This window comes from Pseudocitrobacter vendiensis, from assembly GCF_943590815.1.
Taxonomy (GTDB): Bacteria; Pseudomonadota; Gammaproteobacteria; order Enterobacterales; family Enterobacteriaceae; genus Pseudocitrobacter; species Pseudocitrobacter vendiensis.
Genome location: NZ_CALSBS010000023.1, coordinates 1 through 86367 on the forward strand (window position 1 = coordinate 1; position 86367 = coordinate 86367).

The following is an 86367-nucleotide window of genomic DNA, read 5'->3' on the forward strand; positions in this document are numbered from 1 at the left end:
ATTTCCCGCTAGACTCCCGATGAGGGAGGCTGAGGATATGGATGCCCGAAGAAGTGACCCGTACGAGGTTTCGTATGAAAGGTGTAAGAATCCTTTTGATATCGTGAGCCATTTGAGGTCTTATAGTCTTGTTAATCACGTGGTTAATTTAAGGACGAGAACATGCCAACAGTCATCGCAAAAGCCCTGGATTTCATCAACGCTATGGATACAACCGTTGCGGTACCGCACTCTATGGATGAAAGCACAGCGAAGGGTATCTTTAAGTATCTGAAAGAAATCGGTGTAAAGGTGAGTGCAGAAGACATTACTGCGCGAGGGACTTCAGAGGGATGGAACCCCGAGTTCACCAAAAAAGTAGTCGGATGGGCTGAGAAAATCGCCTCTGACGAGCGTGTTGTGATTAAAAATCCCGAGTATTTTTCATCTTATATGCAGGAGCAACTGAGCGCGTTAGTGTGAGTTAACGTGGTGAGGAGTGCTGCAAAAAACGAAGGGCTTACGTTTTCACGTAAGCCCTTGCTGTATCTGGTGGCCCCTGTTGGGTTTGAACCAACGACCAAGCGATTATGAGTCGCCTGCTCTAACCACTGAGCTAAGGGGCCGTGGCGGGGAATTATAAAGTAACTGCGGTTTACAATCCAGTTGTTAAGCAACGTCTGCTGTTTTTATAAACAACGTATTTTCAATTCGTTATAATAGTCACATGAGCCATTTATCAGAGAACAGCATGGTTAAGGATATTATCGCGCCAGGCCTGCGGGTGGTGTTTTGCGGCATTAACCCGGGGTTGTCGTCCTCTTCACTCGGTTTTCCGTTCGCGCATCCGGCAAATCGCTTCTGGAAAGTCCTGCATTTGGCCGGGTTTACCGACAGGCAATTGAAACCAGAAGAGGCGGATCATCTGCTCGATTTTCGCTGCGGTGTCACCAAGCTGGTTGATCGCCCGACGGTGCAGGCTACGGAAGTGAAGCGTCAGGAGTTGCATGACGGTGGGCGGTCGCTGATTACCAAAATAGAGGCCTATCAGCCTGCGGCGCTGGCGGTACTGGGGAAACAGGCGTTTGAACAGGGATTCAGCCAGCGGGGCGTGCCGTGGGGCAAACAGTCGATGTCGATTGGCGTGACGCAGGTGTGGGTGCTGCCGAACCCGAGCGGGCTGAGCCGCATCACCACGGATAAGCTGGTTGAGGCGTACCAGGAGCTGGATCAGGCGCTGGTGCTGCGGGGGCTTTGATAAATCCCCCTCACCCCAGCCCTCTCCCGCTGGGAGAGGGAGTTAATCGAGCCAGGTCAAACCTTTATGCACAATCGATCCCCTCTCCCTCAGGGAGAGGGTTAGGGTGAGGGTGTAAAACCCCATAAAAAAAGCTCCCCGCAGGGAGCTTTTTACGTTTCACAAACCGGGATTAATCGTCCAGGAAGCTACGCAACACTTCAGAACGGCTCGGGTGACGCAGTTTACGCAGCGCCTTCGCTTCAATCTGACGAATACGTTCACGGGTAACGTCGAACTGTTTACCCACTTCTTCCAGCGTATGGTCGGTGTTCATGTCGATACCAAAACGCATACGCAGAACTTTCGCTTCACGGGCAGTCAGGCCAGCCAGAACGTCGTGCGTTGCGGCACGCAGGCTTTCGGTGGTCGCAGAATCCAGCGGCAGTTCGAGGGTGGTATCCTCGATGAAATCACCCAGATGCGAATCTTCATCGTCGCCGATTGGCGTTTCCATGGAGATAGGCTCTTTGGCAATTTTCAGCACTTTACGGATTTTGTCTTCCGGCATCAGCATGCGTTCAGCCAGTTCTTCCGGCGTCGGCTCGCGGCCCATCTCTTGCAGCATCTGGCGAGAAATACGGTTGAGTTTGTTGATGGTCTCAATCATATGCACCGGAATACGGATGGTGCGCGCCTGATCCGCGATAGAACGGGTGATCGCCTGACGGATCCACCAGGTTGCGTAGGTGGAGAATTTGTAACCACGACGGTATTCGAACTTATCAACCGCTTTCATCAGGCCGATGTTACCTTCCTGAATCAGGTCAAGGAACTGCAGGCCACGGTTGGTGTATTTCTTAGCGATAGAAATTACCAGACGTAGGTTCGCTTCAACCATCTCTTTCTTCGCACGGCGGGCTTTCGCTTCACCAATGGACATGCGACGGTTTATATCTTTTACCTGCTCGATGGTCAGGCCGGTTTCTTCTTCAATTTGTTGCAGCTTCATCAGGCCGCGCTGAACGTCTTCTTTCACGTCGAGCAGCTTTTCAGACCACGGTTTGTTCATCGCGACGGCCGCGTTGAACCAGGTTTCGCTGGTTTCGTTGCCGGTAAACAGAGTGATGAAGTTTTTCTTCGGCATTTTGCACTGTTCAACGCACATCTTCATGATGATACGTTCCTGGGTACGCACGCGATCCATCATGACGCGCATGCTGTTCACCAGGTAGTCGAACTGTTTCGGTACCAGACGGAACTGTTTGAAGACTTCAGACAGCTTCAGGATCTCTTCCTGCGCAGCGGCATGGCTACGGCCTTTCGCCTTGATGGTGTCGCGAGTCACTTCATACTGCGTGCGCAGTTCAGCGAATTTCTCACGCGCCAGTTCAGGGTCGATGCTGTTGTCGTCATCGCTGCTGTCGTCGTCGTCCTCTTCATCTTCATCGTCGTCATCCATCTCTTCCTGAGAGAGTTCAGAACCCACGTGAGTCGCGGTCGGCGCTAAATCTTCTTCAGCGTTCGGATCGACGAACCCGGTGATGAGATCGGACAGGCGAGCTTCTTCCGCTTCAACACGATCGTACTGTTCAAGCAGGTAGGTGATGGCTTCCGGGTATTCCGCTACGGAACACTGAACCTGGTTGATCCCGTCTTCGATACGTTTGGCGATGTCAATTTCGCCTTCGCGGGTCAACAGTTCAACGGTACCCATTTCACGCATGTACATACGAACCGGGTCAGTGGTGCGCCCGATTTCAGATTCCACGCTCGAAAGCACCTGTGCGGCGGCTTCTTCCGCATCTTCATCGGTGTTGTTCGATGTTTCAGCGAGCAACAGGTCATCGGCATCCGGTGCTTCTTCCATCACCTGAATGCCCATGTCGTTGATCATTTGGATGATGTCTTCGATCTGATCGGAGTCGACGATATCTTCCGGCAGATGGTCATTGACCTCGGCATAGGTCAGATAGCCTTGCTCCTTACCACGTTGGACAAGAAGCTTCAGCTGTGACTGCGGGTTTTGCTCCATAAGACGGTATCCACACTTATTTCATGAGATTGGTGTCGGTCGGCGAAACAAGCCGCCAACAGAGTGTAACGAGGACTTATTTATATTTTGCCGCTGCCCTTCACGCGGCTTTCGGGGGCTTCCCGAGTGATATTCGGCACTTAAGCCGTTCAATTCTATTTTTTGGCCAGTTCCTGGTTTAGCGTCCAGAGTTCCCGGCGTTCCTCACTGCTGAGCCCGTGTGTGCGATCGCGAGCAATCAACTCTTCTTGTCGCAGAACCAGCAATGAGTCAAACATATGGTTGAGTGAGTCGGTGAACGTTTTTTCTGCGATATCCTTATCTGCTATATCGTCCCACATCGACAGTTTTTCAAGGGTCGCGGCTTCATTTGTGCCACGATATTGTTCCAGAAGTTGACCAGTGGTCAGTCCAGGCTGTGACAAACAAGTGTTGACCAGTTCTGCAAATAAGCCAAGTCCCGGCAGTTTTTTCGGATCCAGCCCCGTTAAGGGAGGAACCAACGGCGCGAGATCGGGGTTTTGCACCAGTAACCCTATCAGTATACGCATGGTCGTGCGTTTTAGCTGTGGCGCGGGGCGAACCACGCCGTTTTCTGCCTGTTTCGGCATTAAACGTTCAAGCTGGGCATCATCCAGAATCCCCAGTTTGTTGCCCAGCTCCTGACGCAAATAGATGCGTAAGGTTTCGCCCGGAACCTGACTGATGAGCGGCAGCGCCAGCGTACTTAACTGCGCGCGCCCGTCCGGGGTACTCAAATCGACCTGCGGCATCAGGCTGTTAAACAGAAACGTGGAGAGCGGTTGAGCCTGCTCCATCCGCGCTTCAAATGCTGCTTTACCCTCTTTACGCACCAGCGTATCCGGATCTTCGCCGTCGGGCAGAAACATAAAGCGTAACTGACGCCCGTCGGTCATGTACGGTAGCGCTGTTTCGAGCGCACGCCATGCGGCATCACGGCCAGCACGGTCACCGTCGTAGCAGCAGATGACATTATTTGTCACCCGGAACAGCAACTGAATATGGTCGGCGGTGGTTGAGGTGCCAAGCGACGCGACGGCATAATTAATGTCGTACTGCGCCAGAGCGACCACATCCATATAACCTTCGACCACCAGTAACCGCTGGGGTTCAGCTTCTGTCTGCTGCGCTTCATAAAGGCCATACAGCTGACGGCCTTTATGGAAAATATCGGTTTCCGGCGAGTTTAGGTATTTCGGCAGGGCATCGCCCAGCACGCGTCCACCAAAACCAATTACCCTGCCACGCTTATCACGAATAGGGAACATGACGCGCTCGCGAAAGCGGTCGTAGCTACGCCCCTGATCGTTGGTTACCAGCATACCGGCGTCAATGAGCGCCTGGCGATTTTCACTATTGCCGCCAAACCGTTTCAGGACGTTGTCCCAACCCGGCGGCGCATAACCAATCGCGAAACGAGAAATCACTTCACTGCTGAGGCCACGCTTTTCCAGATACTGGCGCGCGGGGTCAGCGGCGGGATTCATCAGGGATTGCTGATAAAACGCATTCAGACCGTCCATCAGTTGATAGAGACTTTGCCGTTGATGGCGCTCTATCTGACTCGGCCCGTTGCCTGCTTCGTACGGCACTTCAAGGTTGTGCATGGCAGCCAGTTCTTCGACGGTTTCCACGAACTCGAGCTTGTCGTAGTTCATCAAAAAGTCGATGGCGTTGCCGTGCGCGCCACAGCCGAAGCAGTGGTAAAACTGTTTTTCACCGTTGACGGTGAAAGAGGGGGTTTTCTCGTTATGGAAAGGACAGCACGCGTGATAGTTCTTGCCCTGCTTTTTCAGCTTCACACGAGCATCGATCAAATCGATGATGTCGGTGCGTGCCAGCAGATCATTAATGAATACGCGCGGAATTCGTCCAGCCATAAGCCCCGTAGTTTTTAATGATGCTTAAACGAAAACAAGCCGCGCATTCCTTCCGGAAGCACGGCCTTGCAACTACTACTCGGTCTGACAATTGAGAGCATCTGCTCTCAAGAGATTAGTACAGACGAGTACGGCGTGCGTTTTCGCGAGCCAGTTTCTTCGCGTGACGTTTCACAGCAGAAGCTTTAGCGCGCTTACGTTCGGTAGTCGGTTTTTCATAGAACTCACGACGACGAACTTCCGCCAGAACACCCGCTTTTTCGCAGGAACGCTTGAAGCGACGCAGTGCTACGTCGAACGGCTCGTTTTCACGTACTTTAATTACCGGCATGTAACTCTCACCTTTAATAAATTCGGTTTGCCGCTGGCATCAACGCCAGCTTATTTCAAAATGGTGCGGAATTTTACTGCAATTGCTGCTGCTTTGTAAAGCACCGACGCGTTTTTGAAAGGGACTTTTTAAGGGTGGGGAGTATACACGAAGCACGTTCCTGGGGCGAACAATGTTTTACAAGCCGGGGTAGAAAACCTACACTGCGCGGTATTGAAACGAGGTAAATCTAGCCATGCGTGTACTGGGAATTGAAACATCCTGCGATGAAACCGGCATCGCAATTTATGACGATGTAAAAGGTCTGTTAGCCAACCAATTGTATAGTCAGGTGAAATTACATGCTGACTACGGCGGTGTCGTGCCTGAACTGGCCTCGCGCGATCACGTGCGTAAAACGGTGCCATTGATTCAGGCCGCGCTGAAAGAGGCGAATCTGACGGCAAAAGATATTGATGCCGTCGCCTATACCGCCGGGCCGGGTTTAGTTGGCGCGCTGCTGGTTGGCGCAACCGTTGGGCGTTCGCTGGCATTTGCCTGGAATGTCCCGGCGATCCCGGTACACCACATGGAAGGGCATCTGCTGGCGCCAATGCTGGAAGATAACCCGCCGGAATACCCGTTTGTGGCGCTGCTGGTCTCTGGCGGTCATACGCAACTTATCAGCGTGACCGGGATTGGCGAGTATGAACTGCTGGGCGAATCGATTGATGACGCGGCAGGCGAAGCCTTCGATAAAACGGCCAAACTGTTGGGGCTTGACTACCCAGGCGGCCCAATGTTGTCGAAGATGGCCTCTCAGGGCACGGAAGGGCGCTTTGTCTTCCCGCGTCCGATGACTGACCGTCCGGGTCTGGACTTCAGCTTCTCTGGCCTGAAAACCTTCGCGGCGAACACCATTCGCAATAATGACAACGATGAACAAACGCGCGCCGATATTGCTCGTGCCTTTGAAGATGCGGTGGTCGATACGTTGATGATCAAGTGCAAACGCGCGCTGGATCAAACCGGCTTTAAGCGTCTGGTGATGGCGGGCGGCGTGAGCGCTAACCGAACCTTGCGTGCGAAACTGGCTGAGATGATGCAGAAACGTCGTGGCGAAGTGTTCTACGCGCGCCCGGAATTTTGCACCGATAATGGGGCGATGATTGCCTACGCAGGCATGGTGCGTTTCAAAGCGGGTGTGAATGCAGACCTTGGCGTAACCGTGCGTCCACGCTGGCCGCTGGCGGAGTTACCGGCAGCGTGATGGAGCATGCCGGATGGCGCCTGCGCTTATCCGGCCTACAAAATACAAAACAAAAGCGTGTCATTTGACGCGCTTTTATTTTTTCTCTTCTTCTTTCTTCTTCTTAAACCGCGCCCAGATTTTCGTTTCCTGACGCCGCCACAGACGCTGAATATTGTCATGATGACGCAGTAAGATCAGGCAAGACAGCATCGACACCGGAAAGGTGTACTGCGGTTTAAACCACCAGACGTAAAACGGCGCAACCAGTGCGCTAACAATCGCGCCCAGTGACGAATAACCGCTCAATAAAATAGTCAGCAGCCAGGTGCCTGCCATTACGCCGGTAAGATCGAGGCCAATCGGCGCAATCGCGCCAAATGCGGTGGCGACGCCTTTACCGCCGTGGAAACCAAAGAAAACCGGCCAAATGTGGCCCAGACAGGCAGCAATCGCCACCAGCCCAAGCCAAAACGGCGTGAGCCCAAGGGCATACGCGCCCCAGACCGGTAACATCCCTTTCAGGATGTCGAAAATCAGAACTGCTACGGCTGCTCCCTTGCCGCCAATTCGTAATACGTTGGTCGCCCCGGGATTCCCGGAACCACTCTCGCGAGGGTCGGGCAAGCCCGCGATGCGGCAGACCAGAATGGCGCTGGAAATTGAGCCGCAAAGGTAGGCGAGGAGGATCATTCCAGGCGCGATTGCACTCATAACGCTGTTCCGTTGTGAAAATGTCGAAGTATTCTCTGCATCTGTGGATAATACGCATAATTCGCCGGAAGTGGTATCCGGTTCAGCCAAAAAGCAGGCAGGTCGTGATGGATATTGTATTTATAGAGCAACTTTCGGTAATCACCACCATTGGTGTTTACGACTGGGAACAGACCATCGAACAGAAACTGGTGTTCGATATCGAAATGGGATGGGACAACCGCCGGGCGGCATCCAGCGACGACGTAAAGTATTGTCTGAGTTATGCCGATATCAGTGACGCGGTGATCGCGCATGTCGAAGGCAGTCGCTTTGCGCTGGTTGAGCGCGTGGCAGAAGAGGTGGCTGAGTTGCTCATGACGCGCTTTAATTCCCCATGGGTGCGCATCAAAGTCAGCAAACCGGGCGCGGTTGCGAGGGCGGCGAACGTGGGCGTTATCATCGAGCGTGGCCAAAATCTGAATCAAACTATTTAAATTCATAATGGATTAAACCAAACGGCAATACACCGGTCTTAGAGCCGGGTTTATTTTATTTTTTAAATTTTAAGGGTTTAAGTGATGAGCGATATGCACTCGCTGCTGGTTGCGGCTATTCTGGGTGTTGTCGAAGGATTGACGGAGTTTCTACCTGTCTCCAGCACCGGCCATATGATTATTGTCGGGCATCTGCTGGGTTTTGAAGGTGAAACGGCGAAGACGTTTGAAGTGGTTATCCAGCTCGGCTCTATCCTGGCCGTGGTGGTGATGTTCTGGCGTCGTCTGTTTGGCCTGATCGGCATCCATTTTGGCCGACCGATTCATGAAGGTGAAGGGAAAGGGCGTTTGTCGCTCATCCACATTTTGCTTGGGATGATCCCGGCGGTGGTGCTGGGGCTGGTGTTCCACGACACCATCAAGTCACTCTTCAATCCGATTAACGTGATGTATGCGTTGATTGTCGGTGGTTTCCTGCTGATTGCCGCCGAGTGCCTGAAGCCAAAACAGCCGCGCGCGGTAGGTGTGGATGACATGACCTATCGTCAGGCGTTTATGATTGGCTGCTTCCAGTGTCTGGCGCTGTGGCCGGGTTTTTCTCGCTCCGGCGCGACCATTTCCGGTGGTATGCTGATGGGCGTAAGCCGCTATGCGGCGTCGGAATTCTCATTCCTGCTGGCGGTGCCGATGATGATGGGCGCCACGGCATTGGATCTCTATAAGAGCTGGCACTTCCTGACGCTGGCGGATTTCCCGATGTTTGCGGTGGGCTTTGTGATGGCCTTCCTCGTTGCGCTGGTGGCGATTAAAACCTTCCTGCAACTCATCAAACGCATCTCGTTTATCCCGTTCGCCATCTACCGCTTTATCGTCGCGGCAGCGGTGTACGTGGTCTTCTTCTGATATCCTGCCCTCAGTCTTTCGGCTGAGGGCAGCGTTTTTCCTTCCAGTCAGCCACGGCTTTAATGCGACGGCGCGTTAACTCTTCACGTATCGCGGGCCCCTGAAAACCCGCTTCTATCACCTCTTTGTTCGACACACTTTTCACCACGATCCATGCTTCACGCAGCAAGCGCCCTTGCGGGTAATCGCAGGCTTCAAAATGCGTACGTCCACGCACGTCGGCTTCGCTGGTTAGCGCAATCTGTTCAACGCGCTGCGGTTTACGCCAGGCATCGATTGAATCGAACAGCTTGATGATGGTTTTCGGCTGCAAAATCGGGAAGGTGTGGATGAGATCGTGGAACTCGGCCACCAGTTTCGCTAAATCGCGCATCTCATTAGGCACTTTCAGGCGCAGGCAGAGTTGTTCTACCAGTTTAACGCCTGCCGGACCATGGCCGTGATGACGCGGCCAGAGATGTTTTGGTGTTAGGCCCTTGCCCAGATCGTGGCACAGGGTGGCGAAACGAATGTCGATATTCGGGCTCAGCATTGCCGACATTGTGAGCGTCATCAGCGTATGCACGCCGGTATCGATTTCCGGATGCCATTTCTCCGGCGCAGGCACGCCATACAGCGCGTCGATTTCCGGGAACAGCACTTTCAGCGCGCCGCAGTCGCGTAGGGTCTGGAAAAAGACTTGCGGGTTGCGGGTGCCGAGTGCGCCTTCCGTCTCTTTCCATACGCGTTCTGGCGTCAGGTGTTCAAGTTCGCCAGCGGCGGTCATGTTGCGCATCAGCGTCAGCGTTTCATCGGCAATGCGGAAACTCAGGTGGGCGTAGCGTGCGGCAAAACGCGCCACGCGCAGCACACGGAGCGGGTCTTCGCCAAAGGCGGGGGAAACATGACGTAGCAGACGATTTTGTAAATCGGCACGACCGCCGTAGGGATCGATAATTGTGCCGTCATCGTCCTGCGCAAGGGCGTTAACTGTCAGGTCGCGGCGCAGCAGGTCCTGCTCCAGCGTGACATCCGGCGCAGCGTAGCAGGTGAACCCCGTATAACCAGACCCGGACTTCCGTTCAGTGCGCGCCAACGCATACTCTTCATGACTTTGCGGATGCAAAAACACAGGAAAATCGCGGCCTACCTGCTGGTAGCCCGCGTCGAGCATTTGCTGTGGCGTCGCGCCAACCACGACCCAATCTTTATCTTTGACCGGCAGGCCTAATAAACCGTCTCTTACCGCACCACCGACCAGATAACTCTTCACGCCACGCTTCTCCTCGTTGTTGTCCTCTGTGGATAATACGAGAGAAGCGGCGTTATGGCTAATTCATCCAGCGGTCTTTACGCTTGCGACTTGGCACCAGATGCGGCAGCACCAGGCCAAGAATCAGGCCTGCACCCAGCACGCCACCGCCATACATAAACCACTGCATGATGATGGTGCGCTGTTTATCGTCGAGCTGCAGGTTAGCGGCGCTCACTTTCTTCTGCGCCACAATCAGCTCATTTTTAAGTTTCTGGTTCTCTTCTTTCAGGCCGTTGATCACGCTGTCGCTTTGCGAGACTTTGGTCTGCATTTCAGCGGTGCGCTGATTCCAGGTTGAATCGATGTTAGTCAGCTTGTCAGTCAGGGTTTTCACCTGATTTTCCAGATCCGGCACACGCGTGCGCAGGCTAGGGGTTTCCGTCAGCTCTTTCAGCGGGATCCACGCGGTGCGGCCATTGCCGTCGCGAACTTGTCCATATTGAGTGCCGGGATTGGTTTGCAGCAGGGTGACTTCTTCACCAGCGTTAATAGAGCCTACGAGGCGATAGTTATCGCCAGGGCCGCTGCGAACCCAGGTATTCAGTTCATCAGAAACATAGCGCTTCTCATCAGCATGGGTGACGGCGGAAGCGGTGAGTGCAAGTAAAGTGACTGCGATTAGGCGTAATTTTGGCATCAGGTCATCGTTTTTGTCATAAAAGTGGAACGATAGTAGTGGCAACAGTCTGGCGACGCAAAGCCTTCTACAGCAATCAGAATCATCCAGGAGGCGCGGTTACATCGCAATAATGTTAACCACGTAAAGTTGCCGCGCAAAATGCGCATTGCATGGTAATTTTTCACAAAATACTATCTACTGACAAAAAGATTACCGGGAAGTTCGCCGAAAGGGTACTCCCCGGGCCACGAAACCATAAGAAATCAGCCATGGCACAAGAAATTGAATTAAAGTTCCTCGTTGATGAGGCAGGCGTTGATACCCTGCGTCAGCATCTCTTCACCCTGAAGGCCGATCATACGGCGGCAGAGAAACTCCTTAATATTTACTACGAAACTGAAGATAACTGGCTGCGTCGTCATGATATGGGCCTGCGCATTCGCGGCGCGGGCGATCGCTATGAAATGACCCTGAAGGTGGCTGGTCGTACGGTTGGCGGGCTGCATCAGCGCCCGGAGTACAATATCGATCTCGACGAACCGAAACTCGCGCTGGAAAAACTGCCTGCTGAAGTCTGGCCGAACGGCGAGCTGCCGGAAGGGCTGGCAGAGCAGGTGCAGCCGCTGTTCAGCACCGATTTCTTGCGTGAAAAGTGGGTGGTAAGCCACGGCAAGAGTAAGATTGAAATCGCGCTCGACCTGGGCGAGGTCAAAGCGGGTGATTATCAGGAACCGATTTGCGAGCTGGAACTGGAACTGCTTTCCGGCGAAACCGCTGATGTTCTGATGCTGGCGCAGCAGCTTAACCAAACCGGCCTGGTGCGTCAGGGCAGCCTGAGCAAGGCCGCGCGCGGCTATCATCTTGCGCAGGGAAACGAGGAACGTCCGATCAAGCCTGCGGAAATCATGCAAATCGCGCCGAAATCGACCATCGAACAGGGGCTGGAAGCGGCGCTGGAAAAAGCGCTGTCCCACTGGCAATACCACGAAGAACTGTGGGTTCGCGGCAATAAAAAAGCGAAGGATGAAGTGCTGGCAGCCATTAGCCAGATTCGCCACACGCTGATGTTGTTTGGTGGCGTGGTGCCGCGCAAAGCCAGCGCGGCGCTGCGTGATTCACTGACCCAGGCTGAAGAGGTGCTGGGTGGCGACATTTCCGCGCATGATGCCGCCTTCAACGTGGCGGTGACGCAGGCTAAACTGGCCTTCACCGAGTGGTTGGTCACGCGCGGCTGGCAGCCGTTCCTCGATGCCAAAGCGCAGGCCAAAATCAACGACTCCTTTAAGCGTTTCGCCGATACCCACCTTTCACGTCAGGCCGCAGAGTTGCGCACCACGTTTGCGTATCCGCTGGGCGACAGTTACGCCGACCAGCTACCACGCTTAACGCGCGATATCACCTGTGTGCAACTGCTGGCGGGTTATTACAATCGCGCGCAGGCCGACGCCTGGCTGGCAAACTGGGTGGGATTACGTCACGCCATTTTGACGCGCCAGCACATCGAAATTGAACATTTCCGCAATGAAGCACTGGCGGTTGAGCCATTCTGGTTACACAGCGGAAAACGATAACTGACCTCAGGGAAACCGAGTATGACCCCGCTTTCATCGCAGTTACAGCAGCACTGGCAGACATTGGTTGAGCGGCTGCCGGAGACCTTTCCGGTTGCGACGCTGACGCCTCAGACGCAAGCCGTCATGACGTTCAGCGATTTCGTTCAGCAAAGCCTGACGATGTACCCTGAATGGCTGGAAACGCTCACCAGCCAGCCGCCGCAAGCGGACGAATGGCAGCACTATCGCGACTGGCTGCAGGCCGCGCTGGTAGACGTAACCGATGAAGCCGGGCTCATGCGCGAACTGCGGTTGTTCCGCCGACGTATCATGGTACGCATCGCCTGGGCGCAGTCGCTGTCGCTAATTTCTGAGGTGGATACACTGCAACAACTCAGTGTGTTGGCCGAGACGCTGATCGTCAGCGCCCGCGACTGGCTTTATGACGCCTGTTGCCGGGAATGGGGCACGCCCTGCAACGCCGATGGCGTCGCACAGCCGCTGCTGATTCTTGGGATGGGCAAGCTGGGCGGAGGCGAACTCAATTTTTCCTCGGATATCGACCTGATTTTTGCCTGGCCGGAGCACGGCGCCACGCGCGGTGGGCGTCGTGAACTCGACAACGCCCAGTTCTTTACCCGCCTCGGTCAGCGCTTGATTAAAGTGCTCGACCAGCCGACGCAGGATGGCTTTGTCTATCGCGTCGATATGCGTTTGCGCCCGTTTGGCGACAGTGGCCCGCTGGTGCTGAGCTTCGCCGCGCTGGAGGATTATTACCAGGAGCAGGGCCGCGACTGGGAACGTTACGCGATGGTAAAAGCGCGGATTATGGGCGACAACGATGACGTCTGGAGCCAGGAACTGCGTGCGATGCTACGGCCATTCGTTTTCCGTCGCTACATCGACTTCAGCGTGATCCAGTCGTTGCGCAGCATGAAAGGAATGATTGCCCGCGAAGTGCGCCGTCGGGGTCTGAAAGACAACATCAAGCTAGGCGCAGGCGGTATCCGCGAAATTGAATTTATCGTTCAGGTATTCCAGTTGATTCGTGGCGGGCGTGAACCGACGTTACAGCAGCGTTCTTTGCTGCCGACGCTGGCGGCGATTGAAAATCTGAATCTGCTTTCAGCGCAGGACGCAGACGCGCTGCGCGAAGCCTATATTTTCCTGCGTCGCCTGGAAAATCTGCTGCAAAGCATCAACGATGAACAGACGCAGACCCTGCCGGGCGACGACCTTAACCGCGCGCGTCTGGCGTGGGGAATGGGCGTGTCTGACTGGGAGGGGCTGACTGTACAGCTTGAAGGGCTGATGGCGGGTGTGCGCCGCATTTTTGACGAATTGATTGGCGATGATGAATCCTCGCCGGAAGAAGAAACGCTGGCTGAAGACTGGCGCGAACTCTGGCAGGACACGTTGCAGGAAGAGGACAACCCGCCGGTGTTGGCGCACCTCAGCGAGGACGATCGCCGTCAGGTGGTGGCGCTGATTGCGGATTTCCGTAAAGAACTGGATAAACGTACCATTGGCCCGCGCGGGCGCCAGGTGCTGGATTCCCTGATGCCGCATCTGTTGAGCGAAGTGTGCGTGCGCGATGACGCGCCGGTGCCGCTGATGCGCATCACGCCGCTACTGATTGGCATCGTCACGCGAACCACCTATCTGGAACTGCTGAGCGAATATCCGGGGACGCTGAAACACCTCATCCGTTTATGCGCGGCCTCGCCGATGGTCGCGAGCCAGCTGGCGCGATACCCGTTGCTGCTGGATGAACTGCTCGATCCGAACACGCTTTATCAACCGACGGCTACCGACGCCTATCGCGACGAGCTACGCCAGTATTTGCTGCGCGTGCCGGAAGAAGATGAAGAACAACAACTGGAAGCATTACGCCAGTTTAAACAGGCCCAGTTGCTGCACATCGCGGCGGCGGATATCGCCGGAACCTTGCCGGTGATGAAGGTAAGCGATCATCTGACCTGGCTTGCGGAAGCGATGATCGACGCGGTTGTGCATCAGGCATGGACGCAAATGGTCGCCCGTTATGGGCAGCCTACGCATCTGCATGACCGCCACGGGCGCGGTTTTGCGGTGATTGGTTACGGCAAGTTGGGCGGCTGGGAACTGGGTTATAGCTCCGATCTCGATTTGGTGTTCCTTCACGACTGCCCGGCGGATGTGATGACCGATGGTGACCGCGAAATCGATGGTCGCCAGTTCTACCTGCGCCTGGCGCAACGCATTATGCATCTGTTCAGCACGCGGACCTCCTCCGGCATCCTGTATGAAGTTGACGCGCGCCTGCGCCCGTCCGGTGCGGCGGGAATGTTGGTCACTACGGCTGAAGCCTTTGCTGATTACCAGCAAAACGAAGCGTGGACGTGGGAACATCAGGCGCTGGTTCGCGCGCGTGTGGTCTATGGCGATCCGCAGCTTCAGCAGCAGTTTGATGCCATTCGCCGCCAGATCCTCACCAACGTCCGCGATGGCGACACCTTACGCACGGAAGTGCGGGAAATGCGCGAAAAAATGCGCGCCCATCTGGGGGGTAAGCAGCGAGATCGCTTTGATATCAAAACTGATGCTGGCGGGATCACTGACATTGAATTCATTACGCAATATCTGGTGCTGCGCTACGCGCATGAAAAACCGAAGCTGACGCGGTGGTCTGATAATGTGCGCATCCTCGAACTGCTGGCGCAGAACGACATTATGGATGAGCAGGAAGCGCAAGCGTTGACTCGCGCCTATACCACGCTGCGCGATGCGTTGCATCATCTGGCGTTGCAGGAATTACCCGGGAACGTGGGGCTTGAGCGTTTTACCACCGAGCGTGAACAGGTAGAAGCGAGTTGGCTGAAGTGGCTGGTCACGCCGTGAAATGTGCTATTATCGCGCCAATTTTTTTGAATCTCTCAGGAGACACGAATGAAAGTAACGCTGCCAGAATATGAGCGCGCAGGGGTGATGGTTGTGGGTGATGTGATGCTGGATCGCTACTGGTATGGCCCAACCAGCCGTATTTCCCCGGAAGCGCCGGTGCCGGTGGTGAAGGTTGAAACCATCGAAGAACGTCCTGGCGGCGCGGCGAACGTGGCGATGAATATTGCGTCCCTGGGAGCGAATTCTCGTCTGGTCGGCCTGACCGGTATTGACGACGCGGCGCGCGCATTGAACAAAGCGCTGGCGGATGTGAACGTCAAATGTGATTTTGTCTCGGTGGCGACCCACCCGACCATCACTAAGCTGCGCGTGCTCTCACGTAATCAGCAACTGATTCGTCTCGACTTCGAAGAAGGCTTTGCCGGGGTTGATCCGCAGCCGCTGCATGACCGCATTAAAAGCGGGCTGGCAAGCGTCGGCGCTCTGGTGCTCTCCGACTACGCTAAGGGCGCGCTGGAAAGCGTTCAGCAGATGATTAAGCTGGCGCGCGAAGCGAAAGTCCCGGTGCTCATCGACCCGAAAGGCACGGATTTTGAACGTTATCGTGGCGCAACGCTGCTGACGCCAAATCTCTCTGAGTTTGAAGCGGTAGTGGGCAAATGCAAAAGCGAAGCGGAGATCGTTGAGCGCGGTATGAAGCTGATCGCTGATTACGACCTTTCCGCGCTGCTGGTGACGCGTTCCGAGCAGGGCATGACGCTGCTCCAGCCGGGCAAAGAACCGCTGCATCAACCGACCCAGGCACAGGAAGTGTATGACGTTACCGGTGCTGGTGATACGGTAATTGGCGTGCTGGCGGCAACGCTTGCGGCGGGTAATTCTCTTGAAGACGCCTGCTACTTCGCCAACGCAGCGGCAGGCGTGGTGGTGGGTAAACTCGGTACGTCAACCGTTTCCCCTATCGAACTGGAAAACGCCGTGCGTGGTCGTGCGGAAACCGGTTTTGGCGTGATGAGCGAAGAAGAGCTGAAACAGGCGGTGGCTGCTGCACGTAAACGCGGCGAGAAAGTGGTGATGACCAACGGTGTGTTCGACATTCTGCACGCGGGGCACGTCTCTTATCTGGCCAATGCACGTAAGCTGGGCGATCGCCTGATCGTCGCGGTGAACAGCGATGCATCGACCAAACGCCTGAAGGGAGAATCCCGCCCGGTAAACCCGCTGGAACAGCGCATGATCGTGCTGGGCGCACTGGAATCCGTCGACTGGGTGGTCTCTTTTGAAGAAGATACCCCGCAGCGCCTGATCGCCGGGATCTTACCGGATCGCCTGGTGAAAGGCGGTGACTATAAACCTGAACAGATTGCCGGTAGCGAAGAAGTGTGGGCCAACGGCGGTGAAGTGCTGGTGCTGAACTTCGAAGACGGTTGCTCGACCACCAATATCATCAAAAAGATTCAAAAAGACGCTAATAAATAAGCGGCATTTGCTTCGTTTAAAAGCCCTGTTGCCTTCGGACGACAGGGCTTTTTATTGATTAATCAGAAATATGATTTAGCACATTTTTTATCCACAATAAGCGCACGGAATGTCCAAATTCTGATTTTTGGTCGGCGAATACTGAAGTCAGATAAAGCATATACACTCAGATATACAACGACTGAAGGAGTATGCCGATGGACAACAGCAATATTTATTCCCTGAATAATTTTGATTTTTTGGCCCAGAGCTTTGCCAGAATGCACGATCAGGGCCAGGAAGTTGATTTAGAAGCGATTACCGGCAACATGGATGAAGAGCACCGCGTCTGGTTCTGTAAGCGTTATGAACGTTACTGCCGGGTGGTGGAGACGAGTAGCATGCCTGAGCTGGAACACTGATACGATTATGCTGGGGGTAACGTTTATCCCTGGCTGGGGACGTAGATCGTAGGCCGGGTAAGCGCAGCGCCACCCGGCATTTTACTTACTCTTTATCTTCTGACGGCGCAGCCGCACGGCTTTCTAACTCACTCAGACGCTGTTCCAGCAATGCCAGTTTCTCACGGGTACGCAGCAGCACCTGCGTCTGTACGTCGAACTCTTCACGGCTTACCAAATCCAGACGAGTTAGCTGTGACTGCAGGACCTGACGGACTTTTTTCTCTACATCATCCCCGAAATCACGGAGGCCTTTCGGCATAGATTCATGGACCTGGCGTGCGATTTGTTCAATTTTTTTCGGGTCAATCATCGTCGTTTACCTGATTTGTCTGTTCTGACATTCATTGTAGTGCCTTACTTCCTCCCGATAAACCAGAATTGTTCGAAGCTTATGCATTGCCGAAGATAGTCAATGGGGTTATAGTGAGTACGCTTATTCTCAGGGCGGGGCGAAATTCCCCACCGGCGGTAAATCAGCTACGGCTGAAAGCCCGCGAGCGCTTCCGGTGCGAATTGGAAGGTCAGCAGATCCGGTGTAATTCCGGGGCCGACGGTTAGAGTCCGGATGGGAGAGAGTAACGATCCAGTCGGGCTGAGCCCGCTCGCGTTATCCATTTGCCGCTAAACCGGCACTCCTAAGACTGCCCTGATTCTGGTAACCATAATTTTAACGAGGTTTTTTTACCATGAATCAGACGCTACTTTCCTCTTTTGGTACTGCTTTTGAACGCGTTGAAAACGCATTGATTGCCCTGCGCGAAGGCCGCGGCGCAATGGTGCTGGACGACGAAAACCGTGAAAACGAAGGCGACATGGTCTTTGCCGCCGAAAACATGACTGTTGAACAAATGGCGCTGACTATCCGTCACGGTAGCGGCATCGTTTGTCTGTGCCTGACGGAAGAACGCCGTAAACAGCTGGATCTGCCAATGATGGTAGAGAACAACACCAGCGCGTATGGAACCGGCTTCACCATTACCATCGAAGCGGCACACGGCGTGACCACCGGCGTTTCTGCCGCTGACCGCCTGACTACCGTTCGCGCAGCGATTGCCGACGGCGCCAAACCGTCTGACCTGAACCGTCCCGGCCACGTCTTCCCGCTGCGCGCGCAGCAGGGTGGCGTACTGACTCGTGGCGGCCACACTGAAGCGACCATCGATTTGGTTTCTCTGGCTGGCTTCAAACCGGCAGGCGTGTTGTGTGAACTGACCAACGACGACGGTACCATGGCGCGTGCGCCAGAGTGCATCGAGTTTGCTCGCAAACACAATATGGCACTGGTGACCATCGAAGATCTGGTGGCTTATCGCCAGGCACATGAGCGTAAAGCAAGTTAATTCCCGATTCACCGCTCGCTGTTCGCCGGCCGGATAAGGCATTCATGCCGTATCCGGCGATAAAGCCCGCCTCGCGGGCTTTTTTGTTTTTAGTTGTAGTTAATCTTAAACAGCACCACCGTTTCGAACGGCCCCGTTTTTACCGTTTCCCCTGCGACCTGACTCAGTTCCGCCTGGTATGTTTTTTCCCGCATCAATAAAGAGGGATCGAAATCAGCGTATTCTGTGTACTCGTTGTAGGTGTAAAACGCGTTCTTTTCCGTATCGCGAATTTTAAGTTGCAGGCCATTACCTAATCTCAGGGAAGTATCGTCATCTGCCAGTGTTTCAGTGGTGTAGAACGAGGAAGAGACTTTAAAGGTATCAGTGCATTCGTTATTCGCGATATTTTTTGTCGTTTTGACCGAGAAACTACGGGTTAGCGTTTTGTGATTAATTTCCATGTTGTTAAACGTACCGAAATCAATGGTCTGATTTTCCGGGTAGATGCTGAAATTGACGCTGCAATCCAGTACGCGAATCTGGTCCAGCCCGGTGACGTGGTACTTAAGGTTCTTCGCTTCTGGGTTTTGGTTTACGCCACCGACGCCGTCAAACTGCACCAGTATGTAATCGCTAATGCTGCTCCTGTAATCGTGAGGGGGCATTGTAATAACCTTCACATACAGCCTCATACGTGCAGTAAAGGTACGAGAATAGTGGATATTGTTCACATCACCTGAACAAAGATAGTGCTCCCAGCCGGCTGCTTTAATTTGCTCAGGGGTGTAGATCTCGAATTGTTTATTGTCCAGACACTGATGTGTATCAATGCCGGTACTGCCCTGAGAGGCATCGTAATCCACACCTTCATAGGTTACGCCAAGCTGGTAATAGGGGTCATTGATGGCGATATAGGGGTTCACCCAGGCATAAATATTTTCATTGCTGAAGTTTGGCGCAGTGCCCGTATCGCAGTAAACCGGGATTTTAATATCGTTACTTTCCCAGATTTTGTCGCCAGGTTTTGCATTATTTGGCACAGCAAAGGGCTCAATATTTGTGAATCCCTCAACCGGGCCGCCAGTTGAAGCAAGATAGCAATTGACAGCCAGGGCCGCGCGCACAGGAATGAGCGTAAGCAAAAGAAGTGTCATCAGGAGCAAAATGCGCTTCATTTTCTCTTCTCCGGCGCACTGACCTCACACTCCCCGTGGCAACGCACGTTGAGCGTGCGCATTGCGCCGTAATCGTCGATATATCCTAACGAAAATGTACTGCCCGCATAGCTTCCTGCGCTGATCGTGGTCGCAGAAAAGGGGGCAATCATTGTGCTCTTGAACCCATCAAAGGGGCTGTAGTCATCTTTGCCAAAAAAAGCCAGAGTGACGTAATAACCTGTAGGATTGTTGACGCGAAGCGTATGGGCGACCTGCGATGCCGTGAGGCGTTCCTCAATATTCACGCCGGGTGTTTTTGCGAGGGCCTCGGGCCGCCAGAAAAGCTTTAACCTGGATTGAACGGCAAGTTGCACGACTGCTCCGCTGCTGTTTTCTGGCGCCGGTGGGACCTCTCGCACGTTAAAGTAAAACAGGGTTTCTCTGTCTGAAGGAAGTGCCCCCACGCTTGCCTGTTTCACAATACGGACCTGTGTCTGGCTACCCGGTTCCAGACGCTGAATTGGCGGGAGTGCTGAAAAATAACGATCGTCCTTTTGGCCCTGCTCATTTTCAATCCAGGAGTAGGCGAGATATGGGAGCTTTTTACTCTGGTTTTCGAGCTTCAGGCTGCTGGCCTTAGCATTACAGCTAAAGATGATACGCGTCCTGTCGGGCTGAATAGCAGCATGGCCCGCCAGCGGGAGTATCAACGCTAAAATAGACATGGCTTTAAAGAGTGTCATCTTTCATCCTTAATTAATGACAAGGTAAAATAGTATGTTGTTTTAAAACGCTTAAATCATCCGGAAGTGAGAGCGAGCAGCGCTGGTTTTTTCCCCAGATCACGCTAAATTGCTGGTTGCCTTTAATCCCACCGAGCCAGGCATGGCCCTCTTCACTGACCATTCCGACATCAACATTGCCTTCAGACTGTTGAATCACGGCCCCCAGTGGCGGATAGCCGCCATCGGCTGTACGTAATATCACACTCACATCACTCCCCGCGCGTGAGGCAACGGTTTTATAGCCGATTGCACCTTCCGTCCAGGCTTCCCGGGTAATACTTTCGTTGACGGTGACGCCATCCGGTAACTGATTCATATTCACCGCAATGGAAGTCGGCTGATAACTTCCTGCCATGGGCACCACGGCATAGCCCAAAAGGTTGGTTCGATTGAAATCGCCTTGTACAGGTACATCCGATACACCATCGGTATCGATCATTATGCGGGGTTCATTACCGAAGCTTCTGCGATGCATTGCCAGCCCGTGGCGGGTGGCGGTGATGGAACCGTTCCAACTGGCACTTAATGAGCTGTAATCGCTGGCGGCGTAACTTCCGGCAAGTTGCAAATCGCCAAGCGATGTGAGGTGCTGAAGGTTGCCACGGAATTGACTGCCGTTATCCGGTTTATCTGTTTCCACACCGGCAGAAACGCCCCAGGTATTGCGTGGATTTGATGCGTCGCTCCAGCTCAGCATATTGCTGGTGGTTGCGCTGTTGCGCATGTCGTAATTCAGGCGTCGACTGTAGCCAAAAGGAATAGAGAGTGACACGTAGAGTTGGTTATCCGTGCCACTCTCTTCATAACGCGTAGAGCTCCATGAGGTGGAGAGGGTGAGTCCTTTCCATTTACCGAGATCGAAGTTATATCCCGCCGTGATGCTGGCTGTCGTAGAGCTATCGCCGTCCCACCATTTCTGGCGCAGTGCGCTGACGTAAAGATTAAGATTAAGCGGGGTAATAGGCTGGTTAAACGAGAGACTGATTGTTTGCTTCTCATCCTGGGTGTCGGCGTCGTTATACTGATGAGCGATAAAGTTAGCGTAGCTGTGGAACTCGCGCTCGGAAAAACGATAGGCCGCCAGTGATATCTGGCTGTCTGTTGCATCAACACGTTTGCTGTAATTCAGGCGATAGCTGAGACCTTTTTCTGTGTGGCCATCCTCGAAAGTACTGCTGGCATGTGTGGCATCGAAGGATAACGCGCCCAACCAGAGCATATTTTGCCCAATCCCCAATGCAACTGAACGATAGTCGCTTCCTGCGGCCAGCACGCCGCCATAAACGGAGGTATTGGAGAGCATGCCCCATGAAGCTTCGCTGCTGATGAAGGTATCATCAACGACGTGGTGCGAGATGTCCGGGCGTGCACGCCCGGCGGCCAACTTATAGCGAACCTGTCCTTCCCGGGTGAGGAAGGGGGTAGAAGCAGCAGAAACCTGAAAGCTGTTGACCCGGCCATCTTCTTCGGTGACCTTGACGTCCAGTGTTCCCTGTACCGACTGGTTGAGGTCGCTGATGATAAAAGGACCTGGCGCCACCTTTGTCTGGTAGATAACGCGTCCGGCATGGCTGACCGTCACCGTGGCGTTAGTCTGGGCGATGCCGCTTATCTGTGGCGCGTAGCCACGAAGCTCCCAGGGAAGCATGCGATCGTCGCTGGCGAGCGCTGCACCATTGTAGGCAAAGGCATCAAAGATGCTGGAGCTGAAATCGGTTTCGCCCAGCGTGAGTCTGGCACCAAGTGCAGGAAGTGGACGAAAAAGATAGGTGCGCGAGAGGCCGCGTGTCGTTTGCGAGCTTTCGCCATTGTGGTTCTGGCTAATCTGATAGTCACTACGCAGGCGCCAGGCCCCCGCATTCAGCCCTGCCGTACCGTAAGCGTTAATATTTTCAGTGTGCTCGCGGTGATGAGGTCGATAGGTGCTGGCAAACAAATTGTAATCCAGCAGCAAGCCCGCCACGCCCGCATCCCAGGAGGAGGGGGGCATCCAGTTGTCCGATTTCCAGGAGAGCAATGCCTGAGGAATAGTGATATCCAGACGCTGATTCGCACTGTCGAGTGAGAACTGAATGGTAGGGTGGTTACTGAAATCAACGCAGCCCTTATCTAACGTTAGCGCGGCACGAATGTTTTCTTTCAGACCTAATTGATCGGCAAGTTCAACAGGAATGCATACCGTGACTGCATTATCTTTTGCTTTCCAGCTAAGCTCCTGGCCGGCAGAAATAAGATTCTTATTTACTGCGACTGAAACAAAGTAGTTTCCAGGCGCAATCGCCGCCTTCTCTTTGAGCAGTGAAATATCCACGCTGTCGCGCATGGATTTATCCAAAGCATTGAGATTGAATTCTACAGAGTGGACCGAAGTGGCGAATAATAAACCACTGCTTAGAACCAGAAGCTTGCAAGTGTCCATGGCATCCTTACCGGGGCTATTGCAATGATATAGTGAGGCGGCCTTCATGGCCGCCATCAATTACTTATAGGTCAGCGTGTAATTCGCTGTTGCTGTTACGCCACCCGGCGTGACATCGGCAGCACCAACTTTCTCCATCCAGGCTTTAAACGGCAGAATTTGGGTTTGTGACGATGCGATAAGATCGAGGCTTTGCGCTGTACCTAAAGTGATATTGCTGCTGTTCTTATCCAGCAAACGTATTCCAACGTTGGTTGCACCGCTGGCATAAGTGTTCGTCAACAGGCTGGTATCTGAGGGTTCCACGCTGCCACTGCTGAAGGTCACGTCAACTTTGGTGACATTCGCTCCGCTACCGTTATCGGAATTCGGTAAGTCGCAGTTAATGAGGTGTAGACTGGAGTCTACGGCTTCAGAATGGGTGTTAGCATTGATGTAGCTTGCCGGCACTTCACCCAAATTGACCTGCTTATCGACATCGTCTGCCTGAATAGCACAAGGGGCGCTGATAACCAGCCCTGTAAACGTAATTTTGCCGCCACCGCCATCAACATCAGCCAGTGTGTATCCAGAGGTGAGTGCGCTTAATAGTAACGCTAACAGTGTTTTCTTTCCTGAAATCATAGAATATCCTTGTAATATAATGAGATAGGCTTGTGCTAAATATCAACATCTCAATTATATCGTAAGGGATATCAGTGAAGGCTTAGAAAAACTAAACAGGATAATCTGAAAAAATTAAATTATTATCTTTGATAATATTATTTAAATATAATATTAGTTTGGTGATTATATTAGTGCGGCGTGATTACGTAATAATCATGGTTATTATCATGATTTGCTCATAGTTCACAACGATAGCTAAAAAATTCAGACTAAATTTTGTGACACAATATTAGCTAACCCATTACGCCGTGCTGTAACCCCAGCACGGCGCTAATATTAACCAAGCCCAATGGACTGTAACAAGACCAGGCTTAGTCCCATTACGGACATACCGCAAAGAACGCCATAGCTGGGGTTATTGTTCGGGTCTATCTCTTTGGCCAGCGGCATCAATTCATCCACTGACAGCGCGACCATAATCCCTGCAACGGCCGCCATAATGGCTGCCATCACGACCGGGGAGACCAGGCTGCCGAGAATTAACCATGCCAGCACGCCGCCAAGGATTTCCGCCACCCCAGAAATACCCGCCCAGAATACCGCTTTGCGCTTTGAGCCTGTAGCCGCATAAATGGGCCCGGAAACCGCGAGTCCTTCAGGAATATTATGTAGTGCAACGGCGAATGCGATGCCGAAGCCGAGTTCCAGGTTGTTGCTGGCTGTAACAAACGTCGCAATGCCTTCCGGAAAGTTATGCAGGCTGATGCCCAGCGTCAGTAAAACCGCCGTCCGCCGGATGTTGGGCGGCAGGGGTTTAACATCCGCAGGGGCTAAATCCTGCGGGTGTGCGTGCGGCAATAGGCGATCGAGCGCGAAATAGCCGAGCAGGCCGACGACAAACATACCGTAGCCCAGCACGGGCGACATGCCTTCGGTATGCAGTGCGGCAGGCAGCATTTCCATAAGGGAAATCAGCAGCATAATACCCGCCGCGAAGCCCAGCGAAAATGCCAGCACGCGGTTAGAGGGCTTTTGTCCGATAACGCCAAGTATCGCGCCAATAAACGTGGCCGCACCCGCTAATAAGGTCAAAATTAAGGGTACCGACATCGCTTACTCCTTATGATAATGATTATCATTTATACTAAAAGTTGTCGTCCATTTCGAGAGACTCATTGCGTCTTTACTCCAGCTTACATTCAAATTTTCTGAAGATCATCATCACGCTTATCTGAGTTTCACCCTGTCTAAAACAGGTTAATGTAGTGTTATTACATCGTACTCTTTATGAGGATAACACCATGTCTCGTACCCGAATGCCAGCGTTGTTTTTAGGTCACGGTAGCCCGATGAACGTGCTGGAAGACAACATCTATACCCGCACCTGGCAGCACCTGGGCGAGACGTTACCTCGTCCAAAAGCAATTGTGGTCATTTCTGCACACTGGTTCACACGTGGAACGGGTGTGACGGCCATGGAAGCACCGAAAACGATTCATGATTTTGGCGGCTTCCCGCAGGCGCTGTATGACATTCACTATCCGGCGCCCGGGTCTCCGGCATTAGCGCAGAAATTAGTTGAGCAGTTGTCACCGGTGCCTGTGACACTGGACAATGAAGCCTGGGGTTTTGACCACGGCTCCTGGGGCGTGTTGATTAAGATGTACCCGAACGCGGATATTCCGATGGTGCAGTTAAGCATCGATAGCACCAAACCTGCGTCCTGGCATATGGAGATGGGCCGTAAGCTCGCCAGCCTGCGCGATGAAGGCGTTATGCTGGTGGCCAGTGGCAACGTGGTGCATAACCTGCGGACCGCGAAATGGCACGGTGATGGCACGCCATACCCGTGGGCAACGTCCTTTAACGACTATGTGAAAGCTAACCTGAACTGGAAAGGCGCGCTGGAGAAGCATCCGCTGGTGAACTATCTGGAGCATGAAGGGGGATCATTGTCGAACCCTACGGCAGATCATTTCCTGCCGCTGCTGTATGTGCTGGGAGCATGGGATGGCGAAGAGCCTATCACGATTCCGGTGGACGGGCTGGAGATGGGAAGCTTAAGCATGTTGTCCGTTCAGATTGGGTGATCTTTTGCCGGGTGGCGCTGCGCTTACCCGGCCTACGAATAGCCCGCCCTGTCAATGAGTTGCGGACTGTCGGTAGGTCTGATAAGCGTTGCGCCATCAGGCTTGTTTCATCCTCTGATAAGCTTTATACCCCAGGCTGCGCTCATAATCAGCAGCAGTATCAGGCAAGTACCGAACGCGAGCATGCACGCCTGCGCCATGTTCATAAAGTGCCATGGCGGCAGGAGATACCAGCCTTCTGAGCTTTGGTACAAATCAATAAACCACTGTTGAGTGCTGCTAAGCGTGACGCCATCTGGCACGATGGGCGCATCGTAGCCGCAGTCGCCGGTCGGCATGAACCATTCAGGCGCCCACTGCGCCAGCGGCAGATTAAAGGGAAAAGTGGGATCTGTTGAACAGCCCTGCACGCCAAACAGCGCGTCGGGATCCGGGTTATGCACCGCATAGTGGATACCGTTCAGTTTGATCGAAAACTTAATTCCCATAATGCTGCCGTAGAACGCCATCACGCAGCCAATCAGTTTCAGGATAATGTTTTTGGGGTTTATCGCCGCAATCACGCCGCCAAACACCATCACAAACATAGTGTAGCGAATATAAACACACTGTTCGCACGGTGCCATGTAGAGATAGATCTGGAAGAATGAGTGCGCCAGCACGATAAGCGCGCCCATTGCGATAGCCATAAACAGCCACAGAAAGCGCCGTTCCTGCCACCTCACCAGCGTATCGACCGGCGTTTTGCGCAGGTCTCTCAATAATCCCTTAATGAAAGCCATAAGCATTTCCCTGTGTTATTTGCTTGCCAGTTCGTGAATCAGGTCTGCCATAGCGTCGATGGATTTAATATTCTTGGTGTAGATCAAATATTTACCATTAACAACATAGGCCGGAACGCCCTGGATTTTGGCCACATCGTAGGCTGCTTTCCATTTTTCCAGCGTTTCCTGAACCGCCGGTTCCTTCAGTGCGGTTTCAAAATCGGCCTGGCTCATCCCTGCGGCATCAAGGCCGGTTTTGATAAAGGCGGCGGGATCTTTACCCTCAGACCAGCGCTCTTTTTTGTCGTGATAGGCTGCGTAGTAAGCGAATTTCGCCTTTTTAAACTGTGAGTTAGCATCAAAAAGGGAAATACCTGCGGCGTTATCTTTTGCAATTAACACGGCAAAGACTTCGCTGGCCTGTTTGCCATATTCGCCTTTGGTTTCCAGATGGAATGGCGTGAAGGCCACTACATCTTTCACTTTTTCAGACACCGGGCCGGTCACCGCTTTGTCGTACTTGTAGCAGAACGGGCAGGCGTAGCTGAAGACTTTAATCAGCGTTTTATCGGCATCAGGAATCGGTTTCTCCAGTACCATGTAGTCCGTGCCTTCGGTGAACGCCGATGCTGCAAAGGACGTCACCAGCGCGGCAGTGAGCACCACACTCGTGAATAATGTTTTTATCCATTTCGTAGACATAGCCATTCCTTATTATTTAAACATCTGCTGTGGATGAACCAGCATTGCACGATAGTGGGTTTGATTCGGTTTATCCGACAGAACGTCGATTTCGACTTTCACTTCTTTAGTTTTGTAGTCAATTTCATTGAGTTTACCAATGGTCGGTTGACCAACGTCGAATAAATGAATTGAACCGCTGAAGCCAAACATCGTGTTGCGATCTTTTTCATATTCGATGACAGACGTAATCGGGCTGTAGAAGTCATAGCCGCGATCTTTGCCATATTCCCAAACCTGCTGGACGGTGCCTTTTTTCTCATCGATTTTATATTCCACGAAACGGGAATATTTCATCGTTGGCAGGGCAGGTTGTTCCAGATGGCGACCATCGCCGTTATCAAAGACGGTGAGTGTGCCTTTGCTGGAGAGCCACGCGGTATGCTGGGTATAGGTGAAGTCGAAATCACTGTTCTGGCAGTTGCCGTTTTCATCGCAGCTAATCGGTTTTCCTTTATCATCAACCGGTTTGAGCAGTTTGTCCGCAAGCTGTTTATTCCAACCCTTGGACGGTGCAAGGATCCACTTCACCTGCTTATCACGGCCAATTTTGAACACGCCCTGATGGCGTGAAGAAATAATAATGGAGTCGTCTTTGGCATCATAAGCAATCGAGTTAACGTGCGCCCAGTTGCGTCCCGGCCCTACGCCCAGCGCATCACCAAACGGTGTGTTTGGCTCAAGTTTCGCCTGCTGGCCCGCGTGCGCCAGGTCGACGTTTACGCAGACGGCACCGGCATCCAGCGCGCCAAGCAGAGCATCACGCATAGGGTCGAGAATTTTGTTCAGGTCCCAGACGTCAACCACACGGCCTGATTTATCGACTTCCAGAATATGGTCGCGGATAGTGTTGACGTGCACGCCGTCATCGCGGCGATAGCTGTGTTTGCCTACGCGCAACAGCACAGTGCCTTTCGACGTTTCGATAGATTCGTGGGTGGCATCGACAAAACCGCGCGGCAGTTTGTGATCTTCCAGTACCTGGCCCATCATGTCGAATTCATACCAGTGCTGGCCCTGCACCGCCGTGTAGGTTCCACGTGGCGTTTCGCGAATACCCATCAGGTAGCCGCGTTTATTGATATTACGGTCATGCCCATCGTAGAAGGTTTCCTGGTCCAGCCACCAGCGATATTCCCCTTCGGTATCGACCACAAAGGTGAAGGGCGCGATGTCAAAGGCCAGTGCGCCGGTTGCCGGGCCCGCGTCGAGAATACCGGCGTCTTTTGCTTTCTCGCCGTGCCAGTGCAGGTCAGAGCCCTGGGCGGTAAAGGTATGGGTATTCACCATATAGAGGCGATCTTCAAAACCTTTCGCGACTTTAATGACTTTCGGTTGTTGCAGGTCAGAGATAGAGCGGTTGTCCATATAGTGGTTGACGATAGCGGAGGTCTGCACCACGTAGTCGTCTTTCATCGACTTGCCATTTTCTTTCCATTCCACGGTGACGTTGTTGGCAAATTTCTGATACAACCCAAAAATAGGGATACCGTCGTAGTTCTTCAGCGATTCATCACCCACGCTGTAGCTGATAGGCACGCCTTTCTCGCCTTTACCGTGTACGGTGACTTTTACATCGGAGATAGTGTGGCTATCGAGTTCAACCAGCGCGGTTAAGGGGGCGTGACCGTAGGGATCAACAACAACTGCCCCCAAATGACCCGCTGGTGGGGCTGGTTGAAAACCTGCGGCCAGTACACCTGCGCTTGATACGCTAAAGGTAAGCGCCACCGCGCCCGCGAGGAACGTTTTTCGATATTGATTAAACATAACGATATTTCCTTATATATTCCCGTGGATTATTTATGAGAAAACAAACATCGTTTTAGCTGGATAAAAATGAAATCTATCTTTTCTTTTTAAATATGTTTTTGATAAATATATGGAGCGACTTTAGTCATTGGGATAGTAGGGTTGTGATATATCAATCACAACCGCTATTGTTATGGAGTGTGATCTTGATTGCATTGTTTTAAATAGTGAAATGTATCTCTTTCATCATGGCATTCTGTTATTTATTCTTATGATAGTTAACAGGATAATCTTAATGAGAAAACAAATAAAAATATGTTTATGTGAAATAAGAATATTGAATGTGAATTAAATTTAACTTTTAAGGATGAATAAATGTATATAGCGTGGCACTGGATGGCTTTGATCGCTGTACTGGCGGGATATGCTTTTTACTATATCAGGCGTGAGCGCCGCGCCTGTCGGCAGGAAAGAGAGGCGTTGCTGGAGATGATTCGCCGCTGGCGCGAAGAGAAAATACCGCCCTGCGAAGGGGCGGTATCAGAAACAAAGCTTACTCCACAAAAATATGCGGATAAAAACGAGAGAGATCCTGCGTGATCAGCGCGCGGTCTTCGCGAATACCGATCCCGGCAGGTTGATCGTTGATAAGCCAGCTGCCAATCAGCGTGTAGCTGTCGCCAAATTTTGGCAGCGGATGGAATTGCTGCACGATCATGCCTTCTTCACCGTAAGGGCCATCAACTTCTTCCAGCGTTTTTCCGTTCTCAATGATCGAAATATTAGCGCCTTCGCGGGAGAAGATAGGTTTCACCACATATTTGTCCATCTGTGGATGATCATCTTCGGCAAAATAAGCGGGTAACAGATTCGGGTGATCCGGGAACATTTCCCACAGCAGCGGCAGCAGCGCTTTGTTGGAAATAATGCTCTTCCATGCCGGTTCCAGCCAGCGCACGCCAGCGTCTTCCAGCTTGGTTGAGAACATCTCGCGCAGCATGTATTCCCACGGATAGAGCTTAAAGAGATTACCGATAACCTGATCCTGAAGATCGGTAAACTGACCTTTTTCACCCAGGCCAATATCTTCGATATACAGGAATTCGGTGGCCACTTCCGCTTCTGCCGCGCAGTCCTGCAGATATTGCACGGTTCCACGATCTTCTACGGTATCGCGACAGCAGGTCAGGTGCAGCAGTTGAAAACCATGCTGCTCACGCAGCTCGGTGAAGCGCTCAATGATCTTTTCTTGCAGGCTGTTGAACTGATCGCTCCCTTCCGGCAGGTTACCGGCATTGAGCTGATCTTCCAGCCAGATCCACTGGAAAAACGCCGCTTCGTACAGTGAGGTTGGCGTATCGGCGTTGTTCTCGAGTAGCTTCGGCTCGCCTGCACCATCCCACGCCAGATCCATGCGCGAATAGAGCGAAGGCTGATGCGTTTGCCACGACTGACGCACAAAGCCCCAGGTGTGTTTCGGAATGCGGAATTTGGTCATCAGCTCATCGCTGGCGACCACGCGCTCCACCACTTTTAAACACATCTGGTGCAGCTCGGCGGTGACCTCTTCCAGTTTTTCAACCTGGGCCAGGGTTAGTTTGTAATACGCTTCCTCGCTCCAGTACGGCTCGCCGTACATGGTGTGGAAGTTAAAGCCATATTCAGTGGCTTTTTCGCGCCAGTCCGGGCGCTCTGTAATAGTGATTCTTTCCATGTGACTTAGCCGCCCATTGAGCGAGAAGACGCGCCGGAGGCGCTACTACGCTGCATTGTCGACTGCTTAGCAACAGACTCGCCAAAGCCGCCACGGGTGACCGTGCTGGTGGTCGCCGGTTTTGGCGCCATCGCAGTTTTCGGAACGGTCATGGAGCGGCCTGGCTGTGCGGCACCGTAGTTTTTGCCGCTGGCATCGGTGTATTTACCATACGCCGGGCTGGATGGATTTTTGGATGTGAACACTGGCTGCTGCTGGAAGCCCGCGCCGCCGCTCATCATACGGCCCATCATATAACCGGCCATCAACGGCATCCAGAAGCTGCCGCTGCTTTGCGCCTGTGCCTGGTTTTCTGGTGCAACACCTGCCTGAGCTGGCGTTTGCTGGCACTGACCTTCACCGAATTCTGCGACGCAATCTTCGCGGGTGGCGTATTTCGGCGCAGTACGTTCCGCTTCTTTCTGTGCGTTATTGAAGGCGGTGGTACATTCCGCACCTTTCCCCGGGTTGGCTGCCGAGCAGTCGTCCGCGTTTTGATACAGGGTGACCGTTTCGTCACTTTGCTCACAGCCTGCCAGCATAAAGACGGCGGTGACGGCGAAAGCAACCGGTGTTAAATGACGCGCACTCCAGCTTTTGCGAAAAGCGGCGTGCTTAATATTATTTGTCCGTTTCATCGTTATCTTCCTGGACCCAGTGGTAAAGCATTAGCGCTCAGGATAGTGGATGACTGGTTGAAAATGAAGCGAGAAGGGGAATAAACAGGGGGATCTTTACGTTGCCTTACGTTCTGCGCAATGTAAAACGCCACGCGTGTTCGGCGTGGCGTTTTTATGCGGCCTTGTGCTTAACGATTCGCGGTAGTGGTCGCGCCGTTATAGCCATCGGCTGAAGCGTCCTGCTGCGGGTTTTCCGGGGCAACAGACTCAGGTGTCGTTGAAACCGGTTTACCCAGCGTGCTGTTCAGCGCCTGGAGATCCTGTTCGTTCAGGGTACCGAGGGCAGATTTGATATTCAGCTGGTTAATCAGGTAGTTATAACGCGCACTGGAGAGCTGCTGCTTAGCGTTATACAGCGTGGTGGTGGCATCCAACACGTCAACGATGGTACGAGTACCGACTGAGTAACCGGCTTCCATCGCGTCTAATGAACTCTGCGCAGAGACAACGGCTTGTTTATAAGCGTTGATGCTGCTGATAGAGGCATTGACGTTATTGAAGGAAGAACGCACAGTTTGAACCACGGTACGGTGCGCGCTTTCCAGTTGCTCGCTTGCGCCAACGAAGTTGTACTGCGCCTGTTTCACCTGAGAGGTCACCGAACCGCCGCTGTAGATTGGCAGGTTGAAGCTCAGGCCGATAGAGTTCTGGCCGATATCGCGGTCAGCATAAGTGCTGCCACCGGTTTTGCTGCCGTCATATTTGGTATTCGACACGCTGGTTGATGCGTTCAAATCCAGAGTCGGCAGGTGACCGTCCTGAGCCTGACGAATCTGCTCGCGGGCCAGGTCCTGGCTCAGACGCGCCTGCAGCAGTGCCAGGTTGCGGCTTTCCGCTTCCTTCAGCAGCGCATTGACCGCTTTCGGCTTGTCGGTAGAGAAGCTGTCAACGTTCAGCGAAGAGAGTTCCGGGTAGTAGTTACCGGTGACCTGACGCAACGCTTCAACGGCGTTGTCGAGATTGTTACGCGCGGTCACTTCATTCGCCAGCACGGTATCGTACTGTGAACGGGCGTTCTGAACGTCGGTGATAGCAACCAGACCGACGTTAAAGCGCTGAGTGGTTTGATCCAACTGACGGTAGATAGCTTGTTTCTGCGCTTCAGTATAGGAAAGCGCATCAATCGCGCTCAGCACGTTAAAGTAGGCCGTCGCGGTGTTCAGAATAAGCTGCTGTTGGTCAGTCTGATAGGTTACATCCTGAATACCGGCACTTTTTTCCTGTAACGTCAGGGCGCGCCATTTCGACATATCAAACAGCGTTTGCGTTAACTGTAAAGACGCGCTGGACACGTTTGAGTTCACACCGTTGTTGTCACGATAGCCGTTGTTATAGGTATAATCAGCACCCAGGCCAAGCTGTGGTAACAGTGGGCTACGCGCTTCGTTGATCTTTTCAAAGGCCGCGTCGCGGTCTGCTGCGGATTTACGCAGGTCAGGGTTGCTTAAACGCGCCTGCTGATACACTTGCAGCAGGTTCTCTGCCTGGCTCATTGCGCTGAAACCTGTAAGGCTCAGGCCAATAAGGATGGGGAGCAATTTCTTCATTTGCATTCCTTGTTGTGAAGCTTAGCGCTGATCTAATTCAGAAAAATATTCGCCGATTGTATCAGAGTCTGACAGTTTAAAAAGTTGGCGTAATGTGCCATGCGGCGTTAATTTGCATCAATCTAGCATACAGTCAGCTAAACGGTAGCCAAACTGACCCGAAATCCACAATTTCCGCACAAATGCAATTGGAACCAATCATGACTAAGACGAATGACTCAGTGGTTACGTTCTCGAAAAACGATGTAGAAATTATTGCACGGGAAACGCTGTACAGCGGTTTTTTTTCGCTTGATTTGTATCGTTTTCGTCATCGTTTATTCAACGGAGAAATGAGTGGCGAGGTAAAACGCGAAATTTTTGAGCGCGGTCACGCTGCAGTCTTGCTACCCTTTGACCCTGTGCGGGATGAAGTTGTGCTGATTGAGCAGATCCGCATCGCCGCCTACGACACCAGCGAAAGCCCGTGGTTGCTGGAGATGGTGGCCGGTATGATTGAAGAAGGCGAAACCATTGAAGATGTGGCGCGCCGGGAAGCAGTGGAAGAAGCGGGCTTAATCGTGGGGCGCACGAAAAAAATGCTGAGTTACCTGGCAAGCCCTGGGGGAACCAGTGAGCGCCTCTCTATATTAGCGGGCGAAGTGGACGCAACGACGGCCAAAGGTATTCATGGCCTCGCGGAAGAAAACGAAGATATTCGGGTTCATGTGGTAAGTCGGGAACGCGCTTATCAGTGGGTAGAAGAGGGAAAAATCGACAACGCGGCGACGGTCATCGCTCTGCAATGGCTACAACTGCATTATCAAGACTTACGACAAGAGTGGTTAAAATGAAGCGCTATACACCTGACTTCCCTGAAATGATGCGGCTGTGCGAAACCAATTTCGCCCAGCTACGCCGATTACTGCCGCGTACTGATACGCCCGGCGATGCAGTGAACTATCAGGTGGCGAATGCGCAATATCGGTTAACGATTGTCGAATCGACGCGTTATACCACGCTGGTTGAGATAGAGCAGACGCACCCAAAGGTCAGCTACTGGAGTCTACCGTCAATGACGGTACGACTCTATCATGATGCTATGGTGGCTGAAGTGTGTTCGAGTCAGCAGATTTTTCGCTTCAAAGCACGTTATGATTATCCTAATAAAAAGTTGCATCAACGCGACGAAAAGCATCAAATTAACCAGTTTCTGGCTGACTGGTTACGTTACTGTTTAGCATATGGAGCGATGGCGATTCCGGTTTAAGCATCGTGAAACCTAAGGACACCATTTGGAAAGCCTGTTAAACCTTCCTCTGGCTGGTGGGGCCAGTGTCAGGTTACTGCAAATTACTGATACTCACCTGTTCGCTAAAAAAAGTGAAACGCTGTTGGGCGTGAATACCTGGGACAGTTATCACGCCGTGCTCGAAGCGATCACCGCTTCGCAGCGTGAAGTCGATCTGGTTGTCGCAACCGGCGACTTAGCGCAGGATCACACTTCCGCGGCCTATCAGCATTTCGCTGAAGGCATCGCGCGATTTTCTGCGCCCTGCGTTTGGCTGCCTGGCAACCATGACTTCCAACCCGCTATGTACAATACGCTTCAGGACGCAGGCATCTCCCCGGCCAAGCGCGTCATGGTGGGTGAACACTGGCAAATCCTGCTGCTCGACAGCCAGGTCTTTGGTGTGCCCCATGGCGAACTGAGCGAATTTCAACTGGAGTGGCTGGAAAAGCGCCTGGCGGAAGCGCCGGAGCGTAACACGCTGCTGCTGTTACACCATCATCCATTGCCGGCGGGATGTAGCTGGCTCGATCAGCACAGCCTGCGCAACGCGGCATCGCTGGATAACGTGCTGGTGAACTTCCCGAAGGTGAAGAACCTGCTGTGCGGCCATATCCATCAGGAACTCGACCTCGACTGGAACGGCCGCCGGATGATGGCGACCCCGTCCACCTGCGTGCAGTTTAAGCCGCATTGCGCCAACTTTACGCTGGATACCGTTTCTCCAGGCTGGCGCTGGCTGGAGCTGCATGCTGATGGCACGCTGACCACCGAAGTTTGCCGCCTTGCCGGGTCGGAGTTTCACCCGGATACGGCGTCAGAAGGATACTGATGGCTACGCTTCTCTATCTGCACGGGTTTAACAGCTCGCCCTGGTCTGCCAAAGCGACGGCGCTGAAAACGTGGCTGGCGGAGCACTACCCGGATATCACCATGGTGATCCCACAACTGCCGTCTTATCCCGCTGAAGCCGCAGAAATGCTGGAAGCGCTGGTGTTAAAGCACGGTGGCGAACCGCTGGGTGTGGTCGGCTCCTCGCTGGGCGGCTATTACGCGACCTGGCTGTCGCAGTGCTTCATGCTGCCCGCTGTGGTAGTGAACCCGGCGATACGCCCGTATGAGCTGCTGACGAACTTCCTCGGTCCGAACGAGAATCCCTACACCGGTGAGCATTATGTGCTAGAGTCTCGCCATATTTACGATCTCAAAGTGATGCGAATTGACCCGCTGGAAGCACCGGATCTCATCTGGTTGTTGCAGCAAACGGGCGATGAAGTGCTTGATTACCGCCAGGCCGTTGACTATTTCGCCTCCTGCCGCCAAACGGTAGAGGAGGGCGGTAATCACGCATTTGTGGGCTTTGAAGATCACTTCACACAGATTATCGACTTTCTGGGGCTGCATTAAGCCGCTCCCATTACCTACGAACAGATCATGACACAATCTTCTTATAACGCTGATGCCATTGAGGTACTCACCGGGCTTGAGCCGGTTCGCCGCCGTCCGGGGATGTACACGGATACCACACGCCCTAACCATCTTGGTCAGGAAGTGATCGATAACAGCGTCGATGAAGCGCTGGCGGGCCACGCAAAACGTGTCGAAGTCATTCTTCATGCTGACCAGTCACTGGAAGTTATCGATGACGGGCGCGGCATGCCGGTCGACATTCACCCGGAAGAGGGTGTACCGGCAGTCGAGCTGATTTTATGTCGCCTGCATGCGGGTGGTAAGTTCTCTAACAAAAACTACCAGTTCTCCGGCGGCCTGCACGGCGTAGGGATTTCGGTGGTTAACGCCTTGTCCCGACGCGTGGAAGTGAATGTGCGTCGCGATGGTCAGGTCTACAGCATCGCCTTTGAAAATGGCGAGAAAGTGGAAGATTTGCAGGTGACCGGCACGTGCGGTAAACGCAATACCGGCACCAGCGTCCACTTCTGGCCGGACGAAAGCTTCTTCGATAGCCCGCGCTTCTCCGTTTCGCGCCTCAACCATGTGTTGAAAGCGAAAGCGGTGCTTTGCCCTGGCGTGGAAATCGTCTTTAAAGACAAAGTAAACAACACCGAACAGAGCTGGCGTTATGAAGACGGCCTGACGGATTACCTGAAAGAAGCGGTGAACGGCCTGCCGACGCTGCCTGAACAGCCGTTTGTCGGGACGTTCTCTGGTGAAACGGAAGCGGTTGACTGGGCGCTGCTGTGGCTGCCGGAAGGCGGCGAACTGCTGACCGAAAGCTACGTTAACCTAATCCCAACGATGCAGGGCGGTACGCACGTTAACGGTTTGCGTCAGGGTCTGCTCGACGCAATGCGCGAATTCTGTGAATACCGCAATATTCTGCCGCGCGGTGTGAAGCTTACGGCGGACGATATCTGGGAACGCTGCGCGTACGTGCTGTCGGTGAAAATGCAGGACCCGCAGTTTGCCGGCCAGACGAAAGAACGTCTCTCTTCTCGTCAGTGCGCGGCATTTGTTTCCGGCGTGGTGAAAGATGCGTTTTCTCTGTGGCTGAACCAGAACGTTCAGGCCGCTGAAATGCTGGCCGAAATGGCGATCTCCAGCGCTCAGCGCCGCATGCGCGCGGCGAAAAAAGTGGTGCGTAAAAAGCTGACCAGCGGCCCGGCGCTGCCTGGCAAGCTGGCAGACTGCACCGCACAGGATCTCAACCGCACTGAACTCTTCCTCGTGGAAGGTGACTCCGCAGGCGGCTCCGCCAAGCAGGCGCGCGATCGTGAATATCAGGCGATCATGCCGTTGAAAGGGAAGATCCTCAACACGTGGGAAGTCTCTTCCGATGAAGTACTGGCGTCTCAGGAAGTGCACGACATTTCCGTGGCGATCGGTATCGATCCGGACAGCGACGATCTCAGCCAGTTACGCTACGGCAAGATCTGTATCCTTGCAGATGCAGACTCCGATGGTCTGCACATCGCTACACTGCTGTGCGCGCTGTTTGTGAAACACTTCCGCTCGGTGGTTAAACAGGGGCACGTTTACGTGGCGCTGCCGCCGCTTTACCGTATCGATCTCGGTAAAGAAGTCTATTACGCCCTGACCGAAGAAGAGAAAGTGGGTGTACTGGAGCAGCTTAAGCGTAAGAAAGGTAAACCGAACGTACAGCGCTTTAAAGGTTTGGGTGAAATGAACCCGATGCAGCTACGTGAAACCACGCTGGATCCGAACACGCGCCGTCTGGTACAGCTGATTATTGATGATGAAGATGAACAGCAGACCAATGCGGTGATGGATATGCTGTTGGCCAAGAAGCGTTCGGAAGACCGTCGCAACTGGCTGCAGGAAAAAGGCGATATGGCGGATATTGAGGCCTGATTCAGACCCTCTCTTCGGAGAGGGTTTTTTTATTTCATCGGTGATTTTTACGGTACTGTAACGGCGTCTCTCCAATCCCTTTCTTAAACGAGCTGATAAACCATGTGGTATCGGCAAACCCGACCTGGCTTGCCACCTCCGCCACGCTCATCGCGCTATGTAGTAATAACTCGCAGGCTCGCCGCAGCCTTATCGTATTCAAATAGTTATGGATATATTCCCCGGTCTCAATGTGAAAGCGCCGTGAAAGATAGCTGCGCGATTTACCGAGATCCTGCGCCAGCTAATCGAGGCTGAATTTTTGCCGATAGTTTTTTACGGTTTTATGCTGAGTTACCTCTACACCGGGGACAAGGAATTGATTAGCCTGTCGAAAAAGCTGGCGAACTATTTTCTTAATCGTCTGCCGGAAGATGCAGTATGCCACTGGGATCTGGCATTACAGGGAACCGATGCGCTACGTGATTCCTCTTCGGCAGCGATTGCGGTGTGTGGACTACTGGAACTGGTGAAATCTCTGCCAGTTACCGATCCGGATCGCGCGCGTTATCAGCAATGGGCGATGGGGATGATGTCGTCGCTGACGAAGCATTATCTGACGGGGTTAGACGAGCCGGGTAATGGTCTGCTGAAACACTCAGTCTACCATTTAGCCGGGAATAAGGGCGTGGATGAGTGCAGTAGCTGGGGGGATTATTTCTACGTTGAAGCGCTGGTGCGGATGACACAGAGCTGGAAATTGTACTGGTGAGGTAATGCCCGTTGGCGCTGCGTTTACCGGACCTGGATTAGCTGGCAATCCTTTGTAGGCCGGGTAAGCGTACGCGCCACCCGGCACAACATTCAGACTAAAGCTTAAACGCCCGCTTCCAGGATACGAATAGACATATCCAGCACGTCGTTTTTCACCGCTTCGCTGTAGGCTTTCATGTGCGGGGTTTGCAGGTGTGCTTCAAGATGCGCGATGCTTTCCCACTGCTCAATCATCACGATAGAGTCGGGTGACGTGGTCTGGAAGCTCACGCCCGCCGCATGGTCAACCATCGGCGCGTAGCCGTGGCAGCCTTCTTCCTGCAAAACGGTCGGGATGATTTTCGCGAACTGATCCAGAACCGCCTGACGGTGGTGTTGGCCCGGACGAGTACGGATCTCTGCAATAACTGTCAACATAGTAAACTCCTTCTTAATCCAGCTTCCCAGTTAAGCAAAAATTTTACCAAGATGCTCGCGGTATTCTGCAATATAACGCGGAACGTCAGGCATTTTGATGACGTCGTTGGCAATAAAGGTTGGCAGCGCTTCCATTCCCAGGAACTGGTTGGCTTTGTGGAACGGCAGATAGACACCGTCTACGCCCACGCCGTGGAAGAACTGTTCTTTATCGGTGAACGCTTCCATCGGTGCGTTCCAGGTCAGGGAAAGCATATAGGTTTTGCCCTGAATCAGACCGCCGGAGCCATATTTTTTGCTGGCGTCGGAACGTGTACGGCCATCGCTGGCATACAGTGCGCCGTGGCCTTCGGTGAACACGTCATCGATATATTTTTTCACGGTCCACGGTGCGCCCATCCACCAGCCCGGCATCTGCCAGATTACGGAGTCGGCCCACAGGAAGTTTTGTACTTCGGCTTTCACGTCATAATCGCTGTCGGCGCGCACAACCTTAACTTCATGCCCGGCGTCGCGCAGGAAGCTTTCCGCGACCTCGGTCATGGTGTCGTTCAGTTGACCGTTAGAGTGGCCGAATTTTTTTCCGCCGTTAATAATCAAGATGTTGCTCATTTTTCGTCCTCGGTATAAAGCGTTTGGCCGTTATAATACCCCTCATGACGAAGCGTGAATATGAGCAAAATGTGCAAAGTCTTTTGCTGTATGAGCAATAATGTTATTGGAATAGAAGCGTGTGGGTAGAACTTGAGTAAACGTATTCTGATTTTTCAGAAGTTGTAGCCTCGCCACTTTTCTGCATAATCAAAACGAAATATGCTTCGGCAAGTCATCGCTTTTAGTTATCCAAATATTGATGGTATCCATTCATCTATCGTATTGCATTATTTTTCAGGTAGTCAGAGACATTTATCAATAATTTATTTAACGCAAAAAATTATTTACGCAATCATTATAGGAGGCGAGTATGGCAAATTTGATTTATGCATCAATACGAGGTAAGAAACAAGGCTTGATCTCTGCTGGATGTGGAACGTTTGAATCTATTGGCAATAAATATCAGTCAACTCATTGTGATGAGATTTTTGTATTACAGTTGGAGCATTCCTTAAGCAGAATAGATAATACAATTCATCACCCAATAAAATTTTTTAAGCCAATTGATAAATCCTCTCCATTGTTAGGTATGGCGATATCTGAAAATGAGGAATTGTCCGTAGTTTTTAATTTTTACAGAACATACAAAGGTGGTGGTGTTGAACTTTTTTATACAGTATCAATTAATGGTGCTCATATTTCTAATATATCCTCTTGTTATCCTCATGTATTAAATTATGCAGGAAACCAACCAGAGGAAGTTGTTACTGTTGTATATAAAGATATTACATGGAAGCACCATGGTGCCGGCTCCGAAGGTTATAGCCTTTGGGAGGATAGGATTTTTTGAATATGAATAGATTTAATGTTATGCAAAATAGATTTTGCGATATTTCTAAATCCCATTTCAGAAAGTGGAATGATATTGATGTTTTATATTGGAAGTTTGGGTTTAACAATGTCAAGGACAGCAGTGGCGTTTACTATCTGAATGCTTACAAAGATGCTTATGTACTTTATAACAAAGACAAAATTATTGCACATGCAAATAATGCGGGAATTAGGCCTGAACTATTAGGCGGTGTGGCCTGGATTGAGTCTGGAGGGATGCCTGAAAATTTTAAGTTTCAGGTCTTTGAAGCTAAGAGAATGTTAGGTGTATTCGGAATGTCAGCTGAAAAAACATCTTTTGGTTCTGTTGCTGTTCAAATCAGGGTTGCTGCGCTTACATTGGGTTTAGACCCTTCGGAATTGACAACGAGGGATCAGTTGGAACTGGCAACATGCCTTCTGGAGGATGATTTTAACCTTTCGATTACCGCAAGGCATTTACGTGACCTCATTCTGTATGATTATCCATATGCATCGACACTTTACTTAAGTGATGAGCAATTTATTATGGCGGGTGTAAGATACAACCGAGGGATTCATAGAAAATTGAGTGATTTTACGCAGTTGATTAATAGCAAGACAGCTAAAGGGGCAGAGAAATACAGTTTTATATCATATGGTATGCGGTTATTGGAAATTAGACCACATATACAGAAGCTCTTAAGGGAGTAATATCATGCGCAATAGCCATTTCAAGGACATATTTGAAGCAGTGATATATGTTCTTTTTTCATATTGGATTGCTAATAAGTTATTTTCGATTAATAAATATAGCTGGATGCTCAGTGAAGGTGATAATTTATGTGGTATCCCTCACGTTTCAAATGATTCAAGATTACTGCAATATTGTGTTTTTTTATTTTTCTTTGCCACTCCCGTTGTGGTGATTATATTTCGTTATGTATATCTTCGCCGCTTTTTTAATCTTTTCATATATATATTTGTATTGCTGTCTATTATTTTTAATGGGTGGTGGCTTTTCTGGGGACGGTACGATTATTGTTAGATTACCTTTACTTTCCTAAAAATAATCTAACAATTGTCTCAATCCTACCAACGCACCCGCGCTTCAAACCCGCCTTCAGGAATATTGCCGAAATTCACCGTCATACCGTGGAGAGACGCAATGCGCCGCACAATTGACAATCCCAATCCGCTGCCTGTTTGCTCTTGCCCTGGCGGGCGATAAAAACGCTCGCCCATTCGCGCCAGCGCTTCCGGCGACACGCCCGGACCGTTGTCACGTACGGTAAAACCGTTTTGTTCCAGCGTTACATCGATAACGCTGCCCGTTGGACTGTAGCGCACGGCGTTATCCAGCAGATTACGCACCAGCAGGCTGAGCAGCAGGGGCTGCGCGGTGCGGGCAATGCTGATGTCATTGAGGTGTAAGCGTACTTCGATTCCGGCACGCCGGGCGCTGTGGTAAATATCCATCACCGCAGATTGCAGCAACTCTTCCAGCTGGACAGTCTGAACGTCGGCCAGATTATCCAGTGAATCGAGACGGGAGAGGGTGAGCAACTGTTCCACCAGGCGAGTGGCGCGGTCGATTCCTTCATGCAGCTGTGACAACGCTTTCTCGCGCGCGTCGGTATCATCTTGTGACAGCTGCGCCACTTCAGTCTGCACTTTCAGCGCGGTTAAGGGGCTACGCAATTCGTGAGCGGCGTCGGAGGTAAACCGTCGCTCGCGGATCATCATTTCATGGGTTTGATGGAAAAGGTGATTGAGAGCATCAACCAGCGGGCGCACCTCGTTAGGTACGCCTTTCGTATCGAGTGGCGTATCATCTTCTGGCGAGCGTCGGCGTAGGGTGAGCGTTAATTTTTTCAACGGCCGCAGCTCGCTGCTAAGCAGCAGGATCAACAGTAAAAACATCACCGGCAGCGCAACCAGCCACGGCGTAAGCTGCGACGTGATGATGTCCAGCGCCATCTCTTCGCGGTATTCCCACTCCTGGCCGACGACGATGCGGTATTTTTTATCGGCAGTGGTCAGCCATAGAAAGCGCCAACGATCGTCATCATTGATCAGATTGCCGTCGTCAAATCCTTCCCGGCGATAGCTATAAGGGATGAACGGGCCGTTTTCGCCATCGTGCATCACCATTCTGCCGTCAATCGCGTAAACAGCGAAGGCCAGCACATCGTCATCAAGATGCCCGTGTTTGACCTTTTTTGGTGCGCGGATAAACTGCCGGGAGCTACGAATGTCGGTAAAATCCATCGCGCTGATGCGCTTGGCGAACAGCATTTGCTGGGTATCGAAGAGCTTATCCAGTTTATTGGTGGTTTGATGCCAGGCCACCAGGCTTGCGCAGAGCCATGCGGCGGCGGAAAGCAGCATAAACAGCAGCGTCAGGCGAACGCGCAGGCTGAGGCGGGGAAACAGTTTCACTGCGCCCCCAGCGTATAACCGATGCCGTGTACGGTGCGGATAAACTCGCTGCCCAGCTTGCGACGCAGATGATGTACATGCACTTCCACGGCGTTACTGGTGACGTCGTCATCCCAGCTGTAGAGCTTTTCTTCAATAAGTTTGCGTGGCAGCACGCGTCCGCTATTACGCATCAGCAACTCCAGTAGGGCGAATTCTTTCGGTTTAAGGGCCAGAGGTTCGCCGTTGAGCGTGGCGGTAAGTTTGCCTGGATCGAGCGTCACCGCGCCGTGACGCAGTTCATTGCTCGGCTGCCCATGTGCGCGACGGATTAGGGCTTCCAGCCGGGCGGCGACCTCAATTAGCGCGAAGGGCTTACATAAGTAGTCGTCGGCACCGAGGCGTAAGCCTTCAACACGCTGGCTGAGCGCGTCGCGTGCAGTAAGAATCAATACCGGCTCATGATGCGACTTTTCTCGCCAGCTGCGCAGAATATCCAGCCCATCAATGCCCGGCAGGGTGAGGTCGAGAATGACTGCATCATAGGGCGCACTGTCGAGGGCTACTTTCCCTTCTTCGCCCTGCGTAAACCAGTCGACCGTAAAGCCCATTTTTCCGAGGCCGGTTTTGAGCCCATCGCCGATCAGTTTGTCATCTTCTACCAGTAAAATTCGCATCACGCTCTCCTTGCCACTCTGCTTTAATAAAGCCAGTAAACCCTTATCAGACCTGCGCTGTACAGTAAAAAAAAGAATATTTTTACCTTAAGAAGTCGTTAAGCATTATCCTGTTTAATGGCTTTCATAATGAAATTTAAGGGAGAAAATATCATGAAGAAACTTGCTGCAATGGCTGCCGTCCTGGCACTGATCGCTACCCCGGTTCTGGCTAACACTCAAGGCGGTTTTTCCGGCCCAAATTCAACGTCAACACAAAGCGGCGGCTTCGTCGGCCCGGATGGCACAGCAACCACCGTTGCCAATGCGAAAACCCTGCGTGATGACACCTGGGTTACGCTGAAAGGGACTATCGTTGAGCGTATCTCTGACGATCTCTATACCTTCAAAGATGAAACCGGCACCATCAACGTAGATATCGACGACAAACGCTGGAACGGTCTGACCGTCACCCCGCAGGATAAAGTGGAAATTCGCGGTGAAGTGGATAAAGACTGGAACTCAGTTGAAATCGACGTCAAACAGATTCAGAAACTGAAACCGTAATCCTAAAGCGCCATCGGCTTCATAGCTGCTGGCGCATTTTTTTATGTATGTTGAGGCCTCTATATGGATGTAACCCTCGTCAACTTTCCCCGTACCCAGGTTGCTTTATTGCAACATCGCTGTAGCCCGGAATTAGTGAACTACAGTGCGGCTAAGTTTATTTTATGGCGCAGAGATACTGGCCTGTCACCGATAGAACAAAGCAACACATTTGGCATTGCCTGGGATGACCCGCAAACGACGCCGCCGGAAGCATTCCGTTTTGATATTTGCGGCAGCGTAGACACCCCCGTACCTGAAAATGCCCACGGTGTAATAAACAGCGAAATTCCTGGCGGACGCTGCGCCGTCATGCGCCATCACGGCTCGCTTGATACGATTGGCGAGAGCGTCTGGTATCTGTTCCGAGAGTGGCTACCGGGCAGTGGTGAGACGCTGCGCGATTTCCCTGTCTTTTTTCAGTATCACAATTTTGTCCATGACGCTGCCGGGCATGAACTGCAAACGGATATCTACCTGCCACTGCAATAAACTGCCTTCCTCGTCTTATCTCACGGACTTGTGACTCAGCCCGTGAGATAGGGTATTATCTGCGGCAATATTGCCGTCCGAACGGTCAGCATGCAGATTTGAGGAACCCCCATTAATGAGCGATATGGCAGAGCGCCTTGCGCTACATGAATTCACGGAAAACGCCTACTTAAACTACTCCATGTACGTCATCATGGATCGCGCGTTGCCGTTTATTGGTGATGGTCTGAAGCCGGTGCAGCGCCGCATCGTCTATGCGATGTCTGAGCTGGGCCTGAACGCCAGCGCCAAATTCAAAAAATCGGCGCGTACCGTCGGTGACGTGTTAGGTAAATATCACCCGCATGGCGACAGCGCTTGTTATGAGGCAATGGTGCTGATGGCGCAGCCATTCTCTTATCGTTATCCGCTGGTCGACGGCCAGGGGAACTGGGGGGCGCCGGACGATCCGAAATCTTTCGCGGCAATGCGTTATACCGAATCGCGTTTGTCGAAGTACGCCGAGCTGTTGCTGAGCGAACTGGGACAAGGCACGGCGGACTGGGTGCCGAACTTTGACGGTACAATGCAGGAGCCGAAAATGCTGCCTGCACGTTTGCCAAATATTCTGCTGAACGGTACCACCGGCATTGCGGTGGGTATGGCGACGGATATTCCGCCTCACAACCTACGCGAAGTTGCAAACGCCGCCATCAAGCTGATTGAACAGCCGAAAACCACGCTGGATGAAGTGCTTGATATCGTGCAGGGGCCGGACTATCCGACCGAAGCGGAAATCATCACGCCTCGTGCGGAAATCCGCAAAATTTACCAGAACGGGCGCGGCTCTGTGCGTATGCGCGCGGTCTGGAATAAAGAAGATGGCGCGGTGGTGATCACTGCGCTGCCGCATCAGGTTTCCGGCGCGAAAGTGCTGGAGCAAATTGCCAGCCAGATGCGCAACAAAAAGCTGCCGATGGTCGATGACCTGCGCGATGAGTCGGACCACGAAAACCCGACACGTCTGGTGATTGTGCCGCGTTCCAACCGTGTGGATATGGAGCCGGTGATGAATCACCTCTTCGCAACCACCGATCTGGAAAAAAGCTACCGCATTAACCTGAACATGATTGGCCTTGATGGTCGCCCGGCGGTGAAAAACCTGCTGGAGATCCTCACCGAATGGCTGGCGTTCCGTCGTGACACCGTGCGTCGTCGCCTGAACTATCGTCTGGAGAAAGTCCTTAAGCGCCTGCATATCCTCGAAGGTTTGCTGGTGGCGTTTCTCAATATAGACGAAGTGATAGAGATCATTCGCACCGAGGATGAGCCGAAACCGGCGCTGATGTCGCGCTTCGGCATTAGCGAAACGCAGGCGGAAGCTATCCTTGAGCTGAAATTGCGCCACCTCGCGAAGCTGGAAGAAGTGAAGATCCGCGGTGAGCAAAACGATCTGGCGAAAGAGCGCGATCAACTGCAGGCGATTCTCGCGTCCGAGCGCAAAATGAATAACCTGCTGAAGAAAGAGCTTCAGGCGGATGCTGATACCTTCGGTGACGATCGTCGTTCTCCGCTGCACGAGCGTGATGAAGCGAAGGCGATGAGCGAGCATGACATGCTACCGTCTGAGCCGGTGACCATTGTATTGTCGCAGATGGGCTGGGTGCGTAGCGCCAAAGGTCACGACATCGACGCGCAGGGGCTGAGCTATAAAGCAGGCGACAGCTGGAAAGCGTCGGTGAAAGGTAAGAGCAACCAGCCGGTGGTGTTTGTTGATACCACTGGCCGCAGCTACGCCATCGACCCTATCACGCTGCCGTCGGCGCGCGGTCAGGGCGAACCGTTGACCGGTAAGCTGACGCTCCCGCCGGGCGCGACCGTTGAGCATATGCTGATGGAGAGCGACGATCAGAAACTGCTGATGGCCTCTGATGCGGGCTACGGCTTCCTGTGTACGTTTAACGATCTCGTTGCGCGTAACCGTGCGGGTAAGGCGATGATCTCGCTGCCGGAAAACGCGCACGTCCTGCCGCCAGTGGTTGTAGAAGATGAGTCTGACATGCTGCTGGCGATCACCAGCGCGGGTCGCATGCTGATGTTCCCGGTAAGCGATCTGCCGCAGTTGTCGAAAGGCAAGGGCAACAAGATTATCAACATCCCGTCAGCGGAAGCGGCGAAAGGGGAAGATAGTCTGGCACACCTTTACCTGCTGCCGCCGCAGACCACGCTGACCGTGCACGTCGGAAAACGCAAAATCAAACTGCGTCCGGAAGAGCTGCAAAAAGTGACGGGCGAACGTGGCCGTCGCGGTACGTTAATGCGTGGGTTGCAAAAAATCGACCGTATCGATATCGACTCTCCGCTGCGTCAGAGCGCGGGGGAGAGCGAGGAGTAAGTTTGCCCCCCTCACCCTAACCCTCTCCCCAAAGGGGAGAGGGAACCGACGGTGCGGTCTGTCTTTCTCCCTCGCCCCTTTGGGGAGAGGGCCGGGGTGAGGGGCAAGGGCGACAACGCACACATTTTCCTGTAAAAACGTTGTTAATTACGCCGTTGCGATTAAGAATAGCCCTTACGAGGGTTTGCGAGTCACAAATCCTGACCAATATATAACTCTAAGCGGTCAGGGCTTCAGAGGTAGCTATGCTATTTATTTTTCGTGTCATCATCGTGGTCATTTACTGCATCCTGGTATGCGTGTTTGGCTGTATCTATTGCCTGTTTAGTCCGCGTAATCCAAAACACGTTGCCACTTTTGGCCATATGTTTGGCCGTATGGCCCCGCTGTTTGGTCTGAAAGTTGAAACCCGCCTGCCTGCGGATGCCGCAAGCTACGGGAATGCTATCTACATTGCGAACCACCAGAACAACTACGACATGGTTACTGCGGCAAATATTGTGCAGCCGCCGACCGTCACCGTGGGCAAAAAAAGCCTGGTGTGGATCCCATTCTTTGGTCAGCTTTACTGGCTCACCGGTAACCTGCTGATTGATCGTAATAATCGTGCGAAAGCGCACAGTACCATCGCCGAAGTGGTGAAAGCCTTCAATAATCGCAAAATCTCTTTCTGGATGTTCCCGGAAGGAACGCGTAGCCGTGGTCGTGGCCTGTTGCCGTTTAAAACCGGCGCGTTTCACGCCGCCATTGCGGCGGGTGTACCGATTATTCCCGTGTGCGTTTCCAATACATCGGATAAGATTAACCTTAACCGCCTGAACAACGGGCTGGTGATTGTTGAAATGCTGCCGCCGATCGATACCAGCAAATGGGGTAAAGATCAGGTTCGCGAACTTTCCAGACACTGCCGTGAAGTTATGCAGGCGAAGATAGAAGAACTGGATAAAGAAGTCGCCCAGCGCGAGTCTGACGGAAAACTATAAAACCGGGTCAGGCTCACTCACCGCCGGGCGGATAAAGCACGGCGGCCAACATAAAACGCGGTGCTGGCTTACGGGAAACGAATTCCCTTTTTGATTGATCAGTTTTCATGGAGTTTATATGTCACTCAGTCGGCGTCAGTTTATTCAGGCATCGGGCGTTGCGTTCTGCGCAGGGGCAGTGCCGCTGAGGGCAAATGCCGCAGGGAAACAGCCTGAGCTGCCGATACCGCCGCTGGTGGAATCGCGTCGCGGACAGCCTCTCTTTCTTACCTTACAACGTTCTCACTGGTCCTTCTCTCAGGGCACGCGCGCGCCTGTCTGGGGCATCAATGGTCGCTACCTGGGTCCGACTATCCGCGTCTGGAACGGTGATGACGTCAAACTGATTTACAGCAACCGCCTGACGGAAAACGTCGCCATGACCGTACGCGGTTTGCAGGTTCCTGGCCCGCTGATTGGCGGTGCGGCGCGCATGATGTCGCCAAACGCCGACTGGGCGCCGGTGCTGCCGATTCGTCAGTCCGCCGCAACGCTCTGGTATCAGGCCAATACGCCAAACCATATGGCTCAGCAGGTCTACAACGGCCTGGCCGGAATGTGGCTGATTGAAGATGAAGTCAGTAAGTCTTTACCTATTCCAAACCACTACGGCGTGGACGACTTCCCGGTGATCATTCAGGACAAGCGTCTGGATAATTTCGGCACGCCGGAATACAGCGAACCCGGCAGCGGTGGCTTCGTTGGCGACACGCTGCTGGTGAACGGCGCGCAAAGCCCGTATGTCGAAGTATCACGCGGATGGGTGCGTCTGCGCCTGCTGAACGCCTCTAACTCGCGCCGCTACCAGTTACAGATGAGCGATGGCCGGGCGCTGCATGTAATTTCCGGCGACCAGGGTTTCCTGCCCGCACCTGTTTCGGTCAAACAGCTGTCGCTCGCGCCTGGCGAACGGCGTGAAATTCTGGTCGATATGACCAATGGCGATGAAGTCTCCATTACCTGTGGGGAAGCGGCAAGCATCATGGATCGCCTGCGTGGTTTCTTTGAGCCGTCGAGCATTCTTATCTCTACGCTGGTGCTCACCCTGAAACCGACCGGCCTGCTGCCGCTGGTGACGGATAACCTGCCTATGCGCCTGCTTTCCTCCGAGATCATGACCGGCACGCCGCTGCGCAGCCGCGATATTGCACTGGGCGATGATCCTGGCATCAACGGCCAGTTGTGGGACCCGCAGCGTATTGATATTACCGCGCAGCAGGGAACCTGGGAGCGCTGGACGGTACGCGCGGATGAGCCGCAGTCGTTCCATATTGAAGGCGTCATGTTCCTGATCCGCAACGTTAACGGCGCAATGCCGTTCCCGGAAGACAGAGGCTGGAAAGATACCGTGTGGGTGGATGGGCAAATTGAACTGCTGGTCTACTACAACCAGCCGTCCTGGCCGCACTTCCCGTTCCAGTATTCCAGCCAAACGCTGGAGCTGGCCGATCGCGGCTCGATTGGGCAAATTCTGGTAAACCCCGCACCGTAACGGGGATGCTGTGAACCAGCGCCGGGCAATGCCCGGCGTTGTTGTATTCTGATAAACGTCGGCCGGGCTTTACGTTATCCATGCGTTTTCGGCCGATAATCTCCTTCATTTCCCCCATGAATACAGCGTATAATCCCCGGCCTTTGATTATTTTTTTACCACTTTTCTTTTTGGAAGCAAAATGAGCTCTATCTCCCTGATCCAACCGGATCGCGACCTGTTCTCCTGGCCGCAGTACTGGGCCGCCTGTTTTGGGCCGGCACCGTTTTTGCCAATGTCCCGTGAAGAGATGGATCAACTTGGCTGGGATAGCTGCGACATCATTTTGGTTACCGGCGACGCGTACGTTGACCATCCGAGTTTTGGGATGGCGATTTGCGGTCGTATGCTGGAAGCGCAGGGTTTTCGCGTGGGCATCATCGCGCAGCCGGACTGGAACAGCAAAGACGACTTTATGCGTCTGGGCAAGCCGAACCTCTTTTTCGGCGTGACCGCAGGCAACATGGACTCGATGATCAACCGCTACACGGCTGACCGTAAGCTGCGTCAGGACGATGCCTACACGCCGGATAACGTCGGTGGAAAACGCCCTGATCGCGCGACGCTGGTTTATACCCAGCGCTGCAAAGAAGCGTGGAAAGATGTGCCGGTAATTCTGGGCGGCATCGAAGCCAGCCTGCGTCGTACCGCGCACTACGATTACTGGTCTGATACTGTGCGCCGTTCGGTGCTGGTCGATTCCAAAGCGGATATGCTGATGTTCGGTAACGGTGAGCGTCCGCTGGTGGAAGTAGCGCATCGTCTGGCGCAGGGTGAACTGATTTCGCAGATTCGCGATGTGCGTAATACGGCGATTATCGTAAAAGAAGCGCTGCCGGGCTGGGCTGGCGTGGATTCCACGCGTTTAGATACGCCGGGGAAAATCGACCCGATTCCGCATCCGTATGGCGAAGATTTGCCGTGTGCCGATAACAAGCCGGTTGAACCGCAAAAAGCGGAAGTCAAAACCGTCACCGTTCAGCCGCCGCGTCCGAAGCCGTGGGAAAAAACCTACGTGCTGCTGCCGTCTTTTGAGAAAGTGAAAAGTGATAAAGTGCTGTATGCGCACGCCTCGCGTATTCTGCACCATGAAACAAACCCAGGCTGCGCGCGTGCGCTGATGCAAAAACATGGCGACCGCTATATCTGGGTCAACCCGCCAGCGATTCCGCTTTCCACTGAAGAGATGGACAGCGTGTTCGCGCTGCCGTACCAGCGCGTTCCGCACCCGGCGTATGGCAATGCGCGTATTCCGGCGTATGAGATGATTCGTTTTTCAATCAACATCATGCGTGGCTGCTTCGGCGGCTGTTCTTTCTGCTCCATTACCGAGCACGAAGGGCGCATTATTCAGAGCCGCTCGGAAGATTCGATCATCAACGAGATCGAAGCCATTCGCGATACGGTGCCGGGCTTTACTGGCGTGATTTCCGACCTCGGCGGGCCGACGGCGAACATGTATATGCTGCGCTGTAAATCCCCGCGCGCCGAGCAAACCTGCCGCCGTCTCTCCTGTGTTTATCCGGATATCTGCCCGCACATGGACACCAACCATGAGCCGACGATCAATCTTTACCGTCGCGCGCGCGATCTGAAAGGCATCAAGAAGATCCTCATCGCCTCCGGCGTGCGTTACGATATCGCGGTGGAAGATCCACGCTATATCAAAGAGCTGGCAACCCATCACGTGGGCGGCTATCTGAAGATTGCGCCGGAGCATACGGAAGAGGGGCCGTTGTCGAAAATGATGAAGCCGGGGATGGGAACCTATCACCGCTTTAAAGAGCTTTTCGACACCTATTCGAAACAGGCCGGGAAAGAGCAGTATTTGATTCCGTACTTTATCTCCGCGCATCCGGGTACGCGTGATGAAGATATGGTGAATCTGGCGCTGTGGCTGAAGAAACACCGTTTCCGCCTTGACCAGGTGCAGAACTTCTACCCGTCACCGCTGGCGAACTCGACCACCATGTATTACACCGGCAAGAACCCGCTGGCTAAAATTGGCTATAAGAGTGAAGAAGTGGTGGTGCCGAAAGGGGATAAACAGCGCCGTCTGCATAAAGCGCTGCTGCGTTATCACGATCCGAAAAACTGGCCGATGATCCGTCAGGCGCTGGAAGCAATGGGTAAAAAGCATCTCATCGGCCCGCGTCGTGATTGCCTGGTGCCGTCACCGACGCTCGACGAGATGCGTGAAGCGCGTCGCCAGAACCGCAATACGCGCCCGGCGTTGACTAAACACACGCCGGTGGCGCACCAGCGCCAAACGCCAGCAGGTGCGAAGAAAGCGCCTGCCGCGCAGCCGCGTCCGGTTAATGCGGCTGCGAAAAAACGCGCAAAACCGGCGGCAGGGCGTTAAGAATCCTGCGCCGCTCTGATTCTGGCCGCTAATGCGGCCAGCTTCTCATCATCCGCCCGCTCGTGATCGTGAGAAGACAGATAGCCCTCATACTGTTCAAAATACTTCTTCTGCTTAAATTCGATAGGCCGCCATTTCCTCATGTCGCCTGTGCCGTGCATCGGGCTGAGTTTGCTGTGCACGTGGTCCACGCCGAAACCTTCAAAAAACATTCCGCTGCGGCCCACATCATCAAAGGATTTATCCAGCAATTTAGCCACTTTCTGCGTCGCCAGAACTAAATCGGCCAGCGCCTGCGGCGGCATATCAAAGGCATAACTCGGATAGTGTTTTTTCGGGATGACGACGGTAAAGCCTTCGGTATTGGGGAAAATCGACAGGAAGGCCAGGTGATGCTCATCTTCCCAGATTTTATGGCAGGGCGCTTTGCCCTCAACGATTTGGCAGAAAATGCAGGTCATTCAAGGTCTCCTGTTTGGTTTACCCACGCGTGAATTTCGGCAGAAAAGTGCTTATGGAATAGTATCATCCAGGTCTCATCACTTAAGTGCGTTCTAACACAGGTGACTGCACTTTCGATAAATTGTGTCCACATGAAGTCCAGACTCTCTTCGTCAGAAGCCATCAAACCTGGCAGCGTCTTAGCATCCCATTCAGCACTATTTTTATCGTCAGTCGTCGTGCGGATATAGTGGGCTATCTCTTGTAGACTGCTCGTAGCTGTTTTCTGGCGCCAGTAATTTAGTGCCATGTTTTGGCAAATTTTAACGTCTTCTCTGCTGGCTGGAAGGAAAAGCGAATCAGGAAGAAGGTCGATACAGTCGCTGACAAAATCGAGGCGCTTGAGATGCCACGCCATTTTGCTTTTCTTTCCACGATCCATTTCCCTCTCGCCTGCGTTATCGATAATGCGTATTACCGCCGCTTCTGGAGGGTTGCCTCTTCAATTTTTCGACGCAAGCTCCCGTATTCCGGGCGAATAAAATCCATAATTTCCCACGCTCCGGCAGAGCGACGAAGAAGGAGGTCTTGCTCTTTTATCGAATTGTCGTTAAGCGTAATACGAACATGCACCTTTGCTTGGTCCCCTCTGGCTTCTGGTACCTTAGTGTCGAATCGTCTGATGTTGTCGTCCGGTACGCCAATGAATACAGGATTGTCGTAGATAAATAGCGCGTCGGACTGCAATGCATTTCTTATTTCCTGAGTTGATTTCACTGGCGTTGCGATGCTGTCGTTCATCACATGGTGATACCAGGTGGTAATTATCCATTGCCAGGGCCAGCTATCGTTGCGGTTTATCTGTCCGAAATATCGCGGTAAATTCGCCAAAATATTGCCCAGTTCAAAGGTCGAATGATAATAGTCATTCACCGCATCACGATATTGCGCACTGACAACCCATGTCCATGGCCAGGTATAATCACTTCTGCGGTGAAATAACTCCCTAACGAAATCCTGAGGTTGCGTTCTTTGCAGCGAGGCTAATGAAGAGAGTTTGGCCTGATTTTCACCGTTTATCGCCTGCCATGTGCTTCCTTGTGAAGACTTAATGTCGTCAATCAACCAACGCCCATCTTCCGCAACCATATACAACGTTTGCGTTCTGCTTTCTGTATCGTCGACAAATAAGCGAAAACGCACAGTTACGCTGGCGTGCGTTTCATTAACCTGAATTGCTGAGATATTTTCAAGCACCAGCGTTTCATAGTCCTGACAATCACAAATCGGGTCGCCATCCAGCCAGCCAATTTCGCCCGGCAGCGTGAGTTGATAGTTGAGAATAATGGCATTTTTCATCCACGTGGAAAGCAATGATGCGCTGCTGGTGTCACCAAAATTAACCCCAGTGGCATCGGCAGTGTAATGTTGATAAATCTCTCGGACAGTTTGCTCAGGTGATAATGATGGTATTTGTGACAGTGATGGGGCGCTGAAGAAAAGGCTCAGGAGGCAAAGGAGGTATTTCATTATCTTCCTCATCAAAAATGCCGCCCTATAAACTAAGGCGGCAGAGTCTTATTAGTAAAAGCCCAGCATCTTCCACCACGCCAGGCCGACGGTGATAAACACCGCCTGGTTAAACAGGCTGATAGCAAACCCGGTTCGCCACCAGACGCCAGTAGGCACGTAGCCCGCGCCGAAAAGAATCGGGCCGCGCGCGTGGGTGTATTGGGTGAGTGAGCAATAGAGGCTGCTGGTGAACGCCAGCATCAGCGCCATCGGCGCAGGCGGGATGTTCAGATGTAAGCCCACGCCCAGGAAGACAGCATACAGCGCCGCAATTTGCGCGTTGCCGCTGGCGAAGAAGTAGTGGGTGTAGAAGTAGGCGGCGTTCAGCAGCAGCAGTACGACAACCCAACTGGTGCCCTGCATGGCGCTACCAATGCTGTCGCCAATCAGGTTGCCGAACCACATGGTAAAGCCCAGTTTTTTCAGCTGGTTGGCCATCATCAGCAGCGCGGCAAACCAAATCAGCGTATCCCATGCGCCTTTCTCACTTTTCACATCTTCCCAGCTCAGCACGCCGCTCAGCAGCAGGATAGAGAGCCCAACAAACGACGCGGTGGTGGCATCCACACCCAGTTTGTCGCCGAAGATCCACAGCACCAGCAGTACGCCGACGGTCGCCAGCATCAGCCACTCGCCACGCGCCATGTTGCCCATTTCGGCGAGTTCTTTACGGGCGATTTCGGGGGCATCCGGCGTGTGCTTGATTTCCGGTCGGGTCAGCCAGTAAACCAACAGCGGTACGATCATCAACGACACCACGCACGGCAGCAAGGCCGCCATAAACCAGCTACCCCACGTCAGGGTGACGCCCGCGTTAGCCGCCAGTTTGACCGCCAGCAGGTTGCCGGTGTAGCCGGTCATAAACAGCGCGGCGGTGACGTCATTGACGTTGCCAATACAGGTGATCAGGAAGGTACCGATTTTGCTGCGCGACTCGTCCTCCGGGCGTGAGCCAAAACTGCGCGCCAGCGAGTCGGCGATGGGGTAGATAACGCCGCCGCAGCGGGCGGTGTTGCTCGGCATTGCGGGGGATAAAATCAGGTCGGCAAAGGCAAGGCCATACGCCAGCCCCAGCGTGCGTTTACCCAGCAGGCGGATCATTTGCAGGGCGATGCGCCGACCCAGGCCGGTTTTGATAAACCCGCGGGCAATCATAAAGGCGACGACGATAAGCCAGATCAATGAGCTGTTCAGTTCACTCAGTGCCGTGGTGATAGCGCCGCTGGCGGTTTTATCACCCGCCGCATAGGCGAGGGCAAAAACCGTAATACCGATGATCCCGACCGCGCCAATCGGCAGGACTTTCGCCACAATTGACGCAATGGTTGCCACAAAGATAATCGCAGAATGCCAGGCGGGTGCGCTGAGCCCGGAAGGCGGCGTCAGTTGCCAAAGCCCGGCGGCGATAAGCACGATAATAATGAGTGGGAGCCATTTTACTCCCTGGGATGTTTTCTTCGTCACGACATTACACTCGTTTTTATAGGCGAATTAATTCATGACATATATGTTTTGCCAAAAATTACCGCGCTATTGATGTCTGAGAAATACAGTTATCCTGATGGTATTTTTATCCTGAAACCATCAGGAGGCCGGAGAAATTCAGCGGTTAGCGTAGAGTGTCGCGCCGAGACTGAACTCTGTGACCTTTATTCTGCAATGTCTTACGAAGAAAACTTTGATCCTGAAAAAGAAAATGACGGTAGGCAGTAAACAGAAGATATAACTTTATATAATGGCGCACTTATTGTTTAGAATTATATTGATAATATAGGTGTGAAGAATGAATTGAATTGTGTTATTCATTGTGAAAATGAATTACAGAATAAAAACGCCTGATACGATTAACCGTACCAGGCGAAAATAATTAGCCGCCGAATTGATCCGGGTCGGGTCCCAAACGTTTGCCTTTATCCAGTTTGGCTATTTCGCCCAGTTCGTCTTTATCAAGACGGAAATCCCAGACGTCGAAGTTGGCGGCAATACGCGCCGGTGTGACGGATTTAGGGATGACGACCAGGCCGTTATCCAGGTGCCAGCGAATCACAATTTGCGCGGGGTTTTTGCCATATTTATCCGCCAGCTCACGAATGATTTTCTGGTCAAATACGCCTTCGCCACCCTGAGCCAGCGGGCTCCAGGATTCGGTTTGAATTTTGTGCGTCGCGTTCCACGCATGTAGCTGACGCTGCTGCATCAACGGGTGCAGTTCAATCTGATTGATGACCGGGGCGACGCCGGTTTCATCGATAATGCGTTGCAGGTGATTCACCTGGAAGTTGCAGACGCCGATGCTTTTTACCAGCCCTTGCTTTTGCAGCTCAATCATTCCTTTCCACGCGTCCACGTAGTGGTCGATGGCGGGAACCGGCCAGTGCATCAGGTAGAGATCGAGATAATCCAGTTGTAGTTTATCGAGGCTTTCCTGTAGCGCCTCGGCCGGGCGTTTCTGATCGTCGTTCCACAGTTTGGTGGTGATAAACAGCTCTTCGCGCGGAACACCCGCGCTTTTCAGCGCCTGGCCCACGCCATCTTCGTTCTTGTAGGCGGTGGCGGTATCAATCGAGCGATACCCGACTTCCAGCGCTTTATGAATCGCGGTGACAACCTCCTCGTTGCTTGCTTTCCACACGCCGAGACCCAGCTGCGGCATCACGTTGCCGTCCTGGAGTTTGATTACGGTTGGATGTGTCATGCATTTCTCCTTTTCTCTCTATTGCTTATCGGCACAGTGGGCCCGATAAGATTTGTAAGATCAATTCTGGTCGAAATATGCAAAAACGAAAGCCAGACGCTAAAGAGTTAGGTCTGGCTTTGGGTGGGGATTAACGTGCCGCTTCGTAAATGCGACGGCTTACGTCGAGGGTAATGTCCTGATTTTCACCTAGTTTTGTCATACCGTGTTCTTCGAGTTTTTTCAGCAGCGCGGGGATGGAGCTGCCGTCCAGACCATAATCGGACAGGCGAGTCGGTACGCCCATTTGCTCGAAGAAGTTACGGGTGGCGGCGATGGCGGCGTCGATACGCGCATCATCAGAACCTTCGGTGATGTTCCAGACGCGTTCTGCGTATTGCAGCAGTTTGGCGCGTTTGGTGTCACGTTTTTCATTCCACAGGGCCGGCAGCACGATAGCCAGCGTCTGTGCGTGGTCAAGACCGTGCATGGCGGTCAGTTCGTGACCCAGCATGTGGGTTGCCCAGTCCTGCGGCACGCCTGCGCCAATCAGGCCGTTTAACGCCTGTGTTGCCGCCCACATAATATTGGCGCGAACATCGTAGTTCTCAGGTTCTTTCAGCGCTTTCGGGCCATCTTCAACCAGCGTCAGCAGAATACCTTCCGCGAAGCGATCCTGAATTTTGCCGTTGACCGGGTAGGTTACGTACTGTTCGACCGTGTGCACGAAGGCATCAACCACACCGTTGGCAACCTGACGCGGTGGCAGAGTATAGGTGTAAACCGGGTCCAGAATCGCGAAGACGGGCTGCACGTGCGGCGACATAAATGCGCGTTTGTCACCGGTGGTTTTCCGGGAAATAACCGCACCTTTATTGGATTCAGAACCGGTTGCCGGCAGGGTTAGAACGGAACCCATCGGAATCGCGCTGTTCACCTTGCTGCCGTAAGTTTCCAGAATTTCCCACGGGTCGATAGACGCATCGTAATGCGCTGCCGCCGCGATGAACTTGGTGCCATCCAGCACGGAACCGCCGCCAACGGCCAGCAGGAAAGTGATTTTTTCGTCGCGGGCAATTTTCACCGCGTTCATCAGCGTTTCATAAGACGGGTTCGGTTCAATGCCGCCAAATTCGCGAACATCCAGACCGTTCAGCGCGGTTAACACCTGGTCCAGCACGCCGGTTTTTTTCACGCTGCCGCCACCGTAGGTCACCAGAACGCGAGCATCTGCCGGAATTTGCGCACGCAGATTTTCAATAGCGCCTTTACCGAAAAGAATGCGGGTTGGGGTGTGGAGATCAAAATTAAACATTGCTCGTTTCCTTCATCGGAGGATGGAAAAAGGGGGTAGCAACGGTGGCTACCGGATGACGACTATTGTGGTCTTTGGGGGCGATCCGCTCAATGCACATTCCTGCCGATGTCTTGCCCATTTCTCCATAGGGCTGGAGAAAAGTAGCGAAAAGGTCAACAATGAAAGCCTGAATTCAACTGGCGGGAGAGTGGAGAAATGAACCGGGAAGAGATTTGCGCGTTACTAACGGGAAAGGTTAAGTTACTGAAAAGTAATGAACAAAAACTCAGTGCTTTGGTGCCGGATATCCAGCTTATCTATGGTACACAGCCTGCCGCTCGTACGCCCGTTATGTACCGTCCTGGGATTATATTTCTCTTTTCTGGCTATAAGATTGGCTATATCAATGAACGCACCTTCCGCTACGATGCCAATGAATATTTACTGCTGACGGTGCCGCTACCGTTTGAGTGTGAGACCTTTGCCACCGAGGCCGCACCACTGGCCGGGTTGCGCCTGAACGTCGATATTTTACAGCTTCAGGAGCTGTTGATGGATATCGGGGAAGATGAATGCTTCCAGCCTGCAATGGCGGCGAGCGGTATTAACTCGGCGACGCTCTCTGATGAGATCCTTTGTGCGGCCGAGCGCCTGCTGGATGTGATGGAGCGTCCGCTGGAAGCGCGCATCCTCGGCAAACAGATTATCCGCGAAATGCTGTTCTATGTGCTTACCGGGCCGCGCGGTGGGGCGCTGCTGGCGTTAGTCAGCCGCCAAACGCATTTCAGTCAGATAAGCCGCGTATTAAAGCGCATCGAAAGCCAATACACCGAAACCTTGAGTGTCGATCAACTGGCCGCCGAAGCCAATATGAGCCTGTCGGCGTTTCATCATAACTTTAAATCGGTAACCAGCACGTCACCGCTGCAGTACCTGAAAACGTATCGCCTGCACAAGGCGCGAATGATGATGGTGCATGATGGATTAAAAGCCAGCGCAGCGGCAATGCAGGTGGGATATGAAAGTGCATCGCAGTTTAGCCGCGAATTTAAACGCTATTTCGGTATAACGCCGGGGGAAGATGCGGCGCGATTACGCGCGATTCAAATCGTTTAGGCAAGAGGCTCTTGTAGGCCTTGTAGGCCGGATAAGCGCAGCGCATCCGGCTTCAAAGCGCATCCAGCCCTATAGAACAGCGCCTTCAGGCGCTGCAATATTTCTTTTTAATCACCACCACCAGCGTACCGAGCAGCCCGGCAACCAGCAGGAAAATAGGCAGGATCATCAGGAAGGTCATCACCTGATCTTCATGACGTTTTACGAAAGGAATCATACTGATGGCATAACCGAGGCTGGTGACGACACCCACCCACAGCAGCGCGCTCAGCCAGTTGAAGAACTGGAAGCGACGATTAGAAAGCCCGGAAATGCCTGCCATTGTGGGCAGCAGCGTACGTACGAACGCCAGAAAACGTCCTGCGAGCAGTGCCAGCAGGCCGTGGCGATCGAACATGCAGGTCGCACGTTGATGGTATTTATCCGGCAATTGAGCGAGCCAGCCTTTTACCGTACGGGTGTTACCCAACCAGCGCCCCTGAATATAGCTCAGCCAGCAACCGAGGCTGGCGGCGGTCGTCAGAATGATCACCGTCGGCACGAACCCCATCACCCCTTTGGCGATGAGCGCACCTGCGAGCAGCAACAGGCTGTCGCCCGGCAGGAAGGAGGCCGGAAGCAGACCGTTTTCTAAAAACAGCGTGGCAAACATGACCAGATAAACCACCCCCACAACGTGAGGATTCGCCAGCGCGGCAAAGTCATGCTGCCAGAGTGCGGCGACAATATCTTGAATGACGACCATGAACTTTCCTGTGGAACAGCATTTTCGCTTATTGTACTCCCGAATTGCCCGAAACTCTTTGATCCCTCGCGCAACAACGCACGCGTAACTGTTCAGGAATAAGAACAACCTGAGCACTATGCGTTTACGCCGGGATGTTCTGGCCATTCGGCAGATTGACTGTTCTCAAAATCCTGAAAACACGCGAGACGCTTTTCAGGAACATTGCTAACCAGACAGCCCGAGGCGAAACGCCGCCGGGCCTGAGGCTATTTTACACAATACGCGCGAAGCCTGCTGCTAAATCCACGATAAGATCGTCAATGTTTTCTAAACCAATATGTAAGCGAATAAGGGTGCCGGTAAAGTCCACTTCGCCGCCGGGGCGAATCTCCGCCAGCTGTTCTGGCTGGTTAGGCAGAATCAGCGACTCAAAACCACCCCACGAGTAGGCCATGCTGAACAGGGAGAAGTTGTCGAGGTAGGCAGAAAGTTCGGTATCGGTTAAACGCTTTTTCAGCACGAAGGAGAACAAGCCGCTGCTGCCTGTAAAATCTCGTTTCCAGTATTCGTGACCTTTGCTACCCGGCAACGCCGGATGATTCACGCGGGCAACCTGCGGATGCTGTTCCAGCCATTCGGCAATTTTCAGGCTGCTTTCATGATGCTGACGCAGGCGAACGCCAAGTGTGCGCAGGCCTCGACTGGTCATGTAGGCGGTGTCCGCATCCAGCATCTGGCCCATCAGATACGCATTTTCGCGCAGTTGCGCCCAGCAACGTTCGTTGGATACCGCGGTACCGACCATCGCGTCAGAGTGGCCAATCAGGTACTTTGTGCCAGCCTGAATCGAAATATCTATGCCGAAATCGAGCGCTTTAAACAGCACGCCTGCCGCCCAGGTGTTGTCGATCATAATGATTGCATCCGGCGCAACGCTGCGTACGGCTGCAACAATTGCAGGAACATCATGAACTTCCATGGTAATTGAACCCGGGGATTCCAGGAACACCACTTTAGTATTGGGTTGAATCAGATGCGCGATTTCGCTGCCAATTAGCGGGTCGAACCAGCTTGTGGTGACGCCCAGTTTTCCCAGAATTTTGGTGCAGAAATCCTGGCTCGGCTCATAGGCGGTATTGGTCATCAACACATGATCGCCCTGTTCAACAAAGGCCAGAATCGTATTGGCGACCGCCGCGGCGCCGCAAGGGAAGAGGGCGCAACCCGCGCCGCCTTCCAGCTCACACATCGCTTCCTGCAAAGAGAAGTGGGTGAGCGTACCGCGACGCCCGTAGAAGAGTTCGCCTTTCGCGCGATTGCGGGTGGCATGCTTCTTCGCCTCAACGGTGTCGAACACCAGCGAAGAGGCGCGCTGAATGACGCTGTTTACCGAACCCTGCGTGTACTTTTTACTCCGCCCGGCGTTGACCAGCGCGGTATCCAGGTGCTTATCTGCCATCTCTCTCCTGCCTATTTTTATACGTCTGGACGTCTAAATTATCACGATTGTTGCTGGATGTACCCGCCCGCGCGAGATAAAGCAGAAAATATCTCAAAAATCGCGGTGGTGACTTTTTTACTGCGTAAGCGCAAGGAAAATAAGTATGATTTGAGTCACTATGTAAATACTAATGAGAACTACTATCAATTCGACGTCGTTTTGATATTATTGTGCTCAGATTTTGTGATTTATGTCCTGGAGATACAGAGTGGGTAATAATTTGATGCAGGCGGATCTCTCCGTTTGGGGTATGTATCATCATGCCGACATCGTTGTTAAAGTGGTTATGATTGGCCTGATTCTGGCATCCGTAGTCACCTGGGCCATCTTCTTTAGTAAGAGCGCAGAGTTGTTCTCGCAGAAGCGTCGCCTCAAACGCGAGCAGCAGCTGTTAGCGGAAGCCCGCTCTATCGATCAGGCGCACGAAATCGCCGCCGCCTTCCACGCGAAAAGCCTCAGTACGCAACTGATTCATGAAGCGCAGGACGAGCGCGAGCTTTCTGCGGGTTCCGAAGACAATGAAGGAATTAAAGAGCGTACCGGCTTCCGTCTGGAACGTCGCGTTGCCTTCGTGAGCCGTAGTATGAGCCGCGGGACCGGTTACCTCGCGACTATCGGCGCCATTTCCCCGTTTGTCGGTTTGTTCGGTACCGTTTGGGGTATCATGAACAGCTTCATCGGTATTGCGCAGACGCAAACCACCAATCTGGCTGTTGTTGCGCCGGGTATCGCAGAAGCGCTGCTGGCGACCGCAATTGGCCTGTTTGCCGCGATTCCGGCGGTGGTTATCTATAACGTCTTCGCCCGTCTGATTGGCAGCTATAAAGCAAACCTCAGCGATGTTGCTGCGCAGGTTCTGCTGCTGCAAAGCCGTGACCTGGACCTCCACGCCAGCGGCGTGACCCAGCCGGTACGTTCCGCACAGAAATTACGAGTAGGTTGATGCCCCATGGCAATGCGTCTTAATGAAAATCTGGACGATAACGGCGAAATGCATGAAATCAACGTGACGCCGTTTATCGACGTTATGTTGGTTCTGCTGATTATCTTCATGGTTGCCGCGCCACTGGCGACGGTGGATGTAAAAGTCAATCTGCCTGCGTCCTCCAGCCAACCGCAGCCACGCCCGGAAAAACCGGTCTACCTGTCGGTGAAAGCAGATAAGTCGATGTTCCTGGGTAATGACCCCATTACCGATGAGAACATGGTAAACGCGTTGAACACGCTGACGGAGGGGAAGAAAGATACCACTATCTTCTTCCGCGCCGATAAAACCGTCGACTATGAAACGATGATGAAGGTGATGGACACTCTGCATCAGGCCGGTTATCTGAAGATTGGCCTGGTAGGGGAAGAACACGCAGGGGCGAAATAAAGCCCCTCACCCCGGCCCTCTCCCTCAGGGAGAGGGTGAAAACCGCACTCACTTAAACCCTGGCTCTGTCGGTTCCCTCTCCCTTGAGGGAGAGGGTTGGGTGAGGGGGTAAACACCGCACATTTCCCCTAAGTCTTCTCTCCTGAAAAATACGTCCCCACAACACAATTATTTATCTCTGCTTTAAATTAAATTTAATTCTTTATTAAGAAGTAACAAAAACGCGTGTAAAGAATATATTCTTTCCCTCCACTGGTAATGGTTAATAAATTCTCTACGCTTATTTATGACGCTAAAAAATACTAATAACATTACCTGTACAGTGCGGAAAGAACATGGATAAATCAAACAATTCAGACGCTCGCGAATCGCTACGCGAAAGCATCTCTGTCTCGGCAATTCGTCAACGGGCTGACGGCCAAATGTTGGCGCTGGTGTGGCTGCTTTGGGTTATCTCGCTGGTTGTGGGCTGGATAGCCGGTAATGCGCTGGTGGCGCTATGTGTCGCCACACCATTAGCGATTCTGGCCACGCTTGTTACCGCATTTTTTCGCGGGCGATTAATTTCACGGTTGTTTTTTGCGTTTATCCTGATGGCCTTTTCCGCACTGCTTATTCAGCTTGGCGAGGGCGAAACAGAATATCACTTCTCCGTTTTTGTGCTTTTGTCCGCGTTGCTGGCCTGGCGTGACTGGCGTCCGCTAGTGATGGGTGCTGCAGTTATCGCAGTACACCATTTAGTCTTTAACTATTTGCAGGAATATAACCTTTATCACATCGTTATTTTTATGCATACCGGCCTGCATATGGTGATGATGCATGGCGCGTTTGTGGTGGTACAAACCCTTTTCCTGGTCGTTCTGGCAGTACGTATGGAACAAGATGCAGTATCTGCCAGTGAGGTAGCGAAACTGGCGGCAGTCATTAATTGTGAACCCGGCAGTCTGACCCTGGCGCGAGAATCAAAAGTCAGTCATTCTCCTTTCGCCCGTACCTTTAGCCGAACGCTTGGCGCGATGCGCACTACGCTGGAGCAGGTGAGTAGCAATGTTGGTCAGTTGCTGGATACCTCGCAAACCATTTTGCAGCGCAATACCGCACTATCAGAACGTACTGACAGCCAGGCCACTTCTCTCGCCATCGCCGCAAGCGCGATGGAGCAACTGGCGAGCGCGGCGTCACTGACCAGTGAACAAGCCAGTGAGGCGCGCAAGCGTGTTTTACAGGCGTGCGATGTCGCGAGGCGGGGTGGGGAAAACATCCGTGCGGCGACGGCGTCAATGATGCACATTCGTGATGAATCACAGCAGATTAATAGCATTCTGGAGTTAATCGACGGCATCGCCTTTCAGACGAATATTCTGTCGCTGAACGCCTCGGTTGAAGCGACACGCGCAGGCGAACATGGCCGAGGGTTTGCGGTGGTCGCCTCTGAAGTGCGTTCGCTGGCGTTACGTTGTGAAGAGGCGGCGAAAGAGATTCGCCAGCTTACCGCCGCCTCGGTGAAAAGCACCCATCAGGGCGCTGAGCAGGTCGAGCTGGCGGGAAATACGATGCAGGCGATCATTACGCATATTGAAGGCTTACAGGACTCGCTGGAAATCCTCTCTTCGATGAGCGAACAACAGCGCGCCAGCGTGATGCAGATGAAGGGCAGTATCGCCACCATTGATGCCAGCGTGCAGGAAAACGTCCAGCATGTGGCGCAGACCATGCAGATGGCGCAGCAACAGCAGCACTATACCGGCGAACTGAAAACGGCGATTTCGGTGTTCAGGTTGGTGTAACCTAACCCTAAATTGCTGAAGTGAATTGTTGAAATGATGTTGCATGGTTGCGATATACTAAGCCGAATTGAGTTTATCGACAGGACACTATGGAACGTTTTTTTGAAAATGCGATGTACGCGTCGCGCTGGATTTTAGCCCCGGTCTATTTTGGCCTTTCATTGGCGCTGCTGGCGTTGATGATTAAGTTTTTTCAGGAGATCTTTCACGTTCTGCCTAACATCTTTGAACTGGCAGAAGCCGATCTTATCCTGACGTTGTTATCGCTGGTCGATATGACGCTGGTGGGCGGTCTGCTGGTGATGGTGATGTTCTCCGGTTACGAAAACTTTGTCTCGCAGCTGGATATCAGTACCCACAAAGAGAAGCTGAACTGGCTTGGGAAAATGGATGCCACCTCGCTGAAAAACAAGGTCGCGGCATCCATTGTCGCTATTTCATCTATTCACCTGCTGCGGGTGTTTATGGATGCCAAGAATGTGCCGGATAACAAGCTGATGTGGTATGTGATTATCCATCTGACCTTTGTACTGTCGGCGTTTGTGATGGGATATCTGGATCGCTTAACGCGCGGCCAGAAGCATTAAAACGCGGTCTGCGCCCGGTAGCGATGCGCCACCGGGCAAAGAGTGTGCTATTTATCTGACGACGCCTGCCACAAATTCAGTTGCCCATCGGCAACATGCTTATCAATCTGCGCCAGCTCTTCTGCCGTAAAGTTCAGGTTATTCAGGGCCTGAACGTTCTCTTCAATTTGTTCCGGTCGGCTTGCGCCAATCAATACCGATGTTACGCGGTTGTCCTTCAGCAACCAGCTAAGGGCCATCTGCGCCATACTCTGGCCACGACGTTGTGCCATCTCGTTTAATAAACGCAGGCTGTTGAGGTTGCTTTCACTCAACATATTCTCGGTCAGACCGCGCGCTTTTTTCCCTTCTGTCTGCATGCGTGAGCCGTCCGGAATTCCGTTGAGGTATTTACCGGTCAGCAGCCCTTGCGCCAGCGGGGTAAAGGCGATGCAGCCGACGCCGTTCTCTTCCAGCGTATTCAGCAGGCCGCTCTTATCGACCCAGCGGTTGAGCAGGTTGTAGGAAGGCTGGTGGATAAGTAACGGGATTTTCCACTCGCGCAACAGCTCCGCCATCTTTTGCGTGCGCTCTGGCGAATAAGACGAGATGCCGACATACAGCGCTTTTCCGCTCTGCACCGCCTGCGCCAGCGCGGCAGCGGTTTCTTCCATCGGCGTGTTTTCATCAACACGGTGCGAGTAGAAGATATCGACGTAATCCAGCCCCATGCGCTTCAGGCTCTGGTCGAGGCTGGCGAGCAAGTATTTGCGCGAACCGCCCTTGCCATATGGCCCCGGCCACATGTCGTATCCGGCTTTGGTCGAGATGATCAGCTCATCGCGATAGGCAGCGAAATCTTCCCGCAGCAGGCGGCCAAAGTTCTCTTCCGCACTGCCCGGAGGGGGCCCGTAGTTATTGGCGAGATCGAGGTGAGTAATGCCGCAGTCGAACGCTTTACGCAGCAGCGCGCGTTGGCTGTCGAGCGACTGGATATGACCAAAACTGTGCCATAACCCGAGTGACAGCGCGGGCAGTTGCAGGCCGCTGTTGCCGCAATAGCGATATTGCATCTGCTCGTAACGGGCAGGATTGGCGGACCAGGTCATAATGTCTCCTTGATTGTCTGATTTTTGAAACGCTGTTTCCAGATTAACGTTTTTGTCACAACCAACCCGTCGGCGGGATCACAATGCTGATGATTTATGGGCAATAAATCTGTCTTGTGCTTTTCTTAGTTAATGCCTGTTAATGGAGATCCCTCGATGACCCGACTGACCGCCAAAGACTTTCCGCAAGCGTTGCTCGATTACTACGACTATTACGCACACGGCAAAATTTCCAGGCGCGAGTTTCTCCAACTGGCGGGACGATACGCCGTCGGCGGCATGACTGCGCTGGCGCTGTTTAATCTTCTCAAGCCCAACTACGCGCTGGCGGAACAGGTCGAGTTCACCGACCCGGATATCAAACCGAAATATATTCGTTATCCGTCGCCCAACGGCCACGGTGAGGTGCGCGGTTATCTGGTCACGCCGACGAAAGCCGCCGGAAAGATGCCCGCCGTGGTGGTGGTGCATGAAAATCGTGGGCTTAACCCGTATATAGAAGATGTTGCCCGACGTGTCGCGAAAGCGGGCTATATTGCCCTTGCTCCGGATGGGCTCTCTTCCGTCGGCGGTTATCCCGGTAATGATGATGAAGGGCGCGAGTTACAGCAAAAAGTCGACCCGACCAAACTGATGAATGATTTCTTCGCCGCGATTGAGTTTATGCAGGCGCATCCGCAGGCGACGGGCAAAGTCGGGATAACCGGTTTTTGCTATGGTGGCGGCGTGTCGAATGCGGCGGCGGTGGCTTACCCTGAGCTGGCCTGCGCGGTGCCGTTCTACGGACGTCAGGCCCCGGTCGCGGATGTGGAAAAAATCAATGCCCCTTTATTGCTGCATTACGCGGCGCTGGATACGCGTATTAACGAAGGCTGGCCGGCAATGGAAGAGGCGTTAAAAGCGCATAAAAAAGTGTACGAAGCCTATATTTATCCGGGCGTGAATCATGGTTTCCACAACGACTCGACTCCGCGCTACGACAAGGCCGCAGCGGAGCTCGCCTGGCAGCGAACGCTGGCGTGGTTTGAGAAATATTTGCACTGAAAGTAAAGGCTGCAAATAGCACTGGATATCGCTCAAAAAGTCGCTATATAATTTTATATATAACGATTGAGGGTTGTGCGATGGATAACCATTTTGGTAAAGGCCTGATGGCCGGGCTGAAAGCACCTTACGCCGACAGTGCGCAGAAGGTTCTGGGCTTTTGTTCTGACTATAAACGCGGGTTTGTGCTGGGGTTTTCCCATCGCATGTTTGAGAAGACGGGCGACCGCCAGCTCAGCGCATGGGAAGCGGGCGTCCTGACACGACGCTATGGTCTGGATAAAGAGATGGTGATGGATTTCTTTAAAGAACACGAATCCAGCACCACGGTGCGCTACTTTATGGCGGGTTATCGCCTGGAAGGCAGATAAACCGGGTGGAGTGCACCCGGTTTCCGTCGTTTAACCCTGACGTTTATCTTCTGTTTGGGTGTCGAAATCGCTGGCGGCATGACGCTCATGCAGTTGTTCATTCAACGAGCCATTGGTACGGTTAACAATGCGTCCGCGTTGTACCGCCGGACGGTTGGCGATATCCTTCGCCCAGCGCTGCACGTTTTTGTAGCTCTTCGCATCGAGGAACTCGTCCGCACCGTACACGGTACCCAGCACCACGTTGCCAAACCACGGCCACACCGCCATGTCGGCAATGGTGTACTCTTCACCTGCCACATAGCGCCCGCGCGCCAGCTGTTTATCCAGCACATCCAGCAGACGTTTCGCTTCCATGGTGAAACGGTCGATCGCGTACTCAATTTTCACCGGCGCATAGTTATAGAAGTGGCCAAAACCGCCGCCGAGGAATGGCGCGGAGCCTTGCAGCCAGAATAGCCAGTTCAGGGTTTCTACGCGGCCAGCCGGATCTTTAGGCAGGAAGTGACCAAATTTTTCCGCCAGATAGAGCAGGATATTGCCGGACTCAAACACGCGGGTTGGCGGCGTGGTGGAGTGGTCGCGCAGGGCCGGGATTTTCGAGTTTGGGTTCACTTCAACAAAACCGCTGGAGAACTGATCGCCCTCGCCAATGCGGATGAGCCACGCGTCATACTCCGCGCCCGTCACGCCCAGAGCCAACAACTCTTCGAGCATGATGGTGACTTTCTGGCCGTTCGGTGTTCCCAGCGAATAGAGCTGAAGCGGGTGATGCCCAACCGGCAGCTCTTTTTCATGCGTTGCGCCGGAAACCGGACGATTGATATTGGCGAACGCGCCGCCGTTATTCTGTTTCCACTCCCAAACTTTGGGAGGCTGATAGGTATTGTCTGACATGTTGGCCTGCCTTTTTGATGATGTGTTGAGGCAGTGTAGCAGTTGATGAGGGAAATGATCACCCTCACCCCGGCCCTCTCCCTGAGGGAGAGGGAGAAAAACCGCACAGATTGGTCCCCTCTCCCTGTGGGAGAGGGTTAGGGTGAGGGCATCAGACCGCACAGTGTGACAGCGCGCACAACAGGTGTATGATTAACGGACACCTGTTGGATAAATAACAACGTGCAGGGACGACCACACCCGTTATTACTCGCCGCCTGCATGCTCTGAGGAAGACACATGAGTTGTACGAGTAGTGACGCGCCGTTTGGCACGTTGTTGGGATATGCACCGGGTGGCGTCGCCATCTATTCTTCAAATTACAGCAGCCTGAAGCCCGAAGAGCGGGCGGATGATGTTTCGTTCCGTAGCTATATCGATAACGAATACATGGGCTACAAGTGGCAATGCGTTGAATTCGCGCGCCGCTTCCTGTTCCTCACCTACGGTTTTGTTTTCACCGACGTCGGCATGGCCTATGAAATCTTCTCTCTGCGCTTTTTGCGCCAGGTAGTGAATGACGACATTCTGCCGTTGCAGGCGTTTGCCAACGGTTCCCGTCGCGCGCCGAAAGCGGGCTCGCTGCTCATCTGGCAGAAGGGCGGTGAATTCCATGAAACCGGCCACGTCGCGGTTATCACCCAACTGGTCGGCAACAAAGTGCGTATTGCGGAACAGAACGTTATCCATTCGCCGTTGCCTGCGGGCCAGCAGTGGACGCGCGAGCTGACGCTGGAAGTGAAAGATGGCCATTACATCCTTCACGATACGTTTGACGACACCACCATTCTTGGCTGGATGATTCAAACCGCCGATACCGAACATAGCCTTGCGCAACCAACGATTGCCAGCAAAGCGCTGAATCTGCAGGGCGCGCGGTTGGAAAATCGCGGCCAGTTCGACGGTAAATGGCTCAACGAACAGGATTCGTTACAGAAAGCATACGTCGCGGCAAACGGTCATGTGATTAACCAGGACCCGTATCAGTACTTCACCATGACGGAAAGTGCTGAGCAGGAACTGATTAAAGCCACCAATGAAATGCATCTGATGTACCTTCACGCTACCGATAAAGTGATGCGTGACGATAACCTGCTGGCGCTATTTGATATTCCGAAAATTCTTTGGCCGCGTCTGCGTCTCTCATGGCAGCGTCGCCGCCACGACATGATCACCGGGCGCATGGATTTCTGCATGGATGAGCGTGGTCTGAAGGTGTACGAATACAACGCCGATTCCGCATCCTGCCATACGGAAGGCGGGTTAATCCTCGAACAGTGGCTGAAAACTGGCTTCGAGGGCAAAGGCCATAATCCTTCAGATGAACTGCTCAGCGAACTGATTGGCGCATGGAAACACAGTTCGGCGCGTCCATTTGTTCACATCATGCAGGATAAAGATCTGGAAGAAGATTACCACGCGCAATTTATGCAGCGTGCCATTACCCAGGCCGGGTTCGAGTGCAAAATTCTCCACGGCCTGGAAGAGGTGCACTGGGATGCCGCGGGTCAGCTGGTGGATGATGAAGGGCGACTGGTAAACTGCGTATGGAAAACCTGGGCATGGGAAACCGCCATTGAGCAGGTGCGCGAAGTCAGCGATGCCGAGTACGCCGCTGTGCCGATCCGCACTGGCAGCCCGGCGGGCGAGGTGCGTTTGATTGACGTGCTGTTGCGTCCGGAAGTGATGGTCTTCGAACCGCTGTGGACGGTGATCCCGGGCAACAAAGCAATTCTGCCGGTGCTGTGGTCGCTGTTCCCGAATCATCCGTATCTGCTCGACACCGATTTTGAAGTGACCGATGCGCTGGCGAAAACCGGCTATGCGGTGAAACCGATCTCCGGGCGCTGCGGCAGCAACATTGACCTGGTGAGCGGGCACGATCAGCTTCTTGATCAAACCAGCGGTAAGTTTGTCGACCGCAAAAATATCTACCAGCAGTTGTGGTGTCTGCCAAACGTCGCCGGGAAATACATCCAGGTTTGTACCTTTACCGTCGGCGGGAACTACGGTGGGACCTGCCTGCGCGGCGATACGTCGCTGGTGATTAAGAAAGAGAGCGATATCGAACCGCTGGTGGTGATTGAGCGTTAAACAGCCAGGACGGAGCCTGCAACGGGCTCCGTTTTTTTACCTGCGAACAGCACGACACAATATTGAACCCTTCGGGCAATTCGGCGCATAAATTGATCCAGCACATCCCAAACGTATGATGAATCTTTAAAATCATCATACTCACTTAGTTGTACTCCTTTTCACTGAAGGTCACTATTTTGTCCATTCTTCGTCGCACGCTCATTGCGCTGCTGACCTGTGCCTCGTTTTTCGCACACGCCGCTGCGCCAGATGAAATCACTACCGCCTGGCCGGTTAATGTCGGGCCGCTCAATCCTCACCTCTATACGCCAAACCAGATGTTTGCCCAGAATATGGTTTACGAGCCGCTGGTGAAGTATCAGGCCGATGGATCGGTGAAACCCTGGCTGGCAAAGAGCTGGACGCACTCGGATGATGGTAAAACCTGGACCTTCACCCTGCGTGATGATGTGACCTTCTCCAACGGCGAACCGTTTGATGCGCAGGCCGCGGCAGAAAACTTCCGCGTGGTGCTCGATAACCGCCAGCGCCATGCCTGGCTGGAGCTGGTGAATCAAATCGTCGATGTAAAAGCGCTGAATAAAACTGAGCTGCAAATTACCCTGAAAAGTGCCTATTACCCCTTCCTGCAGGAACTGGCGTTACCCCGACCTTTCCGTTTTATCGCCCCCTCGCAGTTTAAAGGTAATGAGACGATGCGCGGCATCAAAGCGCCTATCGGCACGGGTCCATGGGTGCTGAAAGAATCGAAACTGAATCAGTATGATGTCTTCGTCCGCAACGAAAAGTATTGGGGTGAAAAACCGGCGATTAACAAGATAACCATTAAAGTGATCCCCGACCCGACAACCCGCGCGGTAGCGTTTGAAACCGGTGATATTGACCTGCTGTATGGCAATGAAGGGTTATTGCCGCTTGATACCTTTGAGCGCTTCAGCCACAACCCGGCGTACCGTACGCAGCTTTCTCAACCGATTGAAACGGTAATGCTGGCGCTGAACTCTGCCAAAGCCCCCACCAATGAACTGGCGGTGCGCGAAGCGCTGAATCATGCGGTGAATAAAAAATCCCTGATCGACAACGTGCTTTATGGCACGCAACAGGTAGCGGATACGCTGTTTGCGCCGACCGTACCTTATGCCGACCTCAACCTGAAACCGCGCCAGTACGATCCGCAGCAGGCGAAAGCGTTGCTGGAAAAAGCAGGCTGGACGCTGCCCGCAGGCAAAGATATCCGCGAGAAAAACGGTCAGCCGCTACGAATTGAACTGTCGTTCATCGGCACCGATGCATTAAGCAAGTCGATGGCCGAAATTATTCAGGCCGATATGCACCAGATTGGTGTTGATGTTGCCCTGATCGGCGAAGAAGAGAGCAGTATTTACGCCCGCCAGCGCGATGGTCGCTTTGGCATGATCTTCAACCGTACCTGGGGCGCGCCTTACGATCCGCATGCGTTTTTAAGCTCGATGCGTGTGCCCTCGCACGCCGATTTTCAGGCGCAACAAGGGTTAGCCGACAAACCGCTGATTGATAAAGAGATTGGCGAAGTACTGGAAACCACGGACGAAACAAAACGCCAGGCGCTTTACCGTGATATTTTGACGCGCCTGCATAGCGATGCGGTGTATCTGCCAATCAGCTACGTGTCGATGATGGTGGTGGCGAAACCTGAACTGGGCAAAATTCCCTACGCGCCCATCGCCAGCGATATTCCTTTTGAACAGATTACCCCGGTGAAACCCTGATGTTGCGTTACGTATTCCGCCGCGTGCTGCTGTTGATCCCGATGGTGCTTTCTGCCTCGGTGATCATTTTTCTGATGTTACGCCTCGGCACCGGCGACCCGGCGCTCGATTATCTGCGTCTGTCTAACCTGCCGCCGACGCCGGAAATGCTGGCTTCTACCCGCACCATGCTGGGGCTGGATCAGCCGCTGTACGTGCAGTACGGAACCTGGTTGTGGAAAGCGCTGCATCTTGATTTTGGCATCTCGTTTGCCACGCAGCGCCCGGTGCTGGACGATATGCTGACCTTCCTGCCCGCCACGCTGGAACTGGCGGGCGCGGCGCTGGTGTTAATTCTGCTCACTTCCGTACCGCTCGGCATCTGGGCGGCGCGCCATCGCGATCGCCTGCCGGATTTCGCCGTGCGTTTTATCGCGTTTCTTGGCGTCTCGATGCCTAACTTCTGGTTGGCGTTTTTGCTGGTGATGTTCTTCTCGGTCTATCTGCAATGGCTGCCCGCGATGGGTTACGGCGGCTGGCAGCACATCATTTTGCCTGCGGTTTCCATCGCTTTTATGTCGCTGGCGATTAACGCGCGTCTGCTGCGCGCCAGTATGCTGGACGTCGCGGGTCAGCGTCATGTGACCTGGGCGCGACTGCGCGGCCTGAACGACAAACAGACCGAACGTCGCCACATCCTGCGCAATGCCTCGCTGCCGATGATCACCGCCGTGGGGATGCACATTGGCGAACTGATTGGCGGGACGATGATTATCGAAAACATCTTTGCCTGGCCGGGCGTCGGGCGCTATGCGGTGTCGGCGATTTTCAACCGTGACTATCCGGTGATCCAATGCTTTACGCTGATGATGGTGGTGGTTTTTGTGGTCTGTAATTTGATTGTCGATTTGCTCAACGCCGCGCTGGACCCGCGCATTCGTCGTCATGAAGGAGCCCACGCGTGAACTTTTTCCTCTCTTCCCGCTGGTCGGTACGCCTGGCGCTCATCATTATCGCCCTGCTCGCACTGATTGCGCTCACCAGCCAGTGGTGGCTGCCATACGATCCCCTGGCCATTGATTTGCCGTCGCGTCTGCTTTCTCCGGATGCACAGCACTGGCTGGGCACCGATCACTTAGGGCGCGATATTTTCTCGCGGCTGATGGCGGCGACCCGCGTGTCGCTTGGTTCCGTAATGATCTGCCTGCTGTTAGTGCTGGCGTTAGGGCTGATTATTGGCGGCAGCGCCGGGCTGATAGGCGGGCGCGTTGATCAGGCCACCATGCGCGTCGCCGATATGTTTATGACCTTCCCGACCTCGATTCTGTCGTTCTTTATGGTCGGCGTGCTCGGCACAGGGTTGACCAACGTGATTATCGCCATCGCCCTTTCGCACTGGGCGTGGTACGCGCGCATGGTGCGCAGTCTGGTGATTTCACTGCGCCAGCGCGAGTTTGTGCTGGCATCACGGCTTTCTGGCGCGGGCCATGTGCGGGTGTTTATCGATCATCTGGCGGGCGCGGTGATCCCCTCGCTGCTGGTGCTGGCGACGCTGGATATCGGCCATATGATGCTACACGTCGCGGGGATGTCCTTCCTCGGTCTCGGCGTGACCGCCCCGACCGCCGAATGGGGCGTGATGATTAACGATGCACGTCAGTATATCTGGACCCAGCCGCTGCAAATGTTCTGGCCGGGACTGGCGCTGTTTATCAGCGTGATGGCCTTTAACCTGGTGGGTGACGCACTGCGCGATCATCTGGACCCTCATCTGGTGACGGAGCACGCACACTAATGCCGCAACAGATTGAACTACGTAATATCGCGCTACAGGCCGCGCAACCGCTGGTACACGGCGTATCGTTAACCCTGCAACGCGGACGCGTGCTGGCGTTAGTCGGCGGTAGTGGCAGCGGGAAGTCGCTGACCTGTGCCGCGACGCTGGGCATTCTGCCCGCTGGCGTTCGCCAGACGGCGGGGGAAATTTTGGCCGATGGCAAACCGGTTTCTCCCTGCGCCCTGCGCGGTATCAAAATTGCCACTATCATGCAGAACCCGCGCAGTGCCTTTAATCCGCTGCACACCATGCACACGCACGCGCGGGAAACTTGCCAGGCACTGGGGAAACCCGCCGATGACGCCACGCTTACCGCTGCCATAGAAGCGGTAGGGCTGGAAAACGCCGCACGCGTGCTGAAGCTGTACCCGTTCGAGATGAGCGGCGGCATGTTGCAGCGCATGATGATTGCGATGGCAGTGCTATGTGAATCACCGTTTATCATCGCCGATGAACCGACCACCGACCTTGACGTAGTGGCGCAGGCGCGCATTCTCGATCTGCTGGAAAGCATTATGCAAAAACAAGCGCCGGGAATGCTGCTGGTCACCCATGATATGGGCGTGGTAGCGCGTCTGGCAGATGATGTGGCGGTCATGTCTCACGGTAAGATTGTTGAGCAGGGCGATGTCGAAACGCTGTTTAATGCCCCCAAACATGCGGTAACGCGCAGCCTGGTTTCTGCTCACCTCGCTCTTTATGGTATGGAGCTGGCATCATGACTTTACTTAACGTCTCCGACCTTTCACACCAGTACGCACACGGTGGATTCAGCGGTAAGCACCAGCATCAGGCAGTGCTCAATAACGTTTCGCTGACCCTGAAAAGCGGTGAAACCGTTGCCCTGCTGGGACGCAGCGGCTGCGGAAAAAGTACCCTCGCGCGGCTACTGGTAGGGTTAGAGTCGCCCTCACAGGGAAATATTAGCTGGCGCGGCGAACCGTTGGCAAAGCTCAATCGCGCCCAGCGTAAAGCGTTCCGCCGCGATATTCAGATGGTATTTCAGGACTCCATCAGCGCCGTGAATCCGCGCAAAACCGTGCGCGAGATCCTGCGTGAACCGATGCGCCACCTGCTATCGCTGAAAAAATCGGAGCAACTGGCGCGCGCCAGCGAAATGCTGAAGGCGGTCGATCTTGACGATAGCGTGCTCGACAAACGCCCACCGCAGTTAAGCGGCGGTCAGCTCCAGCGCGTCTGCCTGGCACGTGCGCTGGCGGTCGAACCGAAACTACTGATTCTGGATGAGGCAGTTTCCAACCTTGATCTTGTGTTACAGGCGGGTGTCATTCGCCTGCTGAAAAAACTGCAACAGCAGTTTGGCACTGCCTGTCTGTTCATCACTCATGACTTACGCCTGGTGGAACGCTTTTGCCAGCGGGTGATGGTAATGGATAATGGGTACATTGTTGAAACACAGACCGTGGGGGAGAGATTAGCCTTTTCCTCTGACGCCGGACGCGTGCTTCAAAACGCGGTATTACCCGCATTCCCCGTGCGCCGTCGCGCCGCAGAAAAGGTTTAAGTCAATGCAACGAGTCACTATCACGCTTGATGACGATTTACTGGAGACGCTGGACAGCCTGAGCCAGCGTCGTGGCTATAACAACCGCTCAGAGGCGATTCGCGATATTCTGCGAGATGCGCTGGCGCAGGAAACGACGCAGGAGCACGGTACCCAGGGCTTTGCGGTCCTCTCCTATGTGTATGAACATGAAAAACGCGACTTAGCCAGCCGTATTGTCTCCACCCAGCACCATCACCACGATCTCTCCGTTGCTACGCTGCATGTGCACATCAACCACGACGACTGTCTGGAAATCGCCGTGCTGAAAGGTGACATGGGCGACGTGCAGCATTTTGCCGATGACGTTATCGCCCAGCGCGGCGTGCGGCACGGGCATTTGCAGTGCTTGCCGGAAGAGTGAGTTAGTCGTAGCTCACATTAAAGACCATATGCCCGGTGACATCGCCCGCCTGCGCTTTGGGCTGATATTGATAGAATCGGGCAAAATAGCGCAGGTCAATAAACTGCGAGACGGCGCTATTCAAGGTCGCGACGTGATTTGCCTGGCGGAACGGCACAGGTCGGCGGTTCTCGTCCATAATCTGCACGCCGATACCTTCAGCTGCTGTTCTGCTGCGGCTCTCATTGCGAATCACGCCCAGCGCAGGTGAAATACCGTCTGGCGTGTTTCCGTCAAAGGTCATATTCAGCCGCGTACCGGCGACGCTAACATTCCCCGCGCACTGCATACGAATCGAAAAATTGCGCCCCCCGGCCCCTGTCCCTTTCCCTTTCAGGGCGGCAAGGGGAATGGAGCCGAGATTCACGCGGAAGTTGGCATTATTGGTGATGCGACAGGAGGGCGAGACGATAATCAGCGAGTTTTCGCGCAGCCAGGTATTCAGCAATGACTGACTACCGCTACCAAAGGTCGTATATTGCCCGGCGGCGACCGCGCCGCTACCCACAAGGTTTGCTGTCTTAATTACGTCCAGCTTGAAGGAGAGGTCGTTAAGCGAGACATCACTTTTACCTCCTCCGCCAACGTCAATTTTCCCGGGATAGCCAACCTGCTGAGCCTGACGCTGAAGCGTAAATCGCAGGCCAATACCGGGAATATTGGTTGACCAGATCTGATTGCCCGTTTCGCGACTGCCATTCGCGATAACTTTCGTTTCCAGACTCTGAGAGCCGCTGCATTGAAGCTGCAAACGATTGTCGCGTAAAGGCCAGCTGCGGCTGGCAATCACCGTTCCGGGCGGTGTTTGCGGCTGGACCATGACGCGCCCGATATCCATAAACAGTGGGGAAGGGACCGCGTCCGAACCCAGAATACAACCGGCATTGGCTACGCCGCTGGTGAGCAGCGTGGCGGCTAACCACCATTTTGTGCAAAGTTTCATAAGCACCTCAGCTGTTGTGATCCACTCATCGGCAGTGTCACCTGACACTGCCCACCGTCCCAGCGAACCCAGGCGTTTTTCACATTTTCTCCGGTGATGTAAAGCGTGCTGCCCTGACCGACAAAGCCGAGGGATTTACCCCGTCCATCGGTGATTTCAGAGCCGAATGGGAGCGGCGTGCCGTTGCGCTGGTGGGCAACAAATACACGCGTTTTTTCGCGGCGGGTATTGAATACCACCTTCACCACGCTGCCTTCATACGGCACCGTTCGGGCTTCAGTACTGGAGAACTGGACATCTTCGTTCGCCCCTTTGGGGTCGATTTCAATGTTGTTTACGCGATAAGGTTGCAGTGATGAAAGTACGGCATAGCCTTGATTATCAAACCAGGTTGGCGCGCCCATAATGGCGGCGCCTTTGGCGTCTTTCGCTTCAACCAGCGCGAGCGTCGTACCCGTTTCCGGCGTAAGCGTCACGCCGCCGGAGTGCACGACCACCGAACCTTCCGCAGAGGCAGCAGCCTGCTGATAGCTGCGACCATAGGTATAACTGCCCGACAACGCCGTCCAGGGGGAGATGTATCCGCCGTTAACGCCTGTCGTGTAGTTACCCTCTTTGTCTGTGTTCGCGTTGACGCCCCATGTCAGCGCGTGGTCCTGACCGACTGAACCATTGACACCTAACTGGCTGCGATCGAAAGACGAGTCTTTGAATTGGGTGTTCGATGAAAGCGTGGCAGAGCTATCTTCGCCCTGGAAAAGGGGATAGCTGAAGCTCAGAAAGACTAAATCCTCTTTTTTACGTCTTGAAGAGGTTGTTCCGTTATCGTCATCGGTGTCGTTCTCATTGGAATAACTCCGCTGGAACGTCAATGACCAACTCAGACGTCCCCAACTGTTGCTGTATCCCAGTGAGTACTGCTCCTCTTTGCCGGAATAGTGCCAGTATCGCGTGATGGAACCATTCAGGTAGAGCATTCCCCAGGTTTCCGGCAATTGCTGGTTGATGGAAAAACTGACACCGCTTTTTTGTCGGATATTGGTGCTGGTTGTGCCGCGCATTTCGTCATCGCGGGCATAGATGGCATCACGCAGAGAGTAATAATTGTCGGAGTTATTCACCCATCCCTGAATGTTCATGCTGGTTTGTGAGGCACCAAACATGCGGCTAAAGGTTGCGCGGTATTCCTGACCCGATGTTGTGGCGCTGGCCAGCTTCGTTTTCGCCTGGGTTATATCCAATCCCAGCGCGCCATAGCCGGTATTCATCCCTACGCCAACCTGCCCGGCCTGATAATCGTTGAATCCCGTGAGGGCTGAATAGAGTGTGAAGGTGTTATTCAAACCATACTGAAAGCTACCCTGGCCGATGGTCGGCTTATCTTTCAGCCCCTCTTCATCAACCTGACCGACCGCAATGCCGTACAGACTCATATCGGGGTGTAATAGCTGCACCACTGAATCATAAGGAATAGACCAGGTCGACGTCCGCCCATCGGCTTCCTGCAAGGTCACAATAAGATCGTTACCGGTGCCTGAAGGATAGACATCCGTCAGACTGAAAGGGCCGGGGGTAACGGTGGTTTGATAGATAATGTTGCCATCCTGACGGACGGTGACCAGGGCGTTTGTCTGCGCCACGCCGTTCACGACGGGCGCATAGCTACGCATGCTGTCAGGGTACATGAGATCGTCGGTATGCAGGTCAAGACCGAGCAGGCTGATGGCGTCGAAAAACGTGCCATTGGTGCTAAATTGCCCCATCGTCAGGATTGATTTCATTGCCGCAATAGGGCGCTGTAAGTAGGTTTGGTTGCTATTCCATTTGTTCTCGCCGCTATTCTCATCCCAGGAATAGGTACCGGAATGGCGTAATAACCAGCCGTTTGAGGAGAAGCCGGCATTCACGCCCAGATACGCGCTTGCGCCTTTATCATTACTGTCGGATTTCATAATGTTGTAGTAGTTGGCCATGTAGCCCAGGTTGAGCGCGGTAATTCCTTCATCCCAGAATTGCGGCGGAATATAGCCGTTACTACTGGCATCCATCAGTCGCTGTGGAACACTGAAATCCAGACGCATCGTGGAGGCGCTAAAGGTATCCTTCAGCGTAGGCTCGCTGTTCCACTGAGATAATGTTCCACAGAATTTCTCGTCGTCGGTTTTTGTTGAATCCAGCCTCTCGGGTGAGAGGCCAAAGTTCTGTAGCATTTCCGCCGTATAACAGATCTGCGGTTTGCCATCGGCAGAACGTTTAACGTCAACGTCATAGCGTCCTTTCCAGCTTTCGTTGGTATAAACGTCAACGGAATAGGTGCCAGGTTTGAATGCCAGGGCATCAAACCGTTTCATGCTGGCTTGCTGTTGGCTGCCGACAATGAAGTTGTTGTCGAATTCGTAGTCTGTTCCACTGTCTTCTGTGTTTGCCTGCTCAGCATGGCAAATACCGGGGCCCAGGCAAAAAAGGGTCACCAGACTGCCAACCTGCCAGGGTGTGACTCGCCAATGCTCCATGAGGTTCCGCCCTGAAAAAAGAGAACACGCCGACCATTGCCGGTGCCATTTATTTATTCCGTAACGACATTAACCTGCCCGGGTTTTACTTTTTGCCAGTGCGCCATAGTCATTGATCTCTTCGAGGGTTAATTCTTCACCCGTACGCACGGCCTGGCGCAAATTAATCGTTTGTGAAGATTCCGGGGCAATCATGACGGCTTCTGTATTTATTGGCTCGCCGCGGCCCTGACTAATCGTGGCGACCGTAATGTAAAACGGCGTAGGATTCGTCAATGTCAGCGCTGTTCCTGCGGGCTGTAATTTGAGTTTTGCAATAGCAGAGGCTCTGCCTGAAAGTGGTTCGGGGCGATATATCAACTTAAACCGTGAACGAACCGCCATCTTGAATACACCGATACCTTCCGGCGCTTTATCTGCTTTAGAGGCACCAGGAATATCCAGCACATTTATCCACCACAGGGATTCTTTGCTTTGCGGCAGACTATTACCCGCATTGAGTTTAATGCGTATAACTTGCCCGCTGTGGCCATCAATACGTGAAATAGGTGGGTTAATAATAAATGGCGTCGTAATTTTATCGGGCGTAACGGTCGCATCACCATTATCCAGCCAGACCTGAGCAAGAGAAGGCCGTTCCGCACTATTTGAGAGTTGAACATTGATCTCTTTTTCATTTCCTTTATAGATAAAACGCGTTCCGTTTACGATAATACTGTCTGCCAGAACTGGAAACGTTAACAATAATCCACTGAGCGCCGCGACAAGCTTCATAAACACCCTCATCTTTTCTATGTCATATTGTTGTCATTATTTGTGTGGGGTTAGGTGAGTGAAGGAAAAAAGTGGCGGCGTACCGCCACTTTTTTATTGCGATTAATCGTAAGAAATTTCGTATGTTGCATTCGCTGCAACATGCCCGGCAGTCGCGCTGCTGTTGGTTGGGTTCACGTAGCTAACCTGGTATTTATAAATATCCCAGGTGCCGTCGTTGGTATCACGAACCTTACCGTTGTCGTTACCCGGTTTGATAACAGAAGAGCTACCAGGGTTAGTGAGCGCAAAGGCAACGTTAGTTGCACCGCTGTTGTCAGTATTTTTCAGGTAGCTTGTACCGTATACCAGACCGGAAGAGTCGGTCCATTTCACTTTACGAGTAAAGGTACCGTGTTTGCCATCCGGATCACCACAGTCTTTCAGGTTAATACTGAAGTCAGTGCGGTTAACCAGCGCATTTTTAACGGAAAGAGCAGTTGTACGCACGGAATTCAGGAAAATAGTGTTTCCGTCATTTTTGCCGCCGACAATTTTTACTTTACAGGAGCCGGTATAAACATCACCGTCAAAGAATACTTGCCCGCCGGTAACATAACTGCCACCGCCGCCAGGGTAACCGCCATGATCGTTATCACCGCCGTGCCCTTGTGAATTAAATGATTCTACAGATGCATCTTCTGCATATGCTGCCACACTGCCACCCATTAAAGCCGCGGTAACCATCAAACCCAGATATATCTTTTTCATGTGCGTATCCTGTTACTGTGTTGTTTAGTAGGACATTCGAATTACAATGATAAAGACGTGCACAGCGTCCTCTCTTCAGGGATTAAATAACCCATCAGGATTATTTAATCTCTCCTGCGATGAATGCTGCCCGCTAATAGTGGGCAACCGAAGCGGTATTGCATCTAATGACTTTTTCGTATTTTCCGTCGGTTTTAGTGACAAAATAGTATGACGCTACTGAACTGGCGGCGATTTTAGTGAGTGAAGCCCACGGTGATGATATTCTATTACGGTATGTAATGTGCGCTACATCTCCTTTATCCCTGAAGTTTAATTTGCATGACAAATAGCACTACAGGCGTCGCCCGGTGAATTTTTCACATTGGCATTTTAAGAACGAGGTATCTCTTTATCAATCCGAGGGCTTTTTCTTAAAGAGATAAATAATCAATGCAAGATAACCGAATGAGTAGGGGGATCAGCAGGTAACTTATCAGCGTTTTTTTCAGAACCTTCACATCCTCTTTCCGTTGTTATATTTCATGGCAAGTGATTAGATATCGCGTTATGAACATTGGTTAATGATGTTTATATGATGTTAAGTTAAATGCTGCTCTGCGTTCTATTCCTCTTAAGCTAAATACTCTCAATGTTAAGTTCCATTCAAAAAAAATGTCATTTGCATTCTACTGCCATGTGCATACGCAGGAGGAATGGACGACATTGAGTACTTTTTGTGGCAAAAAAATGTGGATTTGGTAAGTGTTAGATGCTGCACTTTCATTGATTGTAAGTATAAAAATCTAACAAACTGCATTTGTTAAGTATATAAACATAACTATGGCGACATTTTGGGTTTTAACTCTAATAATACTTCTATTTTTAGAGTTGTTATTTCATTTTAAATCTGCGTGTTTTTTGACCTTTCTTTTTTTGGAGATTAATCGATAATTTATTACGTCAGCGAGACGGGGCTGTCGATATTAATGTGAACCCGAATCGATGATGTTTCTGTATTAGTAAATCGCTAATTAATTGTGGTTTGTGAATCTTTCATATGGGTTAAGGCTGATACGTTTATCTATTGGCAGGGAGCCTTTTAACTTTATCAGGGAGAGTGAATCTTGCTGTTTAATTGTTTGAGTGAAAGATTCTGAACGATTTATTAATGCTTTTATTCGTGTGTCGATCAATTAAAAGGATTGTTATTTATGAAACTTAATAAAATTGTTTCTGCTTTCGTTCTGGCTTCTGGCGTGATGGTATTCGGTGCTCAGGCAGATCAGGGTAGCGGCGTAGTCACCTTCACCGGTTCCGTTATTGATGCGCCGTGCTCCATCGCTGCGGGTGATGAAGATCAGACTATCAGCCTGGGTCAGGTTTCGCGCCTGAACCTTAAAAGCAGCACGATGAGTGAGCTGCGCTGGTTACGTGAAGAGCAGTGCCTGGATAAGAACAGTTTGCACGGGATGGAAATCCGCGTCGATCTCTCTAAGGACACGCTCTATCTTTCTATTCCGCAGGCATATATCGAATTTACTGCGCCAAACTGGGATCCGCCTGCGCGGTTATGCGCCGGAAGTGATCGGCGTGTCGCGCTCGGGCGGGAATTACAGTAAGCGCATTAGCTGGCGCTGATGGTAACGACCAAGCAGCAATACCGTGGTTAATGCCCCGAGCAAGGCGCAGAACATGTCCGACTGCGTATCCCACGGATCGCCCTGAGTCCCCAGGAAATCATCCGCGCCCTGGCCCATCGCCAGCGCCGCCCACCACTCGATCAATTCATAGGCTGCACTGATGGCCAAAGCGATACAGCACACCAGAAAACCGACCATTTTACGCCCGCGCACATAGCCGCCGCGCAGTAAAATTTCTCGCGCCGCCAGTGCCGGAACCAGCCCCTGGAAAAAGTGGCCCAGTTTGTCGTAAGGATTGCGGCTCAGGTTAAACATCTCCTGCACGTCGAAGCCGATGGGCACTTTGGCGTAGGTGTACATGCCGCCGCCGATCAGAATAAGTGCGTGGAAAAAGATAAGCGTATAAAGGAGGGGGGTCAGCGGGTAGCGACGATGTGTGGCCAATAGCAGCGGCACAATGATAATCACCGGGGTGACTTCCATGAGCCAGGTCGTGCGGTCAGCGGTAAAGACGCCAGTGTAAATCAGGGCAAGCAACAGGATCAGCGCGCCGCCCTTGAGTGTCGATGAGAGTGCGGTTGATGTCATACTCGTCTTCTGTCTCAGTCAAAAAAGCACTATCGTCTGTTGGCGGTTAAAATTCAATGTTACCGGGTGTACGTTTTCATCACTTCCTGCGCCATAGCCGTAAATGCCCTCACGGCGGCCGTCCTCCACGCGCCTTTACGTTGAATCAGCGCGGCGGTCCGTTCCAGCAACTGCGGCGTCAGTGAAACCGCGTTTAATCCCTCGTTTTGTGCGGCGATTGGTGATGGAAGCAGGGTGGCGAGCGTTGTGCGGCGTACCAGTTCCAGAATGGCATTGATAGAGTTTGCTTCTATGACTATCTGCGGATGCAGCTCTCTTTGGCGGCAATAGCGATCAATTTGCTCGCGGGTAGCAAATTCCTCACTCAATAAAATAAGTCGTTCATGATTTAGATGCGACAAGGCTACGCAATCCTTCTGAGCCAGAGGGTGGCTTTCGGACACCACCAACGCAAGGGATTCCTTCATTAGCGGCAGTACGTCAATGTCCGCTGAATGAACATCATCAAACGCGATGCCGATGTCCAGTTCATCGTTGAGCAGCAGATCTTCCATTTTTTCCTGCGACATCTCCTGTAACGCAAGGGTGATATTGGGATAGCGCGCATAAAACCTCGCCATCAGCGGCCCGATAAGCCACGAAGTAAATGTGGGGGTAACGGCGACGCGTAGCGAGCCACGGCTCAAATCCTCAACATCATGAATTGCCCGCTTTCCCTCCTCCAGCGCCCTCAGCGCATTTTTCGCGTAACTCAACCAGGCTTCGCCAGCATCGGTGAGCTGAATATGGCGACCACTGCGATCGAACAGTTGCGCGCCGAGTGACTCTTCAAGCTGCCTGATTTGCTGAGAAAGCGCGGGCTGCGAAACGTGAAGCGCCGTGGCGGCACGGGTAAACCCGCAATGCTCAGCGACTGCCAGAAAGTAGTGAATATGTCGTAACAGCATCATCTTTCCCATAAGTTTTACCAATGGACTTGATTATAAATGAGTCTTTTACCTTATGAAACGTGGCGAGTAGCCTGTGTCCATTCCATAGTGAGGCAGAGGAACAATCGTGAAAGAGATTATTGATGGCTTTTTGAAGTTTCAGCGCAGCGTCTTTCCAGAACGCGCCGAGCTTTTCAGAACGCTGGCGAACCAGCAAAACCCACGCGCGCTTTTTATATCGTGTTCAGACAGCCGCCTGGTGCCGGAGCTGGTGACGCAGCGTGAGCCTGGCGATCTGTTTGTCATCCGCAATGCGGGCAACATTGTTCCTTCTTATGGCCCTGAACCGGGAGGTGTCACCGCATCGGTGGAGTACGCCGTGTCGGTTTTGAAAGTGAATGACATTGTTATATGCGGTCACTCTGACTGCGGTGCCATGACGGCCATCGCCGGATGCCATTGCCTGGACAGTATGCCCGCCGTCAGCCACTGGCTGCGCTATGCCGATTCAGCCCGCGTGGTGAATGAATCGCGCACGCATATTTCATTGCAGGCGAAAACCGCGTCAATGGTACGGGAAAACGTCATCGCTCAGTTGGCCAATATTCAGACTCACCCCTCTGTACGCCTGGCACTGGAAGAGGGGCGAATGGCTTTACACGGCTGGGTTTACGACATCGAACGCGGTGATATTGCTACCTTCAACGGTGCCAGCGGGCAGTTTGTCTCACTTGCCGAAAATCCGAATACCTGCGCGATGCCGCTTCGCAGCCTCACCGCGGCGTAATTTTCTCTCTATATAAAGGAGTTTCTATCATGATCCACGCACAAATTAACCGCGATATTCGCCTATCTCTGGCTGACCAGATTCTGCTAATCAAAGCGAAAAAAGATCTGACCTTTGCGCAACTCACCGAGGGGACGGGGTTATCTGAAGCTTTTGTTACCGCAGCCTTGCTGGGGCAGCATGCACTGCCGGCTGATGCGGCGCGTCTGGTCGGTGAAAAGCTCTCACTGGATGAAGATGCGGTGCTGCTACTGCAAACGATCCCACTGCGCGGCAGCATTGACGATCGCGTACCCACTGACCCGACCATTTATCGCTTCTATGAAATTCTGCAGGTCTATGGCTCCACGCTGAAGGTGCTGGTGCATGAGAAATTTGGCGACGGCATTATCAGCGCCATTAACTTTAAGCTGGATGTCAAAAAAGTAGCCGATCCGGAAGGCGGTGAACGCGCGGTGATTACGCTTGATGGCAAATATCTGCCGACAAAACCTTTCTAAACCCGAGTAAAGCCTGGCGCGTTACCCGCGCCGGGCATAAAGAACACTATGAATCAATTTCCTCGTACGGGCCTGATGCTCCTTGTGTTGGTGCTGATTGGCCTGAATATGCGTCCGCTCCTCACGTCTATTGGGCCTTTACTCCCGCAACTACGCGCGGCCAGCGGTATGAATTTCACCATGGCTTCTCTTCTTACCGCATTACCGATGGTAGCGATGGGCGGACTGGCGCTGGCGGGCGGCTGGATCACTCGTCATATTCGCGAGCGTGATAGCGTGGCGGTTGGTCTGCTGATGATCATCATCGGTGCGCTAATGCGTGAAGTTGCGCCTCATAGCGTGGTACTACTGAGTAGTGCGCTGCTGGGGGGAATTGGCATTGGTGTCATTCAGGTTGTGATGCCAACGGTTATCAAGCGCCAGTTTCAACGCCGTATGCCGCAAGTCATGGGACTGTGGTCCGCGGCATTAATGGGCGGCGGTGGTTTGGGCGCGGCATTAACGCCATGGATCGCCGATCGGAGTGAAATCTGGAATAGCTCACTGGCGTGGTGGGCGGTGCCTGCAATTATCGCCCTGATTGGCTGGTGGCCGCAGAGCCGACATTCCGCCGAGACAGGCCCACGAAACGCGCAAAATACAATTCGTATCATTCGCAATCCCCGCGCGTGGACCCTGGGGATCTATTTCGGCGTGATTAATGGCGGCTATGGCAGTCTGATAGCCTGGTTACCTCCTTACTATATGCAGCTGGGAAATAGCGCACAGTTTAGCGGCACGCTGCTGGCGTTGATGACCGTCGGGCAAACGGCTGGCGCGCTGCTATTGCCTATGCTGGCGCGGCATCAGGATCGGCGGCGATTGCTGCTGGCGTCGCTGGCCTTGCAAATGATAGGTTTCCTCGGCTTTATCCTCTGGCCTGCACATCTTTCCGTGTTTTGGGCGTTCGCGTGCGGAGTCGGGCTGGGTGGCGCTTTTCCGCTTTGCCTGGTGCTGGCGCTCGATCATGCCGGGCATCCGGTTATTTCCGGAAAGCTGGTGGCGTTTATGCAGGGGATAGGTTTTATCATCGCCGGACTGTCTCCCTATCTTTCTGGGGTATTGCGTAGCCTGAGCGGGGATTTTGTCGTCGACTGGGTATTTCATGCGTGCTCTATTGTCGGGTTAATGCTGCTGACGCTGCGTTTTGTCCCGTCACGCTATCCCCAGGAGTGGGTTGCAACAGAGCAGGGCTGAGTCTGTTATTCAGCTAAATGCACATCTTTGTGGATAACTCTGTGGTTAAGTTTGTATAAAACGGCTTTTTGCTGTGGAATGCAGCAGTCAGTGAAGCAGGTGCAAATTAGGGGTTGCAGGTTCGGCGTAACTCCCTATAATGCGCTCCCACTGACACGGCAACAGCCGCTTCGGTTGAAGAGAAAAATCCTTGAAAATAGGGTTGACTCTGAG

At 52.9% G+C, this 86367-nt stretch carries 80 protein-coding genes, 1 tRNA gene, 4 pseudogenes and 1 riboswitch; of the genes and pseudogenes, 45 read left to right on the forward strand and 40 right to left on the reverse strand.

What is annotated here, in order from left to right; all coding sequences use genetic code 11:
* Positions 1–162 precede the first annotated feature (162 nt).
* On the forward strand, positions 163–462 hold the full coding sequence (locus tag NMC31_RS19495) for a DUF1889 family protein (RefSeq protein WP_253898904.1): 300 nt from the start codon (positions 163–165) through the stop codon (positions 460–462).
* A gap of 67 nt (positions 463–529) precedes the next feature.
* Here NMC31_RS19495 and NMC31_RS19500 read toward each other — a convergent pair.
* Positions 530–605 (reverse strand) — tRNA-Ile (locus NMC31_RS19500).
* Positions 606–730: 125 nt separating this feature from the next.
* Between NMC31_RS19500 and mug the strand changes: the two genes are divergently transcribed.
* A complete protein-coding gene (gene mug / locus NMC31_RS19505; protein WP_253898905.1) occupies positions 731–1237 on the forward strand; it encodes a G/U mismatch-specific DNA glycosylase in 507 nt (168 codons plus the stop codon).
* Positions 1238–1409: 172 nt separating this feature from the next.
* Here mug and rpoD read toward each other — a convergent pair whose 3' ends face one another.
* The 3 genes from rpoD to rpsU form a co-directional block, all read right to left on the reverse strand.
* Entirely contained in the window at positions 1410–3251 is a 1842-nt protein-coding gene (gene rpoD / locus NMC31_RS19510) for an RNA polymerase sigma factor RpoD (protein WP_149463896.1), read from the reverse strand.
* A gap of 155 nt (positions 3252–3406) precedes the next feature.
* Complete coding sequence (gene dnaG, locus NMC31_RS19515) at positions 3407–5152, reverse strand: DNA primase (RefSeq protein WP_149463895.1); 1746 nt, start codon at positions 5150–5152, stop codon at positions 3407–3409.
* Between the two features lie 115 nt (positions 5153–5267).
* Positions 5268–5483 (reverse strand): 30S ribosomal protein S21, encoded by a 216-nt coding sequence (rpsU, locus tag NMC31_RS19520; protein ID WP_001144069.1) that lies wholly within the window; start codon positions 5481–5483, stop codon positions 5268–5270.
* A 235-nt stretch (positions 5484–5718) separates the two neighbouring features.
* Here rpsU and tsaD point away from each other — a divergent pair, with 235 nt between their 5' ends.
* Entirely contained in the window at positions 5719–6732 is a 1014-nt protein-coding gene (gene tsaD / locus NMC31_RS19525) for a tRNA (adenosine(37)-N6)-threonylcarbamoyltransferase complex transferase subunit TsaD (protein WP_253898906.1), read from the forward strand.
* Between the two features lie 75 nt (positions 6733–6807).
* Here tsaD and plsY read toward each other — a convergent pair whose 3' ends face one another.
* Positions 6808–7425, reverse strand: a complete 618-nt coding sequence (gene plsY, locus NMC31_RS19530) for a glycerol-3-phosphate 1-O-acyltransferase PlsY (protein WP_149463893.1) — start codon at positions 7423–7425, stop codon at positions 6808–6810.
* A 107-nt stretch (positions 7426–7532) separates the two neighbouring features.
* Between plsY and folB the strand changes: the two genes are divergently transcribed.
* The gene (gene folB, locus NMC31_RS19535) at positions 7533–7901 is read left to right on the forward strand and encodes a bifunctional dihydroneopterin aldolase/7,8-dihydroneopterin epimerase (RefSeq protein ID WP_149463892.1); all 369 of its coding nucleotides are present in this window, start codon (positions 7533–7535) and stop codon (positions 7899–7901) included.
* Between the two features lie 84 nt (positions 7902–7985).
* Entirely contained in the window at positions 7986–8804 is an 819-nt protein-coding gene (gene bacA, locus NMC31_RS19540; RefSeq protein WP_149463891.1) for an undecaprenyl-diphosphate phosphatase, read from the forward strand.
* 10 nt (positions 8805–8814) lie between these two features.
* On the opposite strand, the gene NMC31_RS19545 is transcribed toward bacA, so the two are convergent.
* Positions 8815–10056 carry a multifunctional CCA addition/repair protein gene (locus tag NMC31_RS19545; protein WP_253898907.1) on the reverse strand — a complete coding sequence of 414 codons (1242 nt, stop codon included), beginning with the start codon at positions 10054–10056 and terminating at the stop codon, positions 8815–8817.
* Positions 10057–10114: 58 nt separating this feature from the next.
* Complete coding sequence (locus tag NMC31_RS19550) at positions 10115–10735, reverse strand: TIGR04211 family SH3 domain-containing protein (RefSeq protein ID WP_253898908.1); 621 nt, start codon at positions 10733–10735, stop codon at positions 10115–10117.
* A 251-nt stretch (positions 10736–10986) separates the two neighbouring features.
* Here NMC31_RS19550 and NMC31_RS19555 point away from each other — a divergent pair, with 251 nt between their 5' ends.
* The 4 genes from NMC31_RS19555 to glgS all read left to right on the forward strand — a co-directional run bounded on the left by NMC31_RS19555 (position 10987) and on the right by glgS (position 17033).
* The gene (locus NMC31_RS19555) at positions 10987–12288 is read left to right on the forward strand and encodes a CYTH domain-containing protein (RefSeq protein ID WP_253898909.1); all 1302 of its coding nucleotides are present in this window, start codon (positions 10987–10989) and stop codon (positions 12286–12288) included.
* Between the two features lie 21 nt (positions 12289–12309).
* Entirely contained in the window at positions 12310–15150 is a 2841-nt protein-coding gene (glnE, locus tag NMC31_RS19560; protein ID WP_253898910.1) for a bifunctional [glutamate--ammonia ligase]-adenylyl-L-tyrosine phosphorylase/[glutamate--ammonia-ligase] adenylyltransferase, read from the forward strand.
* A 48-nt stretch (positions 15151–15198) separates the two neighbouring features.
* Positions 15199–16632 carry a bifunctional D-glycero-beta-D-manno-heptose-7-phosphate kinase/D-glycero-beta-D-manno-heptose 1-phosphate adenylyltransferase HldE gene (gene hldE, locus NMC31_RS19565; protein WP_149463886.1) on the forward strand — a complete coding sequence of 478 codons (1434 nt, stop codon included), beginning with the start codon at positions 15199–15201 and terminating at the stop codon, positions 16630–16632.
* A 191-nt stretch (positions 16633–16823) separates the two neighbouring features.
* A complete protein-coding gene (glgS, locus tag NMC31_RS19570) occupies positions 16824–17033 on the forward strand; it encodes a cell surface composition regulator GlgS (RefSeq protein WP_253898911.1) in 210 nt (69 codons plus the stop codon).
* 85 nt (positions 17034–17118) lie between these two features.
* Here glgS and ubiK read toward each other — a convergent pair whose 3' ends face one another.
* Positions 17119–17385, reverse strand: a complete 267-nt coding sequence (gene ubiK, locus NMC31_RS19575; RefSeq protein ID WP_149463884.1) for a ubiquinone biosynthesis accessory factor UbiK — start codon at positions 17383–17385, stop codon at positions 17119–17121.
* A gap of 121 nt (positions 17386–17506) precedes the next feature.
* A riboswitch (FMN riboswitch) is annotated at positions 17507–17656 on the forward strand.
* Positions 17657–17761: 105 nt separating this feature from the next.
* On the opposite strand from ubiK, the gene ribB reads away from it, so the two are divergent.
* A complete protein-coding gene (ribB, locus tag NMC31_RS19580) occupies positions 17762–18415 on the forward strand; it encodes a 3,4-dihydroxy-2-butanone-4-phosphate synthase (protein WP_015962961.1) in 654 nt (217 codons plus the stop codon).
* A gap of 89 nt (positions 18416–18504) precedes the next feature.
* Here the strand turns inward: ribB and NMC31_RS19585 are convergent, their stop codons facing one another.
* The 5 genes from NMC31_RS19585 to zupT form a co-directional block, all read right to left on the reverse strand.
* On the reverse strand, positions 18505–19572 hold the full coding sequence (locus NMC31_RS19585; protein ID WP_253898912.1) for a fimbrial protein: 1068 nt from the start codon (positions 19570–19572) through the stop codon (positions 18505–18507).
* Positions 19569–20297, reverse strand: a complete 729-nt coding sequence (locus NMC31_RS19590; RefSeq protein ID WP_253898913.1) for a fimbrial biogenesis chaperone — start codon at positions 20295–20297, stop codon at positions 19569–19571. Before NMC31_RS19590 ends, NMC31_RS19585 begins: the two co-directional genes overlap by 4 nt.
* Positions 20298–20310: 13 nt before the next feature.
* A complete protein-coding gene (locus NMC31_RS19595) occupies positions 20311–22758 on the reverse strand; it encodes a fimbria/pilus outer membrane usher protein (RefSeq protein ID WP_253898914.1) in 2448 nt (815 codons plus the stop codon).
* Positions 22759–22818: 60 nt separating this feature from the next.
* Positions 22819–23382, reverse strand: coding sequence for a fimbrial protein (locus NMC31_RS19600; RefSeq protein WP_253898915.1), 564 nt, complete (start codon positions 23380–23382; stop codon positions 22819–22821).
* Positions 23383–23700: 318 nt separating this feature from the next.
* Positions 23701–24474 carry a zinc transporter ZupT gene (gene zupT / locus NMC31_RS19605; RefSeq protein WP_253898916.1) on the reverse strand — a complete coding sequence of 258 codons (774 nt, stop codon included), beginning with the start codon at positions 24472–24474 and terminating at the stop codon, positions 23701–23703.
* Positions 24475–24665: 191 nt separating this feature from the next.
* Between zupT and ygiD the strand changes: the two genes are divergently transcribed.
* Positions 24666–25454 (forward strand): 4,5-DOPA-extradiol-dioxygenase, encoded by a 789-nt coding sequence (ygiD, locus tag NMC31_RS19610; protein WP_253898917.1) that lies wholly within the window; start codon positions 24666–24668, stop codon positions 25452–25454.
* Between the two features lie 107 nt (positions 25455–25561).
* Here ygiD and dsbI read toward each other — a convergent pair whose 3' ends face one another.
* From dsbI to tolC, 6 genes are all read right to left on the reverse strand, one after another.
* Complete coding sequence (gene dsbI / locus NMC31_RS19615) at positions 25562–26236, reverse strand: protein-disulfide oxidoreductase DsbI (RefSeq protein WP_253898918.1); 675 nt, start codon at positions 26234–26236, stop codon at positions 25562–25564.
* 15 nt (positions 26237–26251) lie between these two features.
* Positions 26252–26920, reverse strand: coding sequence for a thiol:disulfide interchange protein DsbA/DsbL (locus tag NMC31_RS19620; protein ID WP_253898919.1), 669 nt, complete (start codon positions 26918–26920; stop codon positions 26252–26254).
* A gap of 12 nt (positions 26921–26932) precedes the next feature.
* Positions 26933–28729, reverse strand: coding sequence for an arylsulfate sulfotransferase AssT (assT, locus tag NMC31_RS19625; protein ID WP_253898920.1), 1797 nt, complete (start codon positions 28727–28729; stop codon positions 26933–26935).
* 535 nt (positions 28730–29264) lie between these two features.
* Complete coding sequence (locus tag NMC31_RS19630; protein WP_149463875.1) at positions 29265–30425, reverse strand: glutathionylspermidine synthase family protein; 1161 nt, start codon at positions 30423–30425, stop codon at positions 29265–29267.
* A gap of 5 nt (positions 30426–30430) precedes the next feature.
* Positions 30431–31102, reverse strand: a complete 672-nt coding sequence (locus tag NMC31_RS19635; protein WP_253898921.1) for a DUF1190 family protein — start codon at positions 31100–31102, stop codon at positions 30431–30433.
* 170 nt (positions 31103–31272) lie between these two features.
* Positions 31273–32691 (reverse strand): outer membrane channel protein TolC, encoded by a 1419-nt coding sequence (gene tolC, locus NMC31_RS19640; protein WP_149463873.1) that lies wholly within the window; start codon positions 32689–32691, stop codon positions 31273–31275.
* Between the two features lie 200 nt (positions 32692–32891).
* Here tolC and nudF point away from each other — a divergent pair, with 200 nt between their 5' ends.
* The 5 genes from nudF to parE are packed head-to-tail and all read left to right on the forward strand — an operon-like array spanning position 32892 to position 37291.
* On the forward strand, positions 32892–33524 hold the full coding sequence (gene nudF, locus NMC31_RS19645; RefSeq protein ID WP_149463872.1) for an ADP-ribose diphosphatase: 633 nt from the start codon (positions 32892–32894) through the stop codon (positions 33522–33524).
* Positions 33521–33940, forward strand: coding sequence for a DUF1249 family protein (locus NMC31_RS19650; protein ID WP_015962972.1), 420 nt, complete (start codon positions 33521–33523; stop codon positions 33938–33940). Before nudF ends, NMC31_RS19650 begins: the two co-directional genes overlap by 4 nt.
* Before the next feature lie 25 nt (positions 33941–33965).
* Positions 33966–34793, forward strand: coding sequence for a 3',5'-cyclic-AMP phosphodiesterase (cpdA, locus tag NMC31_RS19655; RefSeq protein ID WP_253898922.1), 828 nt, complete (start codon positions 33966–33968; stop codon positions 34791–34793).
* Positions 34793–35368, forward strand: coding sequence for an esterase YqiA (gene yqiA / locus NMC31_RS19660; RefSeq protein ID WP_015962974.1), 576 nt, complete (start codon positions 34793–34795; stop codon positions 35366–35368). The genes cpdA and yqiA overlap by 1 nt, the downstream gene beginning before the upstream one ends.
* Positions 35369–35395: 27 nt before the next feature.
* Complete coding sequence (parE, locus tag NMC31_RS19665) at positions 35396–37291, forward strand: DNA topoisomerase IV subunit B (RefSeq protein ID WP_253898923.1); 1896 nt, start codon at positions 35396–35398, stop codon at positions 37289–37291.
* Positions 37292–37325: 34 nt separating this feature from the next.
* Here parE and NMC31_RS19670 read toward each other — a convergent pair.
* A pseudogene (locus tag NMC31_RS19670) lies at positions 37326–37607 on the reverse strand (helix-turn-helix transcriptional regulator); the annotation flags it as partial.
* Here NMC31_RS19670 and NMC31_RS19675 point away from each other — a divergent pair.
* Positions 37608–38042, forward strand: a pseudogene (locus tag NMC31_RS19675) (glycoside hydrolase family 88 protein); the annotation flags it as partial.
* A gap of 104 nt (positions 38043–38146) precedes the next feature.
* Here NMC31_RS19675 and NMC31_RS19680 read toward each other — a convergent pair.
* Together NMC31_RS19680 and NMC31_RS19685 are read right to left on the reverse strand one after the other, a co-directional pair.
* Positions 38147–38461, reverse strand: a complete 315-nt coding sequence (locus NMC31_RS19680) for a putative quinol monooxygenase (RefSeq protein WP_015962980.1) — start codon at positions 38459–38461, stop codon at positions 38147–38149.
* Positions 38462–38491: 30 nt separating this feature from the next.
* Positions 38492–39073: an NAD(P)H-dependent oxidoreductase gene (locus NMC31_RS19685; RefSeq protein WP_149463862.1), complete on the reverse strand. Its 582-nt coding sequence runs from the start codon at positions 39071–39073 to the stop codon at positions 38492–38494.
* A 352-nt stretch (positions 39074–39425) separates the two neighbouring features.
* Between NMC31_RS19685 and NMC31_RS19690 the strand changes: the two genes are divergently transcribed.
* From NMC31_RS19690 to NMC31_RS19700, 3 genes are read left to right on the forward strand one after another with little or no spacing between them, the layout of a single operon-like run.
* The gene (locus NMC31_RS19690; protein WP_253898924.1) at positions 39426–39905 is read left to right on the forward strand and encodes an Hcp family type VI secretion system effector; all 480 of its coding nucleotides are present in this window, start codon (positions 39426–39428) and stop codon (positions 39903–39905) included.
* Positions 39906–39907: 2 nt separating this feature from the next.
* The gene (locus tag NMC31_RS19695) at positions 39908–40618 is read left to right on the forward strand and encodes a hypothetical protein (RefSeq protein WP_253898925.1); all 711 of its coding nucleotides are present in this window, start codon (positions 39908–39910) and stop codon (positions 40616–40618) included.
* Positions 40619–40622: 4 nt separating this feature from the next.
* On the forward strand, positions 40623–40952 hold the full coding sequence (locus NMC31_RS19700) for a DUF2645 family protein (RefSeq protein WP_253898926.1): 330 nt from the start codon (positions 40623–40625) through the stop codon (positions 40950–40952).
* 44 nt (positions 40953–40996) lie between these two features.
* Here NMC31_RS19700 and qseC read toward each other — a convergent pair whose 3' ends face one another.
* Positions 40997–42346, reverse strand: a complete 1350-nt coding sequence (gene qseC / locus NMC31_RS19705; protein ID WP_253898927.1) for a quorum sensing histidine kinase QseC — start codon at positions 42344–42346, stop codon at positions 40997–40999.
* Positions 42343–43002: a quorum sensing response regulator transcription factor QseB gene (gene qseB / locus NMC31_RS19710; RefSeq protein ID WP_253898928.1), complete on the reverse strand. Its 660-nt coding sequence runs from the start codon at positions 43000–43002 to the stop codon at positions 42343–42345. The genes qseC and qseB overlap by 4 nt, the downstream gene beginning before the upstream one ends.
* A gap of 153 nt (positions 43003–43155) precedes the next feature.
* On the opposite strand from qseB, the gene NMC31_RS19715 reads away from it, so the two are divergent.
* The 6 genes and pseudogenes from NMC31_RS19715 (at position 43156) to NMC31_RS19740 (ending at position 51368) form a co-directional block, all read left to right on the forward strand.
* Complete coding sequence (locus NMC31_RS19715; RefSeq protein WP_015962987.1) at positions 43156–43548, forward strand: YgiW/YdeI family stress tolerance OB fold protein; 393 nt, start codon at positions 43156–43158, stop codon at positions 43546–43548.
* Between the two features lie 63 nt (positions 43549–43611).
* Positions 43612–44079 (forward strand): annotated as a pseudogene (locus NMC31_RS19720) (AraC family transcriptional regulator); the annotation flags it as partial.
* Between the two features lie 115 nt (positions 44080–44194).
* Positions 44195–46453, forward strand: a complete 2259-nt coding sequence (parC, locus tag NMC31_RS19725; RefSeq protein WP_253898929.1) for a DNA topoisomerase IV subunit A — start codon at positions 44195–44197, stop codon at positions 46451–46453.
* A 245-nt stretch (positions 46454–46698) separates the two neighbouring features.
* Positions 46699–47436 carry a 1-acylglycerol-3-phosphate O-acyltransferase gene (gene plsC / locus NMC31_RS19730; protein WP_253898930.1) on the forward strand — a complete coding sequence of 246 codons (738 nt, stop codon included), beginning with the start codon at positions 46699–46701 and terminating at the stop codon, positions 47434–47436.
* A gap of 118 nt (positions 47437–47554) precedes the next feature.
* Positions 47555–48967: a cell division protein FtsP gene (gene ftsP, locus NMC31_RS19735; RefSeq protein ID WP_149463855.1), complete on the forward strand. Its 1413-nt coding sequence runs from the start codon at positions 47555–47557 to the stop codon at positions 48965–48967.
* Between the two features lie 181 nt (positions 48968–49148).
* Positions 49149–51368: a YgiQ family radical SAM protein gene (locus NMC31_RS19740; protein WP_253898931.1), complete on the forward strand. Its 2220-nt coding sequence runs from the start codon at positions 49149–49151 to the stop codon at positions 51366–51368.
* Here NMC31_RS19740 and NMC31_RS19745 read toward each other — a convergent pair.
* The 6 genes from NMC31_RS19745 to yqhD form a co-directional block, all read right to left on the reverse strand.
* Positions 51365–51829, reverse strand: a complete 465-nt coding sequence (locus tag NMC31_RS19745; RefSeq protein ID WP_253898932.1) for an HIT family protein — start codon at positions 51827–51829, stop codon at positions 51365–51367. The two genes, NMC31_RS19740 and NMC31_RS19745, sit on opposite strands and share 4 nt — an antisense overlap.
* Positions 51826–52251, reverse strand: a complete 426-nt coding sequence (locus NMC31_RS19750) for a hypothetical protein (RefSeq protein ID WP_253898933.1) — start codon at positions 52249–52251, stop codon at positions 51826–51828. Before NMC31_RS19750 ends, NMC31_RS19745 begins: the two co-directional genes overlap by 4 nt.
* Positions 52252–52283: 32 nt before the next feature.
* Positions 52284–53339, reverse strand: a complete 1056-nt coding sequence (locus NMC31_RS19755; RefSeq protein ID WP_253898934.1) for a DUF3828 domain-containing protein — start codon at positions 53337–53339, stop codon at positions 52284–52286.
* 51 nt (positions 53340–53390) lie between these two features.
* A complete protein-coding gene (locus NMC31_RS19760; RefSeq protein WP_149465000.1) occupies positions 53391–54845 on the reverse strand; it encodes a DASS family sodium-coupled anion symporter in 1455 nt (484 codons plus the stop codon).
* A gap of 403 nt (positions 54846–55248) precedes the next feature.
* Positions 55249–56076 (reverse strand): 2,5-didehydrogluconate reductase DkgA, encoded by an 828-nt coding sequence (dkgA, locus tag NMC31_RS19765; protein ID WP_253898935.1) that lies wholly within the window; start codon positions 56074–56076, stop codon positions 55249–55251.
* A gap of 130 nt (positions 56077–56206) precedes the next feature.
* Positions 56207–57370, reverse strand: coding sequence for an alcohol dehydrogenase (gene yqhD / locus NMC31_RS19770; protein WP_253898936.1), 1164 nt, complete (start codon positions 57368–57370; stop codon positions 56207–56209).
* A 198-nt stretch (positions 57371–57568) separates the two neighbouring features.
* Here yqhD and NMC31_RS19775 point away from each other — a divergent pair, with 198 nt between their 5' ends.
* Complete coding sequence (locus NMC31_RS19775; protein WP_253898937.1) at positions 57569–58468, forward strand: AraC family transcriptional regulator; 900 nt, start codon at positions 57569–57571, stop codon at positions 58466–58468.
* Positions 58469–58553: 85 nt separating this feature from the next.
* On the opposite strand, the gene yghB is transcribed toward NMC31_RS19775, so the two are convergent.
* Both yghB and metC read right to left on the reverse strand, forming a co-directional pair.
* Positions 58554–59213, reverse strand: coding sequence for a DedA family general envelope maintenance protein YghB (gene yghB, locus NMC31_RS19780; RefSeq protein ID WP_149465004.1), 660 nt, complete (start codon positions 59211–59213; stop codon positions 58554–58556).
* Between the two features lie 253 nt (positions 59214–59466).
* Positions 59467–60654, reverse strand: a complete 1188-nt coding sequence (gene metC, locus NMC31_RS19785) for a cystathionine beta-lyase (RefSeq protein ID WP_253898938.1) — start codon at positions 60652–60654, stop codon at positions 59467–59469.
* Positions 60655–60904: 250 nt separating this feature from the next.
* Between metC and exbB the strand changes: the two genes are divergently transcribed.
* The 4 genes from exbB to NMC31_RS19805 all read left to right on the forward strand — a co-directional run bounded on the left by exbB (position 60905) and on the right by NMC31_RS19805 (position 64445).
* Positions 60905–61639: a tol-pal system-associated acyl-CoA thioesterase gene (exbB, locus tag NMC31_RS19790; RefSeq protein WP_149465006.1), complete on the forward strand. Its 735-nt coding sequence runs from the start codon at positions 60905–60907 to the stop codon at positions 61637–61639.
* 6 nt (positions 61640–61645) lie between these two features.
* The gene (gene exbD, locus NMC31_RS19795) at positions 61646–62071 is read left to right on the forward strand and encodes a TonB system transport protein ExbD (RefSeq protein ID WP_015963005.1); all 426 of its coding nucleotides are present in this window, start codon (positions 61646–61648) and stop codon (positions 62069–62071) included.
* A gap of 335 nt (positions 62072–62406) precedes the next feature.
* A complete protein-coding gene (locus NMC31_RS19800; RefSeq protein WP_253898939.1) occupies positions 62407–63858 on the forward strand; it encodes a methyl-accepting chemotaxis protein in 1452 nt (483 codons plus the stop codon).
* Between the two features lie 89 nt (positions 63859–63947).
* Positions 63948–64445, forward strand: a complete 498-nt coding sequence (locus NMC31_RS19805) for a TIGR00645 family protein (RefSeq protein ID WP_015963007.1) — start codon at positions 63948–63950, stop codon at positions 64443–64445.
* Between the two features lie 47 nt (positions 64446–64492).
* Here the strand turns inward: NMC31_RS19805 and NMC31_RS19810 are convergent, their stop codons facing one another.
* Positions 64493–65533 carry an aldo/keto reductase gene (locus tag NMC31_RS19810; protein ID WP_149465008.1) on the reverse strand — a complete coding sequence of 347 codons (1041 nt, stop codon included), beginning with the start codon at positions 65531–65533 and terminating at the stop codon, positions 64493–64495.
* A gap of 156 nt (positions 65534–65689) precedes the next feature.
* On the opposite strand from NMC31_RS19810, the gene yghX reads away from it, so the two are divergent.
* Both yghX and NMC31_RS19820 read left to right on the forward strand, forming a co-directional pair.
* Positions 65690–66577 (forward strand): YghX family hydrolase, encoded by an 888-nt coding sequence (gene yghX, locus NMC31_RS19815; RefSeq protein ID WP_253898940.1) that lies wholly within the window; start codon positions 65690–65692, stop codon positions 66575–66577.
* Positions 66578–66657: 80 nt separating this feature from the next.
* Positions 66658–66948, forward strand: a complete 291-nt coding sequence (locus NMC31_RS19820) for a DUF2623 family protein (protein WP_015963010.1) — start codon at positions 66658–66660, stop codon at positions 66946–66948.
* A gap of 30 nt (positions 66949–66978) precedes the next feature.
* Here the strand turns inward: NMC31_RS19820 and yghU are convergent, their stop codons facing one another.
* Positions 66979–67845: a glutathione-dependent disulfide-bond oxidoreductase gene (gene yghU, locus NMC31_RS19825; RefSeq protein ID WP_253898941.1), complete on the reverse strand. Its 867-nt coding sequence runs from the start codon at positions 67843–67845 to the stop codon at positions 66979–66981.
* A 279-nt stretch (positions 67846–68124) separates the two neighbouring features.
* Between yghU and gss the strand changes: the two genes are divergently transcribed.
* The 7 genes from gss to nikR all read left to right on the forward strand — a co-directional run bounded on the left by gss (position 68125) and on the right by nikR (position 75473).
* Positions 68125–69978 (forward strand): bifunctional glutathionylspermidine amidase/synthase, encoded by a 1854-nt coding sequence (gene gss / locus NMC31_RS19830; protein ID WP_149465011.1) that lies wholly within the window; start codon positions 68125–68127, stop codon positions 69976–69978.
* A 176-nt stretch (positions 69979–70154) separates the two neighbouring features.
* Positions 70155–71729: a nickel ABC transporter substrate-binding protein gene (gene nikA / locus NMC31_RS19835; RefSeq protein ID WP_253898952.1), complete on the forward strand. Its 1575-nt coding sequence runs from the start codon at positions 70155–70157 to the stop codon at positions 71727–71729.
* A complete protein-coding gene (nikB, locus tag NMC31_RS19840) occupies positions 71729–72673 on the forward strand; it encodes a nickel ABC transporter permease subunit NikB (protein WP_253898942.1) in 945 nt (314 codons plus the stop codon). Before nikA ends, nikB begins: the two co-directional genes overlap by 1 nt.
* Positions 72670–73503: a nickel ABC transporter permease subunit NikC gene (nikC, locus tag NMC31_RS19845; RefSeq protein ID WP_253898943.1), complete on the forward strand. Its 834-nt coding sequence runs from the start codon at positions 72670–72672 to the stop codon at positions 73501–73503. Before nikB ends, nikC begins: the two co-directional genes overlap by 4 nt.
* Positions 73503–74267 (forward strand): nickel import ATP-binding protein NikD, encoded by a 765-nt coding sequence (gene nikD, locus NMC31_RS19850; RefSeq protein ID WP_001136245.1) that lies wholly within the window; start codon positions 73503–73505, stop codon positions 74265–74267. Before nikC ends, nikD begins: the two co-directional genes overlap by 1 nt.
* On the forward strand, positions 74264–75070 hold the full coding sequence (gene nikE, locus NMC31_RS19855; RefSeq protein ID WP_253898944.1) for a nickel import ATP-binding protein NikE: 807 nt from the start codon (positions 74264–74266) through the stop codon (positions 75068–75070). The genes nikD and nikE overlap by 4 nt, the downstream gene beginning before the upstream one ends.
* Before the next feature lie 4 nt (positions 75071–75074).
* Complete coding sequence (gene nikR / locus NMC31_RS19860) at positions 75075–75473, forward strand: nickel-responsive transcriptional regulator NikR (protein ID WP_149465015.1); 399 nt, start codon at positions 75075–75077, stop codon at positions 75471–75473.
* Position 75474: 1 nt separating this feature from the next.
* Here the strand turns inward: nikR and NMC31_RS19865 are convergent, their stop codons facing one another.
* From NMC31_RS19865 to NMC31_RS19880, 4 genes are all read right to left on the reverse strand, one after another.
* On the reverse strand, positions 75475–76455 hold the full coding sequence (locus tag NMC31_RS19865) for a fimbrial protein (protein ID WP_253898945.1): 981 nt from the start codon (positions 76453–76455) through the stop codon (positions 75475–75477).
* Positions 76452–78968: a fimbria/pilus outer membrane usher protein gene (locus NMC31_RS19870; RefSeq protein WP_253898946.1), complete on the reverse strand. Its 2517-nt coding sequence runs from the start codon at positions 78966–78968 to the stop codon at positions 76452–76454. The genes NMC31_RS19865 and NMC31_RS19870 overlap by 4 nt, the downstream gene beginning before the upstream one ends.
* A gap of 69 nt (positions 78969–79037) precedes the next feature.
* Positions 79038–79742 (reverse strand): fimbrial biogenesis chaperone, encoded by a 705-nt coding sequence (locus NMC31_RS19875; protein WP_253898947.1) that lies wholly within the window; start codon positions 79740–79742, stop codon positions 79038–79040.
* Positions 79743–79844: 102 nt separating this feature from the next.
* Positions 79845–80492, reverse strand: a complete 648-nt coding sequence (locus NMC31_RS19880; protein WP_253898948.1) for a fimbrial protein — start codon at positions 80490–80492, stop codon at positions 79845–79847.
* 1193 nt (positions 80493–81685) lie between these two features.
* On the opposite strand from NMC31_RS19880, the pseudogene NMC31_RS26320 reads away from it, so the two are divergent.
* Both NMC31_RS26320 and NMC31_RS26325 read left to right on the forward strand, forming a co-directional pair.
* Positions 81686–81859: pseudogene (locus NMC31_RS26320) on the forward strand (fimbrial protein); the annotation flags it as partial.
* Positions 81860–81883: 24 nt separating this feature from the next.
* On the forward strand, positions 81884–82093 hold the full coding sequence (locus NMC31_RS26325) for a FimD/PapC N-terminal domain-containing protein (RefSeq protein WP_436650790.1): 210 nt from the start codon (positions 81884–81886) through the stop codon (positions 82091–82093).
* On the opposite strand, the gene NMC31_RS19890 is transcribed toward NMC31_RS26325, so the two are convergent.
* On the reverse strand, positions 82085–82702 hold the full coding sequence (locus NMC31_RS19890) for a DUF2238 domain-containing protein (protein WP_253898950.1): 618 nt from the start codon (positions 82700–82702) through the stop codon (positions 82085–82087). The genes NMC31_RS26325 and NMC31_RS19890 overlap by 9 nt on opposite strands.
* Positions 82703–82761: 59 nt before the next feature.
* Positions 82762–83649, reverse strand: coding sequence for a transcriptional regulator CynR (gene cynR / locus NMC31_RS19895; RefSeq protein ID WP_253898953.1), 888 nt, complete (start codon positions 83647–83649; stop codon positions 82762–82764).
* A 109-nt stretch (positions 83650–83758) separates the two neighbouring features.
* Here cynR and NMC31_RS19900 point away from each other — a divergent pair, with 109 nt between their 5' ends.
* The 3 genes from NMC31_RS19900 to NMC31_RS19910 are packed head-to-tail and all read left to right on the forward strand — an operon-like array spanning position 83759 to position 86154.
* Complete coding sequence (locus NMC31_RS19900; protein ID WP_253898951.1) at positions 83759–84418, forward strand: carbonic anhydrase; 660 nt, start codon at positions 83759–83761, stop codon at positions 84416–84418.
* A gap of 29 nt (positions 84419–84447) precedes the next feature.
* Positions 84448–84918 (forward strand): cyanase, encoded by a 471-nt coding sequence (cynS, locus tag NMC31_RS19905; RefSeq protein ID WP_149465034.1) that lies wholly within the window; start codon positions 84448–84450, stop codon positions 84916–84918.
* Between the two features lie 48 nt (positions 84919–84966).
* The gene (locus NMC31_RS19910) at positions 84967–86154 is read left to right on the forward strand and encodes a cyanate transporter (protein ID WP_301544592.1); all 1188 of its coding nucleotides are present in this window, start codon (positions 84967–84969) and stop codon (positions 86152–86154) included.
* Positions 86155–86367: the final 213 nt, after the last annotated feature.

Coding starts and splice junctions, on each gene's coding strand:
- NMC31_RS19715 (WP_015962987.1), top strand. CDS start 43,156: ATGAAGAAACTTGCTGCAATGGCTGCCGTCCTGGCACTGATCGCTACC.
- NMC31_RS19810 (WP_149465008.1), bottom strand. CDS start 65,533: ATGACCTGGTCCGCCAATCCTGCCCGTTACGAGCAGATGCAATATCGC.
- NMC31_RS19890 (WP_253898950.1), bottom strand. CDS start 82,702: ATGACATCAACCGCACTCTCATCGACACTCAAGGGCGGCGCGCTGATC.
- gss (WP_149465011.1), top strand. CDS start 68,125: ATGAGTTGTACGAGTAGTGACGCGCCGTTTGGCACGTTGTTGGGATAT.
- NMC31_RS19685 (WP_149463862.1), bottom strand. CDS start 39,073: ATGAGCAACATCTTGATTATTAACGGCGGAAAAAAATTCGGCCACTCT.
- ftsP (WP_149463855.1), top strand. CDS start 47,555: ATGTCACTCAGTCGGCGTCAGTTTATTCAGGCATCGGGCGTTGCGTTC.
- nikD (WP_001136245.1), top strand. CDS start 73,503: ATGCCGCAACAGATTGAACTACGTAATATCGCGCTACAGGCCGCGCAA.
- metC (WP_253898938.1), bottom strand. CDS start 60,654: ATGGCAGATAAGCACCTGGATACCGCGCTGGTCAACGCCGGGCGGAGT.
- NMC31_RS26325 (WP_436650790.1), top strand. CDS start 81,884: ATGAGTGAGCTGCGCTGGTTACGTGAAGAGCAGTGCCTGGATAAGAAC.
- glnE (WP_253898910.1), top strand. CDS start 12,310: ATGACCCCGCTTTCATCGCAGTTACAGCAGCACTGGCAGACATTGGTT.
- dnaG (WP_149463895.1), bottom strand. CDS start 5,152: ATGGCTGGACGAATTCCGCGCGTATTCATTAATGATCTGCTGGCACGC.
- rpsU (WP_001144069.1), bottom strand. CDS start 5,483: ATGCCGGTAATTAAAGTACGTGAAAACGAGCCGTTCGACGTAGCACTG.
- tolC (WP_149463873.1), bottom strand. CDS start 32,691: ATGAAGAAATTGCTCCCCATCCTTATTGGCCTGAGCCTTACAGGTTTC.
- NMC31_RS19880 (WP_253898948.1), bottom strand. CDS start 80,492: ATGAAAAAGATATATCTGGGTTTGATGGTTACCGCGGCTTTAATGGGT.
- hldE (WP_149463886.1), top strand. CDS start 15,199: ATGAAAGTAACGCTGCCAGAATATGAGCGCGCAGGGGTGATGGTTGTG.
- tsaD (WP_253898906.1), top strand. CDS start 5,719: ATGCGTGTACTGGGAATTGAAACATCCTGCGATGAAACCGGCATCGCA.
- parC (WP_253898929.1), top strand. CDS start 44,195: ATGAGCGATATGGCAGAGCGCCTTGCGCTACATGAATTCACGGAAAAC.
- NMC31_RS19695 (WP_253898925.1), top strand. CDS start 39,908: ATGAATAGATTTAATGTTATGCAAAATAGATTTTGCGATATTTCTAAA.
- NMC31_RS19585 (WP_253898912.1), bottom strand. CDS start 19,572: ATGAAGCGCATTTTGCTCCTGATGACACTTCTTTTGCTTACGCTCATT.
- NMC31_RS19550 (WP_253898908.1), bottom strand. CDS start 10,735: ATGCCAAAATTACGCCTAATCGCAGTCACTTTACTTGCACTCACCGCT.
- NMC31_RS19600 (WP_253898915.1), bottom strand. CDS start 23,382: ATGATTTCAGGAAAGAAAACACTGTTAGCGTTACTATTAAGCGCACTC.
- NMC31_RS19555 (WP_253898909.1), top strand. CDS start 10,987: ATGGCACAAGAAATTGAATTAAAGTTCCTCGTTGATGAGGCAGGCGTT.
- yghB (WP_149465004.1), bottom strand. CDS start 59,213: ATGGTCGTCATTCAAGATATTGTCGCCGCACTCTGGCAGCATGACTTT.
- folB (WP_149463892.1), top strand. CDS start 7,533: ATGGATATTGTATTTATAGAGCAACTTTCGGTAATCACCACCATTGGT.
- yghX (WP_253898940.1), top strand. CDS start 65,690: ATGACCCGACTGACCGCCAAAGACTTTCCGCAAGCGTTGCTCGATTAC.
- cynS (WP_149465034.1), top strand. CDS start 84,448: ATGATCCACGCACAAATTAACCGCGATATTCGCCTATCTCTGGCTGAC.
- glgS (WP_253898911.1), top strand. CDS start 16,824: ATGCCGATGGACAACAGCAATATTTATTCCCTGAATAATTTTGATTTT.
- yqiA (WP_015962974.1), top strand. CDS start 34,793: ATGGCTACGCTTCTCTATCTGCACGGGTTTAACAGCTCGCCCTGGTCT.
- NMC31_RS19680 (WP_015962980.1), bottom strand. CDS start 38,461: ATGTTGACAGTTATTGCAGAGATCCGTACTCGTCCGGGCCAACACCAC.
- NMC31_RS19800 (WP_253898939.1), top strand. CDS start 62,407: ATGGATAAATCAAACAATTCAGACGCTCGCGAATCGCTACGCGAAAGC.
- nikB (WP_253898942.1), top strand. CDS start 71,729: ATGTTGCGTTACGTATTCCGCCGCGTGCTGCTGTTGATCCCGATGGTG.
- plsC (WP_253898930.1), top strand. CDS start 46,699: ATGCTATTTATTTTTCGTGTCATCATCGTGGTCATTTACTGCATCCTG.
- NMC31_RS19595 (WP_253898914.1), bottom strand. CDS start 22,758: ATGGACACTTGCAAGCTTCTGGTTCTAAGCAGTGGTTTATTATTCGCC.
- NMC31_RS19865 (WP_253898945.1), bottom strand. CDS start 76,455: ATGAAACTTTGCACAAAATGGTGGTTAGCCGCCACGCTGCTCACCAGC.
- nikR (WP_149465015.1), top strand. CDS start 75,075: ATGCAACGAGTCACTATCACGCTTGATGACGATTTACTGGAGACGCTG.
- NMC31_RS19620 (WP_253898919.1), bottom strand. CDS start 26,920: ATGTCTACGAAATGGATAAAAACATTATTCACGAGTGTGGTGCTCACT.
- NMC31_RS19740 (WP_253898931.1), top strand. CDS start 49,149: ATGAGCTCTATCTCCCTGATCCAACCGGATCGCGACCTGTTCTCCTGG.
- NMC31_RS19495 (WP_253898904.1), top strand. CDS start 163: ATGCCAACAGTCATCGCAAAAGCCCTGGATTTCATCAACGCTATGGAT.
- mug (WP_253898905.1), top strand. CDS start 731: ATGGTTAAGGATATTATCGCGCCAGGCCTGCGGGTGGTGTTTTGCGGC.
- bacA (WP_149463891.1), top strand. CDS start 7,986: ATGAGCGATATGCACTCGCTGCTGGTTGCGGCTATTCTGGGTGTTGTC.
- plsY (WP_149463893.1), bottom strand. CDS start 7,425: ATGAGTGCAATCGCGCCTGGAATGATCCTCCTCGCCTACCTTTGCGGC.
- rpoD (WP_149463896.1), bottom strand. CDS start 3,251: ATGGAGCAAAACCCGCAGTCACAGCTGAAGCTTCTTGTCCAACGTGGT.
- NMC31_RS19635 (WP_253898921.1), bottom strand. CDS start 31,102: ATGAAACGGACAAATAATATTAAGCACGCCGCTTTTCGCAAAAGCTGG.
- NMC31_RS19750 (WP_253898933.1), bottom strand. CDS start 52,251: ATGGATCGTGGAAAGAAAAGCAAAATGGCGTGGCATCTCAAGCGCCTC.
- NMC31_RS19650 (WP_015962972.1), top strand. CDS start 33,521: ATGAAGCGCTATACACCTGACTTCCCTGAAATGATGCGGCTGTGCGAA.
- NMC31_RS19700 (WP_253898926.1), top strand. CDS start 40,623: ATGCGCAATAGCCATTTCAAGGACATATTTGAAGCAGTGATATATGTT.
- ubiK (WP_149463884.1), bottom strand. CDS start 17,385: ATGATTGACCCGAAAAAAATTGAACAAATCGCACGCCAGGTCCATGAA.
- NMC31_RS19745 (WP_253898932.1), bottom strand. CDS start 51,829: ATGACCTGCATTTTCTGCCAAATCGTTGAGGGCAAAGCGCCCTGCCAT.
- NMC31_RS19590 (WP_253898913.1), bottom strand. CDS start 20,297: ATGACACTCTTTAAAGCCATGTCTATTTTAGCGTTGATACTCCCGCTG.
- NMC31_RS19820 (WP_015963010.1), top strand. CDS start 66,658: ATGGATAACCATTTTGGTAAAGGCCTGATGGCCGGGCTGAAAGCACCT.
- yqhD (WP_253898936.1), bottom strand. CDS start 57,370: ATGTTTAATTTTGATCTCCACACCCCAACCCGCATTCTTTTCGGTAAA.
- nudF (WP_149463872.1), top strand. CDS start 32,892: ATGACTAAGACGAATGACTCAGTGGTTACGTTCTCGAAAAACGATGTA.
- zupT (WP_253898916.1), bottom strand. CDS start 24,474: ATGTCGGTACCCTTAATTTTGACCTTATTAGCGGGTGCGGCCACGTTT.
- assT (WP_253898920.1), bottom strand. CDS start 28,729: ATGTTTAATCAATATCGAAAAACGTTCCTCGCGGGCGCGGTGGCGCTT.
- NMC31_RS19775 (WP_253898937.1), top strand. CDS start 57,569: ATGAACCGGGAAGAGATTTGCGCGTTACTAACGGGAAAGGTTAAGTTA.
- NMC31_RS19875 (WP_253898947.1), bottom strand. CDS start 79,742: ATGAAGCTTGTCGCGGCGCTCAGTGGATTATTGTTAACGTTTCCAGTT.
- NMC31_RS19755 (WP_253898934.1), bottom strand. CDS start 53,339: ATGAAATACCTCCTTTGCCTCCTGAGCCTTTTCTTCAGCGCCCCATCA.
- exbD (WP_015963005.1), top strand. CDS start 61,646: ATGGCAATGCGTCTTAATGAAAATCTGGACGATAACGGCGAAATGCAT.
- cynR (WP_253898953.1), bottom strand. CDS start 83,649: ATGCTGTTACGACATATTCACTACTTTCTGGCAGTCGCTGAGCATTGC.
- ribB (WP_015962961.1), top strand. CDS start 17,762: ATGAATCAGACGCTACTTTCCTCTTTTGGTACTGCTTTTGAACGCGTT.
- qseB (WP_253898928.1), bottom strand. CDS start 43,002: ATGCGAATTTTACTGGTAGAAGATGACAAACTGATCGGCGATGGGCTC.
- yghU (WP_253898941.1), bottom strand. CDS start 67,845: ATGTCAGACAATACCTATCAGCCTCCCAAAGTTTGGGAGTGGAAACAG.
- dsbI (WP_253898918.1), bottom strand. CDS start 26,236: ATGGCTTTCATTAAGGGATTATTGAGAGACCTGCGCAAAACGCCGGTC.
- NMC31_RS19870 (WP_253898946.1), bottom strand. CDS start 78,968: ATGGAGCATTGGCGAGTCACACCCTGGCAGGTTGGCAGTCTGGTGACC.
- NMC31_RS19910 (WP_301544592.1), top strand. CDS start 84,967: ATGAATCAATTTCCTCGTACGGGCCTGATGCTCCTTGTGTTGGTGCTG.
- NMC31_RS19805 (WP_015963007.1), top strand. CDS start 63,948: ATGGAACGTTTTTTTGAAAATGCGATGTACGCGTCGCGCTGGATTTTA.
- NMC31_RS19630 (WP_149463875.1), bottom strand. CDS start 30,425: ATGGAAAGAATCACTATTACAGAGCGCCCGGACTGGCGCGAAAAAGCC.
- nikE (WP_253898944.1), top strand. CDS start 74,264: ATGACTTTACTTAACGTCTCCGACCTTTCACACCAGTACGCACACGGT.
- NMC31_RS19690 (WP_253898924.1), top strand. CDS start 39,426: ATGGCAAATTTGATTTATGCATCAATACGAGGTAAGAAACAAGGCTTG.
- ygiD (WP_253898917.1), top strand. CDS start 24,666: ATGTCTCGTACCCGAATGCCAGCGTTGTTTTTAGGTCACGGTAGCCCG.
- dkgA (WP_253898935.1), bottom strand. CDS start 56,076: ATGACACATCCAACCGTAATCAAACTCCAGGACGGCAACGTGATGCCG.
- parE (WP_253898923.1), top strand. CDS start 35,396: ATGACACAATCTTCTTATAACGCTGATGCCATTGAGGTACTCACCGGG.